At 60.0% G+C, this 113420-nt stretch carries 105 protein-coding genes, 1 tRNA gene and 1 pseudogene (2 of these 107 cut by a window edge); 46 read left to right on the top strand and 61 right to left on the bottom strand.

The annotated features are described in order from the left end of the window. The 18 genes from nadA to ACM6IT_RS00395 all read right to left on the bottom strand — a co-directional run. On the bottom strand, positions 1-484 hold the 5' end (the start) of the coding sequence (gene nadA, locus ACM6IT_RS00310; RefSeq protein ID WP_056726017.1) for a quinolinate synthase NadA. It extends 575 nt beyond the left edge of the window; 484 of the gene's 1059 nt are visible here — the first part of the coding sequence; it begins with the start codon at positions 482-484; its stop codon lies off the left edge, out of view. Positions 485-754: 270 nt separating this feature from the next. After that, positions 755-830: transfer RNA gene (locus ACM6IT_RS00315), tRNA-Lys, on the bottom strand. A 63-nt stretch (positions 831-893) separates the two neighbouring features. Then, the gene (gene queC / locus ACM6IT_RS00320) at positions 894-1586 is read right to left on the bottom strand and encodes a 7-cyano-7-deazaguanine synthase QueC (protein WP_414917240.1); all 693 of its coding nucleotides are present in this window, start codon (positions 1584-1586) and stop codon (positions 894-896) included. Position 1587: 1 nt separating this feature from the next. Beyond that, a complete protein-coding gene (gene queE, locus ACM6IT_RS00325) occupies positions 1588-2235 on the bottom strand; it encodes a 7-carboxy-7-deazaguanine synthase QueE (protein ID WP_414917241.1) in 648 nt (215 codons plus the stop codon). Positions 2236-2401: 166 nt separating this feature from the next. Beyond that, positions 2402-3241 carry a tol-pal system protein YbgF gene (ybgF, locus tag ACM6IT_RS00330; protein WP_414917242.1) on the bottom strand — a complete coding sequence of 280 codons (840 nt, stop codon included), beginning with the start codon at positions 3239-3241 and terminating at the stop codon, positions 2402-2404. Positions 3242-3247: 6 nt separating this feature from the next. Then, a complete protein-coding gene (pal, locus tag ACM6IT_RS00335; RefSeq protein ID WP_003178634.1) occupies positions 3248-3745 on the bottom strand; it encodes a peptidoglycan-associated lipoprotein Pal in 498 nt (165 codons plus the stop codon). 52 nt (positions 3746-3797) lie between these two features. After that, on the bottom strand, positions 3798-5078 hold the full coding sequence (gene tolB, locus ACM6IT_RS00340) for a Tol-Pal system beta propeller repeat protein TolB (RefSeq protein ID WP_167362903.1): 1281 nt from the start codon (positions 5076-5078) through the stop codon (positions 3798-3800). A gap of 17 nt (positions 5079-5095) precedes the next feature. Continuing rightward, the gene (gene tolA, locus ACM6IT_RS00345; RefSeq protein ID WP_056726036.1) at positions 5096-6175 is read right to left on the bottom strand and encodes a cell envelope integrity protein TolA; all 1080 of its coding nucleotides are present in this window, start codon (positions 6173-6175) and stop codon (positions 5096-5098) included. Continuing rightward, positions 6175-6627, bottom strand: coding sequence for a protein TolR (tolR, locus tag ACM6IT_RS00350; RefSeq protein ID WP_162135951.1), 453 nt, complete (start codon positions 6625-6627; stop codon positions 6175-6177). The genes tolA and tolR overlap by 1 nt, the downstream gene beginning before the upstream one ends. Positions 6628-6650: 23 nt before the next feature. Continuing rightward, entirely contained in the window at positions 6651-7346 is a 696-nt protein-coding gene (tolQ, locus tag ACM6IT_RS00355) for a protein TolQ (protein ID WP_007897030.1), read from the bottom strand. Continuing rightward, a complete protein-coding gene (ybgC, locus tag ACM6IT_RS00360; protein ID WP_056726038.1) occupies positions 7336-7803 on the bottom strand; it encodes a tol-pal system-associated acyl-CoA thioesterase in 468 nt (155 codons plus the stop codon). Before ybgC ends, tolQ begins: the two co-directional genes overlap by 11 nt. A gap of 127 nt (positions 7804-7930) precedes the next feature. Then, a complete protein-coding gene (gene ruvB, locus ACM6IT_RS00365) occupies positions 7931-8992 on the bottom strand; it encodes a Holliday junction branch migration DNA helicase RuvB (protein ID WP_056726040.1) in 1062 nt (353 codons plus the stop codon). Then, positions 8993-9601 (bottom strand): Holliday junction branch migration protein RuvA, encoded by a 609-nt coding sequence (ruvA, locus tag ACM6IT_RS00370; protein ID WP_008052450.1) that lies wholly within the window; start codon positions 9599-9601, stop codon positions 8993-8995. A 114-nt stretch (positions 9602-9715) separates the two neighbouring features. Further along, complete coding sequence (gene ruvC / locus ACM6IT_RS00375) at positions 9716-10240, bottom strand: crossover junction endodeoxyribonuclease RuvC (protein WP_046042207.1); 525 nt, start codon at positions 10238-10240, stop codon at positions 9716-9718. 154 nt (positions 10241-10394) lie between these two features. Next, positions 10395-11141: a YebC/PmpR family DNA-binding transcriptional regulator gene (locus tag ACM6IT_RS00380; protein WP_056726044.1), complete on the bottom strand. Its 747-nt coding sequence runs from the start codon at positions 11139-11141 to the stop codon at positions 10395-10397. Between the two features lie 128 nt (positions 11142-11269). Continuing rightward, the gene (gene aspS / locus ACM6IT_RS00385) at positions 11270-13045 is read right to left on the bottom strand and encodes an aspartate--tRNA ligase (protein ID WP_102698376.1); all 1776 of its coding nucleotides are present in this window, start codon (positions 13043-13045) and stop codon (positions 11270-11272) included. A gap of 121 nt (positions 13046-13166) precedes the next feature. Next, positions 13167-13388, bottom strand: coding sequence for an FmdB family zinc ribbon protein (locus ACM6IT_RS00390; protein WP_056726046.1), 222 nt, complete (start codon positions 13386-13388; stop codon positions 13167-13169). A gap of 136 nt (positions 13389-13524) precedes the next feature. Continuing rightward, complete coding sequence (locus ACM6IT_RS00395; RefSeq protein ID WP_414917243.1) at positions 13525-13860, bottom strand: ribbon-helix-helix domain-containing protein; 336 nt, start codon at positions 13858-13860, stop codon at positions 13525-13527. 538 nt (positions 13861-14398) lie between these two features. On the opposite strand from ACM6IT_RS00395, the gene ACM6IT_RS00400 reads away from it, so the two are divergent. After that, positions 14399-15001: a cold-shock protein gene (locus tag ACM6IT_RS00400; RefSeq protein WP_056726050.1), complete on the top strand. Its 603-nt coding sequence runs from the start codon at positions 14399-14401 to the stop codon at positions 14999-15001. A gap of 64 nt (positions 15002-15065) precedes the next feature. Here the strand turns inward: ACM6IT_RS00400 and ACM6IT_RS00405 are convergent, their stop codons facing one another. Continuing rightward, positions 15066-15272, bottom strand: a complete 207-nt coding sequence (locus tag ACM6IT_RS00405) for a SlyX family protein (protein ID WP_008052459.1) — start codon at positions 15270-15272, stop codon at positions 15066-15068. A 3-nt stretch (positions 15273-15275) separates the two neighbouring features. Beyond that, the gene (locus tag ACM6IT_RS00410) at positions 15276-15701 is read right to left on the bottom strand and encodes an HIT domain-containing protein (protein WP_056726053.1); all 426 of its coding nucleotides are present in this window, start codon (positions 15699-15701) and stop codon (positions 15276-15278) included. Between the two features lie 909 nt (positions 15702-16610). On the opposite strand from ACM6IT_RS00410, the gene ACM6IT_RS00415 reads away from it, so the two are divergent. Then, complete coding sequence (locus ACM6IT_RS00415) at positions 16611-17939, top strand: OprD family porin (protein WP_414914646.1); 1329 nt, start codon at positions 16611-16613, stop codon at positions 17937-17939. 139 nt (positions 17940-18078) lie between these two features. Here ACM6IT_RS00415 and ACM6IT_RS00420 read toward each other — a convergent pair whose 3' ends face one another. Continuing rightward, complete coding sequence (locus ACM6IT_RS00420) at positions 18079-18921, bottom strand: mechanosensitive ion channel family protein (protein WP_056726058.1); 843 nt, start codon at positions 18919-18921, stop codon at positions 18079-18081. Positions 18922-19057: 136 nt separating this feature from the next. Beyond that, on the bottom strand, positions 19058-19543 hold the full coding sequence (locus ACM6IT_RS00425) for a YajQ family cyclic di-GMP-binding protein (protein ID WP_053155306.1): 486 nt from the start codon (positions 19541-19543) through the stop codon (positions 19058-19060). A gap of 135 nt (positions 19544-19678) precedes the next feature. Between ACM6IT_RS00425 and ACM6IT_RS00430 the strand changes: the two genes are divergently transcribed. The 3 genes from ACM6IT_RS00430 to ACM6IT_RS00440 are packed head-to-tail and all read left to right on the top strand — an operon-like array spanning position 19679 to position 23262. Next, entirely contained in the window at positions 19679-20596 is a 918-nt protein-coding gene (locus tag ACM6IT_RS00430; RefSeq protein WP_414917244.1) for a putative 2-dehydropantoate 2-reductase, read from the top strand. Positions 20597-20641: 45 nt separating this feature from the next. Further along, positions 20642-22678 carry an ATP-binding protein gene (locus tag ACM6IT_RS00435; RefSeq protein ID WP_414917270.1) on the top strand — a complete coding sequence of 679 codons (2037 nt, stop codon included), beginning with the start codon at positions 20642-20644 and terminating at the stop codon, positions 22676-22678. A 2-nt stretch (positions 22679-22680) separates the two neighbouring features. After that, complete coding sequence (locus tag ACM6IT_RS00440) at positions 22681-23262, top strand: cob(I)yrinic acid a,c-diamide adenosyltransferase (RefSeq protein ID WP_056726064.1); 582 nt, start codon at positions 22681-22683, stop codon at positions 23260-23262. Positions 23263-23368: 106 nt separating this feature from the next. Here ACM6IT_RS00440 and ACM6IT_RS00445 read toward each other — a convergent pair whose 3' ends face one another. The 4 genes from ACM6IT_RS00445 to secA form a co-directional block, all read right to left on the bottom strand. After that, positions 23369-24316, bottom strand: a complete 948-nt coding sequence (locus tag ACM6IT_RS00445; RefSeq protein ID WP_056726066.1) for a Nudix family hydrolase — start codon at positions 24314-24316, stop codon at positions 23369-23371. A 2-nt stretch (positions 24317-24318) separates the two neighbouring features. Beyond that, the gene (locus ACM6IT_RS00450; protein ID WP_223541140.1) at positions 24319-24945 is read right to left on the bottom strand and encodes a glutathione S-transferase family protein; all 627 of its coding nucleotides are present in this window, start codon (positions 24943-24945) and stop codon (positions 24319-24321) included. 179 nt (positions 24946-25124) lie between these two features. Continuing rightward, positions 25125-26342, bottom strand: coding sequence for a bifunctional glutamate N-acetyltransferase/amino-acid acetyltransferase ArgJ (gene argJ / locus ACM6IT_RS00455; protein WP_414914644.1), 1218 nt, complete (start codon positions 26340-26342; stop codon positions 25125-25127). Positions 26343-26462: 120 nt separating this feature from the next. Beyond that, entirely contained in the window at positions 26463-29198 is a 2736-nt protein-coding gene (secA, locus tag ACM6IT_RS00460; RefSeq protein ID WP_056726070.1) for a preprotein translocase subunit SecA, read from the bottom strand. A 307-nt stretch (positions 29199-29505) separates the two neighbouring features. On the opposite strand from secA, the gene ACM6IT_RS00465 reads away from it, so the two are divergent. Continuing rightward, positions 29506-29961 (top strand): DUF721 domain-containing protein, encoded by a 456-nt coding sequence (locus tag ACM6IT_RS00465; RefSeq protein ID WP_414914643.1) that lies wholly within the window; start codon positions 29506-29508, stop codon positions 29959-29961. A gap of 93 nt (positions 29962-30054) precedes the next feature. Here the strand turns inward: ACM6IT_RS00465 and ACM6IT_RS00470 are convergent, their stop codons facing one another. After that, on the bottom strand, positions 30055-31533 hold the full coding sequence (locus ACM6IT_RS00470; protein ID WP_414917245.1) for a helicase HerA-like domain-containing protein: 1479 nt from the start codon (positions 31531-31533) through the stop codon (positions 30055-30057). A gap of 188 nt (positions 31534-31721) precedes the next feature. Here ACM6IT_RS00470 and ACM6IT_RS00475 point away from each other — a divergent pair, with 188 nt between their 5' ends. The 4 genes from ACM6IT_RS00475 to ACM6IT_RS00490 all read left to right on the top strand — a co-directional run bounded on the left by ACM6IT_RS00475 (position 31722) and on the right by ACM6IT_RS00490 (position 36728). Next, positions 31722-33611, top strand: a complete 1890-nt coding sequence (locus ACM6IT_RS00475; protein WP_414917246.1) for a methyl-accepting chemotaxis protein — start codon at positions 31722-31724, stop codon at positions 33609-33611. A 243-nt stretch (positions 33612-33854) separates the two neighbouring features. After that, positions 33855-34967 carry a glycosyltransferase family 4 protein gene (locus ACM6IT_RS00480; RefSeq protein WP_414914641.1) on the top strand — a complete coding sequence of 371 codons (1113 nt, stop codon included), beginning with the start codon at positions 33855-33857 and terminating at the stop codon, positions 34965-34967. Next, positions 34960-35736, top strand: coding sequence for a DUF2334 domain-containing protein (locus tag ACM6IT_RS00485; RefSeq protein ID WP_414917247.1), 777 nt, complete (start codon positions 34960-34962; stop codon positions 35734-35736). Before ACM6IT_RS00480 ends, ACM6IT_RS00485 begins: the two co-directional genes overlap by 8 nt. Beyond that, positions 35733-36728 (top strand): lysylphosphatidylglycerol synthase transmembrane domain-containing protein, encoded by a 996-nt coding sequence (locus tag ACM6IT_RS00490; RefSeq protein WP_414917248.1) that lies wholly within the window; start codon positions 35733-35735, stop codon positions 36726-36728. Before ACM6IT_RS00485 ends, ACM6IT_RS00490 begins: the two co-directional genes overlap by 4 nt. Here ACM6IT_RS00490 and ACM6IT_RS00495 read toward each other — a convergent pair. Both ACM6IT_RS00495 and purU read right to left on the bottom strand, forming a co-directional pair. Further along, on the bottom strand, positions 36715-36891 hold the full coding sequence (locus tag ACM6IT_RS00495; RefSeq protein WP_177336478.1) for a hypothetical protein: 177 nt from the start codon (positions 36889-36891) through the stop codon (positions 36715-36717). The two genes, ACM6IT_RS00490 and ACM6IT_RS00495, sit on opposite strands and share 14 nt — an antisense overlap. Positions 36892-36977: 86 nt before the next feature. Then, on the bottom strand, positions 36978-37826 hold the full coding sequence (purU, locus tag ACM6IT_RS00500) for a formyltetrahydrofolate deformylase (protein WP_007993692.1): 849 nt from the start codon (positions 37824-37826) through the stop codon (positions 36978-36980). Between the two features lie 336 nt (positions 37827-38162). On the opposite strand from purU, the gene mvaT reads away from it, so the two are divergent. Next, positions 38163-38540: a histone-like nucleoid-structuring protein MvaT gene (gene mvaT, locus ACM6IT_RS00505; protein ID WP_007933316.1), complete on the top strand. Its 378-nt coding sequence runs from the start codon at positions 38163-38165 to the stop codon at positions 38538-38540. A gap of 98 nt (positions 38541-38638) precedes the next feature. Here mvaT and sbcB read toward each other — a convergent pair whose 3' ends face one another. Next, positions 38639-40069, bottom strand: a complete 1431-nt coding sequence (gene sbcB / locus ACM6IT_RS00510) for an exodeoxyribonuclease I (RefSeq protein ID WP_414917249.1) — start codon at positions 40067-40069, stop codon at positions 38639-38641. Positions 40070-40269: 200 nt separating this feature from the next. Here sbcB and ACM6IT_RS00515 point away from each other — a divergent pair, with 200 nt between their 5' ends. From ACM6IT_RS00515 to ACM6IT_RS00540, 6 genes are read left to right on the top strand one after another with little or no spacing between them, the layout of a single operon-like run. Continuing rightward, a complete protein-coding gene (locus ACM6IT_RS00515; protein WP_056726077.1) occupies positions 40270-40995 on the top strand; it encodes an RDD family protein in 726 nt (241 codons plus the stop codon). After that, a complete protein-coding gene (locus ACM6IT_RS00520; RefSeq protein WP_414917250.1) occupies positions 40992-41969 on the top strand; it encodes a stage II sporulation protein M in 978 nt (325 codons plus the stop codon). Before ACM6IT_RS00515 ends, ACM6IT_RS00520 begins: the two co-directional genes overlap by 4 nt. Beyond that, positions 41956-43500 (top strand): DUF4129 domain-containing protein, encoded by a 1545-nt coding sequence (locus tag ACM6IT_RS00525; RefSeq protein WP_414917251.1) that lies wholly within the window; start codon positions 41956-41958, stop codon positions 43498-43500. Before ACM6IT_RS00520 ends, ACM6IT_RS00525 begins: the two co-directional genes overlap by 14 nt. Further along, positions 43497-44660 carry a DUF4350 domain-containing protein gene (locus ACM6IT_RS00530; RefSeq protein ID WP_414917252.1) on the top strand — a complete coding sequence of 388 codons (1164 nt, stop codon included), beginning with the start codon at positions 43497-43499 and terminating at the stop codon, positions 44658-44660. The genes ACM6IT_RS00525 and ACM6IT_RS00530 overlap by 4 nt, the downstream gene beginning before the upstream one ends. Next, complete coding sequence (locus tag ACM6IT_RS00535) at positions 44657-45658, top strand: AAA family ATPase (RefSeq protein ID WP_414917253.1); 1002 nt, start codon at positions 44657-44659, stop codon at positions 45656-45658. The genes ACM6IT_RS00530 and ACM6IT_RS00535 overlap by 4 nt, the downstream gene beginning before the upstream one ends. Continuing rightward, positions 45655-46983, top strand: a complete 1329-nt coding sequence (locus ACM6IT_RS00540; protein WP_414917254.1) for a DUF58 domain-containing protein — start codon at positions 45655-45657, stop codon at positions 46981-46983. The genes ACM6IT_RS00535 and ACM6IT_RS00540 overlap by 4 nt, the downstream gene beginning before the upstream one ends. A 37-nt stretch (positions 46984-47020) precedes the next feature. Here the strand turns inward: ACM6IT_RS00540 and ACM6IT_RS00545 are convergent, their stop codons facing one another. Continuing rightward, the gene (locus ACM6IT_RS00545) at positions 47021-47380 is read right to left on the bottom strand and encodes a PilZ domain-containing protein (RefSeq protein WP_056726083.1); all 360 of its coding nucleotides are present in this window, start codon (positions 47378-47380) and stop codon (positions 47021-47023) included. Positions 47381-47613: 233 nt separating this feature from the next. Beyond that, positions 47614-47997 (bottom strand): tetratricopeptide repeat protein, encoded by a 384-nt coding sequence (locus ACM6IT_RS00550; protein WP_414917255.1) that lies wholly within the window; start codon positions 47995-47997, stop codon positions 47614-47616. 173 nt (positions 47998-48170) lie between these two features. Here ACM6IT_RS00550 and pyk point away from each other — a divergent pair, with 173 nt between their 5' ends. Further along, a complete protein-coding gene (gene pyk, locus ACM6IT_RS00555) occupies positions 48171-49622 on the top strand; it encodes a pyruvate kinase (protein WP_056726085.1) in 1452 nt (483 codons plus the stop codon). 227 nt (positions 49623-49849) lie between these two features. Then, on the top strand, positions 49850-51163 hold the full coding sequence (locus tag ACM6IT_RS00560; protein ID WP_414917256.1) for a hypothetical protein: 1314 nt from the start codon (positions 49850-49852) through the stop codon (positions 51161-51163). Positions 51164-51207: 44 nt separating this feature from the next. Here ACM6IT_RS00560 and ACM6IT_RS00565 read toward each other — a convergent pair whose 3' ends face one another. Genes ACM6IT_RS00565 through ACM6IT_RS00575 form a run of 3 tightly spaced genes read right to left on the bottom strand, consistent with a single transcriptional unit; the run spans position 51208 to position 54018 of the window. Next, on the bottom strand, positions 51208-51954 hold the full coding sequence (locus ACM6IT_RS00565; RefSeq protein WP_414914635.1) for an enoyl-CoA hydratase-related protein: 747 nt from the start codon (positions 51952-51954) through the stop codon (positions 51208-51210). Between the two features lie 29 nt (positions 51955-51983). Continuing rightward, positions 51984-52919, bottom strand: coding sequence for an iron-sulfur-binding ferredoxin reductase (locus ACM6IT_RS00570; RefSeq protein ID WP_056726087.1), 936 nt, complete (start codon positions 52917-52919; stop codon positions 51984-51986). Then, positions 52912-54018 (bottom strand): GGDEF domain-containing protein, encoded by a 1107-nt coding sequence (locus ACM6IT_RS00575; protein WP_414914634.1) that lies wholly within the window; start codon positions 54016-54018, stop codon positions 52912-52914. The genes ACM6IT_RS00570 and ACM6IT_RS00575 overlap by 8 nt, the downstream gene beginning before the upstream one ends. Positions 54019-54501: 483 nt before the next feature. Here ACM6IT_RS00575 and ACM6IT_RS00580 point away from each other — a divergent pair, with 483 nt between their 5' ends. From ACM6IT_RS00580 to ACM6IT_RS00600, 5 genes are all read left to right on the top strand, one after another. Further along, positions 54502-56025 (top strand): fumarate hydratase, encoded by a 1524-nt coding sequence (locus ACM6IT_RS00580; protein ID WP_056726089.1) that lies wholly within the window; start codon positions 54502-54504, stop codon positions 56023-56025. 143 nt (positions 56026-56168) lie between these two features. Then, positions 56169-57935, top strand: coding sequence for a sensor histidine kinase (locus ACM6IT_RS00585; RefSeq protein WP_414917257.1), 1767 nt, complete (start codon positions 56169-56171; stop codon positions 57933-57935). Then, positions 57929-59260, top strand: a complete 1332-nt coding sequence (locus tag ACM6IT_RS00590; protein WP_056726092.1) for a sigma-54-dependent transcriptional regulator — start codon at positions 57929-57931, stop codon at positions 59258-59260. The genes ACM6IT_RS00585 and ACM6IT_RS00590 overlap by 7 nt, the downstream gene beginning before the upstream one ends. Before the next feature lie 255 nt (positions 59261-59515). Continuing rightward, positions 59516-60835 carry an MFS transporter gene (locus ACM6IT_RS00595; RefSeq protein ID WP_056726093.1) on the top strand — a complete coding sequence of 440 codons (1320 nt, stop codon included), beginning with the start codon at positions 59516-59518 and terminating at the stop codon, positions 60833-60835. A gap of 270 nt (positions 60836-61105) precedes the next feature. Continuing rightward, complete coding sequence (locus ACM6IT_RS00600; RefSeq protein ID WP_223541147.1) at positions 61106-61729, top strand: flavin reductase family protein; 624 nt, start codon at positions 61106-61108, stop codon at positions 61727-61729. Between the two features lie 3 nt (positions 61730-61732). Here ACM6IT_RS00600 and ACM6IT_RS00605 read toward each other — a convergent pair whose 3' ends face one another. Together ACM6IT_RS00605 and ACM6IT_RS00610 are read right to left on the bottom strand one after the other, a co-directional pair. Then, a complete protein-coding gene (locus ACM6IT_RS00605) occupies positions 61733-61963 on the bottom strand; it encodes a hypothetical protein (protein WP_223532182.1) in 231 nt (76 codons plus the stop codon). A 41-nt stretch (positions 61964-62004) separates the two neighbouring features. Further along, positions 62005-62358, bottom strand: coding sequence for a putative quinol monooxygenase (locus tag ACM6IT_RS00610; protein ID WP_414917258.1), 354 nt, complete (start codon positions 62356-62358; stop codon positions 62005-62007). A gap of 431 nt (positions 62359-62789) precedes the next feature. On the opposite strand from ACM6IT_RS00610, the gene ACM6IT_RS00615 reads away from it, so the two are divergent. Next, entirely contained in the window at positions 62790-63719 is a 930-nt protein-coding gene (locus tag ACM6IT_RS00615) for an AraC family transcriptional regulator (RefSeq protein ID WP_414914631.1), read from the top strand. A gap of 80 nt (positions 63720-63799) precedes the next feature. Here the strand turns inward: ACM6IT_RS00615 and ACM6IT_RS00620 are convergent, their stop codons facing one another. The 6 genes from ACM6IT_RS00620 to ACM6IT_RS00645 all read right to left on the bottom strand — a co-directional run bounded on the left by ACM6IT_RS00620 (position 63800) and on the right by ACM6IT_RS00645 (position 71175). Further along, positions 63800-64855: an ABC transporter ATP-binding protein gene (locus ACM6IT_RS00620; RefSeq protein WP_008052508.1), complete on the bottom strand. Its 1056-nt coding sequence runs from the start codon at positions 64853-64855 to the stop codon at positions 63800-63802. Between the two features lie 18 nt (positions 64856-64873). Beyond that, positions 64874-65719, bottom strand: a complete 846-nt coding sequence (locus tag ACM6IT_RS00625; RefSeq protein ID WP_414917259.1) for an ABC transporter permease — start codon at positions 65717-65719, stop codon at positions 64874-64876. Next, complete coding sequence (locus ACM6IT_RS00630; RefSeq protein ID WP_223541149.1) at positions 65716-66624, bottom strand: ABC transporter permease; 909 nt, start codon at positions 66622-66624, stop codon at positions 65716-65718. The genes ACM6IT_RS00625 and ACM6IT_RS00630 overlap by 4 nt, the downstream gene beginning before the upstream one ends. Positions 66625-66771: 147 nt before the next feature. Continuing rightward, positions 66772-67875, bottom strand: coding sequence for an extracellular solute-binding protein (locus ACM6IT_RS00635; protein WP_007978499.1), 1104 nt, complete (start codon positions 67873-67875; stop codon positions 66772-66774). Positions 67876-68092: 217 nt separating this feature from the next. Further along, positions 68093-69541, bottom strand: coding sequence for an aldehyde dehydrogenase family protein (locus ACM6IT_RS00640; RefSeq protein ID WP_414917260.1), 1449 nt, complete (start codon positions 69539-69541; stop codon positions 68093-68095). Beyond that, positions 69538-71175 (bottom strand): 5-guanidino-2-oxopentanoate decarboxylase, encoded by a 1638-nt coding sequence (locus tag ACM6IT_RS00645; RefSeq protein WP_414917261.1) that lies wholly within the window; start codon positions 71173-71175, stop codon positions 69538-69540. Before ACM6IT_RS00645 ends, ACM6IT_RS00640 begins: the two co-directional genes overlap by 4 nt. Positions 71176-71334: 159 nt before the next feature. On the opposite strand from ACM6IT_RS00645, the gene ACM6IT_RS00650 reads away from it, so the two are divergent. After that, entirely contained in the window at positions 71335-72216 is an 882-nt protein-coding gene (locus tag ACM6IT_RS00650) for a LysR substrate-binding domain-containing protein (protein ID WP_056726103.1), read from the top strand. A 108-nt stretch (positions 72217-72324) separates the two neighbouring features. Here the strand turns inward: ACM6IT_RS00650 and ACM6IT_RS00655 are convergent, their stop codons facing one another. Together ACM6IT_RS00655 and ACM6IT_RS00660 are read right to left on the bottom strand one after the other, a co-directional pair. Next, a complete protein-coding gene (locus ACM6IT_RS00655) occupies positions 72325-72939 on the bottom strand; it encodes an NAD(P)-dependent oxidoreductase (RefSeq protein WP_414914627.1) in 615 nt (204 codons plus the stop codon). A gap of 46 nt (positions 72940-72985) precedes the next feature. Then, positions 72986-73864 carry an MBL fold metallo-hydrolase gene (locus tag ACM6IT_RS00660; RefSeq protein WP_414917262.1) on the bottom strand — a complete coding sequence of 293 codons (879 nt, stop codon included), beginning with the start codon at positions 73862-73864 and terminating at the stop codon, positions 72986-72988. A 114-nt stretch (positions 73865-73978) separates the two neighbouring features. Between ACM6IT_RS00660 and ACM6IT_RS00665 the strand changes: the two genes are divergently transcribed. Together ACM6IT_RS00665 and ACM6IT_RS00670 are read left to right on the top strand one after the other, a co-directional pair. Beyond that, positions 73979-74884, top strand: a complete 906-nt coding sequence (locus ACM6IT_RS00665) for a LysR family transcriptional regulator (RefSeq protein WP_201783890.1) — start codon at positions 73979-73981, stop codon at positions 74882-74884. 223 nt (positions 74885-75107) lie between these two features. After that, positions 75108-75284, top strand: coding sequence for a hypothetical protein (locus tag ACM6IT_RS00670; protein ID WP_020799474.1), 177 nt, complete (start codon positions 75108-75110; stop codon positions 75282-75284). Between the two features lie 8 nt (positions 75285-75292). Here the strand turns inward: ACM6IT_RS00670 and ACM6IT_RS00675 are convergent, their stop codons facing one another. Then, entirely contained in the window at positions 75293-76189 is an 897-nt protein-coding gene (locus ACM6IT_RS00675) for a helix-turn-helix domain-containing protein (RefSeq protein WP_056726108.1), read from the bottom strand. A 181-nt stretch (positions 76190-76370) separates the two neighbouring features. Here ACM6IT_RS00675 and pobA point away from each other — a divergent pair, with 181 nt between their 5' ends. Both pobA and ACM6IT_RS00685 read left to right on the top strand, forming a co-directional pair. Beyond that, a complete protein-coding gene (pobA, locus tag ACM6IT_RS00680; protein ID WP_414917263.1) occupies positions 76371-77564 on the top strand; it encodes a 4-hydroxybenzoate 3-monooxygenase in 1194 nt (397 codons plus the stop codon). A gap of 78 nt (positions 77565-77642) precedes the next feature. Continuing rightward, entirely contained in the window at positions 77643-79160 is a 1518-nt protein-coding gene (locus tag ACM6IT_RS00685; RefSeq protein WP_414914624.1) for an MDR family MFS transporter, read from the top strand. 123 nt (positions 79161-79283) lie between these two features. On the opposite strand, the gene ACM6IT_RS00690 is transcribed toward ACM6IT_RS00685, so the two are convergent. From ACM6IT_RS00690 to ACM6IT_RS00705, 4 genes are all read right to left on the bottom strand, one after another. Next, entirely contained in the window at positions 79284-80132 is an 849-nt protein-coding gene (locus ACM6IT_RS00690) for a cache domain-containing protein (protein ID WP_414914623.1), read from the bottom strand. 87 nt (positions 80133-80219) lie between these two features. Beyond that, positions 80220-81092: a hypothetical protein gene (locus ACM6IT_RS00695; protein WP_056726112.1), complete on the bottom strand. Its 873-nt coding sequence runs from the start codon at positions 81090-81092 to the stop codon at positions 80220-80222. A gap of 116 nt (positions 81093-81208) precedes the next feature. Beyond that, positions 81209-82201, bottom strand: coding sequence for an NAD-dependent epimerase/dehydratase family protein (locus ACM6IT_RS00700; RefSeq protein WP_414917264.1), 993 nt, complete (start codon positions 82199-82201; stop codon positions 81209-81211). A 54-nt stretch (positions 82202-82255) separates the two neighbouring features. Beyond that, positions 82256-83149, bottom strand: coding sequence for a LysR family transcriptional regulator ArgP (locus ACM6IT_RS00705; protein WP_056726114.1), 894 nt, complete (start codon positions 83147-83149; stop codon positions 82256-82258). Positions 83150-83245: 96 nt separating this feature from the next. On the opposite strand from ACM6IT_RS00705, the gene ACM6IT_RS00710 reads away from it, so the two are divergent. The 3 genes from ACM6IT_RS00710 (at position 83246) to ACM6IT_RS00720 (ending at position 85017) form a co-directional block, all read left to right on the top strand. Next, positions 83246-83647: an ACT domain-containing protein gene (locus ACM6IT_RS00710; protein WP_056726115.1), complete on the top strand. Its 402-nt coding sequence runs from the start codon at positions 83246-83248 to the stop codon at positions 83645-83647. Between the two features lie 6 nt (positions 83648-83653). Beyond that, complete coding sequence (locus ACM6IT_RS00715; protein ID WP_056726116.1) at positions 83654-84256, top strand: LysE/ArgO family amino acid transporter; 603 nt, start codon at positions 83654-83656, stop codon at positions 84254-84256. A 164-nt stretch (positions 84257-84420) separates the two neighbouring features. Continuing rightward, on the top strand, positions 84421-85017 hold the full coding sequence (locus ACM6IT_RS00720; protein ID WP_008022038.1) for a superoxide dismutase: 597 nt from the start codon (positions 84421-84423) through the stop codon (positions 85015-85017). A 129-nt stretch (positions 85018-85146) separates the two neighbouring features. Here ACM6IT_RS00720 and ACM6IT_RS00725 read toward each other — a convergent pair whose 3' ends face one another. Further along, the gene (locus ACM6IT_RS00725) at positions 85147-85413 is read right to left on the bottom strand and encodes a DUF6124 family protein (RefSeq protein ID WP_414917265.1); all 267 of its coding nucleotides are present in this window, start codon (positions 85411-85413) and stop codon (positions 85147-85149) included. A 1129-nt stretch (positions 85414-86542) separates the two neighbouring features. On the opposite strand from ACM6IT_RS00725, the gene ACM6IT_RS00730 reads away from it, so the two are divergent. The 7 genes from ACM6IT_RS00730 to ACM6IT_RS00760 all read left to right on the top strand — a co-directional run bounded on the left by ACM6IT_RS00730 (position 86543) and on the right by ACM6IT_RS00760 (position 98337). Beyond that, positions 86543-88594 (top strand): putative bifunctional diguanylate cyclase/phosphodiesterase, encoded by a 2052-nt coding sequence (locus ACM6IT_RS00730; protein WP_056726118.1) that lies wholly within the window; start codon positions 86543-86545, stop codon positions 88592-88594. A gap of 185 nt (positions 88595-88779) precedes the next feature. Then, positions 88780-90129, top strand: a complete 1350-nt coding sequence (locus ACM6IT_RS00735) for an imelysin family protein (RefSeq protein WP_414917266.1) — start codon at positions 88780-88782, stop codon at positions 90127-90129. A 183-nt stretch (positions 90130-90312) separates the two neighbouring features. Next, positions 90313-91740, top strand: coding sequence for a di-heme oxidoredictase family protein (locus ACM6IT_RS00740; protein WP_414917267.1), 1428 nt, complete (start codon positions 90313-90315; stop codon positions 91738-91740). 27 nt (positions 91741-91767) lie between these two features. Then, positions 91768-92832, top strand: a complete 1065-nt coding sequence (locus ACM6IT_RS00745) for an imelysin family protein (protein WP_056726121.1) — start codon at positions 91768-91770, stop codon at positions 92830-92832. A 14-nt stretch (positions 92833-92846) separates the two neighbouring features. Further along, a complete protein-coding gene (locus ACM6IT_RS00750; protein ID WP_414914617.1) occupies positions 92847-93947 on the top strand; it encodes a DUF1513 domain-containing protein in 1101 nt (366 codons plus the stop codon). A gap of 201 nt (positions 93948-94148) precedes the next feature. Next, complete coding sequence (locus ACM6IT_RS00755) at positions 94149-95297, top strand: efflux RND transporter periplasmic adaptor subunit (RefSeq protein WP_223541152.1); 1149 nt, start codon at positions 94149-94151, stop codon at positions 95295-95297. Between the two features lie 13 nt (positions 95298-95310). Continuing rightward, the gene (locus tag ACM6IT_RS00760) at positions 95311-98337 is read left to right on the top strand and encodes a multidrug efflux RND transporter permease subunit (protein ID WP_056726123.1); all 3027 of its coding nucleotides are present in this window, start codon (positions 95311-95313) and stop codon (positions 98335-98337) included. Between the two features lie 111 nt (positions 98338-98448). On the opposite strand, the gene ACM6IT_RS00765 is transcribed toward ACM6IT_RS00760, so the two are convergent. The 5 genes from ACM6IT_RS00765 to colR all read right to left on the bottom strand — a co-directional run bounded on the left by ACM6IT_RS00765 (position 98449) and on the right by colR (position 102167). After that, a complete protein-coding gene (locus tag ACM6IT_RS00765) occupies positions 98449-98676 on the bottom strand; it encodes a hypothetical protein (protein WP_015096670.1) in 228 nt (75 codons plus the stop codon). A gap of 2 nt (positions 98677-98678) precedes the next feature. Next, on the bottom strand, positions 98679-99392 hold the full coding sequence (locus ACM6IT_RS00770) for a lipopolysaccharide kinase InaA family protein (protein WP_056726124.1): 714 nt from the start codon (positions 99390-99392) through the stop codon (positions 98679-98681). 4 nt (positions 99393-99396) lie between these two features. Next, complete coding sequence (locus ACM6IT_RS00775) at positions 99397-100065, bottom strand: class I SAM-dependent methyltransferase (protein ID WP_056726125.1); 669 nt, start codon at positions 100063-100065, stop codon at positions 99397-99399. A 154-nt stretch (positions 100066-100219) separates the two neighbouring features. Beyond that, a complete protein-coding gene (locus ACM6IT_RS00780; protein ID WP_414914616.1) occupies positions 100220-101494 on the bottom strand; it encodes a sensor histidine kinase in 1275 nt (424 codons plus the stop codon). Continuing rightward, the gene (colR, locus tag ACM6IT_RS00785) at positions 101484-102167 is read right to left on the bottom strand and encodes a two-component system response regulator ColR (RefSeq protein WP_007985839.1); all 684 of its coding nucleotides are present in this window, start codon (positions 102165-102167) and stop codon (positions 101484-101486) included. Before colR ends, ACM6IT_RS00780 begins: the two co-directional genes overlap by 11 nt. A 218-nt stretch (positions 102168-102385) precedes the next feature. On the opposite strand from colR, the gene ACM6IT_RS00790 reads away from it, so the two are divergent. Continuing rightward, a complete protein-coding gene (locus tag ACM6IT_RS00790) occupies positions 102386-103129 on the top strand; it encodes a phosphatase PAP2 family protein (protein ID WP_056726127.1) in 744 nt (247 codons plus the stop codon). A gap of 142 nt (positions 103130-103271) precedes the next feature. Here ACM6IT_RS00790 and groL read toward each other — a convergent pair whose 3' ends face one another. The 4 genes from groL to ACM6IT_RS00810 all read right to left on the bottom strand — a co-directional run bounded on the left by groL (position 103272) and on the right by ACM6IT_RS00810 (position 106784). Next, a complete protein-coding gene (gene groL, locus ACM6IT_RS00795) occupies positions 103272-104918 on the bottom strand; it encodes a chaperonin GroEL (RefSeq protein ID WP_008053540.1) in 1647 nt (548 codons plus the stop codon). Positions 104919-104967: 49 nt separating this feature from the next. Further along, a complete protein-coding gene (locus ACM6IT_RS00800; protein ID WP_056726128.1) occupies positions 104968-105261 on the bottom strand; it encodes a co-chaperone GroES in 294 nt (97 codons plus the stop codon). Positions 105262-105509: 248 nt separating this feature from the next. Further along, positions 105510-105986 carry an FxsA family protein gene (locus ACM6IT_RS00805; protein ID WP_056726129.1) on the bottom strand — a complete coding sequence of 159 codons (477 nt, stop codon included), beginning with the start codon at positions 105984-105986 and terminating at the stop codon, positions 105510-105512. A 66-nt stretch (positions 105987-106052) separates the two neighbouring features. Continuing rightward, positions 106053-106784, bottom strand: coding sequence for a HugZ family protein (locus tag ACM6IT_RS00810; RefSeq protein ID WP_414917268.1), 732 nt, complete (start codon positions 106782-106784; stop codon positions 106053-106055). Between the two features lie 163 nt (positions 106785-106947). Here ACM6IT_RS00810 and ACM6IT_RS00815 point away from each other — a divergent pair, with 163 nt between their 5' ends. Then, on the top strand, positions 106948-107706 hold the full coding sequence (locus ACM6IT_RS00815) for an SDR family oxidoreductase (RefSeq protein WP_223541833.1): 759 nt from the start codon (positions 106948-106950) through the stop codon (positions 107704-107706). A 102-nt stretch (positions 107707-107808) separates the two neighbouring features. On the opposite strand, the gene apbC is transcribed toward ACM6IT_RS00815, so the two are convergent. Continuing rightward, the gene (gene apbC, locus ACM6IT_RS00820; protein ID WP_056726132.1) at positions 107809-108903 is read right to left on the bottom strand and encodes an iron-sulfur cluster carrier protein ApbC; all 1095 of its coding nucleotides are present in this window, start codon (positions 108901-108903) and stop codon (positions 107809-107811) included. A 175-nt stretch (positions 108904-109078) separates the two neighbouring features. On the opposite strand from apbC, the gene metG reads away from it, so the two are divergent. The 4 genes and pseudogenes from metG to ACM6IT_RS00840 form a co-directional block, all read left to right on the top strand. After that, on the top strand, positions 109079-111130 hold the full coding sequence (metG, locus tag ACM6IT_RS00825) for a methionine--tRNA ligase (RefSeq protein ID WP_056726133.1): 2052 nt from the start codon (positions 109079-109081) through the stop codon (positions 111128-111130). Positions 111131-111330: 200 nt separating this feature from the next. Then, positions 111331-111900 carry an electron transport complex protein RnfA gene (locus ACM6IT_RS00830; RefSeq protein ID WP_414914611.1) on the top strand — a complete coding sequence of 190 codons (570 nt, stop codon included), beginning with the start codon at positions 111331-111333 and terminating at the stop codon, positions 111898-111900. A 17-nt stretch (positions 111901-111917) separates the two neighbouring features. Then, positions 111918-112289 (top strand): annotated as a pseudogene (rsxB, locus tag ACM6IT_RS00835) (electron transport complex subunit RsxB); the annotation flags it as partial. A gap of 607 nt (positions 112290-112896) precedes the next feature. Then, positions 112897-113420: the 5' portion of an RnfABCDGE type electron transport complex subunit D gene (locus tag ACM6IT_RS00840; RefSeq protein ID WP_223541836.1), read on the top strand. Its footprint extends 463 nt past the window's final position; 524 of the gene's 987 nt are visible here — the first part of the coding sequence; its start codon is at positions 112897-112899; its stop codon lies beyond the right edge, outside the window.

Consider the following 113420-nt stretch of genomic DNA (forward strand, 5'->3'; position numbering starts at 1 on the left):
CCAGCGCACAGCTTGAAGTCACCACCCAATCCGCTCGGGCCTTTACCGCAGCGGAAGTGTTGGCGTACACCACCACCGTGCGCTCCGGGTGTTGATCGCAGAACGCGGAAAATTCGTCCACCGGGCAACCCAGGTCGAGCGAACAGGTCGCTTCAAGCGTCGGCATCAATACGCGTTTTTCCGGGTTGAGGATCTTGGCGGTCTCTCCCATGAATTTCACGCCGGCGACGACCACGGTCTTGGCCGGATGGGCATTGCCGAAACGGGCCATTTCAAGCGAGTCGGAGACACAACCGCCCGTCTCTTCGGCCAGCGCCTGAATGACAGGGTCACAATAGAAGTGGGCCACCAGCACCGCGTCCTGAGCCTTGAGCTCGGCAGCGATGGCGGCACGGTAATAAGCCTCTTCATCGGCGGTCAGCGGCTTGGGCTGTTTGGCGTCGAGGTGGGCTTGAACCAGAAGGCGTTCGGAAATTTGCGTCATGTTCGCAAGACCTGCAGGCGCATTCGCGCGAAAGTCGAGTATACACCCGGCTCCGTACCCTTCAGGGTACCGCCGGGAAAGTGAGTATTCATCAGGCACGGACAGCGTTGAAGCTGCGCAAGGCTACAGAATATCCGACGGATGCAAAAGGTGATTCTGACCTGCGTGATGCGTAGCAGCCCGCAACGAAGCGGACAGGAATCGCAGGCAAAAAAAAACCCGGAAATCCTCACTTGCGTGGGCCTTCCGGATTTTCTAAACCGCCAAAAATGGTGGGTCGTGTGGGATTCGAACCTACGACCAATTGGTTAAAAGCCAACTGCTCTACCAACTGAGCTAACGACCCGCTGTGTGGTGGCGCGTATAATACTGATTTTTAAGGACTATTCAACACCTATTTTGAAATAAATCAAAAATAAGGGGTTGGATCGCTGATTCCGGCCGCCGCAAAGCCTTCTGCACGCAGTCGGCAGCTGTCGCACTTGCCACATGCACGACCGTTATCGTCGGCCTGATAGCAGGAAACGGTCAGTCCGTAGTTCACGCCAAGCTTCACGCCGGCCTGGACGATCTGCGCCTTGCTGAGGTTTTGCAGCGGTGCCTGGATACGGAAGCCATTGCCTTCCACGCCGGCTTTGGTTGCCAGGTTGGCCATGCGCTCGAACGACTTGATGAACTCGGGACGGCAGTCTGGGTAACCGGAGTAATCCACCGCATTGACGCCGATGAAGATGTCCCGTGCGCCGAGCACTTCTGCCCAGCCCAGGGCCAGGGACAGGAACACCGTGTTACGCGCAGGCACGTAAGTCACCGGAATGCCCTCACCCAACTCTTCCGGAATATCGATGCTGCGGTCAGTCAGCGCCGAGCCACCCATGCCGTTCAGGTTCAGGCCGATCACCTTGTGCTCGACCACACCCAAGTCCCGTGCCACACGCTCGGCGGCGTACAGTTCGGCGTGAGAGCGCTGACCGTAGTCGAAGCTCATGGTGTAGCAGCTATAGCCTTCGGCACGGGCCATGGCCACGACGGTCGCCGAATCCAGGCCACCGGACAGCAGGATGACCGCACGTTTTTCAGCAGTATTGAGTTGTTCAGTCATTTCAGCGCCCCGGCTCGTCATTCCATAGATATTTATGCAGCTGCAGTTGCAAACGCACTGGCAGGTTGTCCGCCACCACCCAATCCGCCAGATCCCGGGCATTGAGATCATGGTGACTTGGGGAGAACAGGACTTCACCGGCACGCAGGTTGAGACCGTACTGGATCAGCTTGGAAACGGACCAGTCATAGTCCTCTCGCGAGCAGATGACAAACTTCACCTGATCGTTGGGCGTGAGCAGCTCAATGTTTTCATAGCGATTGCGGTGTGCTTCCTTCGAACCCGGGGTTTTCAGGTCGACAACGCGACTGACCCGGGAATCTACTGCCGAGATATCGATGGAGCCACTGGTTTCCAGTGACACTTCGTAACCGGCGTCACACAAGCGCTTGAGCAAGGGAATGGCGTTTGGCTGTGCCAGGGGCTCGCCGCCCGTGACGCAGACATAACGCGGGCGAAACCCTGCAACCTGCTCGAGGATGTCGTCGAGGGTGCGAATGGTTCCGCCGTTGAACGCGTAGGCGCTGTCGCAGTATTGGCAACGCAGGGGGCAACCGGTCAGGCGCACAAAAACAGTGGGCAGGCCGGCAGTCCGCGTTTCACCCTGCAACGAGTAGAAAACTTCGGTGATTCTCAATGTGTCTTGCATAGTCGCCACGGGCGTAACAGCTAAACAGGCTGTCCGCCTCCGTCAGGCACTTGAAGGAACCCCGGCAAAGCGCAGGCCCCTAAAAGCGTGTTTCATAAAAAGGGCGTGAATTCTAACGAAAAAACCCGCGACAAGCGCGGGTTTCTTTGAAACGGGTCAAGCAGGCTTACATTTTTTGCAGATCGCGCTGGGCCAGCTGAGCGGCGGAAGTGCCCGGATATTGGGACACCACCTGCTGCAGAATGCCTTTGACCCGGTCGGTATGACCCAGGCGACGCTCTACATCAGCAAGCTTGTACAGCGAGTCCGGCACTTTGGCGTGCTTGGGATACAGCTGCGAAACCTTGGCAAATGCCTGACCCGCGCCTTGCAGATCGCCTTTGGCCAGGTTCACTTCGCCCAACCAGTATTGGGCGTTGCCCGCGTACTGGCTGTTCGGGTATTTGCGCAGGAAAGCGGCAAAAGCCTGGCTGGCCTTGTCGAAATCCTTCGCCTTGATCAGGTCGAAGGCAGCATCGTAATAGAGCTTTTCCTTCGCCGGATCCGCCGGCTCGCTACCCGCGGCAGGTGCTTGAGCGGCGGCTGCGCCTGCTGCCGCACCTGCTGCTGCACCAGCGGCATTCATATCACCACCGGTGGAAGAATTTTCAGGAGTCGCGGCTGGTGCAACGCCGGTTCCTATGCGCCGATCAAGATCCTGGTATCGCTCCAGGTTTTCCTGCTTCATGCGCGCTACATCATTTTGCAGAACCTCGATCGCACCTTGCTGGCGCTCGATCTGTTGCTGCATTGATTGCAGTTGGTTGAACAGCTCGCCCTGTGCCGAGACAGGGGCCGAAACCCCTCCCCCGGCATAGGCGCCGTTCGTACCGTAACCTGCAGGCGGATAACTGCTCCCGCTAGTGTTATAGCCGGAGTCATTATCGACCACAGGAACCGCAGCCCACACCGCTAGCGGCGCGAGGCTGAGAGCCAGGACAGTTACAGCACGACGGCACGTTCGCATGACGAATTACTTACGCAGTTCGACGCGACGGTTTTGAGCCCAGGACTGCTCGTCGTTGCCGGTAGCAACTGGACGCTCTTCGCCGTAGGAAACCAGTTCCAGCTGAGCTGGGGAAACACCTTGCAGTACCAGGTAGCGCTGAACGGCTTTCGCACGACGCTCGCCCAGTGCCATGTTGTACTCACGAGTACCACGTTCGTCGGTGTTGCCTTCCAGAACAACGCGAGCGCCGTTTGCTTTCAGGTCTTTGGCGTGAACGTCCAGAGCGCGCATGGCTTCTGGCTTCAGGTCCGAACTGTCGTATTCGAAGTAGAAAGTGGTGATAGCGCGCAGTGCAGCTTCTTCGCTCAGGGAGCCGTCAACTGCACCAGTGTTTGCGCCGTAACCAGCGTTTGGATCTACCGCGCCTTCACCGGCATTGTCGCCGCCTTTGGACGAGCAACCTACAGCTACAGCCATGGCCAGTGCCAGCGCAGCAAATTTACCAAACTTCAGCATTTCCATCGTGAAACTCCTAATGAACCCCAGTGTGTTAAGTACAACGTATAGCGCCGCGTCAGTTCAGGTAAGGGGACCAGGAAGGTTCTCTGACTTCGCCTTGTGCGGTAGGAAGCGGGAGCCTTACGCGTCCATTGATGGACACGAGCATCAAGACTCCCCGGCCCTGCTGGCGGGTGGCGTAGATTACCATGGTGCCGTTGGGCGCGACAGTAGGCGACTCGTCCAGAGTGCTATCAGTGAGGATTTTTACACTACCGCGCTGCAAATCCTGGGCTGCCACCTTGAAATTGGTGAAGCCATCCTGACGGTGAATCATGACAAGCGTCTTTTCATCAGCTGACAGTTTAGGGTTGGCATTGTAGTTACCGACGAAAGTCACGCGTTCGGCACCGCCACCACCGGCACTGGTCTTGTAAATCTGCGGTTTGCCGCCGCGGTCGGACGTGAAGTAGATAGTCGAGCCATCCTTGCCCCAGAACGGTTCGGTGTTGATGCCGGGACCGTTGGTAACGCGGCTGATCTGACGCGAACCCAGGTTCATCACATAGATGTCCGGGTTGCCGTCTTTGGACAGCACGAACGCCAGGCGATTGCCATCCGGCGACCAGGCTGGCGCACCGTTCAGGCCTTCGAAGTTGGTGATCTGCTCACGACGACCGGTGTCGATGTTCTGCATGAAGATGCGTGGGCGCTTCTGCTCGAAGGAGACATAAGCGATGCGCTTGCCATCCGGTGCGAAACGCGGCGACAGGATCGGCTCGCGCGACTGCAGCAGGGTCACGGCGCGAGCACCGTCATAGTCCGAACGTTGCAGAGTGTAGCGAGTGTTGTTCTCGGAGAAACGCTCGGCCGTTACGTACAGCAGGCGAGTCGAGAAGGCACCCTTGATACCCGTGAGTTTTTCGAACGACTGGTCGGAGATGTAGTGCGCCATGTCGCGCAGCTGATCGACGCCGCCGGACACGCTGCCGGTCAGCACTTGCTGCTCGGTGGCCACGTTGAACAGTGCGTATTGCACCTGCAGGCGACCGCCCGCCGGCACAATGCTGCCGACCATGACGTACTGGGCACCCAGGGCCTTGAAGTCACGGAAGATGATTTCGCTGGCCTGGCTCGGCTGGCTGATCATGTTCTGCTTTGGAAGCGGCGAGTAGTAACCCGAGTTGCGCAGGTCATTACCGATGATTTCCGCCATGTCGTCCGGCAGCACGCTACCGCCCTGGAAGCCGAACGGCACGACTGCGATCGGGGTCGCCCGATCGCTGCCGCTGGTAACCAGAATGTTTTTCTCATCTGCCATCGCCATCCCTGCCATGCAGCAGATAACGACCAGCATTCCTCGAAGAAGGTTTCTCACAAGGCTAGATCCTCAGGTGTGAATGTCATCTTGAATGAACGATACGGAGCGAAATCACTCGGCTTCATTCCCTGCATTTCTGTCAAACGTCCAATATTCTTCACTGCTGCAACAGCCGATGCGTCAAACGGACCGTCGCCACTGGACTTGGAGACGCTGACCGAAGTCACCGTACCGTCCGGCAACATGCCGATTTGCAACACGACCGTCATGCCTTTGCGTGCCGAAGGTGGACGAGCCCAGCCTTCCGCTGCACGCGCACGAATCAGGTCATCGAAACTGCCGGCGACTTCGTCGCCCTGCTCATCGGCCAAGGCCTGCTGACGCTGCGGCGTGTCGGAAAGCAAATCTGCCAGGGCCTGGGCCTTTTTGTCTTCGGCGGATTTACGCGCCGCATCCTGCGATTTCTTCTTCGCAGCATCGGCGGCAGCTTTCTTCTTCGCTTCCTCGGCGACTTTCTTCTTCGCCTCTTCAGCTTCAGCTTTCTTCTTGGCGTCTTCCGCGGCTTTCTTCTTCGCGTCTTCGACGATCTTTTTCTTGGCTTCTTCAGCGGCCGCTTTCTTGGCCTCTTCTTCCGCGGCTTTCTTTGCTTCTTCTTCGGCTTTCTTCTTGGCTATATCAGCCAATTGTTTCTCTTCTGCCTTCTTGGCTTCCGCGGTTTTCTTCGCATCGTCGGCTTTCTTGGCTTCGTCAGCCTTTTTCGCCTCGTCCGCTTTCTTCGCCTCGTCGGCCTTCTTGGCTTCTTCGGCCTTTTGAGCCGCCTCTTCTTTCTTTTGTTCCGCAGCCTTCACCGCTTCCTGCTCGACCTTTTTCTGTTCCATCTGCTCGACTTCGGTCTGACGCGCAGCGGATTTCTGCGCTTCACCGGCAATCTTCTGATTGGTCTGGGTGGTCGCCCGACTTTTCGATTTCAGCTGGTACAAGGTCGCCTGGACAATCGGCTTGGCAGGCGGCAGTTCCGGGGTAAAGGCAAAACTGACGAACAGCATGCCGAACACCAGCACGTGCAAGCCAATCGCCCAGACACTAGGCCAGAAGTAGCTTTCCGAGGCGGACGGCTCTCGCTGTTGCTGCATCAGGGCGCCTCGGTAATCAAGCCAACATTACCGACCCCGGCTTTCTGCAACCCGCCCATCGCGCCCATGACGGAGCCGTAATCGACGGATTTGTCGCCGCGAATGAAGACCTGGGTACGCTTGCCGCCTTCGTTGCCGACACGAATGATCTTGGTCACCGCGTCAGTCATCTGCGGCAGGGTCATGGCCCGATCCTGCTGCTTTTCGGTGTCGACTTCGCTGCCAAGGTTCCAGTAGTAGGTCTTGTCGGATTTGATGGAAATGGTCAGGACCTGGGTGTTGTTGTCCTGCGGCAAGGCTTCACTGGAAACCTTGGGCAGATCAACTTTCACGCCCTGATTGAGCATCGGAGCGGTCACCATGAAGATGACCAGCAGCACCAACATCACGTCGATGTAAGGCACCACGTTCATCTCGGCGACCGGCTTGCGCTTTTTGCGAGCTCGAGCGATTAAAGCCATTGGAAATTACCTGCTTATTCTTCGCTGGTGTGCACTTTGCGGTGCAGGATCGCCTGGAACTCGTCGGCGAAGGTGTAGTAGCGGCCCAGCAGGGTTTCGCTGCGAGCAGCAAAACGGTTGTAAGCGATAACGGCTGGAATGGCAGCGAACAGACCGATCGCGGTGGCGATCAGTGCTTCGGCGATACCCGGGGCCACAGTGGCCAGGGTCGCTTGCTGGGCGGTGGCCAGGCCACGGAAGGAGTTCATGATCCCCCAGACGGTACCGAACAGACCGATGTACGGGCTGACGGAACCAACGGTGGCCAGGAAAGGCAGGCTCTGCTCGAGCTTTTCTTCTTCGCGGGAAATGGCAACGCGCATGGCACGGGCCACACCTTCCATGACCGCTTCCGGGTCAACGCCTGACTGCTGGCGCAGACGGGAGAATTCCTTGAAACCGGCACGGAAGATTTGCTCGACACCCGAATCAGGGTCCGGATTGCTGCCGGCCTGACGGTACAGCTTGGACAGGTCGATACCCGACCAGAAGCGCTCTTCAAAGCTCTCCAGGGCACGTCGACCGGCGCGCAGCAGGTTGCTGCGCTGAAAGATCATGATCCACGAGGTCACCGATGCGGCTACCAGGATCAGCATTACCAGTTGCACCACGATACTGGCATTGCTGACCAGGCTCCACATGGAGGAATGGTCGACGACGTTAGCTTCCACGCTTTATCTCCTGCTTTGAGTGTGTACCCGCGCCGCTCACGTCGGCAAAGGCCGCTCGTAGAGCTTCGGGAATGGCCCGGGGTTTCAAACTTTCAGTGCGCACACAGGCCACCAGAAACTGCCCTTCGCAGAGCAGTGCATTATCCGTTGCCCGCCTGACCTGCTGTTTGAAGCGCAGGCTGGCACGGTTCAATTCGATTACCTCGGCGCTTACCAGCAGTTCGTCATCCAGTCGCGCCGGCGCGTGGTAGCGCGCTTCGCTGGAATGCACGACGAACAACAGGTCCTCCCCGACAAGCTGCGATTGGGCAAAGCCCAGATCTCGTAGCCGCTCGGTTCGAGCCCGTTCCATAAACTTGAGGTAATTAACGTAATACACGATGCCGCCCGCATCGGTGTCCTCGTAATAAACGCGACAACGATGTGCGAAAGGCTCAAGCCCGTTTTGCGCGCGCATACTCTAGTGCTTACTCCTCAGGTTGCCAATCCGGCATGGCAACTGTTTTTCATTGTTCTGCGGCTTTCTCGTGAAAGTACGGTCCTGGGACCCTACATTGCCCGAAAAAATCAGCACGCAATGTTAATTAATCGTCAGCGGCATTGAGAAACTCGTCTACCACGGGCATTTCGCCCAATCGTGACGGAATGTTTAAACCGAAATGCAGGTAAGCATGCCGCGTCACCACCCGCCCCCGAGGCGTACGCATGATGTAACCCTGCTGGATCAGGTAAGGCTCCAGCACGTCTTCGATGGTGTGACGCTCTTCGCTGATGGCTGCGGCCAGGCTGTCGACCCCTACTGGCCCGCCGTCGAATTTCTCGATCATGGTCAGCAACAGACGCCGGTCCTGGTGATCGAAGCCACGCTCGTCGACGTCCAGCAGGTTCAGCGCCAGGTCGGCAATCGGCTTGGTGATATGCCCCTTGGCGCGAACTTCGGCGAAATCACGCACCCGGCGCAGCAGCCTGTTGGCGATGCGCGGCGTGCCACGGGCACGGCGGGCGATTTCGAAGGCGCCTTCCGGGTCCAGCGGCAAACCGAGGATGCTCGCCGAACGACTGACAATCGTCGACAGGTCGGCGGTATTGTAAAACTCAAGACGCTGAACGATGCCGAAACGGTCACGCAACGGGTTGGTGAGCATCCCCGCCCGCGTCGTTGCGCCGACCAGGGTGAACGGTGGCAGGTCCAGCTTGATCGAACGCGCGGCCGGCCCCTCACCGATCATGATGTCGAGCTGGAAATCCTCCATGGCCGGGTACAGCACCTCTTCGACGATGGGCGACAGGCGATGGATTTCGTCGATAAACAGCACATCGTGAGGTTCAAGGTTGGTCAACAACGCCGCCAGGTCACCAGGGCGCTCCAGCACCGGCCCCGAGGTGCTCTTGATCGACACCCCCATTTCCTGGGCGATGATGTTGGCGAGGGTGGTCTTGCCCAGGCCGGGCGGCCCGAAGATCAGCGTGTGATCCAGGGATTCGTTACGACCGCGAGCGGCCTGAATGAACAACTCCATCTGCTCGCGAACGGTCGGCTGGCCAATGTATTCGGCCAGGCTGACCGGGCGAATGGCGCGGTCCTGGACTTCTTCGCGCTCACGCGGGCTGTGCGTGGCAGCGATCAGACGATCAGCTTCAATCACTTAGATCATTCCCTTCAAGGCGCGACGGATCATGTCTTCACTGCTCAAATCTTTCTCCTTGATCGCAGACACCGCCTTGCTCGCTTCCTGGGGTTTGTAGCCCAGGGAAATCAAGGCGCTGACGGCGTCAGTCTCGGCAGTGTTCACCGGGGCCGGTCCATCCGGCTGGTTCGGCACCAGGGCGAACATGGCCGGTACGGTTTCCCAGGCCTTGAAGCGATCCTTGAGTTCCACCAGCAAGCGTTCGGCGGTTTTCTTGCCGACGCCCGGGACCTTTGTCAGCGCCGAAGTGTCCTGGGACTGTACGCAACGAACCAGTTCGTCGACTTCCAGGCTCGACATCAACGCCAGTGCCAGTTTCGGCCCGACGCCGTTGAGGCGGATCAATTCGCGAAAAAAGTCGCGCTCACGCTTGCCGACAAAACCATAGAGTAACTGTGCGTCTTCGCGCACGACCAAATGGGTATGCAAGGTTAGCGGCTCACCGACCGACGGCAAGCGGTAAAGGGTCGTCATGGGCACTTCAAGTTCATAGCCCAGGCCATTTACATCCAGAATCAGATGAGGAGGCTGCTTCTCAGCCAGGGTGCCGCGCAAACGTCCAATCACGTTACAAATCCTTGAGCGTTGGCCAGCTCTTGGCCAGCGACTGATAGAGCAAGGGAGCATCGCCGACAACCCAGGCGGAACGCCCTCACTCCATGAAAATGATTGCTGATGCTATCAGAGACGCAGGCGCCCGCCACGACTGCGTGCAGCTCCCAGCCCATGGGGCAGCAGACTGGAACGGGTGTGAGCGTGGCAGATGGCAATGGCCAGGGCGTCCGAGGCATCGATCTGGGGTTTGCTGGTCAATTTCAGCATGTGCATGACCATCATCTGCACTTGCTCTTTATTAGCAGCACCAGTGCCAACCACCGCTTGTTTGACCTGGGTTGCGGAGTACTCGGCAATTTCCAGGTTTTCCTCGGCGCCTGCCACAATCGCTGCGCCACGGGCCTGCCCCAGTTTCAGGGCGGAATCGGCGTTACGGGCCATGAACACCTTTTCGATCCCCATGGTCACCGGATGGTACGTCTGAATGATCTCCCGCACCCCGCGATAGACAATCTGCAGTCGCTCATGCAGCTCGCCGGCACCGGTGCGGATACAACCGGAGGCGACGTACTCACAGCCGCGACCGGTATCACGAACCACACCGTAACCGGTGATGCGCGAACCGGGGTCGATACCAAGAATTAAAGTCATAACGCCTGCAGAAAGAGATCGCGGTTAACGGAGGATAACCGTGTAGGAGCTGCCAAAGGCTGCGATCATTTAAATAAAAAGCCAAAAATCAAAAGATCGCAGGCTTCGCCAGCTCCTACAGAGGCTGGTGAAAACTGCGATCTTTATCGATGCCTCAACCGAGCTGCGCGGCCACCGACTCCGGAATTTCCGCGTTAGAGTAGACGTTTTGCACGTCGTCCAGGTCTTCGAGCATGTCGATCAGCTTGAGGACTTTCTCGGCGCCTTCCAGATCGAGTTCGGCGCTGGTGGTCGGCAACATGACGATTTCCGCGTCGTCACCTTTGAAACCCGCCGCTTCCAGTGCGTTACGCACGGAATAGAACCCGGCAAACGAGGTGAACACATCGATCGAACCGTCTTCGTTGGTCACCACGTCATCGGCGTCGGCTTCCATGGCGGCTTCCATCAGTGCGTCTTCGTCAACGCCGGCAGCGAAGGAGATCTGCCCCTTGCGCTCGAACAGATAGGCCACCGAACCGTCAGTCCCCAGGTTGCCGCCACATTTGCTGAACGCGTGACGAACAGCGGCTGCAGTGCGATTACGGTTGTCGGTCATGCATTCGACCATCACCGCGACACCACCCGGACCATAACCTTCGTAGGTCAGCTCGACCATGTCGTCGGTATCGGCGGCACCGGCACCACGGGCAACTGCCCGGTCGATGATGTCGCGACTCATGTTCGCGCCAAGGGCCTTGTCCAACGCCAGGCGCAGACGCGGATTGGAACCTGGATCACCGCCACCCTGGCGAGCAGCAACGGTCAGCTCACGAATCCACTTGGTGAAAATCTTGCCTTTTTTGGCATCCTGACGTTCTTTGCGGTGCTTGATGTTCGCCCACTTGGAATGACCTGCCATAACTCGCTCCGAATTCTCTTTGAAACATTGCCCGCTACGCCGCATTGCGCCGGCCGGCAAACAAAAATCTTGAACAGCTCTATCTATACAGAAAGGGCGCATCCACAGATGCGCCCTTCAGGTCAGCCTTACTCGGCCTTAGGCGTTTCGCGCAGACGAATATGCAATTCGCGCAATGCCTTGGCATCCACCTGGCCCGGTGCCTGAGTCATGACATCTGCCGCGCTCTGGGTTTTCGGGAAGGCGATCACTTCACGGATCGACTGGGCGCCGGTCATCAGCATCACCAGACGGTCCAGACCGAAGGCCAGGCCACCGTGCGGCGGCGCGCCGTACTTCAGGGCGTCGAGCAGGAAGCCGAATTTCTCCTCCTGCTCCGCTTCGTTGATGCCCAGCAGGCGGAAGACCGCTTGTTGCATCTCTTTGCGGTGGATACGAATCGAACCGCCACCCAGCTCGGTGCCGTTCAACACCATGTCGTAGGCACGGGACAAAGCGCCCGCCGGGTTGGCTTCCAGCTCCGCCGGGGAGCACTTCGGCGCGGTGAACGGGTGGTGCAAGGCGCTGAAGCTGCCGTCGTCGTTCTCTTCGAACATCGGGAAGTCAACGACCCACATCGGAGCCCATTCGCAGGTCAGCAGGCTCAGGTCGTGGCCGAGCTTGATGCGCAATGCGCCCAACGCTTCGCTGACGATCTTGGCCTTGTCGGCGCCGAAGAACACGATATCGCCATCAACTGCACCAACACGATCCAGGATCACGTTGAGGTTGGCTTCAGGGATGTTCTTCACGATCGGCGATTGCAGACCGTCAACGCCATTGGCGCGCTCGTTGACCTTGATGTACGCCAGGCCCTTGGCACCGTAGATGCCGACAAACTTGGTGTAGTCGTCGATCTGCTTGCGCGGCATGCTCGCGCCGCCAGGCACGCGCAGGGCGGCGATGCGGCATTTCGGGTCGTTGGCCGGGCCGCTGAACACCTTGAAGTCGACTTCCTTGAGCTGATCGGCAACGTCCACCAGTTCCAGCGGGTTACGCAGGTCTGGCTTGTCGGAACCGTAACGGCGCATGGCTTCTTCGAAGGTCATGTGCGGGAACTCGCCGAACTCCAGGCCCAGCACTTCCTTGAACAGGTTGCGGATCATTTGCTCGGTCAGGCCCATGATCTCTTTTTCATCGAGGAAGCTGGTCTCGATGTCGATCTGGGTGAATTCCGGCTGGCGGTCGGCCCGCAGGTCTTCGTCACGGAAGCACTTGGCGATCTGGTAGTAACGGTCGAAGCCGGCCACCATCAGCAGCTGTTTGAACAGCTGTGGCGATTGCGGCAAGGCAAAGAATGAACCTGCGTGAGTACGGCTCGGCACAAGGTAGTCGCGCGCGCCTTCCGGGGTGGCACGGGTCAGGATCGGCGTCTCGACGTCGAGGAAGCCGTTCTCGTCCAGGAAGCGGCGGATGCTGGTGGTCATGCGTGAACGCAGACGCAGCTTCTCGGCCATTTCCGGGCGACGCAGGTCGAGGAAGCGATAGCGCAGGCGGGTTTCTTCACCGACGTCGGAGAACTCGTTCAGCGGGAACGGCGGGGTTTCCGATTCGTTCAGCACTTCCAGCTCGTAACCCAGGACTTCGATCATGCCCGACGCCATGTTGGCGTTGGTCGCCCCGGCCGGACGCAGGCGAACCTTGCCGGTGATCTTCACGACGTACTCGCTGCGCACGCGATCGGCAGCAGCGAAGGTTTCAGCGCGATCCGGATCGAACACGACCTGGGCCAGACCATCACGATCACGGATATCGAGGAAAATCACCCCACCGTGGTCACGGCGACGGTGGACCCATCCGCAAAGGGTAATTTCCTGGCCGTCCAGGCTTTCGTTCAGTTGGCCGCAATAATGGCTGCGCATCATGGTCGTGGTTTCACTTCTCGTAATTCGAAATTCGGTTGGAGGCCTTGGGCACATCCACTATGGGATGATGCAAGAGCCCACGCGTGTCGTTCAACTCAGGTCACAACTCAGGGGCCGGGCCTTAGTCAGCTTTGTCGCCGCCGGCCAGGTTCTTCTTGGAACCGGTCTTGAAATCGGTTTCGTACCAACCCGTGCCGCTGAGGCGGAAGCCCGGCATGGACAGCAACTTTTTAAGCTCTGGCGCCTGACAGACAGGGCAGTCGACCAGCGGTGCATCGCTGATCTTTTGAATGGCTTCCAACTGATGACCACAGGAAGCACATTGATAATCGTACATCGGCATGGAGGTTGTCTCGGCGATCAGATTGCTACCGCACACGCAGGGTTTTGCGGCAAAGAGCGGGATTATATCCATTAAATGCGGCCTGTGCAGCCGTAAGACTGCACGGACCGACACTCTGCTGTTTTCGCCGTCCAGACTAGGCCATGGCGATGCCCCCCCCTTCCTTGAGACTGTGTACGACGCAGACAACCCGCACCAATCCACTGAAGTTCCTTACCCCGCCATGACGCAAGTGAACTTCGCGATCCACATGAGACAACAGGTTATTGACCGAGCAACCATTGACCCGGGCCATCGCCCCCAAAATATCCCAATAAACCTGCTCGAGCCGCAAACAGGTGGCGAAGCCATTCAATCGTACGGAGCGGGAGAAGGGCTGGGCCAGCCCCATATCGAACTCGCGAACAAACGGATCAACCCATACATCCTTGTGCGAACCGTATCGCCCCTCTTCTTGCCTTTCATAAACCATAACGCTGACACTCCTTTGCCATCTGGTTTCTTTAAAGCGCAACTGTGTGTCGACTTATAAAAACTCAGGTGCAAAGGTATTTTCCAGCCGACTTTATGACCCTCGACGTAGGATAAGCCAACAACTTTTGGCAGACCCTGGAGAGCGTCCTACTCCAGACATTTTCCCACGCAACGAAGCGATGCGCCCTTCAGAAACACCCTATGGAATGGTCCAGCAAAGAAGATCGCGGAGCATCCACGCCGCTTTTCATGCACCGGCATCCGCGAGGTCAGCAAGTCGGTCGCAGGAAGGTACCGCTACCCCGTAACTTGGGGCAACCTGCGTCAATTCGCCCCGAAAAGAGCCGCCGGACGCCCTGATTTGAGTAGCCTGCGGCTTTGCTGTTAAATAGACAGTGTGTCGCCAGTGCCTATTTTTTCCGGGCACGGCGCATAGGCTGATACCGGGTACGTGTCCAACGCCTCTTTATTATCTTGAAGCGAACCGTGCGCCATCAGCTCTTCCTTGTGAGCTGTCTTAACGTGAGTTAATCAAAATGTTGAAAATCGTCCATCTGTTGATAGGCGCAGCGGCCTTGCTGCTGTCCTTCATCCCTAGCCTGCAATCCGAAGCCTTACCTTACCTGCAACAACCCGACGCACTGTACCTGGCCTTTTTCGGCCTGCTCAACCTTACGCTTGCACCAGTCATCCCTTACTGGAACAAAGGCCCGCGTCACCAACTGCAAAACCTGGTCAGCGCCCTGCTGGTGCTGAGCGTGGTCCTGCAAACCCTGACGCTGATCGCACCGATGCCCGTCATCGCCGGTCAACCCGCCGTACTGTTCAGCCTGGTCGCAACCCTGATCGCCGTTGCCCTGCACCTCGGCATCAGCTTTTACAAGTCGTCACCAGCCGCTGCCTCGCCAAGCTACGACATGAGCAACCGTGATACCGGCACCGTCAAGTGGTTCAACACATCCAAAGGCTTCGGCTTCATCTCCCGCGACTCCGGCGACGATATCTTCGTCCACTTCCGGGCCATTCGCGGTGAAGGCCACCGTGTCCTGGTCGAAGGCCAGCGCGTGGAGTTCTCCGTCATGAATCGTGACAAAGGCCTGCAAGCCGAAGATGTGATCGCCGCACTGCCGCGCCGCTGACTCAAGGCTAAAAAAAACCGCGCACAGCCGAGCTGTCCGCGGTTTTTTCATGCCTGTGACTTGCTTAATAGTGCGGCGGAGGCGCTTCTTCTTCGAATGACTCGAACTGTCCGACCATTTCCTCCTGTCGCTTGAGCAGCGCGGCCATTTGCAACTGCAGGCGCTCCACCACCCGCTGCTGCGCCACCAGCACATCGTTCAACGCCTGGATGGTGTCATCCTGAAACGCCAGACGGCTTTCAAGCTCGGTAACGCGTTCTTCCAGGCTCATGATTCAGCCCTCCAGAAACGTAAAATCATCTGTCAATATCAAGCGCAAACGCTCGCGAATCGCGGCGATCTGCTCCGAACCGTAAGGTTTTGCCGGATGTTTACCCCAAACCGGCGCCGGCCAGGCGGCATCTTCGCGCTTACGCACGATTACATGCATGTGCAACTGACTGACGACATTGCCCAGCGCCGCCACATTCAACTTGTCCGCATCGAACGCGTCCTTGAGTCCTTGCGACAGCGCAGTGGTTTCCTGCCAAAGCTGTTGCTGGTCTGCGACATCCAACTGAAATATCTCGCTGATAGCCTCACGACGAGGTACCAGGATGAACCAGGGATAGTTCGAATCGTTGGACAGCAACAACCGGCAGAGCGGAAAGTCCCCGATCGGTAACGTGTCTTGTTGAAGTCGTGGATCTAAAGCGAACACTGCGCGTACTCCCGCCGGGGCATCATTTTTCAGCTTAGCGCCCATCCTGACCGGACAGCGCACCAAGCGACCGGATGGCAGCATACCTGCGAACGACGCAGGCTTCACGGCGAACCTTGCCTCGAGGCCACGAGCGCCAGCAAAAACTGATAGCCGCCCCCGGACAGGACTATTTTTTTCACCGTGCACCATTACAGAACCGAACGACAGGCAAAACACGCCGAAATGACTGAGCAACAAGGAAAAGTTCGCTTCAGCCAAGGGCTCGAAAGAGGTGAATTCAATACAAGGCTAAAATTTTTTGCACCAAAACCGCACAGTGGGTCTACGCTGGGTGCTTCGACATCCGCCATTTACTCAGTGGCGGGGTGAACCGGTAACATTTCCGGTTGCCAGGCTGTCGACCAGAAGGGTGCAACATGATGTAAGGCAAGGCGTCAAGCCCAAACCGAAAGCGCTTGAACCCCCCGGTTTCATGAGGTTTTTACAGCACTTGGCAGTCAATTAGAAAAAAAGCGTAACAAAACACGATTTTGTGCACGCTTGTTGCATTCATACCCAATATCGCCGGAGTGGCACCCGCGGGAAGCGGAGCCCCTCAGGCAAAAAAAATAGTGGCAAGGTAGCCCGATGGAGATTCAAACGTTTCACCAGGACTCTTTTTAGCGACGACAAGGCGCAGAAAACAGCATTAAAGTTGTCCGCCCTGTTGCGTCGGAGCTGGAAATTTGCGACATCTACCATGCTGTTTGCGACAGGGTCGTAAAGAAGGCGAAAGGTTAGATGCGCAAGTATCGCCAACATTGTCGGCGTGATATAAGTTTGCGCCGACACAAAAAGAAAGAGCCGCCCAGATAATAAAACAGGTGGGACGGCAGTACTCTTCTAAAACCAAAGGAGCAAATCACGATGCGCGTGATGAAGTGGAGCATGATCGCACTGGCAGTTGCAGCAGCCGCCAGTACCCAATTGGCTACGGCCGCCCCTTTCGTAAGTGACCAGGCTGAAGCCAAAGGTATTGTTGAAGACAGCACGCTGAACTTGCTGGTTCGCAACTACTACTTCAACCGTGATAACAAAGATGGCCGCAACGACCAGAAAGACTGGACCCAAGGCATCTGGGGCAATTTCAGCTCCGGTTACACCCAAGGCCTGATCGGTGTTGGTGTTGATGCATTCGGTTACCTGGCAATCAAACTGGACGGCGGTGATGGCACCGGCGGCACCGGCAACATGAGCCGCGACGCCGATGGCGAAGTCAACGACAGCCAGGGCAAAGCAGGCGGCGCAGTTAAATTCCGCGTATCCAAGACCGAGCTGAAAGTCGGCGACATGCAGCCAAGCACTGCTCCAGTGTTTGCAGTTGGCGGTTCCCGCATCCTTCCTCAAACTGCCAGCGGCATCCAGCTGCAGAGCAGCGAAGTCAAAGACCTTGACCTCGAAGCCGGTCACTTCTACTCGGCGACCAGCCAGGACCGCAACGCCCGTGACGGCGGCCTGTATGCAACCTACGCTGGCGTAGAAGCCAACAGCATCGACTACTTCGGTGGTAAATACGGCATCACCGACAACCTGTCGGCATCGCTGTATGGCGCCAAGCTGGAAGACATCTGGAACCAGTACTACGCCAACCTGAACTACACCATTCCGCTGGGTGGCGATGAGTCGCTGAACCTGGACGGTAACATCTACAACACCAAAGATACCGGTGACGCCAAAGCGGGCGAGATCAGCAACACCGCTTACTCCCTGGCAGCCGCTTTCTCGTTCATGAAAGCACACACCATCACCCTGGCCTTCCAGAAGGTTAACGGTGACACTCCGTTCGACTACATCGGCGTGGGCAAGAACAACCGCGGCGGCGACTCGATCTTCCTCGCCAACTCCATCCAGTACTCTGACTTCAACGCCCCTGGCGAGAAGTCTGCCCAGGTTCGTTACGACCTGAAAATGGCTGAGTACGGCGTTCCAGGTCTGAGCTTCATGACCCGTTACGTTAAAGGTTGGGACATCGACGGCACCAAAACTCCTGTAGGCAGCCCTTACGCTGGCCTGTACGGCGAAGACGGCAAGCACAACGAAACCAACTTCGAAGCCAAGTACGTTGTTCAGACTGGCCCGGCAAAAGACCTGTCCTTCCGTATTCGTCAAGCATGGCACTTCGCTAACGCTGACGAAGGTGAAGGCGACGTGAAAGAGTTCCGCTTCATCGTCGACTACCCGCTGTCGGTTTTGTAATCGCATCCAGTTAGTTTGCGGTAACAAAAAAAGGCCCATCTTCGGATGGGCCTTTTTTGTTGTCTATGCAAACTGTTCAATTATTGAACAATCGCTATCCATGCCTGACCGAAAAGTCAGCCGTGTATGGCAAGACCGGTCACTGCACCGCAGATTCCTGAACCACACGAATAACCCGCTGTGGAAATGGAATATCGATACCGGCCTCTCGCAGACGATCCCGGGATAGTTCGTTGAACATGAACATCACGTCCCAGTAATCGGCAGTCTTTACCCAGACACGAAGCGAAAGTGTGATCGCACTGTCACCCAGGGTAGAAACAACGGCCTGTGGTTCCGGATCTGCCAATACTCGCGGGTCCTTGGCCAATTCCAGCAAAACTTCACGGGCTTTCTGCAGGTCCGCTTCATAATCAACGCCTACATCAAACACGACCTTGCGGGTCGGCTGACGGTTTGTGTTGGTGATGATGCCATTCGACAGATTGCCGTTAGGTACGATGATGGTCTTGTTGTCACCAGTACGCAGCACGGTATGGAAAATCTGGATGCTGTCGACAGTACCGGCGATACCCTGAGCCTCGATCCAGTCACCGATGCGAAACGGACGGAACAGCAAAATCAGCACGCCACCGGCGAAGTTCGCCAGGCTGCCCTGCAAGGCCAGGCCAATGGCCAGGCCTGCCGCACCAATCGCTGCCACAAACGAAGTGGTTTCCACACCGATCATCGAGGCCACGCTGACGATCAGCAGAATCTTGAGAATGATATTCGCCAGGCTGCTGATAAAGCCTTGCAGCGCCAGATCGGCATTACGCAATGCAATCAGGCCGCCGAGCTTTTTCGTGACCTTGTTGATCAACCACCAGCCGATGGCCAGGGTGATAACCGCCAGCAGTACACGGCTGCCGTACTCCATGATCATCGGGATCCAGGTTTGGGATACCTTGACCAGATTGTCTACCTCGGCATTTAAGTCCATCTACACTCTCCTGTTTTCCGGCTACCCGGCATGCGTAAAAAAAGCGGCAGAAAGACCGAACCGCGACGGGCTCAATCGTTTCTGCCGCTGCTTGGCCTCCGACGTCGCAAACGCCAAGAGGTTCCCGGTTCGAGGCTCAGTCGCGGAAGTTGTTGAACTGCAGCGGCATACCGAATTCCTTGGCCCGCAGCGCTGCAATGGCTTCTTGCAGGTCATCACGCTTTTTGCCGGTGATGCGAACCTGCTCACCCTGAATGGCCGCCTGGACCTTGAGCTTGGCGTCTTTGACATGAGCGACGATTTTCTTCGCCAGCTCCTTGTCAATGCCTTCCTTGAGGACGGCTTCCTGCTTCATCAGCTTGCCCGACGCGAACGCGTCCTTGACTTCAAGGCACTGCACGTCGATTTTGCGCTTGACCAGCGCCAGCTTGAGGATCTCAATCATCGCTTCGAGCTGAAAATCCGCTTCGGCGGTCAGGTTGACGGTCAGGTCTTTTTCCTTGAACTCGAAGCTGCCTTTGCCTTTCAGGTCATAACGACGATCGAGTTCCTTGACGGCGTTCTCGACCGCGTTGGTGACTTCGTGTTTGTCCAGTTCGGATACCACGTCGAACGACGGCATGTAATCTCTCCAAAATTAAAGGCGCACTGATGGAGCACGCCTGGCTTGCGGTTAAAATCCGCGCTGATTATAACGGGTCTTTCCCATCATTCACTGCGAGCTGCCGATGCACGCCTTAAACAGAGCAAAAAGCTGATGTCCACCACCTGGCATGTACTGGGCGCCGGCAGCCTCGGCACTTTATGGGCGACACGCCTGACACGGGCTGGAATGCCGGTCCGGCTGATCCTGCGGGACACCGCGAGACTGCAGGCCTATGAGGTGGCCGGTGGATTGACACTGGTGGAACACGGCGAGGCGCAACACTATGCCGTGCCCGCAGAGACAGCCGACAACCCCCAACCGATCCACCGCCTGCTGGTGGCGTGTAAAGCCTACGATACCGAAAGTGCGGTGGCTCGATTGGCGCCACGCCTGGCCCCAGGCGCCGAACTGATCCTGCTGCAAAATGGCCTGGGCAGCCAGGACGCGGTCGCCGCCCAGGTTCCCCAGGCACGCTGCATCTATGCCTCGAGCACCGAAGGCGCCTTCCGCGATGGTGATTGGCGCGTGGTGTTTGCCGGACATGGCTTCACCTGGCTGGGGGATGCGAGCCATCCGGTGGCACCGATCTGGCTCGATGACCTGAGCGCTGCCGGCATCCCCCACGAGTGGAGCACCGAGATCCTGACCCGGCTGTGGCGCAAACTCGCCCTCAACTGTGCGATCAATCCGCTGACGGTGCTACACGATTGCCGTAATGGCGGCTTGCAGCAACATCAATGTGAGGTCGCCACCCTGTGCGGTGAACTGGTGGAGTTGCTCGAGCGTTGTGGTCAGCCGGCAGCGGCCGAAAACCTGCAGCAGGAAGTCGAACGGGTGATTCACGCCACCGCCGCCAACTACTCCTCGATGCATCAGGACGTCACGAGCCAGCGCCGCACGGAAATCAGCTACCTGCTCGGTTATGCCTGCAAAGTGGCCGGGCGCCATCAACTGAACCTGCCTCACCTCAATCAACTTGAGGCAAGGTTGATCGCTCGCCTGCAACGCCTTGGATTGCCCAGCGACTGAGCAGCGGCTACGCTGGCCACTTGTTCCTTGTCTGCGATGAATCCGATGCCATTGCGCCAGCGCCTTGAAAACCTGCCCGTCGGCCAGAAACTGCTGGCCGCCCTGCTGGTACTGATGGTCACCGTCCTGCTGGTTGCCAACCTGACCTTTATCAGCGCCGCCTACTACATCTCCCAGGAAAGCATGGCGCCCCAGGCCCTGCAGACCATCGGCCGGCTGGTATCCAACCCGAGCCTGGCCTCCGAAGCCCTGGCGTCCCCCCAAAGCGCCGAGCGCCTGCTGAATGAACTCAACAGCTATTCGCCCTTGCGCGCGGCAGCCCTGTATGACGGAAAGGGTGAGCGACTGGCGCAATTGCAGCATGGCGACAACCTGGAGCTACCGAAGCGTTTCCGGCATATCGAAGACTGGCAGGCCACCGAGTTTCGTACCAACCAAGTCATCCCCCTGCCCCGCACTGGCGCGGCACCAGGACACCTGCTGTTGGTAGCTTCGAGCGAACTGCCAATGGCGTTCTACACCGGGACCCTGACGGCCAGCCTGGGGATTCTGATCTTCAGCGTATTGCTGTGGCTGATCATTGCCCGCCAGATCAAGCGCCTGATTACCCGGCCGATCCACCAGCTCGAAGAGTTGTCCCGGCAGGTCACCCGCGAAGAGAACTACGCACTGCGTGCTTCGCGCGGAAACCACGATGAAATCGGCAGCCTCGCCGAAGCGTTCAACACCATGCTCTCGCGGATCGAGGCCAGGGAGCAGCAACTCAAGCGGGCCAGGGACGACTCCCAGGCAGCCTATGACCAGGCCCAGGGTCTGGCGGAAGAAACCCGCCATACCAACCGCAAACTGGAGCTCGAAGTCCAGGTGCGCAGCAAGATCGAGAAAAAGCTCACCGGTTTCCAGAACTACCTCAACAGCATCATCGACTCCATGCCATCGGCACTGATCGCCCTCGACGAACAACTCTACGTGACGCAATGGAACCAGGAGGCCAGCGCCCTGTCCGGCACGCGCCTCGATGAAGCCCTGAACCAGCCTATCTTCCTCGCCTTCGAACCGCTCAAGCCGTTCCTGCCGCAACTCAAGCAAACGGTCGAGCAGCATACGGTGGCCAAGATCGAGCGTGTCACCTGGCTCAAGGATGACGAGCCCCGCCACTACGCCCTGACTTTCTATCCGTTGATGGGCGGTGCCGGGCGTGGCGTGGTGATCCGGATCGACGACATCACCCAGCGCCTGTCCCTGGAAGAGATGATGGTGCAGTCGGAGAAAATGCTGTCGGTGGGTGGCCTGGCCGCCGGCATGGCCCACGAGATCAACAACCCGCTGGGCGCAATCCTGCACAACGTGCAAAACATTCGCCGACGCCTGTCGTCCGATTTGCCGAAGAACCTCGAAGTGGCCGAACAGGCAGGCATCGAACTGGCGACGGTCAACCAGTACCTGAAAATCCGCGAAGTGCCACAGTTACTCGACGGCATCCAGCAGGCCGGTGCCCGGGCGGCGAAAATCGTCACCCACATGCTCAGCTTCAGCCGTCGCAGCACCCGCCAGATGGCCCCTTGCGATCTGCCTGCCCTGATCGACCAGGCGGTGGAGATCGCCGGTAACGACTTCGACCTGGCGATCGGCTTCGACTTCAAGGGCCAGGCCATCATTCGCCAGTTCGATCCGGCCCTGGGACCGGTCCCCGGCACCGCCAACGAACTGGAGCAAGTGCTGCTCAACCTGTTGAAGAATGCTGCACAAGCCATCCATCAGCGCGAAGACGACAGCGAACCGGGGCGGATCATCCTACGCACCAGACTGAATCCGCCATGGGCGGAAATCCAGGTCGAGGACAACGGGATCGGCATGAGCGAAAACGTGCGCAAACGGACCTTCGAGCCGTTCTTCACCACCAAGGAAATCGGCCAGGGCACCGGGCTTGGCCTGTCGGTGTCGTACTTCATCATCACCAATAACCACAAGGGGCAGATGGAAGTGCAATCGACTCTTGGCCAAGGCACCTGCTTCACCTTGCGCCTGCCCCTGGCGAGTACCCCACCTGTCTCGCAAGAACTCAATCTGCTATCGAGGTAACCATGGGCTTTCGTTTGTCGAAGATTTACACCCGCACTGGCGACAAAGGCGAGACCGGGCTGGGCGACGGTCGTCGCGTACCCAAGGATCACCCGCGGATCGAGGCCATTGGCGAAGTCGATACGCTGAACAGTCAGGTGGGCGTGTTGCTGGCCGGGCTGGCGGCGCAAACGGGTGAGTTTCCAGGCTTGAACGAAGTGATCGAGGTATTGGCCCCCTGCCAGCATCGGTTATTTGATCTGGGTGGCGAACTGGCGATGCCGGTGTACCAGGCGTTGAATGCAGCAGAAATCGAACGACTGGAAGCGGCGATCGATGTGTGGAATGAAGAGTTGGGGCCCCTGGAAAACTTCATCTTGCCCGGTGGCTCGACGCTGATTGCCCAGGCTCATGTCTGCCGTAGCCTGGCGCGCAGCGCAGAGCGGCGCTGTCAGCAGCTCAATGCGATTGAGCCGTTGGCCGGAGTTGGCCTGGCGTACATCAATCGGTTGTCGGATTTGTTGTTTGTGATGGCGCGGCTGATTGCCAAGCGTCAGGGAGTGGCGGAGATTCTTTGGCAGCCTGCGGCGAAACCTGAGGTTTAGCCGGCGCCTGCCAAGCCCTCATCGCGAGCAAGCTCGCTCCCACAGGTTTTGTGATCGCCGCAAATCCACTGTGGGAGCGAGCTTGCTCGCGATGAGGCCATTTGCATCACTCGGAATCAGGCCAAAACGCCCGTATTCCCGCCACACCCTGCGCACCCGTCGCCCAGGCTTTCTCGACCTCAGCCGGGCCAACCCCACCAAGCAGGAACACCGGCTTGCTGAAGCCCTCGATCAAGCTCGACGCCTGCTCCCAACCCAACGGCTCGGCGCCAGGGTGAGTCTGGGTCGGCTGTACCGGCGACAGGGTCACGAAGTCCACCCCCATCTGCTCGGCCAGCGCCAGCTCTTCAGCGTTATGGCACGACGCCGCCAGCCAGCGCGATGCCGGTAGCGGTCGGCCAGCCGCTGCGTATTTGCGCAGCTGCGCCGAGGTAATGTGCCAACCGGCGGACGGGAAGTCGCCCAGCCATTCGAACGGCCCCTTGATCATCAATTGCGCCTTGCCGGCACACAGCCCCACCGCATCCACGGCCAGGTCCCGGTATTTCGGGTCGTAACCGTTCGGTGCGCGCAACTGGATCAGCTTGATGCCGCCAGCAATGGCCTTCTGGATGCCGCGCAGCAACGCCGGGGTTTCCAGGTCTTCCGGGGTAATCAGGTACTGAGCGGGCAATTTCGCGGCCGCGACGATCGGCTGATTGGCCGCCGGAAACTCGTAATCCGACAGATCCCGGGGCGATACCCAGGCCAGCGGTTGGCCTTCGGCGCCGTGGGGCTCGCCGGTAAACGCCGAGACTTCCCAGACATCCAGCAACACCTGCTTGTCCGGGTAATCGTGCCGGACCTGAATGAGCGGGCGCGCCGCGCCGACCACGATGCCCAGTTCCTCATGAAGTTCGCGGGCCAGTGCGGTTTCGACCGACTCGTCGGCCTCGACCTTGCCCCCGGGAAATTCCCACAAGCCACCCTGGTGCTGTGAATCCGCACGACGGGCGATCAGAATTTGGCCACTGCCATCACGGATGACGGCGGCGGCGACATGGACTCGTTTCACCTTTACGACTCCTCCAGTCCGGCCTTCTGCCAGGCCTTGAACGCTGGCCATTGGTAGAGGGTTTCAACATAGGCTTCGTCAGCCGCGGACAGTTTCACCCGATAGGTGCGCAGGCGCACGGCGATGGGTGCAAAAAACGCATCGGCCAACGTGATGCGGCCAAACAGGTACGGACCGCTCTCGGTCGCAGCGGCACGACACTCGGCCCACAACGCAGACATGCGTTCGATGTCCGCCTGGACATCGGCCGGGACCGGCGATAGCGCTGCGTCATGGCTCAGGTCGAACGGCATGTTGCCGCGCATGGCGAAAAAGCCACTGTGCATCTGCGCGCACGCCGAACGCGCCTGGGCACGGGCGGCAATGTCTTTGGGCCACAGGTTCGCGTCGGGAAACTGTTCTGCCAGGTATTCGGCAATCGCCAGGGAGTCGGCGATGGTGCCGTGTCCGGTTTTCAGCAGCGGGACTTTACAGGTTGGCGAATGCTTGAGCAGACGCTCACGGGTGTCCGGCTGGTTCAGCTTGATCAGTTCTTCGGTGTAGGAAGCGCCAGTCAGATCGAGGGCCAGGGCGCCACGCAGGGACCAGGAGGAATGCAGTTTGTCGCCGATGATCAGGTGCAGGCTCATGTTCGGGGTGCCTTCTCGTCAGGGTAACAAGCCAGAATATCTAGCGTCTGGTCGTCAGCCTTCGCGAGCAAGCCCGCTCCCACAGTTGATCGGGCAGTACGCACACTTTGTGTTCACTGAAGATCTCTTGTGGGAGCGGGCTTGCTCGCGAATGGGACGACTCGGTCTTGAACCGTGTATTAAGTACGGTACTCGGCGTTGATCTTCACGTATTCGTGGGACAGGTCGGTGGTCCAGATGGTTTCGCTGCAATCGCCACGACCCAACTCGATACGGATGGTGATTTCTTCCTGCTGCATCACCGCCGCGCCCTGGGCTTCGGTGTAGGTCGCCGCGCGCGCGCCACGGCTGGCGATGCACACGTCGCCGAGGAACACGTCGATCTTGCTCACGTCCAGGTTCGGCACTCCGGCACGGCCTACAGCCGCCAGTATACGGCCCCAGTTCGGGTCGGAAGCGAACAACGCGGTCTTGATCAGCGGCGAATGAGCCACGGTGTAACCGACGTCCAGGCACTCCTGGTGATTGCCGCCGCCGTTGACTTCAACAGTGACGAACTTGGTCGCGCCTTCACCGTCGCGAACGATGGCCTGGGCCACGTCCATGCACACTTCGAACACCGCTTGCTTGAGCTTGGCGAACAGTTCGCCTTCGGCACGGGTGATTTCCGGCAGTGCCGCCTGACCGGTGGCAATCAGCATGCAGCAGTCGTTGGTCGAGGTATCGCCATCGATGGTGATGCGGTTGAACGACTTGTTGGCGCCATCGAGCATCAGGTTTTGCAGCACATCGCGGGAGACTTTGGCGTCGGTGGCGATGTAGCCGAGCATGGTCGCCATGTTCGGGCGAATCATGCCGGCGCCTTTGCTGATGCCGGTTACGGTGATGGTCACGCCGTCGTGCTGGAACTGACGACTGGCACCTTTTGGCAGGGTGTCGGTGGTCATGATGCCGGTGGCGGCGGCTTCCCAGTTATGGATCGACAGGTCGTCGAGGGCCGCTTGCAGCGCGCCTTCGATTTTCTCGACCGGCAACGGCTCGCCGATCACACCGGTGGAATACGGCAGCACCTGGCTGGCCTCGACACCGGTCAGTTCGGCCAGCTTGGCGCAAGTGCGCTCGGCGGCGGCCAGGCCTGGCTCGCCGGTACCGGCGTTGGCATTGCCGGTGTTGGTCAGCAGGTAACGCACAGGGCCTTGCACGCGTTGCTTGGCCAGGATCACCGGCGCGGCGCAAAAGGCGTTCAGGGTGAACACGCCAGCAACCGTGGAGCCTTCAACACAGCGCATGACCACAACATCCTTGCGCCCCGGGCGCTTGATGCCGGCCGAGGCGATACCGAGTTCAAAACCGGCAACCGGGTGCAACGTTGGCAAAGGACCAAGACCAACAGCCATGAATGCGCTCCTTTATAAATGATGTCAGCACCGTTTCAGCAGAACGGTGGTTCGAATGGTAAAACGCCGCGACGGCAGAAGCCGGTCGCGGCGCGGGTATTTCAGCGTTTGAAACGGGTTTTACTGGATCTGCCCGTGGCAATGCTTGAACTTCTTGCCCGAACCGCAGTAGCACAACTCGTTGCGACCCAGTTTCTGCTCGTTGCGAACCGGCGCGGCCGCGAGGGCAACATCGACCTCTTCGCCCAACACTTCCGGCTGTTCAAGGCCTGGCGCCTCTTCATGCAGGAACTGCATGCGAGCGGCCAATGCCTCGGCTTCCTGACGCAGACGCTGCTCTTCTTCGATCGGGTCTTCGCGGCGAACCTGAACGTGGGACAGCACACGGATCGAATCGCGCTTGATCGAATCCAGCAATTCGGAGAACAGGGTGAACGACTCGCGCTTGTATTCCTGCTTCGGGTTCTTCTGGGCATAACCACGCAAGTGGATACCGTGACGCAGGTGATCCATGGTCGACAGGTGGTCTTTCCACAGGTCGTCCAGCACGCGCAGAACGATTTGCTTCTCGAAGCTGCGCAGCGCTTCGGCGCCCGCCTGGTCTTCTTTCTCGTTGTACGCCGCGATCAGTTCCTGCATCAGTTTCTCGCGCAGGGTTTCTTCGTACAGATGATCGTCTTCGTCGAGCCATTGCTGGATCGGCAGCGTGACACCGAAATCGCTCTGCAATGCAGCTTCCAGACCAGCCACGTCCCACTGTTCAGGCAACGACTGCGGAGGAATGTGCGCACTGACGGTGGCGTCGAGCACGTCCTGACGGAAGTCAGCGATGGTCTCACCGATGTTGTCGGCGGCCAGCAACGTGTTACGCATGTGATAGATCACTTTACGCTGTTCGTTGTTGACGTCGTCGAACTCGAGCAGCTGCTTGCGAATGTCGAAGTTGCGGCCTTCAACCTTGCGCTGGGCCTTTTCGATGGCGTTGGTCACCATGCGGTGCTCGATCGCTTCGCCAGGCTGCATGCCCAGGGCCTTCATGAAGTTCTTCACCCGGTCAGAGGCGAAGATGCGCATCAGGCTGTCTTCCAGCGACAGGTAGAAACGGCTGGAACCGGCGTCACCCTGACGACCGGCACGACCACGCAGCTGGTTGTCGATACGGCGCGATTCGTGACGCTCGGAGGCAATCACCTGCAAACCGCCCGATTCGAGCACTTGCTGGTGACGCTTCTGCCAGTCGGCCTTGATCTGGGCAATCTGCTCAGGGGTCGGGTTTTCCAGGGAAGCCACTTCCACTTCCCAGTTACCGCCCAACAGGATGTCGGTACCACGACCGGCCATGTTGGTGGCGATGGTCAGTGCGCCCGGACGACCGGCCTGGGCAATGATCTCGGCTTCCTTTTCGTGGAACTTGGCGTTCAGGACCTTGTGTTCGATGCCTTCCTTCACGAGCAGGCTGGACATGTGCTCGGAGGTTTCGATGGTGGCGGTACCGACCAGAACCGGACGGCCCGCGGCCATGCTTTCCTTGATGTCGGCCACGATTGCCGCGTATTTCTCGTCGGCGGTCAGGAACACCAGGTCGTTGTAGTCTTTACGGGCCAGCGGCTTGTTCGGTGGAATCACCATGACCTGCAGGCCATAGATCTGGTGGAACTCGAACGCTTCGGTGTCGGCCGTACCGGTCATGCCGGACAGCTTGTTGTACAGACGGAAGTAGTTCTGGAAGGTGGTCGACGCCAGTGTCTGGCTTTCGGCCTGGATGTTCAGGTTTTCCTTGGCTTCGATGGCCTGGTGCAGGCCTTCGGACAAGCGGCGGCCCGGCATGGTCCGGCCGGTGTGCTCGTCGACCAGTACGACCTGACCGTCCTGCACGATGTATTCGACGTTGCGGTGGAACAGCTTGTGCGCGCGCAGGCCGGCGTAGACGTGAGTCAGCAGGCTCAGGTTGTGCGCCGAGTACAGGCTCTCGCCTTCAGCCAGCAGGCCGATGCGGGTCAGCGTTTCTTCGACGTACTGGTGACCGGCTTCGTTGAGTTCGACCTGACGGGTCTTCTCGTCGACGGTGTAGTGACCGGCCTGGGTGACCTCGCCTTCGACTTCTTCAACGTGCAGCTTGAGCTGCGGGATCAGCTTGTTGACCTCGATGTACAGCTTGGAGCTGTCTTCGGCCTGACCGGAGATGATCAGCGGCGTACGGGCTTCGTCGATGAGGATGGAGTCGACTTCGTCGATCACGGCAAAATTGAGTTCGCGCTGGAATTTTTCTTCCATGCTGAACGCCATGTTGTCGCGCAGGTAATCGAAACCGAATTCGTTATTGGTGCCGTAGGTGATGTCGGCGGCGTAGGCAGCGCGCTTCTCTTCCGGCGGCTGGAACGGCGTGACAACGCCGACCGTCAGGCCGAGGAATTCATACAGCGGGCGCATCCAGTTGGCGTCACGGCGGGCCAGGTAGTCGTTCACCGTCACAACGTGCACGCCGTTGCCGGACAGCGCGTTGAGGTAAACGCCCAGTGTTGCCACCAGGGTCTTGCCTTCACCGGTACGCATTTCCGCGATCATGCCTTCATGCAAGGTCATGCCGCCGATCAGCTGGACATCGAAGTGGCGCATGCCCATGACACGCTTGCCGGCTTCGCGGGCGACCGCAAAGGCTTCTGGCAGCAGATTGTCGAGGGATTCCCCTTTGGCGATGCGGGCCTTGAACTCGCTTGTCTTGGCACGCAATTGATCGTCCGAAAGGGCCACCATTTGCTCTTCGAAGGCATTGACGAGTTGCACCGTCTTGAGCATGCGCTTGACTTCACGCTCGTTCTTGCTTCCAAAAAGTTTCTTTAACAAAGGCGCAAACATATCGGCAGGATCTTCCACACTAAAGGGATGGAGGGCGGCCCCGTGAGTCGCCCGTGCAGCCCTCATGGCCGCATGCGAACGAGCATTCTACCCGGAAACGATGGAGAGGAAAGTGGCGATATTCCACGATGCTGGCACAGCGCTTTGACGGGGCTCACATAAAATAAGGGCGTTTTGCTCAACTTCAAGCCGTTCAAGACAGAAGTTAGTTGTTGATTTAATGGGTAAAGCGCCCACAAAAGCAATGGGCGGGTGCATCCGGCGCTTTCTGCTACCATGGCGCCTCTGTTACTTCAGGTGTCTGATCATGGCATTTCGCCCACTTACGGCCAAAGTACCTGCCGTTCTACTACGCGAAGCCAAGCCGCTGAAGGCCATTCTCGGCCACGCTCAACGCCTGGGTCACCTGCAACGCTTGCTCGAAAGCCAATTGCAACCCGCCGCTCGCGAGCATTGCCACGTGGCTTCCTGGCGCGAAGGCAGTTTGTTGCTGATTGTCACCGACGGTCATTGGGCAACCCGCCTGCGCTACCAGCAGAAGCGCCTGCAACGGCAACTGCAAATGTTCGACGAGTTTGCCAATCTGACCCGGATCCTGTTCAAAGTTCAACCGCCGACCGTTCAGCAAGGTGCGGCCGGGCATACCATGGACTTGTCCAACGACGCGGCAGCGACCATTCAGGCCACGGCCGACGGGATCAGCGACCCGAATCTGCGGGCAGCGCTGGAGCGACTGGCGGCGCATGCCAAAACCAAAGGTTAAAGACAAGATCAAAAGATCGCAGCCTCCGGCAGCTCCTACATTTAAATTTGCGAGCAACCCGTAGGAGCTGCCGAAGGCTGCGATCCTTTGCTTTCAGCGGCGTTTTTTGCTGCCCAGCAACGAGCCCATCAAGCCGCGCACCAACTGTCGGCCAATCTGGTTCGCCGCCTGTTGCATCGCCGATTTCAGCGCCTTCCCAGCCGCTGTGCCGAGGAACTCTCCGGCCTGTTCGGTGAAACTCGGTTCCTGTTTGCCCTGCTCCGCTTCGGGCTCTGATGCCAGTCCCTTGCGTCCCACCAGCACCTCATAGGCTGATTCGCGATCGATCGGTTGGTCATAACGCCCTTTGAACGGTGAGCCTGCGATCAACATCGTGCGCTCGGTTTCAGTCAAAGGCCCGATCCGCGATTGCGGTGGAGCCACCAACACCCGCTGGACCATTTCCGGCGTGCCCTTTTCCTGCAGGGTGCCGACCAGCGCCTCACCGATCCCGAGCTCAGTCAACACCGACAACGCGTCGAACGCAGGATTCGGCCGGAATCCTTCGGCCACCGCGCGCAGGGACTTCTGCTCCTTGGCCGTGAACGCACGCAGACCGTGCTGGACGCGCAAACCCAACTGCGCCAGCACATCATCCGGCAGGTCACCCGGCGACTGGGTGACGAAATACACGCCCACGCCTTTCGAACGAATCAGCCTTACAACCTGTTCCAGACGATCACGCAATGCCTGGGGCGTACCGTTGAACAACAAGTAAGCTTCGTCGAAGAACAATGCCAGCAAGGGTTTTTCGGCATCGCCACGCTCCGGCAGTTGCTCGAACAGTTCGGCCAACAGCCACAGCAGGAACGTCGCATAGACTTTCGGCGCCTCATGCACCAGGCGGCTGGCGTCCAGCAAATGAATGCGCCCACGGCCATCCGCCGTGGGTTGCAGGATGTCTTCGAGTTGCAGCGCCGGCTCGCCGAACAGGGCTTCGGCGCCCTGTTGCTCCAGGGTCGCCAGACGTCGCAGCAATGCCTGGCTGGAACCGGTGGTCATCAATGCCGCATCGTCGCCCAGCAACTGGGGGATGTCCCGCAGGTGATTGAGCAACGCCTTCAGGTCCTTGAGATCGAGCAACAACAGGCCTTCGCGGTCCGCCACCTTGAACGCGGCGTAGAGTGCCGATTGCTGACTGTCGGTCAACTCCAGCAGGCTGCCCAGCAGCAGCGGCCCCATTTCACTCAAGGTTGTGCGTAAAGGATGACCGGACTGACCGTGTATGTCCCACAACGTCACCGGATAAGCCTGAGGCTTGTGGTTGAGCCAGGGCATCCCGGCAATCCGCTCAGCGATCTTGCCCTGGGGGTTGCCGGCGGCGCCAAGGCCGCACAGGTCACCCTTGATGTCGGCGGCGAACACCGCTACGCCGGCATTGCTGAAGGCTTCGGCCATTCGTTGCAAAGTGACGGTCTTGCCGGTGCCGGTCGCGCCCGCGATCAATCCGTGGCGGTTCGCCAGGCGCATGGCCTGGGCAATCGGCTGCCCTTCGAGATCTGCGCCGATAACGAGTTGCAATGAGTCAGGCATTTGGTCACCCATGATTAATCTTTGGTCCTGCACGGCCGATAGAGATAACGACAAAGCAGTCAGACACGATCTGGTCGGAAATTTCCCTAAGGAGAGTCGGAAAATTCACTTGCTTTCAACCTTGCCCGTCGTGCGTCCCTTTATAAAAGCACGCGCTGGACATTAAGACCTTAGCGGAACCCCAAGCCATGAACAAAAATCTGCGTTTCAGCCATAAAATCCTGCTTGCCGCCGCCCTCATTGTGATTGCCGCCTTCGCCTCATTCACGCTGTACAACGACTATTTGCAGCGCAATGCCATTCGCGAAAACCTGGAAAATTATCTGCAGGAAATGGGCGCGGTAACCGCCAACAATATCCAGACCTGGTTGAACGGGCGCAGCCTGTTGATTGAAAACCTGTCACAAACTGTTGCGCTCAACCCCGATGCCGACAACGTTTCCAGCCTGCTTGTACAAAAGGCTGTGACCTCGACCTTCATGGGCGCCTACCTCGGCAACAAGGATGGCTCGTTCATCATTCGCCCGGACAGCAAGATGCCCGATGGCTATGATCCACGTGCACGCCCTTGGTACAAAAGCGCGCAAGGCAGCAGCGGTTCGGCATTGACCGAGCCTTATATTGATCTGGCTTCCGGCCAACTGGTGATCTCCATTGTCGACAGCGTCATCAAGGACGGCCAGAACATCGGCGTGGTCGGTGGCGACCTGAGCCTGCAAGTGATCGCCGACAGCCTTGGCACGCTGGATTTCGACGGCATGGGTTATGCCTTCCTGGTCAGCTCCGATGGCAAGATCCTCGTACATCCCGACAAAGCGCTGGCGATGAAGGCGCTCAAGGATGTCTACCCGCAAGACACGCCGGCTATCAGCAGCGCAATGAGCGAAATCCAGGTCGATGGCAAAACCCGCATCGTGACCTTCACCCCGATCAAAGGCTTGTCATCGGTCAACTGGTACATCGGTGTGTCGGTCGACAAAGAAAAAGCCTACTCGATGCTCAGCGAATTCCGCGCCTCGGCTGTGGTTGCGACCATTATTGCCGTGGCCATCATCATCGCCCTGCTCGGCATGCTGATTCGCATCCTGATCCAGCCGCTGCACGTCATGACCCGTGCCATGGCCGACATCGCCGACGGCGAAGGCGACCTGACCAAGCGCCTGACCATCCAGAACAATGACGAATTCGGCACACTCGGCACCGCGTTCAACCGTTTCGTCGAGCGCATTCACGGCTCGATCCGCGAAGTGTCCTCAGCCACCGGGCAAGTCAACGAAGTGGCATTGCGCGTAGTGGCCGCTTCCAACTCGTCGATGTTCAACTCCGACCAGCAAGCCTCGCGCACCAGCAGCGTCGCGGCCGCGATCAACCAGCTCGGTGCCGCCGCCCAGGAAATTGCCCGTAACGCCGCTCAGGCTTCGAGCCAGGCCAGCGATGCCCGCAACCTGGCCGAAGACGGCCAGCAAGTGGTGGACCGCAGCATCGCGGCGATGAATCAACTGTCGAGCATGCTCAGTGCATCGAGCTCCAACATCGAATCGCTGAACAGCAAAACGGTGAACATCGGGCAGATTCTCGAAGTGATCACCAGCATTTCCCAGCAAACCAATTTGCTGGCACTCAACGCCGCCATTGAAGCCGCCCGCGCCGGTGAAGCCGGTCGTGGATTTGCCGTGGTGGCGGACGAAGTGCGCAACCTGGCACATCGCACACAGGAATCGGCGCAACAGGTGCAAACCATGATCGAGGAGTTGCAGGTCGGCGCCCGGGAATCGGTCAGCACCATGAGCGACAGCCAGCGCCACAGTCAGGACAGCGTGGAAATCGCCAACCTCGCGGGCGAACGCCTGAACAGCGTGACGCTGCGTATCGGTGAAATCGACGGCATGAACCAGTCGGTGGCTACCGCGACGGAGGAACAGACCGCCGTGGTGGAGTCGATCAACGTCGACATCACCGAGATCAACACACTGAACCAGGAAGGCGTGGAGAACCTGCAATCGACATTGCGCGCGTGCTCGGACCTTGAGCAGCAAGCGGCACGGTTGAAGCAGTTGGTAGGCAGTTTCCGTATCTGATGCAGCAACCCCATGTGGCGAGGGAGCTTGCTCCCGCTGGGCCGCGAAGCGCCCCCAAAATCGGTATCCAAGGTGTGTCAACAAAAACACATCGGCTGATTTGACGACTGCTTCGCAGCCGTGCGGGAGCAAGCTCCCTCGCCACAACAGCCTTCATCCAGCGCCTTGCAACAAACCCCGACCGAACATCTATCCTTCATATAGGTCAACCAAAGGAGTAACAGGACCGGAGGATCGTTCATCGTGCATATCGCGGACATCACCATGTTCTACGCCCCCGCCAGTGGAGGCGTGCGCACTTATCTGGATGCAAAGCATCGTCGCCTGGGCATCAAGCCAGGCATTCGCCACAGTTTGCTGATCCCCGGATCGTCCTTGGGCGAGCAGGATGGCATCTTCACGGTTCCCGCCCCTGCCCTGCCCTTCGGCAAGGGTTATCGCTTTCCTCTGCGTCTGGCGCCCTGGCGCAATGTGCTGCAAGACTTGCAACCCGATCTGATCGAAGTCGGCGACCCCTATCTCACCGCATGGGCGGCGCTGGATGCGCGGCGCCAACTCGATGTGCCGGTCATCGGCTTCTATCACTCGGACCTGCCGCTGCTGGTCAGCAACCGCATGGGAAGCTGGGTGACCAACAACGTCGAGGCCTATGTCAGCAAGCTCTATGGCAACTTCGACCGGGTCCTGGCGCCCAGCCGGGTCATGGCCGACAAGCTCATCGGGCTTGGGGTCAGGAATGTCTTCGTGCAGCCGCTCGGCGTCGACCTGCAAACCTTCAATCCCGATGCCAGAGACCCCGGGCTACGGGCCGAGCTGGGCCTGGACGAAAACACCCGCCTCTTGATCTTCGCCGGGCGCGGGTCCAAGGAAAAAAACCTGCCGGTGCTACTCGACTGCATGAAACGCCTGGGCCGACGCTATCACCTGCTGCTGGTTGGCTCGTCGATGCCCACGGCCGTGCCGTCCAACGTGACGGTGATCGACGAGTTCTGCCCGGCGGCGCAGGTGGCCCGCCTGATGGCCAGCGCCGACGCATTGCTCCACGCCGGCGATCAGGAAACCTTCGGCCTGGTCATTCTGGAGGCCATGGCCAGCGGCATTCCAGTGGTAGCCGTGGCGGCCGGGGCCTTCGAGGAAATCGTCACCGAGGACTGCGGCCTGCTCTGTGCGCCGAACAATCCCGCCGCGATGGCCACCGCCGTTCGAGAACTGTTCGGCTCGGGCAGCGTAACCCTGGGCCGGCAAGCGCGATTGCATGTCGAACGGCATTACGCCTGGGATACGGTGGTCAACAGCCTGCTGCGCCACTACCACGCCGTGCTCGGCAGCCAATGGCCGCAGGCAGCCAATGGTTGAGTCCATGAACTGTCCCGCTTTACTGCTGGTACTGCACGACGTGGCACCGCCCACCTGGGCCGATTACCAGCCGTTCGTCGAAACCGTCGACGCCTTGGGTGACGTGCCGATCACCTGGCTGGTGGTCCCGGATTTGCACAAACACAACAATCTGGACGCCCATCCGCAATTTTGTCGCCAGCTCAGTGCCAGGGTCGCCCGGGGCGACGAACTGGCACTGCATGGCTATTTCCATTGTGACGACGGGCCGATGACCATCAATCCCCGCGACTGGTTCATGCGTCGGGTCTACACCCACGAAGGCGAGTTTTACCGTTTGTCGCAGGAAGACGCCCTCGCCCGGCTGCGTTCGGGTATCGATATGTTCCACCGCCATGAATGGCCGCTCGAGGGGTTCGTCGCCCCGGCCTGGCTGATGAGCCCGGGCACTCGCCAGGCGTTGCGCCAATTGCCGTTGAGTTACACCAGCGACTCGCAACATTTATACCGGCTACCGGATTTCATCGCGATAGACGCGCCGGGGCTGGTCTGGAGCGCGCGCAGCGCCTTGCGCCGGGGTGTTTCGAAGCTCGTCAGCGACTGGCGAGAACAGCGTTGGCAGCACGCCCCGGTGATTCGCCTGGGCCTGCACCCGGTGGACATGCGCCATGAGTTCTCACGCCGATACTGGCTACAAACCCTGGAGCACCTGCTCGACATCGGAAGAGTTCCGATGACCAAGGCCCGCTGGCTGGCGCTGCAAAACGACCGAATGGGCCTTGCCGCATGAGTCGCGCACTGCTGTTGTTCGTCGGTTTGCTCGCGGCAGTGCTGATTCCATTATTGTTGGGCGGCAGCGAAACCTGGTCTCGGCTGAGCGCATTTCCGCTGCCGTGGTTGCTGATCATGTTCGGCATGATCCTGCTGTGCTGGGGAGTGAACACTCTGCGTTTGCGCCTGTTGCTGGGGGATCAGTGCGACAAGGTCGGCCGACTCAGGAGCCTCGGCGTGGTGATGGCCGCCGAATTCGCCTACTGCGCCACGCCCGGCGGCAGTGGCGGACCTCTGACGATCATGGCCTTACTGGCGCGTCGCGGCGTGCGTCCCGCCAGGGGCAGTGCAGTGTTTGCCATGGATCAACTGAGCGACTTGCTGTTTTTCCTCTGTGCCCTGAGCGGGATTCTGATTTACGCCCTGTTCCAGCACCTCAGCCAGCGCATGGAATGGATGCTGATGGTCAGCACCGTTTCGCTGTTCAGCGGCCTGATCAGTTGCGTCATGGTGGCCCGCTATCACCGCTTATTGATTCGCCTGAGTGGCCGTTGGCTCGCCCGACTCAATGTCAAGGCGGCCACGCGAATGCGCTGGGCGCGCAAACTCCTGCAGTTTCTGGCGGCGTTTACCGACACGTTGAAGTTGCCCGTGCGGACCTTGATCAAGGTATTCGCCCTGACCTGCATGCACTGGGTCCTGCGCTACAGCGTGCTGTACCTGGCGCTACGAGGGCTCGGCGCGGACTTGCAGTGGGCCTGGAGTTTTCTGGTCCAGATGCTTGCCCTGAGCGCCGGTCAATTCAGCCTGCTGCCGGGGGGAGCCGGGGCGGCCGAACTGACGTCCGCTGCGCTGCTGGCGCCCATGGTCGGGAAATCCACGGCAGCCGCGGCGATTCTGATTTGGCGGGCGGTGACCTATTACTTCTATTTACTGGTCGGTGGGCCGGTATTTTTGCTGATGCTGGGTCGGCCACTGCTGATGAAGTTGATGAAACTCAGGCAGGCTTAGGTTTGTCCTCGGGCTCTTGCTGCATCTGCTCCCACAGCTGCGCGGCGTCAGGAAACTCCGTACCGGTTTCAGGCCCCATGTCATCCGGGTCGTAGCGGCTCAGGCAACCCTCGCCCAGCGTGGCGGGAGCCTTGGAGGTGGCTTTGTCCAGTGGATCGGCCATGGTCATGTCCTCGGTGCAGTAACGGCGAAGGGCCTGAAGCGATTGAACGCCCAGGCCCTTCGAGTTTCAACTGTGACGTACGTCTGTCAGAAGACGACAGTCTTGTTGCCGTGCACCAGCACCCGGTCTTCCAGGTGATAACGCAAGCCACGGGCCAGCACCATTTTCTCGACATCACGGCCGAAACGCACCATGTCTTCGATGCTGTCGCTGTGGCTGACACGCACTACGTCCTGCTCGATGATCGGGCCGGCATCCAGCTCTTCGGTCACATAGTGGCAGGTCGCGCCGATCAGCTTAACGCCGCGCAGGGAGGCCTGGTGGTAAGGCTTGGCACCGACGAACGACGGCAGGAAGCTGTGGTGAATGTTGATGACCTTGTGCGCGTATTCGCTGCACAACTCGGGCGGCAGGATCTGCATGTAGCGGGCAAGCACCACCACTTCGGCGTCGTGCTGCTTGACCAGGCGCGAAACCTCGGCGAAGGCTGGCTGCTTGTCCTGCGGATTGACCGGGACGTGGTAGTACGGAATACCGTGCCACTCCACCATGCTGCGCAAGTCATCATGGTTGGAAATCACACAGGAAATTTCGCAGTCCAGCTCATCGCTGTGCCAGCGGTGCAGCAAGTCGGCCAGACAGTGCGACTCGCGGCTGGCCATCAGGACCACGCGCTTCTTTTGCTCGGTATCGGTGATGCGCCAGTCCATCGAGAACTCTTCGGCGATCGGGGCAAAGGCTTCACGAAACGCTTCGATACCAAATGGCAGGGAGTCGGCACGGATTTCGTGACGCATGAAGAACCAGCCACTGAGATTGTCCGAGTGATGGCTCGCTTCAGTGATCCAGCCGTTGTGTGATGCCAGAAAGTTACTGACTTTGGCAACGATGCCAACACGGTCCGGGCAAGAAATCACCAGACGAAAAGTGCGCATGAGGGGGAAACTCCAGAACTTCGCAAAGGCCGCCATTCTAGCGATTGCGCAGCAAAACTGCAGTATTGTTGACGTTTCGCCCTGCCGGAAGGTCAGTGCGCCAGGGCGGACACCCGCAGTGCCTGCTTGCACAGATGCTCTTGCGTCGCCGAGCAATTGTTAATTTATGTATATCTGACAGACCGGGACCACACTAAAAACTGCATTACCAATGCGCGCCAAAACCCCGGCAATTAAATTAAATAAACTTGCCTTAAATGTTTACTTGATGAAACACGGTGACTATTATTGCCGCACTGTCACCTGCCATCCAGCGTACAACATAAGGTAGTCACCATGTCCTTGATCAACGAATATCGCGCCACCGAAGAAGCTATCAAAGAGCTGCAAGCCCGTTTGAAGAACCTGTCCCAAGACGACAAACTGCAAACCGAGCTGGAATTCGAAGGCAAACTGCGCACCCTGATGGGCGAATACTCCAAGTCCCTGCGTGACATCATCGCGCTGCTGGATCCAGAATCCAAAACCAAGGCACCACGCGGCGGTGCAGTGAAAACTACTGGCACCAAGCGTGCTCGCAAAGTTAAACAATACAAAAACCCGCACAACGGTGAAGTCATCGAAACCAAAGGTGGCAACCACAAGACTCTGAAAGAGTGGAAAGCCAAGTGGGGTGGTGACGTGGTGGAAGGCTGGGCTACCCTGCTGGGCTAAGCCTCAGAGCTTGTCGCAGATGGATCCGTGACAAAAAATAACGCCAGCAAATGCTGGCGTTTTTTATGCGCGGTGTTTAAGCCCCGGCATGTTCGATTTCAAAGACTCAAACGCTTGCGCAGTCCCTGGACATAATCCTGCCACTCACCGAGCACCCCCTGCTGAAACGCAGTAGCACTAACGCTCAATTGGGCCGCGGCGTCCACAAAACTATCAAGGGTATTTGGCGCACCCCATTCTGGGTCTGACAAACGTTTCTGACAGAATATTCGCCAGCGTTCTTGCTCTTCGGAATTCAACGTGTCGGGAAAGTTGCGTGCGCGATATCGAAACAGCAATTCAGGCAAACGTTCGTCATCGAAAGGCCACTGCTCTTGTGCCAATTGCATCGGGTCAACGGTCCTGACTTGTTCACACAATCGTCGATCCCGATCACCGATAAATCCATCATATAACTGTTGCTCCGGATCCTGGCTCTGGGAAAAATCTTCGCGCGCATAAATCGCCAGGACTTTATCCTGCCAAACTTTCCGGGCGTCATTGAGCTGCGACACCCTCTGCTGATACAGCGCCATATCCAATCCCAGACGCTGCTGATCTTCCTGGCGAAGTACCGACAACGGTGCCACTACCGGGCACTTGTTGATGTGAATCAGCTTCAATGGCACCGGCAACTCGCCCTCGGCCAGCTCGTCGCGGCGGGTATACAAGCGCTGGCGCAAACTTTCGGCATCCAGGTCGAGCAGGCCCTGGGGATTGAGGTGCAGATCACAGACAATCAGGGCGTTCTTGTTGCGCGGGTGCCAGGCCAGCGGCAACACCACACCCACATAGCTGCGCGCGGCCGAAAAACGTCCGGAAACATGTACCAAAGGTTGCAGCAGGCGTATCTGGTCCATGACTTTCTGTTTGCTGCGCAGTTGAAACAGCCAGTCGTACAACTTCGGTTGTTTTTCCCGTATCAGGCGCGCCAGGGCGATTGTCGCGCGAACATCCGACAGCGCTTCGTGGGCATTGCCATGATCGATGCCATTGGCAGCGGTCAGGCGTTCGAGCTTGAGCGTGACCCGCCCCTCGTCATCGGTCGGCCAGACCAGGCCATCGGGGCGCAGGGCATAAGCGGCGCGCACCACATCGATCAGGTCCCAACGACTGTTACCGCCCTGCCACTCCCGAGCATAGGGGTCGAAAAAGTTTCGGTACAGGCTGTAGCGGGTCATCTCGTCATCGAAACGCAGGGTGTTATACCCCGCGCCACAGGTACCGGGCGCCGAGAGCTGGGCATGCACACGGGTCATGAAATCGGCTTCGCTCAAGCCTTGCGCCTGCAGTTGCCCGGGGGTGATCCCCGTGATCGTGCAGGCAGCCGGATGCGGCAGGATGTCATCACTGGGCTGGCAGTAAAGATTGACCGGCTCATCGATTTCATTGAGATCGAAGTCAGTGCGCAAGCCGGCCATTTGCAACGGACGGTCGCAACGGGGGTTGATGCCAGTGGTTTCGTAGTCGTACCAGAAGATGGAGGTCACGGGCGATTCCTGAACTGAAGATCGGCAAAGTCTAGGCGTTCACCTCCCGCCCCGGCCAGTAGTCTTGTCATTCAAACACCTTGCGCGGCTCACCATGCAATACATAGTTATGTCGTTTCCTCCCGCCCCCGCCCCTCGAATAGGCTGCTAGCATCGAATGGATACACTATCCCGAATAAGGCCACATCGTCAGGTTGCCCATGCTCGAGACAACAGCACAGCCACGGAATGCGCCGCTGTCACCGCCACTGGATACGCGGTACCAGGTCGAAACGCCGGAAGGCATCGATCTGCCACTGCGGCCGGCCGGGTTGATGGTCCGTGCGCTGGCATTCTCCATCGATCTTGGTTTGCGCGGCCTGGTCCTGGGCGTGCTGTTCATTGTGCTGGCGATGCTCGGCAAACTGGGGGCCGGGCTCGGCTCGATCCTGCTGTTCGTGGTGAGTTGGTGGTACATGGTGCTGTTCGAGGTGCTGAACCACGGCCGCTCGCCGGGCAAACAATGGATGGGCTTGCGGGTGGTGCACGACGATGGCACCCCGGTCGGCTGGTCGGCGTCGCTGCTGCGCAACCTGTTGCGCGTTGTCGACCTGCTGCCATTCGGTTACTTCCTCGGGGCCGTCAGTTGCCTGCAACACCCCCACTTCAAGCGCCTCGGCGATATCGCCGCCGGGACCCTGGTGATCTACCGCGAACGACCGCACACCCGCCCCCAGCTCCCCGAAGCCCAGTCGCGTCGCCCGGCCTTTGTCCTGACACTCACCGAACAACGGGCCATTCTCGGGTTTGCCGAGCGCCAGGGTGAACTCTCCGCAGCCCGGGTCAAAGAACTGGCTTCGATTCTCGCCCAACCCTTGAAAGTCCAGCCCCCACAGGCGGTGACCGAGCTCAACGGCATCGCCCGCGGCCTGTTGGGGCCGACATGAAGCAAAGCCTTTTTGAAAGCCGGCACAAGGCCGAATGGGAGCATTTCGCCCACCTGCTCGAGCAGTTGGAACGGGACGGCAAGAGCACCGACACCAGCAGTTTCCCGAAGGACTACCGACGTCTCTGCCAACACCTGGCACTGGCACGGGAGCGTGGCTACAGCAGTTTTCTGATCGACTCCCTGCAGCAACAAGTGCTGCGCGGACACCAACAGCTTTACCGTCATCGCAGCCGTTTGGGGGCCAATGTGCTGGCGTTCATCATGGCTGACTTTCCGCGACTGGTGCGCGAACAATGGCGTTTTGTCCTCGCCGCCAGCCTGATGTTCTTTGGCAGCCTGGCCGGCTTCGCGCTGTTGGTGTACCTGTACCCCGAGCTGGTCTACAACCTGATCCCCGCCGCGCAGGTCAGCGAGATGCAAAGCATGTACGACCCCGTTGCCGGTCACCTCGGGCGCACGGCGGGGCGAGCCGCCAGTGAGGACTGGGCGATGTTCGGCTACTACATCATGCACAACATCGGCATTGCCTTTCAGACCTTCGCCAGCGGTTTGCTGTTTGGTTTGGGCAGTGTGTTTTTCCTGATTTACAACGGCCTGATGATCGGGGCGGTGGCCGGGCATCTGACCTACGTCGGCTATGGGCAAACCTTCTGGTCATTCGTGATCGGCCATGGCGCCTTCGAACTCAGCGCCATCGCCCTGGCCGGTGCCGCCGGTCTGAAGCTGGGCTGGGCCTTGGTCGCCCCCAGGCGCCTGCCACGCGCCGAGGCCTTGCAATTGGCAGCGGGCAAGAGCGTGCTGCTGATCTGCGGGGCCATGCTATTTCTGTTGATCGCGGCCTTTATCGAAGCCTATTGGTCGTCGAAGACCGGCCCTTCGCACCAGACCAAGTACCTGGTCGGCGCGGCGCTCTGGCTGCTGGTGGTGGTTTATCTCGTGTTCGCCGGACGTCACCGCCATGCGCCTGAGTGACGCCACGGTGGTGATTCGCCCACGTTCGAACTGGGAAGCCATGGATCTTGGGGTGCTCCTGAGCCAACGCCATCGACGCCTGTTGATGACCAGCTGGGCCCTGGTTACTTTGCCGGTTTTCGCGCTGCTCAGTTGGGGGCTCTGGGATTCGCCCACTCTAGCGGTGTTCATTTTCTGGTGGCTGAAGCCGGCGTTCGAACGCCTGCCCTTGTACATCCTGTCCAAAGCCATGTTCGGTGAAACGCCTACGCTCAAGCAGGCCCTGCACCAATGGCCACGCCTGCTCAAACCGCAATTGCTGGCCAGCCTGACCTGGCGACGCCTGAGCTTGCCCCGCAGTTTCCTGATGCCGGTGATGCAACTCGAAGGACTGGATGGGCAGCAACGGCAACAACGGATACAGGTGCTGTTGCAGCGAGATGCCGGCGCCGCACGCTGGCTGACAATCGTCGGCGCGCACCTGGAAGGCACGTTGTGGACCGGCTTGATGGTGTTGTTCTATCTATTGCTGCCACAACAGGTCGCGCTCGACTGGAGTTGGCAGTCGCTGATCTCGGCGGCCACCCAGGACTGGCGCTGGCTGGAACACCTGACCAACGCCTTTTATGCGCTGGTGCTGGTGGTCTGGGAACCGATCTATGTCGCCTGCGGTTTCAGCCTGTACCTCAACCGACGCACCGTGCTGGAGGCCTGGGATATCGAACTGGTGTTCCGTCGAATGCGCCAGCGTCTGGTCGGTGCAAGCGCTGTCCTGTTGATGGCCGTGATTGTACTGATGCCGACCACCCACACCGCATGGGCCACGGAACCGGCCCTCTCACCCGACAGCCCGCGCCTGCTGGACCAGCCCCTGACCAGCCAGGCCTCCAGGGACAGCATCAAGGCGATCCTCGAACAGCCGCCCTTCAAGAACCGGGAGTCGGTCACGCGCTACCGCTTTGGCGAAGAGCAATCGAGTGCTGGCGCCACGGACGATGGCAAGACACCGAAATGGTTGAAGACCCTGCTGAAGCTGTTCGAGGGACAAGGCTTCGGGGCATTGGCGACCCTGATTGAAATCGTGCTGTGGGGCATCGTCATTGGGGCCGTCGGCCTGTTGATCTGGCGCTATCGCGACTGGTTACAGGCCTTCGTCAGCCGCCGACCGATCCCCGTCAACAAAGCCACGGGACCGTTACCGCCGCAGGCGTTCGGCCTGGACCTCAAGCCCGAGTCCCTGCCCAGCGACATCGCCGCCCACGCCGAAAGTCTTTGGCAGACTCATCCACGCGAAGCGCTTGGTTTGCTTTATCGCGCCCTGCTCAGCCGTCTGTTGCACGACTTCAACATCGCGCTCAAGTCCGCCGACACCGAAGGCCAGGTGCTTCGGCGTGTCGAACTACTGCAACAGCCGGCCTTGCTGGCCTACAGCCAAAACCTGACCGGGCACTGGCAAAACATGGCCTACGGGCATCGCCTGCCGCCCGCTCAGGTGCAGCAGGAACTGTGTAATGGCTGGCGTGTTCTGTTCGGCCCGGAGACTGCCCGTTGAGCCGGCGCTGGGGCTCGATAGCCGGTGCGTTGGTTGCCGTGTTGCTGGCTGCACTGAGCGTTTATCTGTACCTCAAGGCTACCCCCTACCAGACCGAAATCGACCACGGCCCCTCCCCCGAAGCCAATGCCAACCCTTATCTGGCGGCAGAGTTGTTCCTGCGCAAACAAGGCCTGAGCGTCGACCACGCCAATGGCCTCGACATCCTGCCCAGCCTCGACCCTCGCCAACACAGCCTGCTGTTGCTCGGGGAACGCGGCAACATGAGTCCACGGCAGATCGACCAGTTGATGAACTGGACCCGGGCCGGCGGGCGCCTTCTGTTCGTCGCCGAGTCGCTGTGGGATGAAAAGCTCGGCCACAGCAATGACCTGCTGCTCGACAAGGTGCAACTGCACCAGTCCCTGAGCAAAGACCTCAAGGCCCCACCGCCGGGTGTCGGTGACGATCCGTACCCGCCACTGACCAAGCTCTACCTGGAAGACGAAGACGCCCCGGCCTATGCCGGTTTCGATACCGCGTTCCATCTCGAAGACCCGAAAAACCTTGCCCTGGCCTGGGCCAACAGCGCCAGGGCCACCCACATGATGCAACTCGACCACGGGCTCGGTTCGATCATCGTGGTCACCGATGCCGACCTGTGGAAAACCCCGGCCATCGACCGGTACGATAACGCCTGGCTGCTCTGGTACCTGACCGCCGACACCCGCGTGACACTAATATTCAACACCGATCACGACAGCCCGCTGACCTTGCTGCTGCGTTATTTCCCCCAGGCGCTTGTCGCGCTGTTCGCCTTGATCGGCCTGGGTTTCTGGCACTTTGGCGTGCGTCAGGGTCCATTGCTGGAACCGGCGCCGAAAGCGCGCCGACAACTGCAGGAGCATCTGCGCGCCAGTGCCGACTTCCTGTTGCGCCGCAACGGTCAGGCCGGCCTGCTGCAAGCCTTGCAGCAAGACATCCTGCGGCGTGTGCGGCGTCGCCACCCCGGTTTTGAACAGCTCGGTGTTGCCGAACAATGGCTGGTGCTCGCGCGCCTGACCGGCCAACCCACACGCGCCATCAGCCAGGCCATGAGCCCGCGGCCGAAACAACGGCTTTCCAGCGTTGAATTCAGCCGTCAGGTCGCCCACCTGCAAACCTTGAGGAACGCCCTATGAGTCAATCGATCGAGCCCGACGCACCGAGCCATGCCGCTCAACAGCGCCAGCGTGCCGGCCATCTTGCCCAGGCCGTACGCAAGGAACTGCAAAAAGCAGTGATTGGCCAGGACCGTGTGATCGACGACGTCCTGACCGCGCTGATCGCCGGTGGCCACGTGCTACTCGAAGGCGTACCGGGCTTGGGCAAGACCCTGTTGGTGCGCGCCCTCGCCCGCTGCTTCGGCGGTGAATTCGCGCGCATCCAGTTCACTCCGGACCTGATGCCCAGCGACGTCACCGGGCATGCCGTGTATGACCTGCAGACCGAGCAATTCAAACTGCGCAAGGGGCCATTGTTCACCAACCTGCTACTGGCGGACGAGATCAACCGTGCCCCGGCGAAAACCCAGGCCGCGCTGCTCGAAGCCATGCAGGAACGGCAAGTCACCCTCGAAGGCCAGCCATTGCCGATTCCGCAACCGTTCATGGTGCTCGCCACGCAAAACCCGATCGAACAGGAAGGCACTTACCCCTTGCCGGAGGCTGAACTGGACCGTTTCATGCTCAAAGTGCGCATGGATTACCCCGACGCCGGGCAAGAGCTGGACATGGTGCGTCAGGTCTGCCGCTCGACCCGGGCCGACATGCTTGATGTCCAGCCGATGCGCACGTTGCTCCAGGCCAGGGATGTACTGGCCCTGCAACGCATCGCCAGCGACCTGGCCCTGGATGACCAGGTGCTCGATTACGCCGTGCGCCTGGCCCGCTCCACCCGCAATTGGCCCGGCTTGACCCTCGGCGCCGGCCCACGCGCATCCATCGCGCTGGTGCGATGTGCCCGGGCCCGAGCGCTGTTGCGCGGCGGTGAGTTCGTGATTCCGGATGACATCAAAGGCTGTGCCCTGGCCGTGCTGCGCCATCGGGTGCGCATCGCGCCGGAGCTGGACATCGAGGGCCTGGATGTCGATCAGGTGCTCCAGCAGATGCTCGACCAAGTGCCGGCGCCGCGCCTGTGAAACCCTCGCGCCTGATGCTCGCCTGGCTATTGATCCTGCTGGCTTGCACCATTGTGTCGGGCGCATTGCGGGCATTGCAGTTCGCGGTTCCGGCGAATCTCATGGCGATCAACTGGGGGTTGCTCCTGGCGCTGCTGGCCCTGGCCATCCTCGATGCCATTCGCCTCAAGCGCTTGCCTTCGCCCCGGCTGAAACGCCAGATACCCGGCAGCCTGGCCCTGGGTCGATGGGGCGAGGTGCAACTGACGGTCGAACACGACTTTACGCAACCGCTGAAGGTACAGGTCTTCGATCATGTGCCACCTGGCCTGAGCTTCGAACACCTGCCGCTGACGGTCGAGCTGCAACCCGGCCAGCACAGCCTGGCCGGTTATCGCCTGCGCCCGCTCAAGCGCGGTCACTTCAGCTTCGAACGCTGCGAAGTCGGCCTGCCGAGTCCCTTGGGGCTCTGGTCGGACAGACGCTTGCTCGAACTGCCCGACGCCACCCGCGTCTATCCCGATTTCGCCCGCTTGTATGGAGGGCAATTGCTGGCGGTGGACAACTGGCTCAGCCAGCTTGGCGTCCGCCAGAAACAACGGCGGGGCCTGGGCCTGGAATTCCATCAATTGCGCGAGTTTCGCGAGGGTGACAGCCTGCGCCAGATCGACTGGAAAGCCACCGCCCGCCAGCGCACGCCGATTGCCCGGGAGTATCAGGACGAACGCGATCAGCAGATCATTTTCATGCTCGACTGCGGCCGGCACATGCGCAGCCAGGATGATGAGCTGTCGCACTTCGATCACGCCCTCAACGCCTGTCTGTTGCTTAGCTACGTGGCGCTACGTCAGGGCGACGCGGTGGGCCTGAGTACCTTTGCCAGCGAACAGCCGCGCTACCTCGCGCCGGTAAAAGGCACCAGTCATCTCAACACCCTGCTCAACACCGTCTATGACTTGAGCAGCAGCCAACGCAGCGCCGACTATCAAGCCGCGGCCACGCAACTGCTGGCACGGCAAAAACGCCGGGCACTGGTGGTGCTGGTGACCAATCTGCGCGAAGAGGACGACGATGAACTGCTTCCGGCCGTCCACCGCCTGAGCCGGCAGCATCAGGTGCTGGTCGCGAGCCTGCGCGAAGACGTGCTCGATACCCTGCGTCAGTCACCGGTGCAGACCTTGTCCGAAGCGCTGGCCTATTGCGGGACCGTGGACTACCTCAATGCACGCGCCGAACTCCATGAGCGCTTGAACGCTCATGGAGTGTTGGTGATGGATGCGCGGCCCGGTGAGTTGGGGGCAGAGCTGGTGACTCGGTACCTGGGCTGGAAAAGAACCGGACTCTGAGCCTGAGCAATCACTCACAGCCGAGTTCCCATTGATCTCAGGCCGAAGCCGGCAACGGCAGAAAACTGAAGTACTGCTTCAACGCCTCCACCAATTGCCCATATTCCGGTGGCGCCCGTTGCAGGCTGAACCCGGCGTCGTAATGTTGGGGGGTCGCGTCTTCGTGGCACCACAGGCAACAGGCCTGCAGGTCGATGATTCGCTGGCCACCTTCGCTGGCGGGAATTTTCAGGCGCAGGTTGAAGTCCGCGCCGATCATCATCGGCAACTGGCTGATCAGCATCAGCCCGTCTTCGGAGACATTGCCCAGGTAGCCGATGGGTTTGCCGGTGATGCCATTGAACACTTTGAGGAAGTACGGCAGTTGATGCCGCTCGATTCGGCGGTCAGTGAACATGTGCAATTTCGCTATGCAAGGCTCTTAAGCAGAGCCGCACTACTGCTTCGGAACGGGTATGCATGAGTCTTTGCCCGCTCTCCCCGCTTCCGGTGCGCCAGTCCTTGTAGCGCAGAGTCCTGCTTGTGCCGGTCACAGGTGTTGCCCCGGTTCAGAGGACAAGGCTCTAAAACCGGTTCATTGGACTATAGCTCAGCACCGCCGGTGAGCCAGCGACTGGAGGGTTATCGCCATCAGAACTGCGTAGGTTTAACAGCCGCCGCACTGCGCATCGGGTAGTGACCCAGGCTCTGCAGGGTTTCGATGCGGGCACGGGCGCGGTAGGCATATTCGCTCTGAGGGTAGGACGCCATGATGAACTGATAGGTTTGAACCGCATCGATGTACATCTTCTGCCGCTCCAGGCACAGGCCGCGCATCATCGACACTTCCGGCCACACGTAAGGCCGCGCGCGGCTGTCGCGTTCGACCTTGGACAACTCGAGCATCACCTGCTCGCAATTGCCCCGGTCGTAGGCGCTGTAGGCATTGTTCAAATGATGGTTCATCGACCAACGGGTGCATCCCGTGACGCTGAGGGCGCTGATGGCAAGGGCGGCAATGAGAACGAAACGCATGGGGAAATCTCCTGTCTTGAACGCTGTATCGACCCATGGCCGGAAATCTTCAGGCTGCCGGGACGCAAAGTTGCAGGGTTCAATAAAGAAAGAAATAAGTAGTGCAAACGAACAATGACTACAACTTCGGAGCATAGTAGCCTCACTCAGCGCTTGAACTCAGGAGTCTTTGCATGTCCGTCCGTCGTACCAAAATCGTCGCCACCCTAGGCCCGGCCAGTAACTCGCCGGAAGTTCTCGAACAGCTGATTCTGGCTGGCCTGGACGTCGCCCGCCTGAACTTCTCCCACGGCACTCCCGACGAGCACAAGGCTCGCGCGAAGCTGGTGCGTGACCTCGCTGCCAAGCACGGCCGCTTCGTCGCCCTGCTGGGTGACCTGCAAGGCCCGAAAATCCGTATCGCCAAATTCGCCAACAAGAAGATCGAGCTGAAGATCGGTGATCAATTCACCTTCTCCACCAGCCATCCTCTGACCGAAGGCAACCAGCAAGTGGTCGGCATCGACTACCCGGACCTGGTCAAGGACTGCGGCGTGGGCGATGAGCTGCTGCTCGACGACGGTCGCGTGGTAATGCGCGTCGATACCGCCACGGCCACCGAACTGCACTGCACCGTGACCATCGGCGGCCCGCTGTCCGATCACAAAGGCATCAACCGTCGCGGTGGCGGCCTGACCGCTCCGGCCCTGACTGAAAAAGACAAGGCCGACATCAAGCTCGCCGCGGAAATGGAAGTCGACTACCTCGCGGTCTCCTTCCCCCGTGACGCCGCCGATATGGAATACGCCCGTCAACTGCGCGACGAAGCCGGCGGCACTGCCTGGCTGGTGGCGAAGATCGAACGCGCCGAAGCCGTGGCCGACGACGAAACCCTCGACGGCCTGATCAAGGCCTCCGACGCGGTGATGGTTGCCCGTGGTGACCTGGGCGTGGAAATCGGCGACGCCGAGCTGGTGGGCATCCAGAAGAAGATCATTCTGCACGCACGCCGCCACAACAAGGCAGTGATCGTCGCGACCCAGATGATGGAGTCGATGATCCAGAACCCGATGCCGACCCGCGCCGAAGTGTCCGACGTAGCCAACGCCGTGCTCGACTACACCGACGCCGTGATGCTCTCGGCTGAAAGTGCTGCTGGCCTGTACCCGCTGGAAGCCGTTCAGGCCATGGCGCGTATCTGCGTCGGCGCCGAAAAGCACCCGACCAGCAAGACCTCCAGCCACCGCATCGGCAAAGAGTTCGAGCGCTGCGACGAGAGCATTGCCCTGGCGACCATGTACACCGCCAACCACTTCCCGGGCGTGAAGGCGATCATCGCCCTGACCGAAAGTGGCTACACCCCGCTGATCATGTCGCGCATCCGCTCCTCGGTGCCGATCTACGCGTTCACCCCCCACCGCGAAGCCCAGGCTCGCGCGGCAATGTTCCGTGGCGTGTACACCATCCCGTTCGACCCGGCTTCGCTGGCGCCGAACGAAGTCAGCCAGAAGGCTATCGACGAGCTGGTCAAGCGCGGCGTAGTACAGAAAGGCGACTGGGTCATCCTGACCAAAGGCGACAGCTACCACACCACCGGCGGCACCAACGGCATGAAGATCCTGCACGTTGGCGACCCGATGGTCTGAGTGACCGGTTGTTCGAAAAACCAAGGCCCCGCCATGTGAATGGCGGGGCTTTTTTACATATAAAAACAAGAAAAAACAGATAAATACCTGTCAAGTTTGACAGTAGACAGCTCACTCCACTCCTTACTTAATACAGCTGAACCTTGGCAAAGCATGATGACGCCCAGACTTCACTCTGCAGGCGCTTCACCAACTCGCTGAAATCAACTGATTAAGGAATGGAAGAAATGAATACCCGCCCCGTTCACTCCCCTGGTGCTTTGGACCCAAGTTTTGGGCCGCTACAAGATGGCCAGCTGCTTCTGACATACAGCGACTACATGACGACCACCGGCCGATTGGTTTCGGAAGCTGCAAACGGCAAAATCTATATCGGTGGATCCAGCTGGGCGCCTGAAGATGCTTTACCTGAGCATCTCAGTCTGACTCGAGTTTTAAGCGATGGCACACTCGATGCCGAGTTCGGCATCGCAGGTACTGCTCACATAAGAATCAAGGTACCGGATATCGAATCATTGGGCACAACGCCTATTCAATTGTTCTACATAACCCATGAAGGAGAAAACAAAATCCTGATATCGGTGGGGAGCTACACCATGGGAGTGGGTACGCCCACAGTGGCGCAAGCGCTGATCCGATTGAACGATAAGGGAGAGCTGGACAAAAAATTCGGCACCGATGGAATTTTGCTCATCCATTCTCCTTTCAAGGTCGAGCACGATCAGCAAACAGAAGCGGACATCCTGCAATTCGGCAGTGCTGCTTCAGGTCGTGCGGTGCATGCATCGGATGGCAAAATTTACATAATTTCGACAAGGATTGATCCTGATCTGCAATTGGTAGCGGGCGTCGTGATGTGTTTTGATTATGACGGAATTGTTGACCTGTCATTTAACAACACCGGATACGCGTCTCTTTCTGAAGTGTACGGTGTCCGTAGCTCATTCAACGACATTGTTGTACAGAATGGAAAAATCACTGTGTGTGGATGGGCAGGCTCCGCCGCGGTACTGGCCAGACTTAATATCGATGGTAGCTTTGACAGAACCTTTTCAGAAGTTGGATACAAACTATTGGAAGGACCAAGTTTTCAGTTCACTTCCCTGACAGTGCTATCTGATGAGCGAACGATTAGCACCGGTTTTGGCTTTCCTGATCGCAAAGGTTTAATTGCAGTTTATACGTCCACCGGTTTAATTGACCGGAGCTTTCACCAAGGCGCGCCCATTTACGAAAACTTTGACGACTTCGCGAGTGTGATGTTTTTTGGTATAGGCGATAAAGACGGAAAAATCATTGCTTCAGGAAGATACATCAAGGATCAGACTCTAAATTTTGTCACCGCTCGATACCTCGCCAATGGTCGCCGCGACACGACGTTTGGGAATGGCAAGGGCTGGGTGGTTCACAAGCCAGGTATTCGAGCCCTTGCTCAGGGGATGAGTCTGCAATCCGACGGAAAGATATTGGTCATAGGTAATGATTATTACGGTTTCTATGGCAAAACTGTCATCGTCACTCGGCTGCTGAACGGCGCCTGAAGTTACGCTGGCTTCATAAGGCAACCCGGCCCGTTGCCTTCAAGCTACCTGCTAAAAAATCCCGACAACGCCGCCAACGCCTCCGGCGACCGCAGCCGCTGGGTAAACAGCGCCCCCTCCTCCTCAATCACCTTGCGCAACAGCTCCCGGTCCGGCGCCTTCATCAATTGCTTGCTGATGCGCACCGCTTCCGGCGGCAGCGACTCGAAGCGCAGGGCCATCTCCCGCGCCTTGGCCAGGGTCTCTTCGCCACTGCCCAGCGCCTCGCAGGCAATGCCCCACGCAGCCGCCTGTTCACCACTGAAACTTTCACCCAGCAGCAACAACTCCGCCGCCTTGGCCTGCCCAAGCAGACGCGGCAGGATCAGGCTGGAGCCGAACTCCGGGCATAGGCCAAGGTTGACGAACGGCATGCGCAGGCGTGCGTCACGGCTCACGTAGACCAGATCACAATGCAGCAACATCGTCGTGCCAATGCCCACCGCCGCTCCGGCCACGGCGGCGATCACCGGTTTGCGGCATTCGAGCAGATTGTGCATGAACCGGAATACCGGGCTGTCGAGTCCATTCGGCGGTTGCTGGATGAAATCGGCGATATCGTTGCCGGCGGTGAAGCATTCGGCAGAGCCGGTGATCAGCACGGCGTTGATCCCGGGGTCGCTGTCAGCCTGTTGCAACGCCTCGGCCAAGTGACTGTACATGGCGCGGGTCAGGGCGTTTTTCTTGTCCGGGCGATTCAGGCGCAGGGTCAACAGGCCGCGTTCGCGTTCAACTTGGATGGCATCGGTCATGGCAGGTCTCGCGTCTGAAAAGTCAGCGCTCAACCACGGGGCAGGAACACATCGGCCAGCAGTTGATTGCGCGGCAATCCCGCCAGGTACAGGCGCCGGGCAAAGGCGTCGACACTGTCGGGGGCTCCGCAGAGTAAGGCCAGGGTTTGCCGGGAAACAAGGCGCAGTTGCGCCAAAGCCGCAGGCAACTCGGCCGGGGTCCACAGTTCGACACTCAGGTTCGGACGGCTGGCGGCCATGGCTTGCAGGGGTTTGGCCAGGTAGTGTTCATCGGCATCATGGGCCAGGTGGATGACGCGGATAGTGCCCTGGTGATTCTGACGCAGCGCTTCGCGCAAGACACCAAACAATGGCCCCAGCCCGGTGCCGGCCGCCATCAACCACAACGGCCTGGTGTGCCAGTCAGGGTCGTAATGCAAGGCACCGCCGCGCAGTTCACCGAGACGGATCGGATCGCCGATGCGCAATTGCCTGGCGGCATCGCTGAATTCCCCGGGTTTGCGGCAATCGAGATGAAACTCCAGAAAACGATCTTCCTGCGGCAGGCTGGCCAGAGAATACGGCCGCGCCACACTGCCCGCCCACAACACCAGGTGTTGACCGGCGCTGTAGCGCAATGGTCGCTGGGGGATTACCCGCAAGCGCAGCACCGTGGTACTCAGCCAATCGATCGCCGCGACTTCGGCCGGATGACCATCGGTTTGCGGATCGAAGGCGTGCACCTGCAAGTCCTCGACCACCTGGCACTGGCACGCCAGTCGCCAGCCCTGTTCACGCTGCCGGGCACTCAGGGCATCGGGGCGGCTGTCGCTCGGCAGCCCCCGCACACACTGCACCAGGCACGCATGGCAACTGCCGGCGCGGCAACTGTAAGGCACTGGCACGTCGTTCTGGTTCAGCGCGTCGAGCAGATTGCTGCCCGCCGCCACCGACCATTGGCGCTCGCCAACCCGCAGCTCAGGCATCGACGTTCTCCCACGCTGCCGCGCACCGGTTGCGGCCATCACGCTTGGCGCGATAAAGCGCCTGATCGGCCCGTTGCAGAGCGTCATCAAGGTCGTCACCCAGTTCCAGCAGGGTCATGCCGGCGGACAGGCTGAGGCTGCGTACATTCAGACCCATCAGCTCGACATCGGTGAACGCGATGCGCAGCCGTTCGCAGCACGAAGTCAGACTGTCGGCATCGCAATCGGGCAGCAGCACCACGAACTCTTCACCACCGTAGCGGGCCAGAACATCGCCGTCGCGCAGGCACGCGCTGGCAACCCCGGCAAAGGCTTGCAGCACCTGATCGCCGGCGGCATGGCCGTGCAGATCGTTGATGCGTTTGAAATGGTCGAGGTCGATCAGCGCCAGGCCATGCATGACACCCGGGTCCATGGCGTTCAATTCGCGGGAAGCCAGGCGCAGGAAATGCCGGCGATTGAACAGACCCGTGAGTTCATCAGTGGCCACCAGGTCTTCGAGCTGGCGCATCATCCCGCGCAACGTGTCCTGGTGCGCCTGCAAGGCAAAACGCCGCTGGCGCATTCGCTGTCGCGAAGCCTGGACATAGCGGGCATACAGCACCAGCCACACCAGCACGATGAACAGCACACAGACCTGCAACAACGCCATGGCCGGGTCGGGCAGCTGTAAGTGGTAACCCTCCCACAGCGTGATTGCACTGAAACTGAAAAACACCAGCAGCGCGCATCGTACTAAAGACCGGCGTGACAGATGGAACAGGCCGAACAGCAGGATCAGCACGTAAAACACCAGGAACGCACCCCGGGCTTCGTCCAGATGGGCAATCAGCCAGGTTTGCCAGCCCAGCCCCAGCAACACTTGCACCTCGGTCAGGCTGGGGTCGGCGAAGCGCAGATTGCAGCCGCTGTAGAACACCGCGAACAGGATGGCCTGGTTGATTACCACCAGTGCGCTGCCGATGGCGACACTGGAAAGCGGTGCATCGTAGTGACCGGTAAAGAATGCCAGCCACAGCAACAGCAATGCCAGGGCATAGGTGCCGGCCGCGAGGGCGAAACGTTTGAGCAACAGGCGCTGGATGGCGTTATGGGTCAATCGTTGACTCACCAGATGAAAGGAGACTGACAGAGCGTCCTACTCTACAGACCGCATGTCACTTTAGTTGCGTGACCGATAAATGACCATTCAATTTTCGGGATCGACTTTCCGAGCATCGGAAGACTCTGTGGCGAGGGAGCTTGCTCCCGCCGGGCTGCGAAACGGCCCCCCGCATTCTTTCAGGAGTAATGTGCCGGCAGATTTACGACTGCTTCGCAGCCGAGCGGGAGCAAGCTCCCTCGCCACAAATATCATGCGCTTTGACTTGCAGCTTCAAACTTGCCGCTTGCAGCTGCATCTATGCGACCAACGATTGACTGCCGGCGGGTGTGCCTGTCCGCGAGGCGCGGTATACTGCCGCGCCTTTTTAGCGTCGCGCCAGCTTGCCCGGCGTGCCTTGAAAGGTGCTTGCAACCGACCGATGCACCCAAGCTGCAAGCACCTTATTGAATGTTCCCGTCTTTTAGAGGAGCGCGACTCATGACCGTGATCAAGCAAGACGACCTGATTCAGAGCGTTGCCGACGCCCTGCAGTTCATTTCCTACTACCACCCCGTGGATTTCATCCAGGCGATGCACGAGGCCTACCTGCGCGAAGAATCGCCAGCGGCCCGCGACTCGATGGCACAGATCCTGATCAACTCGCGCATGTGCGCCACCGGCCATCGTCCGATCTGCCAGGACACCGGCATCGTGACCGTATTTGTCCGCGTGGGCATGGACGTGCGTTGGGATGGCGCCACCATGAGCCTGGACGACATGATCAACGAGGGCGTACGTCGCGCCTACAACCTGCCGGAAAACGTCCTGCGCGCTTCGATCCTCGCCGACCCGGCAGGCGCTCGCAAGAACACCAAGGACAATACCCCGGCAGTCATCCACTACTCCATCGTTCCGGGTAACACCGTGGAAGTGGACGTGGCGGCCAAGGGCGGCGGTTCCGAGAACAAGTCGAAGATGGCCATGCTCAACCCGTCCGACTCGATCGTCGACTGGGTGCTGAAAACCGTCCCGGAAATGGGCGCCGGCTGGTGCCCACCGGGCATGCTCGGCATCGGCATCGGCGGCACCGCCGAGAAAGCCGCAGTGATGGCCAAGGAAGTGTTGATGGAATCCATCGACATTCACGAGCTCAAAGCCCGTGGCCCGCAGAACCGCATTGAAGAAATGCGCCTGGAGCTGTTCGAAAAGGTCAACCAACTGGGCATCGGCGCCCAGGGCCTCGGTGGCCTGACCACCGTGCTTGACGTGAAGATCATGGACTACCCGACCCACGCCGCTTCGCTGCCGGTGTGCATGATCCCGAACTGCGCCGCCACCCGTCACACGCACTTCGTGCTCGACGGTTCCGGCCCGGTTGCCCAGGAAGCGCCACCTTTGGACGCCTACCCGGAAATCGTCTGGGAAGCCGGTCCGTCGGCCCGTCGCGTCAACCTCGACACCCTGACCCCGGAAGACGTGCAGAGCTGGAAGCCGGGCGAAACCGTCCTGCTCAACGGCAAGATGCTCACCGGTCGCGACGCGGCGCACAAGCGCATGGTCGAGATGCTGAACAAGGGCGAAACCCTGCCGGTCGATCTGAAAGGTCGCTTCATCTATTACGTCGGCCCGGTTGATCCGGTGCGCGAAGAAGTGGTTGGCCCGGCGGGCCCGACTACCGCCACGCGGATGGACAAGTTCACCCGTCAGATCCTCGAGCAGACAGGCCTGCTGGGCATGATCGGCAAATCCGAGCGCGGCCCTACCGCGATCGAAGCGATCAAGGACCACAAAGCCGTTTATCTGATGGCTGTAGGTGGCGCGGCTTACCTGGTGGCGCAAGCGATCAAGAAATCCCGCGTGGTCGCTTTCGCCGAACTGGGCATGGAAGCGATCTACGAGTTCGACGTCAAAGACATGCCTGTGACCGTTGCGGTCGACAGCAAGGGCGAGTCGGTACACATCACCGGTCCTGCCATTTGGCAGAAAAAGATCAGTGAAAGCCTGGCGGTGGAAGTGCAATAAACGGCACTCAGCTCCGCTGAAAAAACCGGTTTGTCGGCAACGACAGACCGGTTTTTTTCGGCCGGATATCTGTACTCCGGCGAGAGCAGACCGCCCTTCGCATGCTATGGTGCCTTCCCCCATTTTGGCCTGTTGTTCACTGCATGTTGACGACCTCCCGCCCCCTGCGCCTGGCGCTCTACACCTTATTGATCATCGCCGGTGCCGCCATCGCCGCCACCCTGGCGATGCGCCACACCGTGCGCCAGTCAATGGTCGAGGACGCGGCTCGCGCCAATCAGCAACTGGCGCTGTATGCCACGTCCCTGCATACCCTGATCGAACGTTACCGAGCCCTGCCTTCGGTGCTGGCGCTGGACCCGCAATTGCGCGACGCCCTCAAAGGCCCGGTGAGCCCCGAGCAACAGGATGCGCTGAACCGCAAACTGGAAAAGATCAACGGCGCCGCCGAATCCTCGACCCTGGAACTGCTCGATCGCACCGGTCTGGCCGTAGCCGCGAGCAATTGGCGTTTGCCCAGCAGTTATGTCGGCCACAACTACGGTTTCCGTCCCTATTTCAACCAGACCCGTACCCAGGGCACCGGTCGCTTTTATGCCGTGGGGGTGACCAGCGGCATTCCCGGCTACTTCCTCTCCAGCGCGGTCAGCGATGACGACGGTCAGTTCCTCGGTGCCATGGTGGTGAAACTGGAGTTCCCCGAACTGGAACGCGAGTGGCGTCAGGGCAGCGACACCTTGCTGGTCAGCGACGCACGTGGAATTATCTTCATCGCCAACCAGCCGGGCTGGCGCTATCGCCTGCTCAAGCCGCTGAGCGACAGCGACCACGCCGAACTCAAGACCACCCGCCAGTACGACAAGCAGCCGCTGACGCCGCTTGAGTTTCAATCGTTGCGGCGCTTCGATGACAACAGCGACCTGGCTCGGGTCGATGGCCCGGACGGCAAGGCCGATTACCTGTGGGAATCCCTGCCGCTAAGCACCGAAGGCTGGACGCTGCACCTGCTGCGGCGTCCGCAAGTCGCCTTCGAAGACAGCCGCAACGCAGCCCTCGCCGCGGCAGGGCTATGGCTGACCCTAGTGTTCCTGCTGCTGTTTCTCAATCAACGCTGGCGCCTGGCCAAACTGCGTCAACGCAGTCGCGAAGAACTCGAGCAGCTTGTAGAAGAGCGTACCCGCGACCTGCGCACCGCTCAGGAAGGCCTGGTGCAATCGGCCAAACTCGCCGCGCTTGGCCAGATGTCGGCGGCGCTGGCTCACGAGATCAATCAACCGCTAACTGCCCAGCGCATGCAGCTGGCGACCTTGCGCCTGTTGCTCGACCACGGTCGAGTCGATGACGCCTACAAGGCGCTCAAGCCAGTGGATGAAATGCTCACCCGCATGGCGGCCCTCACCGGCCATCTGAAAACCTTCGCCCGCAAAAGCCCCGGCGGTTTGCGCGAACGCCTGGACCTGGCGGCGGTGGTGGATCAGTCGCTGCAACTGCTCGACACCCGGTTGCGCGACGAACAGGTCAGCACCGTGCTGCACCTGACCCGCCCGGCCTGGGTGCGTGGCGATGCGATTCGCCTGGAACAGGTGCTGATCAACCTGCTGCGCAATGCCCTCGATGCGATGCAGGATAAACCCTGCAAACGCCTGGAAATCCGCCTCGAAGCCGACGAACAATTGTGGCGCCTGAGCGTGATCGACAACGGTGGCGGTATCGCCGAAGAGAACCTGCCCAAGGTCTTCGATCCGTTCTTCACCACCAAGCCGGTGGGCGATGGCCTGGGGATCGGGTTGGCCGTGTCCTTTGCCATCGTTCATGAATCCGGCGGGCGCCTGACTGCCGACAATCATGACAAAGGCGCCGTGTTTACCATGACTTTGCCCATCGACCTGGAGGTGCATGAACCATGCTGAACTCAGTGATCGTGGTCGACGACGAAAGCAGCATTCGCAGTGCCGTCGAGCAATGGTTGAGCCTGTCGGGGTTCGAGGTGCAGTTGTTCAGCCGCGCCGACGAGTGCCTGGCGCAGTTGCCCAGGCATTTTGCCGGGGTGATTCTCAGCGACGTGCGCATGCCCGGCATGACCGGCCTGGAACTGTTGGCCGAGGTGCAACGCCGGGATGCCGATTTGCCGGTGATCCTGCTGACCGGCCACGGCGATGTACCGATGGCCGTCGAGGCCATGCGCGACGGTGCCTACGATTTCCTCGAAAAACCTTTCAGCCCGCAAACCCTGCTCGGCAGCCTGCGCCGCGCCCTCGACAAGCGCCGGCTGGTGCTGGAGAACCGCGCGCTGCACGAGCAGGCGGACAACCGCGCCAAACTGGATGCCACGCTGCTTGGCGTGTCCCGGGGCTTGCAGACCCTGCGACGGCAAGTTCTGGACCTGGCAGCATTGCCGGTCAACGTGCTGATTCGCGGCGAAACCGGTAGCGGCAAGGAACTGGTCGCGCGTTGCCTGCACGACTTCGGGCCGCGGGCCGACAAGCCCTTTGTCGCGCTCAACTGCGCGGCCATTCCCGAGCAATTGTTCGAGGCCGAGCTGTTCGGTCACGAGAGCGGCGCGTTTACCGGTGCGTCCGGCAAGCGCATCGGCAAGCTCGAGTACGCCGACGGCGGCACGCTGTTTCTCGATGAAATCGAAAGCATGCCCCTGGCCCAGCAGGTGAAACTGCTGCGGGTGTTGCAGGAGCAGAAGCTTGAACGGCTGGGCTCGAACCAGAGCATCCGCGTGGATTTGCGCATCATTGCCGCGACCAAGCCGGACCTGCTCGACGAAGCGCGGGCCGGACGTTTCCGCGAAGACCTGGCCTATCGTTTGAACGTCGCGGAACTACGTCTGCCGCCCTTGCGCGAACGCCGTGAAGACATACCCCTGCTGTTTGAATCCTTTGCACAAAACGCCGCCGAACGCCTGGGACGCAAGTTTCCACCGTTGAGCGGTGCCCAGTTGAGTCACCTGCTGAGCCACGACTGGCCGGGCAACGTGCGCGAACTGGCGAACGTCGCCGAGCGTCAAGTATTGGGGCTCGGTGAGCCGGAGCCCTTGGGCATCGAGCCCGGCCAGTCACTGGCGGCTCAGCAGGAAGCGTTCGAAGCGCAATGCCTGCGTGCGGCATTGACCCGGCACAAGGGCGATGTGAAAGCGGTGCTCGAAGAACTGCAACTGCCGCGCCGGACCTTCAATGAAAAGATGCAGCGGCATGGTCTGACCCGGGAGATGTTTTTAAGCGAGTAGCCCTCAAAATCAAAAGATCGCAGCCTTCGGCAGCTCCTACCGATGAACGCGATGTCCCTGTAGGAGCTGCCGAAGGCTGCGATCTTTTCAGCGGATTTCCGCTCACGCAAACATCCTCATAGGCGGATTTCCGCTCAGCCAAACATCCTGCCCCCTCTAAACCGGCCCTCTCCCCGTTGGCACAGCTCCTGCTATAGCCCTGGCAGGCTGCGTTTATTCGCGCTCCACAAAAACAATTAAATGAAGGATCCTTCAATGGATAACTCCAACGCCCTGCCCCTTGGGTCGGCTGCCACGCCGGCTAAAGAAAGAACCACCGCCAGTCGCATCAAATCGATTTTCAGCGGTTCTGTCGGCAACATGGTCGAGTGGTACGACTGGTACGTCTACGCCGCCTTCTCCCTGTACTTCGCCAAGACCTTCTTCCCCAAAGGCGACACCACCGCACAACTGCTCAACACCGCCGCGATCTTCGCCGTGGGCTTCCTGATGCGTCCGATCGGTGGCTGGCTGATGGGTCTGTATGCCGACAAGGTCGGGCGCAAAAAGGCCCTGATGGCCTCGGTGTACCTGATGTGCTTCGGCTCGCTGCTGATCGCCCTGAGCCCGAGTTATGAAGTCATCGGCATCGGCGCACCGATCCTGCTGGTGTTCGCCCGCTTGCTGCAAGGCCTGTCGGTGGGTGGCGAATACGGCACCTCCGCCACTTACCTCAGCGAGATGGCAACCAAGGAGCGTCGCGGTTTCTACTCCAGCTTCCAGTACGTGACCCTGATCTCCGGCCAGCTCATCGCTTTGGCGGTGCTGATTGTCCTGCAGAACTTCCTGACCACCGAGGAGCTCTACGCCTGGGGCTGGCGCATCCCGTTCGCCATCGGCGCGCTGTGTGCCGTGGTTGCGCTGTACCTGCGTCGCGGCATGGAAGAGACCGAGTCCTTCACCAAGAAAGAAAAAGCCAAGGAAAGCGCGATGCGCACCTTGATGCGTCACCCGAAGGAACTGATGACCGTGGTTGGCCTGACCATGGGCGGTACGCTGGCGTTCTACACCTACACCACCTACATGCAGAAATACCTGGTGAACACCGTCGGCATGAGCATTTCCGACTCCACCACCATTTCCGCCGCCACGCTGTTCCTGTTCATGTGCCTGCAACCGATCATCGGCGGGCTGTCGGATAAAATCGGTCGCCGGCCGATCCTGATTGCCTTCGGCATTCTGGGCACGCTGTTCACCGTACCGATCCTGACCACCCTGCACACCATCACGACCTGGTGGGGCGCGTTCTTCCTGATCATGGCGGCGCTGATCATCGTCAGCGGCTACACCTCGATCAACGCGGTGGTGAAAGCCGAACTGTTCCCAACCGAAATCCGCGCCCTGGGCGTCGGCCTGCCGTACGCACTGACCGTCTCGATTTTCGGCGGCACCGCTGAATACATCGCGCTGTGGTTCAAGAGCATCGGCATGGAGACGGGTTACTACTGGTACGTTACCGCGTGCATTGCCGTGTCGTTGTTGGTGTACGTCACCATGAAAGACACCCGCAAGCATTCGCGGATCGTCACTGACTGACAGATAGATCGAAGCTGGCAGTACTGGCCTCTTCGCGAGCAAGCCCGCTCCCACATTCGACCGCGTTCCTTCTGGAACAACCCGGTTAAATGTGGGAGCGGGCTTGCTCGCGAAGACGGCGGCATATCCAATATCAATGTGACTGGCACACCGCTTTCGCGAGCAAGCCCGCTCCCACATTGGATCTCATCAACTCAAGTACCGAATCCGACTGGAAATCCGTGGCGCATGCTTGCACCATGAACGTCTCCCGAAAGCCCTGGAAATCCCATGCCCGACGACATCCACTTCTACGAACCCGCCAACGGCCACGGCCTGCCCCACGATCCGTTCAACGCCATCGTCGGCCCGCGCCCCATCGGCTGGATCTCTTCACAGGACGCCGAGGGCCGCTTGAACCTGGCGCCCTACAGCTTCTTCAACGCCTTCAACTACATCCCGCCGATCATTGGTTTTTCCAGCGTCGGGCGCAAAGACAGCCTGAACAACATCGAACAGACCGGCGAGTTCGCCTGGAACCTGGCCACCCGGCCGCTGGCCGAGCAGATGAACCAGAGCTGCGCCATGGTCGGGCCTGAGGTCAACGAATTCGAACTGGCCGGGCTGACGACCGCTGCCTCGAAGGTCATTCAGGTGCCGCGGGTGGCAGAGAGCCCGGTGTCCTTCGAGTGCAAGGTCACGCAGATCATCCAGTTGCAACGGGCGGACGGCAACGTGGTGCCGAGCTGGCTGATCCTCGGCGAAGTGGTCGCCGTGCATATCGCCAAATGGCTGTTGAAGGATGGGGTATACGACACCGCCGCGGCAGAACCGATTCTGCGCGGCGGCGGGCCGGCGGATTACTTCCAGCTGGGGCCTGAGGCGTTGTTCAAGATGTACCGCCCGGGGCGGTGAGAATCACCAGAGCAGGTCGGTGTTTTCCTTGACGTCCTTGAGGCGGGTCAGCTCCTTGGCGGCCGCATCATCGGCCTCGTGAGCGGTCTTGAAGATCTGGCCTTCCAGCACTTTGTGAAAACGCGGGGCGCCGGCACCACCCAGCGCTTTGACGGCGATAGCGGCGTGGTAACCACCCTCGCCCGGTACTACGGCGGAAACAGCTTCGAAGTGATCAAAGGCTTTACGTGCCATGTCGCGCATCCTGGCTGATTGAGAATGCCGTCATTAAACCCTCAACCGGCCAGTTTGTGTACCGCCACTTCGGACTGTCCCAGAGCCTGCGCCGCCGAGACATCCTTGAAGGTGTGGAAGTCCAGGCTGTTGACCACCAACTCCTGCACCAACTCGGCAAAAATCTCCATCGCCGGCGTGTTGAAGTACGCGGTCATAGCCTGTTGATTGCTCCAGAAACCGGACACCAGCCACAACTGCGGATCGCATTGCGAATGCTGCAAGGAAAAACTCAGGCAGCCTGGCGCTGCACGGGACGGTTCGATCAGGGCGCTGAGGCGCACACCGAGTTCCTCCGAACGCCCGGCGCGCGCTCGAACGAAGGCCATATGACTGACGGGGATTTGCGTGGACATGTTCAACCCTCCCGGGGAGTCGCGTGGCAGCCAGGGGACGGGCTGCGACAGGATCAAAGGTTAAGGGTCGCGACGCCTTTCTCGTTAGTCGATTCCTGCCGGTGCGTTGCACAATCCTGCGAAACTGCATGACAAGCCTGTAACAAGCTGTAAAACACTGTCACGGTTCTGCCATACGAGCTTTGTGTAGGAGCTGCCGAAGGCTGCGATCTTTTGACTTTCACTTTCAAAATCAAAAGATCGCAGCCTTCGGCAGCTCCTACGGGGTTATCGGCGTTAGTTCAAGCGCGCCTGTGCGTTGGCCGTGCTTGGGTACGAAACCAACCCCAGGCAGAATCAGGCAAGCATCCGGCAGGATGTGTCTACCGCTGCCGCTTGCACAAACATATGCTCTGCACCACTCCCTCCATGCCTTGCCGAGGATGCCTCGCATGTCGTCGCTCGATCACTTTCAAGCCCCGCTGGACACCGACATGGAAAAGCAGCGCGCGGAACTGGCGGCCATCATCCGCCGCAACACCGCCGAAGATGGCAGTTATGCCACAGCCATCGGCTCGCTGTTCATGTCCCGCCACAGCCAGTCCCACGAGTTCGCCCCGGTTCTGGCGCAACCGGCGCTGTGCATCATGGCCCAGGGGCGCAAGGAAGTTCAGTTGGCCAACGAGTACTTCAACTACGACCCATTGAACTACCTGGTGGTCTCGGTCTCGATGCCGCTCAGTGGGCGGGTGGTGGATGTCTCGCCTGAGGAACCGATCCTGGCCCTGCGCCTGGACATCGACCCGACGGAAATCACCGCACTGATCGCCGACGCCGGTCCCCTCGGCGTGCCCACCCGGCCGGCCGGACGCGGGCTGTATGTCGAAAAACTCGACACCGCGATGCTTGATGCGGTGCTGCGTCTGGCACGGTTACTGGACACGCCGAAAGACATCGCCATGCTGGCGCCGCTGATTCGCCGGGAGATCCTCTATCGACTGTTACGCAGCAAACAGGGACATAGGCTGTACGAAATCGCCATCGCCAACAGTCAGAGCCATCGCATCAGCCAGGCGATCAAATGGCTCAACGGCAATTTCGAACAGCCGTTACGCATTGATGATCTGGCCAAGGAAGTGAACCTGAGCGTGTCGACGCTGCATCATCGTTTCAAGGCGATGACGGCGATGAGCCCGTTGCAGTATCAGAAGCAGCTGCGCCTGCAGGAAGCACGGCGGCTGATGCTGGCCGAAGGACTGGAGGCTTCGGCGGCAGGGTATCGGGTCGGGTATGAAAGCCCTTCGCAGTTCAGCCGGGAGTACAGCCGGTTGTTCGGGGCTCCGCCGTTAAGGGATCTGGCGCGGTTGCGGTTGACGGTTTGATCCGGATCCAGTGATGCGGCTACTGACGCCTTCGCGGGCAAGCCCGCGAAGAGGCCAGCAAGGCCAACATCAAATCCTGATCAGGCGCCAAGTACCCGGCAAGCCTCCACCGGCAAGGTCACCGACACCGGGTGACCAACGCTCAAACCAAACCCCTGGCAAGGCGTACTCAGAGCGGTAAACGACACGCCAGAACACTCCACCGTGGTCTCGATGGTCGCGCCGATATCGCGCACGAACGTCACCTTGCCCAGCAGGCGGTTGCCCGCCGTCGCCTGTGGCGCTGACAGTTGCAGGTCTTCCGGGCGAATCAACATCTTCACCTTTTCACCGACCACGATGCTGCTGCAGATCGGTACTTGCAGCGCATCGCCGCCCGGCAAACTCACTTTGCCATTACCCAGCGCCGTGGCCGGGAAGATGTTGCCCGAGCCGATGAAGTCCGCGACGAACTCGTTGGCCGGGTGCCGGTAGATCTCGATCGGCGTACCCACCTGCTGCACCTTGTGTTCACCCAATACGACCACGATATCGGCCATGGTCATGGCTTCACGCTGGTCGTGGGTCACCATGATGGTGGTGATGTTCAGGCGTTGTTGCAGTTGACGGATTTCCACCTGCATCGACTCGCGCAGCTTGGCGTCCAGCGCTGACAGCGGTTCGTCGAGCAGGAGGATTTTCGGGTGTGAGGCAATCGCCCGGGCAATCGCCACGCGCTGGCGTTGGCCGCCGGACAGCTTGGCCACCGGGCGATTGATCATCTGCTGCAGCTGGATCAGTTCCAGCAATTCCACCACCCGCGCCTGTTGGTCAGCCTTGCTGACTCCACGCAGTTTCAGCGGATAGGCGATGTTCTCCCCGACTGTCATGTGCGGGAACAGCGCCAGGGACTGGAACACCATGCCGAAGTTGCGCAGGTGCGCCGGGGTGTTGCCGATGTCTTCGCCATCCAGGCGGATCTCGCCGCCGGTCAGGGTTTCAAGGCCGGCGATCATGCGCAGCAAGGTGGTTTTGCCACAACCCGAAGGGCCGAGGAAACACACCAGTTTGCCCTCGGGCAAATGCAGGTTCACATCCGTTACCGCGCAGGCCGAGCCGTAATGTTTCTCGACGTTTTCCAGAATCAGACCAGACATGTGAATCACCTCAAGAAATCAGAACGAAACGCCACCTTCACCAACCAGCTTCTCCAGCGCCCAGATCAGGACGAAGTCGATCAGCACGATCAGCACGGCAAACGAAAATACGGTTGGGTCGAGCGAAGACACGGTGCGGCTGTACATCCAGATCGGCACGGTCATGACGTCGATGGTGTAGAGGAAGTAGGTCACGGTGAATTCGTTGAACGAGACGATGAACGCCAGCAGCATGCCCGCCAGAATCCCCGACTTCATCAACGGCACCACCACATCGACAATCGCCCGCAGCGGTGAAGCGCCGAGCATTTGCGCGGCCTCTTCGACTTCGCTGCCGATGGAAAGCATCGCCGCCGTGCAGTTCTTCACCACGAACGGCAACGCGAGGATCACGTGGGCAATCACCAGGCGCGAGGTGGTCATGTGGAACGGCAGGCTGTCGAACACCAGCAGCAACGCCAGGCCCAGCACCACCATCGGGAACACCAGCGGCAACGACATCAGTTGCAGCGCCACGGCCTTGCCACGGAACTCGCAACGGGTCAGCGCGTAGGCCGCCGGCACCGCGATGATCGTGGCGAAAACCATGGTCAGGCACGACACCAGCAGGCTGGTGGACATGGCCTGGCCGAGGCTCAGGACGTCACTGGCGTCCGGCGACACGAAGGTGTGCCAGGCGGCCTTGTACCATTGCAGGCTGTAGCTGCTCGGCGGGAAATCGAGGTTCGACGCACCGCTGAACGACATCACGATCATGGTCAGAATCGGCAACACCGCCAACAGCAGGATGAAGCCCGAGAGGATGCCGGCAACCTTGCCGGTATCACCGGGCAACAACTGGCGCTTCTTGATCAGGGTACTCATTGCGAAGCCTCCAGCATGCGGCGACGACGGCCAGTGATGTATTCGGACAAGGTCATGATCGCGAGGGTGGTGACGATCAGCACCACACCGGCAGCGGATGCGGCGGGCCAGTTCATCAGCGGGGCGATCTGGTCATGCACCATCACCGCCAGCATCGGTACGCGCCGGCCACCGAGCAGCAAGGGCACCACGAAACTGCTGGCGTTGTAGGCGAACACCAGGGTCGCGCCGGTAATGATCCCCGGCAGGCTCATCGGCAACACCACTTGGCGGAACACTTGGAAGCGACTGGCGCCAAGGGTGGCGGCAGCTTCTTCGTAACTGCGGGCGACGCCGCGCATGGCGCTGGCAATCGGCAACACGGCCAGCGGGAAGGCGGTTTGCACCAGGCCCATCAACACGCCGTTCTGGTTGTACAACAGCATGATCGGGCGCTTGATCAGGCCCAGGCCCATCAGTGCCTGGTTGAGCATGCCGCCAGGGCCGAGGATCACCAGCCAGCCGTAGCTTTGCAGCAACAGGTTGACCAGCAAGGGCAGCAACACCGCCGCCAGGAAGATCCGCCGCACGAACGGTGAGGTCAGGCGCGACATGGTGTAGGCCACCGGGATCGCCAGGATCACTGCGATCACCGCGCTGATCAGCGCCAGGCGCAGGGTCAGCATCAGCGACTTGAGGTAATAGGGTTCCAGCAACTGGGCGTAACTGGCCAGGCTGAACCCGGACCATTCCGCGCCCTTGGTGCCCACGCTCATGCGCAGTACCAGCAGGCTCGCGGCGATCAGCACGCCGAGAAACAGCATCGACGGCGAGAGGAAAAGCCAGGCGCGCGTCGTTGGCGAAACACCCCGAGCGGCGCGCACGGGGGCGGCACTCACCGGATGAGTCAGAGGTTGGTGTTCCATAGCAAAGGGTCTCGTCAATGGAAGATCAGAAATATCAGCCTGTACGGCCCCCCTGTAGGAGCTGCCGCAGGCTGCGATCTTTTGATCTTTTTCAGAGCTACCGAAGAGCAGGATCTAAAGATCGCAGCCTTCGGCAGCTCCTACGGATCAGGAAGAAAAGATTTCCGTGTAACGACGAATCCATTGGTCATGCACAGTCGCCAGGAAGGCGTTGTCGTGCATGATCGCTTTCTCGGCAATCTGCTCCGGCGTGAGGATGTACGGGCTCTTGCGTGCTTCGGCGGAGATGATCGCCTTGGCGTTGACCGGGCCGTTGTAGATGTCTTCAGCCATCTTGCCCTGCACCAGCGGGTCCAGGGAGTGGTTGATGAAGGCGTAGGCCATGTCGGTATCGCCCGGACGGTTCTTCGGCATCACCGACAGCATCAGGTCGGTGTAGAAACCTTCCTTCATGCCGAACGTGGCGCCCAGGCCGTAGTTCGGGTCGCGGATCTGTTTCGGGAAGAAGGCCGGTGCGTACAGGCCACCCATGTCCAGGGAACCGGTGCGGAACAGTTCGGCGATCTGGTTCGGGTTTTCGCCCAGGGTCACCACACGATCTTTCAGCTCGGCGAGTTTCTTGAAGCCAGGCTCGATGTTGTGTTCGTCACCACCGGCCAGTTTGGCGGCAATGATGATCAGGTCCATGGCCTCGGTCCAGTTCGGCGGCGGCAGGAAGATGTTCGGCGCCGCGTCGGCATCCCACAGGGAGGCGTAGCTGGTCGGGGCTTCTTTCTGGGTGCGGGTGCTGTAGACCAGGCTGTTGCACCACAGCAGGTAACCGATACCGTGGCCATTGGCGCCGGTGCGGTATTTCTCCGGTACATCGACAAGATTTGGAATGCGGTTGAGGTCGGGCTTTTCCAGCAGGTTGGCGGCGGCCAGACCTTCGGCGCCGACGCCTGCCAGGGTGATGATGTCGTACTGCGGACGATCACCGCCGGCCTTGAGCTTGGCGACCATTTCCGAGGTACTGCCGGTGCGGTCGGCGATGACCTTGCAGCCGTACTTGTCTTCGAACGTCGCGGCGATGTTGCGTAGCGCAGCCAGGCCGGTGTCATCGGACCAGGTCAGCAAACGCAGGGTCTTGCCGGCAAAACGTGTGTCGCTGGCATTGGCCTTGATGAACGGCATGCTCATGGCTGCCGCTGCAACCGAGGCTACGCCTACGGTCTTGATAAATTGACGTCTGTTCAGATCATGCTCGCCCATTACGGACTCCCTTTGTTTTTGTAGGTATAAGGCAGGTCGAAACTGTTGCATCCGCGCGACCGGACCAGCGTTAGCCCTCGTATTTTCGGGGGCTTGGCTGAGCCAGCGAGTTCATCCTGAGGTCGTGTAAAACACCTGACTATCGATAAAAACTCATTGAAGCCATGACGCCAGCGCATGCCTCAACGCGAGGCATGCACTCACCTTTTTCGTGCCTTCAGACGGCCCGGATCACGTGTTTGATTTCCTGGAAAGCCTGCAAGCCCCACGGCCCCAATTCACGGCCGATGCTGCTCTGCTTGTAGCCACCCCAGGCGGTCTGCGGGAAGATCACCTGCGGCGCATTGATCCACACAAGCCCCGCCTGCAAAGCATTGGCGACACGGTCAGCGGTCTGTGCATTGCGTGTCACCACACTGGCGACCAGGCCAAACTGGCTGTCGTTGGCCAGGGCAATCGCCTCGGCTTCAGAGGCGAAACGGCGTACGCAGATCACCGGACCAAAAATCTCTTCATTCCACAGCGCACTGCCCTGGGGCACGTCGGTAAACACCGTCGGCTGCAAAAAATATCCGCGCGGCAGGTCTGCCGGGCGATTGCCACCGCAAACCAGCTTGGCGCCGGCACTCAAACCGCGATCGATGTGACCGAGCACGCGCTGGTATTGCGCCTGATTGACCAGCGCGCCCATTTCCACGTCCGGGTCGAACGGGTCGGCCACGCGAATGGCTTCGGCACGGGTCTTCACTCGGCTCAGGAATTCATCGGCCAGTTCATCGGCGACCAGCACGCGGCTGGTGGCGGAGCACATCTGCCCGGCGTTGAAGAAACCACCGCCACAGGCCACTTCCACCGCCAGGTCGAGATCGGCATCGACCAGTACCAGCAGCGAGGATTTTCCGCCCAGTTCCAGGCTCACGCCCTTGACGGTTTCCGCCGCCCGCTGCATGACCTGCACGCCGACCGCATTGCTGCCGGTGAAGGAAATTTTCGCGATGCGCGAGTCAGCCGACAGGGGCGCGCCAACCGCAAGACCGGTGCCGCACACCAGGTTGAACACGCCTGCCGGCAACCCGGCTTGCGCGATGATCGCCGCCAGTTCCAGCTCCGGCAGCGGCGTCACTTCCGAAGGCTTGAGCACCACGCAGCAACCGGCGGCCAGGGCCGGGGCGAGTTTCCACGCGGTGGTGACCATCGGGAAATTCCACGGCACGATCAGGCCGACCACACCGCACGGCTCGCGGCGCAAACGTGCGCTGAAGTCGTCGGTCGGCAGTTCTATCGCGCTGTCTTGTTTGGCATCCAGCCCTTCGGCGAGACCGGCGTAATACTCGAAAGTGGCGATCACGTCATCGACATCAATCGCGGCTTCGAACTGCGGCTTGCCGTTGTTGCTCGACTGCAAGTGCATCAGCTTTTCACGATTGGCCTGCACCCCCACGGCGATTTTGCGCAGGATCGCGCCGCGCTCGGCGCCCGTGGTTTTCGACCAGTCGGCGAACGCCTGGGTCGCCGCGCTCACCGCGTGGTCAACGGCGCGTTCATCGCCGCCATTGACGGTGGTCAACAGGGCTTCGGTCGCCGGGTTGATCACCCGCAGGTGTTCGTTGCCGGCCGACCATTGGCCGTTGATGTACAGGCCATCCAGGGTCGTAGGGAAAGTCATTTCGACACCGCCTGCATCCACTGGGTCTGGTCGATTTCAATCAGGGTCGGGCCCTGGCGATCGGTAGCCACACGCAATGCGCCACGCAGTTGCTCGACGCTGCTGACCGCTTCGGCGGCGCAACCCAATGCCTTGGCCACACCGATGAAGTCCGGGGTGTAGATGTCCACGCCCACCGGCTCGATGGCACGGTTGACCATGTACTTCTTGATCTCTTCGTAGCCCTGGTTATTCCACAGCAGCACGATCACCGGGGTGCGCGCTTCAACGGCGCTGGCCAGTTCCGGCAGGGTGAACTGCAGGCCACCGTCGCCGATCAGGCACACCACCGGAGGCCGCGCACCACCTTCGATGCTGCCACCCAGCCAGGCGCCAATCGCTGCCGGCAGGGCGTAGCCGAGGGTGCCGTAGCCGGTGGACGAGTTGAACCAGCGACGCGGACGCTCCGGGTTGAACGTCAGGTTGCCGGTGTATACCGGTTGGGTCGAATCGCCGACGAACACCGCGTCCGGCAATTCCTGCAGAACGGTTTCGAGGAAGCGGGTCTGGGCGAGGGTCGGTGCATCCCAGGTCGCGGCCAGGTCTTCACGCAGACGGGCGGCACGTACCTGGCCCCAATCGTTGCGGCGCTCGGCCAGGGATTTGTGCGACAGGGCGCTGAGCAAAGCCTGGGCGGCGTTGCGCGAGTCGGCCACCAGTGCCACGTGCGGCGGGTAGTTGCGCACGGTCTGGTCCGGGTCGATATCGACGCGCAGCAACTTGCCAGGAATTTCGAAGCCACCGGCGAAGGTCACGTCGTAGTCGGTTTCGGCCAGTTCCGTGCCGATGGCCAGTACCACGTCGGCCTCGGCAACCAGTGCACGGGTGGCGACCAGGCTCTGGGTCGAGCCGATCAGCAGCGGGTGGCCGGAGGCGAGCATGCCCTTGGCATTGATGGTCAAGGCGACTGGCGCGTCCAGCAATTCTGCCAGCTCAGTCAACTCGACGGCCGCGTCGATGGCGCCGCCACCGGCGAGGATCAGCGGACGCTTGGCACCGGCCAGCAATTCAGTCATGCGCGACACGGCGCTCGGCGAAGCGCCAGCGCGGTCGATATTGACCGGCAGGCTGGCGAGCAAGTCGTCGGCTTCTTCAACCAGGACATCCAGCGGAATTTCAATGTGCACCGGACGCGGACGTCCCGCCTGGAACAGCGCGAAGGCGCGGGCCAACACACCCGGCAATTCCGACGCCGACATCAGGGTGTGGGAGAACGCCGCGACACCGGCACACAGTGCGCCCTGGTTCGGCAACTCATGCAGCTTGCCGCGACCGCCGCCCAACTGGCTGCGCGATTGCACGCTGGAGATCACCAGCATCGGGATCGAATCGGCATAGGCCTGGCCCATGGCGGTGGTGATGTTGGTCATGCCAGGGCCGGTGATGATGAAGCACACACCCGGTTTGCCGCTGGTGCGGGCGTAGCCGTCGGCCATGAAGCCGGCGCCCTGCTCATGACGCGGCGTGACGTGGTTGATGCTCGAACGGGCCAGCCCGCGATACAGCTCCACGGTATGCACCCCCGGAATGCCGAACACCTGCTCGACCCCGTAGTTTTCGAGTAACTTGACCAATACTTCGCCGCACGTCGCCATGTCTTTGCCCTTTTTGTTCGTTTGAGACGCCGGGCGTGCGCTGTGTTTATGATGGATTCGCAGGCCCGGGAATGGCCTCATTGGAACGGGCGACAGGTAGCCGCAACAATGGATAAAAAGTCATACTAGCCATGTCCTCACGTCATACCTTGGATCCCAATGAAACGACTGCCTCCCCTGCCGGCGCTGCACACTTTTCTGATTACCGCGCAGTGCTGCAATTTCACCCGGGCCGCCGAACAGCTGCATATCACCCAGGGCGCGGTGAGTCGGCAGATCGCCGGGCTGGAAGATCATCTGGGTTATGAGCTGTTCATCCGCCTGGCCCGAGGCCTTGCCCTGACAGCCGAGGGACGGGAATGGCTGCCACGGGTGCAGCAGATTTTCGGCCTGATCGACGAGGCCGTTGAACAGATCGGCGAGAAGCGCGAAACCCTGCAGCTCAAGGCACCGACCTGCGTCATGCGCTGGTTGCTGCCGCGTCTGTTGCAATGGCAAAGGGAACGCCCGGACGTGCCGGTGGAACTGACCACCACGGTCAAGCATGGGGTGGATTTTCATCGCGAGCAATTCGATGCAGCGGTGATGTACGGCGCACCGCCGGACGATTCATTGATGTCGCAAAAACTCTTCGACGAACAACTCACGCCGGTGTGTTCCAGACCGATGCTCGAAGGCCCCATGCCCCTGCAGAGCCCGGCCGATCTGCAACAGCACCTGCTGCTGCACCCGACCCGAGACGAGCGGGACTGGAAGGCCTGGTTGAAAGCGGCGAATGTGCATTTGACCAATGTCGGCAAGGGCCAGCATTTCGAAACACTGGACCTGGCGATGTCGATGGCGTCCCAGGGAACGGGGGTGGCGATTGGCGACTGGTCGCTGATCGGCGATGACCTGAACGCCGGGCGGCTGGTCATGCCATTCGACTTGAAGGTGACGACAGGACTGGCGTATTACCTGGTATTCCCCGAAAAACCCGGGCCTTCGCCGAAGTTGCGTGAATTGATGGGCTGGTTGGTGGAGCAGGCGCAGTCGCGTTGAACCACGGTATCTGTAGGAGCTGCCGCAGGCTGCGATCTTTTGATCTTGAAAGTCAAAGTCAAAGTCAAAAGATCGCAGCCTGCGGCAGCTCCTACATGGATTGCGGTGTTAGTACCCGACTGTAAACCGCTGCCGCGAATGCTTCGGCGCTTCCACTTCGTCGAGCATTGCAATCGCGTAGTCGGCAAAGGTAATCCAGCTGCGCCCTTCGCTGCTCACCAGCAAGTCATCCTGACCCAGGCGGAATGTACCCGTGCGCTCGCCCTCGACAAATTCGGCCGATGGCGACAGGAAGGTCCAGTCCAGATCCCGTTCTTCACGCAAGCTGGCGAGGAATTCGGCACCCGCGCCGGCCTCTGCCTTGTAGGCCTCTGGGAAACCTTCGCTATCGATCACTCGAGTGCCATCGGGCAATAGCAGTGAACCCGCCCCGCCCACCACCAGCAGACGTTTAACCCCGGCTTTTTTCACCGGACCAACGACTGCGCCGGCAGGTAGCGTGGCGAAATGCGCCGCGCTGATAACCACGTCATGGCCCGCAATCGCAGCTTGCAACGCAGCGGCATCAAGGGCATCGACGGCCTTGCCGGCCACACCGTCACGCGGGTCGATTTTCGATGTATCGCGGGCAATGGCGGTAACGCTGTGACCGCGGCGCAGGGCTTCTTCCAGCAGTTGGCTACCGGCACGACCGGTGGCACCGATGATTGCGATTTTGCTCATGACGTTCTCCAGTGGGTTGAGCTTCTAGGATTTCAGTTGAGGCGGGTTACCACTTCATCTCGCCCTTGGCGACCTTGGCGCTCAGCTCCAGGGAGCTTTCATCTTCCAGGGTCGGGAAGCGCTTTTTCATCGCCGCGATCAGCGCGGCGGAATCCTTGGCCTTGGCGGTTTCCTCGTCGAAGGCCTTGATGTATGCGGCGGTGAACTGCACGGCGGCCAGGGAGCGATCGCTCTCGCCAAGGTAATGACCCGGCACCACGGTCTGCGGTTTCAGGGTTTCAATGGAGTGCAGCGTAGCCAACCAATCGGCATGGGACTGTGGCGTTTGCGTGTCCGCCATCCACACGTGGATGTTTTGCGCCACCACGACACCACCGACCACGGCCTTGAGCGACGGAATCCACACAAAGCTGCGATCCGGCTGCGGGCCCTCAAGACCAAGCACCTGCAACTTCTGCCCTTCAAGGATCAGGCTGTCACCCTTGAGCACGTCCGGCACGATGGTTTTGGCCGGCACGTCCGCACCCATTTTCGGGCCCCAGAACGCCAGTTTGCCGTCGACGGTTCGCTTGATGTGGTCGACGGTCGGCTGCGAGGCGAGGACCTTCGCCTTGGGGAACGCAGCCGTCAGGGTATCGAGGCCGAAGTAGTAATCCGGGTCACCGTGGCTGATGTAGATGGTGGTCAGCTGCTTGCCGCTGGCGCGGATTTTTTCCACCACCTGCTCGGCCTGGGATTTGCCGAATTGCGCATCCACCAGGATCGCTTCTTTCTCGCCACTGACCAGCACCGAGGTCACCGGGAAGATCGCTTTATCACCGGGGTTGTAGACATCCAGCGTCAAGGTCGAGGCGGCTGCATGGGCGGCGAAACCGAGGGCGAGGCCTGCCAGCAAAATGCGCTTTAAAGTGGTGAAACCGATCATCTGTTGCTCCGTTGTCCGAATGCCTTGCTTGGCGATGGAACAGAGCTTAGTTGCCTGACTCAGTACAAAAAATGCGATGCTTGGACATAGTTTGTTTCTGAAAGCGGGCAAATCATGGATCGTCTTCAAGCAATGCGCGTGTTCGTCACGGTGGTTGACCTCGGCAGCCAGTCGGCCGCCGCCGATCATCTGGAGCTGTCACGGCCGGTGGTGTCGCGGTATCTGGCGGAACTGGAAGACTGGGTCGGCGCGCGCCTGATGCATCGCACCACACGCAAGTTGAGCCTGACCGCTGCCGGCACCGAGATCCTGCCCCGCTGTCGGCAGATGCTCGATTTGTCCTCCGACATGCAAGCCGCCGTCAGCGAACCGGATGACGCACCGCGCGGCCTGCTGCGGATCAGCGTCAGCACCTCCTTCGGCCAGGCACAACTGGCCGATGCCATGGCTGCGTATGTCCGACGCTACCCCGGCGTCAGCATCGACATGCAGATGCTCGACCGCACCGTGAACCTGGTGGATGAGCGCATCGATCTGGCGATCCGCACCAGCAACGACCTGGACCCGAACCTGATCGCCCGCCGCCTGACGGTTTGCCGCTCGGTGATCTGCGCGTCCCCCGCTTACCTGCGTGAGCACCCGGTGCCGCAACGGGTCGAGGACCTGAGCCTGCACAACTGCCTGACCCACTCCTACTTCGGCAAAAGCCTGTGGCATTTCGAGCAGGACGGCGAGCAGGTTTCTGTACCGGTGCAGGGCAACATCAGCGCCAACGAGGCCAGCACGCTGCTGCGCGCAACGATCGCCGGCGCCGGGGTGGCGATGCTGCCCACCTACCAGGCCGGCGTGCACATCCACAGCGGCGAATTGATTCGCCTGCTGCCGGCGGCGGAACCCCGGCAAATGAACGTGTATGCGGTGTATGCCTCGCGCAAGCACATGCCGACGGCGTTGCGCAGCTTGCTGGATTTTCTGGTGCTTAGATTTCCGGAAGAACCGGAGTGGGATATCGGCCTGTGACCGGATCGAAAATGTGGGAGCGGGCTTGCTCGCGAAGTGGTCGGTACATCCGACGTAGATTTTGCGCGTGAAATACCGCTTTCGCGAGCAAGCCCGCTCCCACAAGGGGGGCATCAATGTTCTGAATACCGCGTCAAATGCCAAACCCGGTTTGCTGGTAACTCACCGGCGCTGACCTATGCTCAAAGTAATACCGAAAGGTATTCGTTCAGAGGTCAACGCCATGAACATCAAAACAAGAAGATACCTCGCGATTTTCATCACCTGCGCGGTCACGCTCGGGCTGTATGGCGCTGCGGCCTGGCGCGTCGAGCAACTGCGCAACCTGCCCCGTGAAGCGGCGAGTTGCAACTTCGAACGCTGCATCCCCCACAACGCCACCCTCAACGCCCTCCGATAACGAAGGGGTCAGGCTTCGTTGTCCTGATCGGCCTTCAGGCGGTCGCGGAACGCCTTGGGCGAAATCCCCACACGACGCCGGAACAGGCGCGTGAAGTTGGTCGGATCGGAAAACCCCAACACGTCGGACATTTCATAAATGGTCATGCTGGTGTAGGTCAACAAACGCTTGGCCTCCAGCAATTGACGTTCGTGCATGATCTGCAACGCCGGTTGCCCCGCCAGCTCACGACAGGTGCCGTTGAGGTGGGATACGGAAATCCCCAGTCGATGGGCCAGGTCCTCGACCTTGACGTGCTGGCGATAGGTCTCTTCCACCAGCTGAATAAAGCCGTTGAGGTATTCCCGGGCCCGCTGCGGTCGCGCCATGGCGGTGCGGCGCTGGATCACCTGGCGGCTGACCCACACCACGATCACACTGACCAGCGAATGCATGAGCATTTCCCGCGCCGGTTGATGGCTGGTGTATTCGTTCTGCAAGGCGCTGAACAGGCTGTTGAGGTACTCGGCGTCCTTGCCTGCCGGGTAGCTTTCGGACTGGGCCAGGGCATTGACCGATTGCCCCAACTGTATCTGCAGGTGGGCGATCAGCGGCGCGGCCAGGGTCACGACAAACCCTTCCACATCCTCGGAAAAGCGAAAGCCGTGCACTGACAGCGGTGGCAGGATCTGGATTGCCGGTTCCACCAGTTGCGTTCGCTTGCCTTCGATTTCAAGCTCTGCCTGACCTTTGAACACGAAGAGCAACTGGCACAAATCAGCGTGGCGGTGAGGTTTGATTTCCCAATGATGTTCGCGACTGCGTTTGGAAATGGTTTCACAGTGCAGCAAGTCCGGGGTCGGCCAATCCAGGCTTTCACCGTAGAGCTTGAACACCGGAATCGAAGGCAGGTCAGGCTTGTTCATCACTTCAATCCAGGCCTCGGAGTAGATGGCGGGCGATAATCGCACCGATTGGCAGAATGTACAGCTATCGGCTCAGTTTTCACCTTCAATTGACAGACCCGCAAGGGAAAAATGCAAGCACTCGATCCATAAAAATCATTCACCGGCCCTGGTCGCGTGAAGCTTGCGAGTCATAAAAACAATGAAAACGCTGAAAACCCAAGTCGCCATCATCGGCGCCGGCCCTTCTGGCCTGTTGCTCGGCCAATTGCTGCACAACGCCGGCATCGACACCCTCGTTCTAGAACGCCAGACCCCGGACTACGTGCTCGGCCGAATCCGCGCCGGCGTGCTTGAACAAGGCATGGTAGAGCTGTTGCGTCAGGCCGGCGTGAGTCAGCGCATGGACGCCGAGGGACTGGTCCATGGCGGCTTCGAACTGGCCCTCGGCGGACGCCAGGTCCACATCGATCTGCACGCCCTGACGGGGGGCAAGAGCGTGATGATCTATGGCCAGACCGAAGTCACCCGCGACCTGATGGCCGCTCGTCGGGAGGCTGGCGCGCAGACGATTTATCAAGCCGACAACGTCGTTCCCCACGGCATGAAAACCGACGAAGCGTTTGTCACTTTTGAGAAGGACGGCGAACGGTATCGCCTCGATTGCGACTACATCGCCGGTTGCGACGGCTTCCATGGAGTGGCACGGCAATCGATTCCCGCCGACAGCCTGAAAGTCTTCGAACGGATCTATCCGTTCGGCTGGCTCGGGATCCTGGCCGACACCCCGCCAGTCCACGAAGAGCTGGTCTACGCCCGCCATGAGCGCGGTTTCGCGCTGTGCAGCATGCGCTCGCCGACACGCACCCGTTATTACCTGCAAGTGCCCACCAGCGATCATGTCGACAACTGGTCGGATCAACGCTTCTGGGACGAACTCAAGTCGCGACTGCCACAACTGTTGGCGGACAAACTGGTAACGGGCCCGTCCATCGAAAAAAGCATCGCGCCACTGCGCAGCTTCGTCGTCGAACCGATGCAATACGGGCGCATGTTCCTGGTCGGAGACGCCGCGCACATCGTCCCGCCCACTGGCGCCAAGGGCCTGAACCTGGCGGCCAGTGACGTCAGTACGCTGTTCAACATCCTGGTCAAGGTATACCGCGAAGATCGCCTCGATCTGCTGGAGAAGTACTCGGAAATCTGCCTGCGCCGGGTGTGGAAGGCCGAACGGTTTTCCTGGTGGATGACCTCGATGCTGCACCGTTTCGACGATCACGATGCCTTTAGCCAGCGCATTGCCGAGTCGGAGCTGGAGTATTTTGTCGGCTCTGAAGCGGGTCGAAAAACCATTGCAGAAAACTACGTCGGGCTTCCTTACGAGGCTATCGAATAGCTTCCTACCGACTTACACTGGCGAGCATCCCCGCTCGCCTAGCTACTTGCGGGTCAATCACTGCCCGCAGGTTTTCCCGTGACTAATCTCCACCAGCCTGAAACGCCCAAACCCGCTATCCGCAGCGTGCTGATCGCCCTGATGCTGGCGATCTTCCTCGGCGCGCTGGACCAGACCATCGTCGCCGTTTCGATGCCGGCCATTTCCGCGCAATTCAAGGACGTCAGCCTGCTGGCCTGGGTGATTTCCGGCTACATGGTGGCCATGACCGTGGCGGTGCCGATCTACGGCAAACTGGGCGACCTGTACGGGCGGCGCAAACTGATGCTGTTCGGCATGGGCCTGTTCACCCTGGCATCGGTGTTCTGCGGCATGGCCCAGAGCATGGAGCAACTGGTGCTGGCCCGGATCCTCCAGGGCATCGGGGCCGGCGGAATGATCTCGGTGAGCCAGGCGATCATCGGTGACATCGTGCCACCACGGGAGCGCGGTCGTTACCAGGGCTATTTCAGCAGCATGTATGCCGTGGCCAGCGTGGCCGGCCCGGTGCTTGGCGGCTATATGACCGAATACCTGTCCTGGCGCTGGGTGTTCCTGATCAACCTGCCGCTGGGCCTGGGTGCCTGGCTGGTGGCCCATCGCACGCTGGTGGGCCTGCCGATTCCGCAACGCAAACCGATCATCGATTACCTGGGCACTGTGCTGATGATCATCGGGCTGACCGCATTGTTGCTGGGCATCACCCAGGTCGGCCAGGGCCACTCGTGGCGCAGTGCCGAAGTATTGGCGCTGCTGGCCTGTGCGGTGCTGGTGCTGGGGCTGTTCGTCGTCCACGAGCGACGGGCACGGGAGCCGTTGCTGCCCATGCATCTGTTCGCCAACCGCAACGCGATCCTGTGCTGGTGCACGATTTTCTTCACCAGCTTCCAGGCCATCTCACTGATCGTATTGATGCCGCTGCGCTTCCAGAGCGTCACCGGCGCCGGTGCCGACAGCGCCGCCCTGCACCTGCTGCCCCTGGCCATGGGCTTGCCGATCGGCGCGTATTTCGCCGGCCGCCGCACCTCGGTGACCGGGCGCTACAAACCGATGATCCTTGCCGGCGCGGCGCTGATGCCTGTCTCGATTATCGGCATGGCGTTCAGCCCGCCCCAGGCATTCGTCGTGAGCAGCCTGTTCATGCTGCTCTGCGGGATTGCCTCCGGCATGCAGTTCCCGACGTCATTGGTCGGCACGCAGAACTCGGTGGACCAACGGGACATCGGCGTCGCCACCAGCACCACCAATCTGTTCCGTTCGCTGGGTGGTGCCGTGGGTGTGGCATTGATGTCGGCGCTGCTGTTGGCGTTGTTGCAGGACTCGAGTTTCGCGCACCTGGCCGGCTCGTCGCTGATTGCCGAAGGTCATTCGGGGAATGTGTTGCTGGACGGTTTGAATGCCGCGCCAGGTGATGCGCAGAACGCCTTGCGTGCCGAGTTGTTGCTGACGTTCCGGCACTTGTTGACGGTCAGTGCGGCCGTTTCACTGCTGGGGCTGGCGGCGGCGATTGCCATGCCGAACATGTTGTTGCGCGGGCGAGAGGATAAGGTTCGGTAGGCAGACCGAGTCGCTTGTATTCGCGAGCAAGCCCGCTCCCACATTAGACCGAGCTCTTCATAAGTACGCAGTCAACTGTGGGAGCGGGCTTGCTCGCGAAGACGGTTTAACAGTCACTACCATTCAAGGGCTGTAATACCCGACAGCCACCAGAAAATGCCCAACCTTTTTCAGGTAGGCATGTTTGTTCTCGACCTTGCCGGTCACCGGGTTTTTCCAGCGGTATTCGTATTCGCCATCATCCTGCTGGGCCATCAACGCCAGAATCGGCTCGCCCACCGGTTTGCCTTCCGGGTCTGCGATCTTGCTGAAGTCGGTATTGATCAGCCGCAGGTTGGTGCCGTGGGCCACGTAACGCTGGGTGTCCAGGTCGACAACAAATACGTACAGGTCATCCTGCAGGTAGCCGCCCTTGAGGGAGTTGATCGCCGTCAGGGTGCCCTTTTCGTCCCTGGTCAGATCGGTTGCCGCTTTGTTCAGCAAGGCCATGGCCTGTTCGGCGGAGGCCCTGGGCAGGTAATAACCGACCGCCAGAATCCGCTGGCCAATGCGCTGGTAGTAGACATGCTTGCGCTCGACCTTGCCATCATTCCAGTTCTGCCAGCGATATTCCGCCTGCTGAATGCCATTGCCTTCCGGCACTTTCAGGGCGTCCTTGAAGGTTTTCTGCAAGTCCGGCCCGAGCACTTCCGACACGTCCCGGCCAATCAGCGCCGACGACGGCCCGCCACTGGCAAGCATCACACCCTTGGTGTCGAGCACGAAGACATAACGGTCCTTGTCGACAAACTCACCCTGGCGGCTGAACGCCGCAAGGGCCTTGTCGCCATTCTGGTGGTAGTAGGCCAGGGCTTTTTCCAGCAGGGCTATGGCCGCCTTGCTGTCGTCCTTTTCCGTCCCGGCGGCTTGCGCCTGGCCCAGGCACAACAAAAACATGCCGCACAGCAAGGTGAACCTATGCAGAAACCCCATTGCGCATCCCTCGTTCCTGGTGGTGTTTCAAGAGCGTAGACGGCAATGGGGGATGCATGGATATCAGGAACCTCCTGAAGCAGTCGATTACTGCCGGGCGCGCAGTTGCTGCTGAAGGTTCTGGATCTGCGCCTGAAGGGTATTGATGTTGCGGGTGACCTGGCTGCGGAAGGCATCGAACTCGGCCGTGTTGGTCGAACCCTGCGCGACCGCCGGACGGTTGTCCTGCACGCTCTTGACCACGATCATGTCTTGTTCAAGACGCTCGATAGCGGCGCTCGGATTGCCTTGTTTCTTCAGTGCGGCAATATCGGCGCCCAGGCTTTTGAGCTGTGCATCGAATTTTTCCGAATCCGACGGGGCACTTTTCAGGGCGGCCAGTTCAGTGCTCAAGGCTTTGACCTGGGCCTGTAACTGCGTATTGGCCGTCTGATGTTCGGTGTCCTGGGCAGTCAATTGCGCCAGGCGTTTGTCCAGTTCGGTGGTTTGCGCGGTCATTTGTGCCAGTCGCTTGTCCAGGTCCGAGGCCTGGCCGGCAACACCTTGCTGCTGGGCGCTCTGGTCCTGGAGCTTGCTTTCCAACTGGCGGATTTGCAGCTTCAAAGCCTCGCTGTCAGTGTTGACGCTGGTCTGGCTGGCGACAACCTTTCCGGAAATATCCTGCAGGCGCCCCGCCGCTTCCTCACTGATTCGCGCGAAGCTTTCCTGGGTCGCCACCAGTTGCTGCTCCATCAGGGAGATCTGCTGAAAGCTCCACCAGGCCAGGCCCGCGAACGCAAAGAACAACGCCCCGACCAACGCCCACAAGGCACCGGTACTCGCCGCCTTGACCTTCACCACTGGCGCCGTGCGCGAGTGCACGACCGTGCGGGCGGTCGGCGCAAAGTCGTCATCGAGAACGTCTGCACGCAGGCTCGGTACATCATCGAAGTCGTCGTTGGCATCGTTTCGCATAGACATTGAATCAACCTTAGTGAATCACATAATGGCTTTATGCCGCACAGTATAAACCCCACAGCCGCAACCATTGACCCCCAAGCCCGAATCCGGTTCAGTCAGGGGTCATGGTTCGAGGGTCAGCGAACAGCCTGGGCCTTCCACCAGCCACAGAATTCATCGAGCGCCGTCCAGAGGCTGACCTTGGGATCGTAATCCAGATAATGCCGGGCGCGGCTGATGTCCAGGGTGAAATTTTTGTTCATGACCTGCATGCCCAGACGCGACAGCGTCGGTTCGGGACGCCCCGGCCACAACTTGCACACACCCTCGTTGAGCGCCGCCACGCTGTAGGCCAGGCCGTAGGAACGGTAACGGGTAACCTGTGGGACTTCCATGTTGCGCATGACGTAATTGACCACGTCCCACAGGGGGATCGGCGTGCCGTTGCTGATGTTGTAGGCCTTGCCCAGCGCAGAACCACTGGCCAGCAAACTGCTGAGCAACGCCTCGTTGAGGTTTTGCACGCTGGTGAAGTCAACTTTGTTCAGACCGTTGCCGATGATTGCCAGGCGTCCCTTGCGCTGCATGTTCAACAGGCGCGGGAAGATGCTCATGTCGCCGGCCCCCGTGACGAAACGCGGGCGCATGGCCAGGGTTTCGAGACCGAACTCCTGGGCACCGAAGACTTTTTGCTCGGCCAGGTACTTGGTGGCGGCGTAAGGGTGTTTGAAGCGCTTGGGCACCTGTTCTTCGGTCAGGCCCAGGTGATCGCGACCATCGAAGTAGATCGACGGCGACGACAAATGCACCAGCCGCCGAACTCGCTGCTTCAGGCAAGCTTCGACCACGTTCTCGGTTACCTGGACGTTGCCCTGATGGAAGTCCTGATAACGGCCCCACAATCCAACAGCGCCGGCGCAATGCACCACGGCCTCGACGTCCGAACACAGCTCGCGCGCCAGTTCCGGGTCGCTCAAGTCACCCGGGATGAACTCCGCTCCCCGGCGTACCAGATGCTCCACGCTCTCGGCCCGGCGACCGTTGACCCGCACGTCCAGGCCCTGCTCCAGGGCAAAACGCGCAAAGCGCCCGCCGATGAAGCCGCTTGCGCCGGTAACCAGAATCTTCATGAATTGCTCCGAATATTTCGTTTTGCGTATTACGTGAGGTCTTGACGCTGCGCGTCAGTCCAACGGCACCAGCCATTGCTTCGATGCGCTGACCAATTGATCGGTGAGCAGCCCCAGCAACTGGCCGCCATTACGCCAATGATGCCAGTACAGCGGCACATCGATCGGCTTATCTGGCAGCAGCTCCTGCAATACCCCCCTTTCAAGTTGCTCGCGCACCTGCAGTTCCGGAACCAGCCCCCAGCCCAGCCCGGCTTCCGTCAGACGAATGAAACCTTCGGAGGACGGGCACAAATGGTGTTCGAATCCACCCTCGACACCGAGGGACGCAAGGTAGCGATGCTGCAGGAAATCGTCCGGGCCAAATACCAGCGCCGGGGTTCGGGCCAACTGATCGGCGCGTACCCCCTGCGGAAAATGCCGGGCAATGAAGGCGGGGCTGGCCAGCGCACGGTAACGCATGGCCCCCAGCAACACGCTGCGCGCACCTGCCACCGGACGCTCACTGGCGCAGACGCAGGCTGCCACTTCACCGGCACGCATGCGCTTGAGGCCGACGGTCTGGTCTTCGACCACCAGATCCATCAACAGATGTTGCTCGGCGCAAAACTCGCCCACCGCCTGCGCCCACCATGTGGCCAGGCTGTCGGCGTTCAGGGCGATCCGCAGGCGTTCCGGCAGGCCCTCTTCATCCAGCGCCGGCACCAGGCTTTGCAGATCCCGTTCAAGCAAACGCACCTGCTGCACATGGTTGAGCAACCGCCGGCCGATTTCCGTCGGCGTTGGCGGTGTGGCCCGCACCAGCACCGGTTGGCCAACCCGCGCCTCCAGCAGCTTGATGCGCTGGGAAATCGCCGATTGCGACAAGCCCAGCACCTGGGCCGCCCGCTCAAAACCGGCCTGTTCGACCACAGCGGCCAAGGCAGAAAGCAATTTATAGTCGAACATCAGTTTTCCTAATGAGCGATCAGCAAGATTGGTTTTTCTTATACAGCTTTCACAAGGACAATGACCAGCAAGAACTCTTGAGCAAGGATCACCCATATGGCTGGCGAAACATCATTGGCAACGCTGCTGCGCAGCATGAGCCCGCAACTCAACGCCGGCGAATACGTGTTCTGCACCCTGCGAGACGGCAAGTTGCCCAGGGATCTGGAGATTGTCGGCAGCTTCCGTGAACAGGAAGGCCTGACCGTGATTCTCGAACGTTCCCACGCCGTAAAAGCCGGATTCAGCTTCGACTACATCGCAGCCTGGATCACCTTGAACGTACATTCGGCCCTCGAAGCGGTCGGCCTGACCGCCGCGTTCGCCACGGCACTGGGCAAGGCCGGAATCAGTTGCAACGTGATTGCCGGCTACTACCACGACCATTTGTTTGTCGGCCATGCCGACGCCGACCGCGCCCTGCAAGTGCTGCGGGATCTGGCAGCCAACGCGGAGTAAAAAATCATGTGGCAAAGTTATGTGAACGGGCTGCTCGTGGCCTTCGGCCTGATCATGGCGATCGGCACCCAGAATGCGTTTGTCCTGGCGCAAAGCCTGCGACGTGAACATCACCTGCCGGTGGCGGCGCTCTGCGTGGCCTGCGACGCCCTGTTGGTGGCCGCCGGGGTATTCGGCCTGGCGACCGTACTGGCGCAGAACCCGACGCTGTTGGCCATCGCCCGCTGGGGCGGTGCAGCATTCCTGTTGTGGTATGGCAGCCAGGCGCTGCGCCGGGCCTTCTCGAAGCAGAGCCTTGAGCAGGGCGAAGGCCAGACCGTACGCTCGCTGCGGGCGGTGATGCTCAGCGCGCTGGCGGTGACCTTGCTCAACCCGCACGTCTATCTGGATACCGTTTTGCTGATCGGCTCCCTGGGCGCCCAACAAACCGAGCCCGGCGCTTATGTCGTAGGCGCGGCCAGTGCCTCGCTATTGTGGTTTTTCACCCTGGCCCTCGGCGCGGCATGGCTGGCACCGTGGCTCGCCCGGCCCAGCACCTGGCGAATTCTCGATCTGTTGGTGGCGGTGATGATGTTTGCCGTAGCGCTGCAACTGATCGCGGCCATCTGATCGGCGGAACCTCTATTCCACACAGTTGTTGCGTGGTTATGCCGCCCCCCCGGTGCTATGATCCGACTCCCTGCGCCGCAAAGAGTACAAACTCCCCGGCGCTTGTCTGGCCGCCCGTGATCGGCCTTGCGCTCACCGCAACTGACCTGACTAGGAGAATCATCATGGCTTTCGAATTGCCGCCACTGCCGTACGCACACGATGCCCTGCAGCCGCACATCTCCAAGGAAACCCTGGAGTTCCACCACGACAAGCACCACAACACCTACGTCGTGAACCTGAACAACCTGGTGCCAGGCACCGAGTTCGAAGGCAAGACCCTGGAAGAAATCGTCAAGACTTCCTCGGGCGGTATCTTCAACAACGCCGCTCAGGTCTGGAACCACACTTTCTACTGGAACTGCCTGGCGCCAAACGCTGGCGGTCAACCAACCGGCGCTCTGGCTGAAGCCATCAACGCGGCCTTCGGTTCGTTCGACAAGTTCAAGGAAGAGTTCAGCAAGACTTCCATCGGCACCTTCGGTTCCGGTTGGGGCTGGCTGGTGAAGAAGGCTGACGGTTCCCTGGCCCTGGCCAGCACCATCGGCGCCGGCAACCCGCTGACCAACGGCGACACCCCGCTGCTGACCTGCGACGTCTGGGAACACGCTTACTACATCGACTACCGCAACCTGCGTCCGAAGTACGTCGAAGCGTTCTGGAACCTGGTCAACTGGAAGTTCGTGGCCGAGCAGTTCGAAGGCAAAACCTTCACCGCTTAAGCTCGACGCCAGTCAAAAAACCCGGCTTTTTAGCCGGGTTTTTTATTGCCCGGGATTTTCAGCGTTCGGCAGGGCCCCTTCGCGAGCAGGCTCGCGATGAACGATGACGCGGTCAACCTGACTGAATACCTATCCCTGCGAATCGACGTTATCCAACGCACGATTCACCGCCAGTTCCGCCAGCATGATGATCTGCGCAATGGCCAACGCCGTGTTGCGCTGAGGGCCGGTCAGGAAGGTGGCGAAATCACTCGCCATGACGTTGGCCGAAGCCAATGACTCACAAGCGTGGGCCAGCAGGGATTTGGTATCCATGTCCGGGACGATCATGAACATGGTGTTGGGGGTGTAGGGTTTGGCTGTATTTAAGGGCGGATCGGGGATTAACTTATCCACTGAAATATTCCTATGCGGTGGGTGCCACCCATTGCCGTTCTCACACGGCAAAGAGGTGGCAGCTATGTGCGAGGTGAGAAAACCGGTCATAGGCACCCGGCCAGACAAAAGTCTGCCCGCACACAGCCGCCATAACGCATTTACAGACAGCGGATAAGCTGGCGGCAATTATGCGGATACTGGCACTGGATGACTATGACTTGCCGGGTTCTCACACCCGATCGCTGAGTTTTCAGCGACAGTCAGAGGCTATTGAGTCCGCTTCCGACGGGCAACCTGAAAACTGCGTGGGAAACTTCTGGCGCTTTCCTACACCGCACTAACTCGCAAAAACGTAACGCGGAGCCAGCTCCCACAGGGATTGGGGACATCTGCAAAAACCAGGTCGGCCATCAGGCCGCCTTCGCGGGCAAGTCGGATCGCCGCACCGCCGCTCCCACAGAAGAGCAAAAGCAGAGCAGCCCACACCGCGCCGCTTTTTCACCACTCATCAGGCCGAGCGTTAGCTCGCCTGCAGCTCTTGATCTTGATCCACCCGCCCCCTCGGCAGGCTGAGTGGAGGTGTTCATCCGGGGATGGGCGCGCAGCGCCGTTCGACGCAGTCGAACACATCGCATGTAGGTGCCAGCGAAGCCAACCGGAGGGCGATGCCCCCGGATGAATGCCGCAGCGAAGGAACCCCGAGCCTAAGCGAGGGGCCGTACGTAAGGGGCGAGACCTTTGGTTCCTTTGGGCTGGGCCGGCACTCCGGCGTTTGCCAAAGAAACTCGCCGTAAGGGCGAAACCATAAGCCGCCGTTACCGAAGAAATGGATATGTACTCCGTTAAAACTCCAAAACAACCTACAGAATCCAAGGCGTTTTCCGACGATGAAACAAGCCGTCCAGCCCTTGCTCCCCCGCCGCGGACGACTAACATCAAATAGAAGGAAAAAATCTCCACCCCGCCCCTCAAGTTGAAGGACTCGACAACCGACACAGTGCTAATAGGCTAACTCGCCAGTACAACTGCAAATCGGCCAAGCTGCAGGCAAAATCCCCCAAGGATGATTGTCCCTTTGACTGCCATCACGGGATTGCCAATACTCATGGCAACTTGATGCTACCCGCACGGAACAAGGAATAACCCTTTGAAGCTGGAACTCAAGAACAGCTTGTCGGTGAAGTTGCTCCGGGTCGTGCTCCTGTCGGCATTGATCGTCGGCGTGGTCTTGAGCTGCGCGCAAATTGTGTTCGATGCCTATAAAACACGCCAGGCCGTCGCCAGCGATGCCGAACGGATCCTCGACATGTTTCGCGATCCCTCGACCCAGGCCGTCTACAGCCTGGACCGGGAAATGGGCATGCAGGTGATCGAAGGCCTGTTTCAGGACGAAGCCGTGCGCAAGGCCTCCATCGGTCATCCCAACGAAGCCATGCTCGCGCAAAAAACCCGCGAATTGCAGCACTCCAACAGTCGCTGGCTCACCGACCTGATTCTTGGCAAGGAACGCACCTTCACCACCCAACTGGTCGGCCGCGGGCCCTACAGCGAGTATTACGGCGACCTGAGCATCACCCTCGATACCGCCAACTACGGCCAAGGGTTCATTGTCAGCTCGGTGATCATATTCATCTCCGGCGTCCTGCGCGCACTCGCCATGGGGTTGGTGTTGTACCTGGTCTACCACTGGCTGCTGACCAAGCCGCTGTCGCGGATCATCGAGCACCTCACGGAAATCAATCCGGATCGTCCCAGCGAACACAAGATTCCGCAGCTCAAGGGGCACGAGAACAACGAACTGGGCATCTGGATCAACACCGCCAACCAGTTGCTCGAGTCCATCGAACGCAATACCCATCTGCGCCACGAAGCGGAAAACAGCCTGGTGCGCATGTCCCAGTACGATTTCCTGACGGGGCTGCCGAACCGTCAGCAATTGCAGCAGCAACTGGACAAGATCCTCGTCGACGCCGGCAAATTGCAACGCCGGGTCGCCGTGTTGTGTGTCGGCCTCGATGACTTCAAGGGCATCAACGAGCAATTCAGCTACCAGACAGGCGACCAATTGCTGCTGGCCCTGGCCGATCGCCTGCGCGGTCATAGTGGTCGCCTGGGCGCCCTCGCCCGCCTCGGTGGCGACCAGTTCGCCCTGGTCCAGGCCGACATCGAGCAGCCCTACGAAGCCGCCGAGCTGGCGCAAAGCATTCTCGATGACCTGGAAGCGGCGTTTGCCCTCGACCATCAGGAAATCCGCCTGCGCGCCACTATCGGCATCACCCTGTTCCCCGAGGACGGTGACAGCACCGAGAAACTGCTGCAAAAGGCCGAGCAGACCATGACGCTGGCCAAGACCCGTTCGCGCAACCGCTATCAGTTCTATATCGCCAGCGTCGACACCGAAATGCGTCGTCGCCGCGAGCTGGAAAAAGACCTGCGCGATGCGTTGATCCGCAATCAGTTCTACCTCGTCTACCAGCCGCAGATCAGCTACCGCGACAACCGCGTGGTGGGCGTCGAAGCACTGATTCGCTGGCAACATCCCGAGCACGGTCTGGTGCCGCCGGATCTGTTCATCCCACTGGCCGAACAGAACGGCACCATCATTGCCATCGGCGAATGGGTGCTGGACCAGGCCTGCAAACAACTGCGCGAGTGGCATGACCAGGGCTTCTCCGACCTGCGCATGGCGGTAAACCTGTCTACGGTTCAATTGCACCACGCCGAACTGCCACGGGTGGTCAACAACCTGCTGCAGATGTACCGCCTGCCACCGCGCAGCCTGGAACTGGAAGTCACCGAAACCGGCCTGATGGAAGACATCAGCACCGCGGCCCAGCACTTGCTCAGCCTGCGCCGCTCCGGCGCGCTGATCGCCATCGACGACTTCGGAACCGGCTATTCGTCCTTGAGCTATCTCAAGAGCCTGCCTCTGGACAAGATCAAGATCGACAAGAGCTTCGTCCAGGACCTGCTCGATGACGACGACGATGCGACCATCGTTCGCGCCATCATCCAGTTGGGCAAGAGCCTGGGCATGCAGGTGATTGCCGAAGGCGTGGAAACCGCCGAGCAAGAGGCCTATATCATTTCCGAAGGCTGCCACGAAGGTCAGGGCTATCACTACAGCAAGCCTTTGCCGGCACGGGAACTGGGCGTTTACCTCAAGCAGGCCCAACGCAGTAATGCGGCCATCCTCTGAATCGTCAAAAACCGCACGGCGACCCTCGCTCGCTCGGGCGATCCTTTGATTTGCAGCAAACCACCCGCTGAATAAGAAATATTTACAGGTACAACCCTTTACAGATAATGCGAAAGATTTGCATTATGTCGCAGTTTTGCGTGTGCATAGCACGACTCCACCCCTATCGAAGCAGGATGTTCGCCATGATTCGTATGCCTCTGGCTACCGCCAGTCTGTTGGCCGTCGCTATTTCCCTCGCCGGTTGCGGCGAAGGTAAAGACCAAGAAAAAGCTGCCGCGCCAGCTGCCAGCACTGCGGCTGCCCCGGCTGCTCCAGCCGCTGCGCCTGCTGCTGCCGGTAAAGTCGACGAAGCTGCCGCCAAGGCCGTTGTCGCCCATTACGCCGACATCGTTTTCGCCGTTTACAGCGATGCCGAATCCACCGCGAAGACCCTGCAAACCGCCGTAGACGCTTTCCTCGCCAAGCCGAACGCCGACACCCTGAAAGCCGCCAAGGCTGCCTGGGTTGCCGCTCGCGTGCCTTACCTGCAGAGCGAAGTGTTCCGCTTCGGCAACACCATCGTTGACGACTGGGAAGGTCAACTGAACGCCTGGCCGCTGGACGAAGGCCTGATCGACTACGTCGACAAATCCTACGAACACGCTCTGGGCAACCCGGGTGCCACTGCCAACATCATCGCCAACACTGAAGTGCAGATCGGCGAAGACAAGGTCGATGTCAAAGACATCACCCCGGCAAAACTCGCCAGCCTGAACGAGCTGGGCGGTTCCGAGGCCAACGTCGCCACCGGCTACCACGCCATCGAATTCCTGCTCTGGGGCCAGGACCTGAACGGCACCGGCCCTGGCGCCGGCAACCGTCCGGCTTCGGACTACCTGGAAGGCAAAGGCGCTACCGGCGGTCACAACGATCGTCGTCGTGCCTACCTGAAGTCCGTGACTCAGTTGCTGGTCAGCGACCTGGAAGAAATGGTCGGTAACTGGAAGCCGAACGTGGCCGACAACTACCGCGCCACCCTGGAAGCGGAACCGGCTGAAACCGGCCTGCGTAAAATGCTGTTCGGCATGGGCAGCCTGTCCCTGGGCGAACTGGCGGGCGAGCGCATGAAGGTTTCCCTGGAAGCCAACTCCCCGGAAGACGAACAGGATTGCTTCAGCGACAACACCCACAACTCGCACTTCTACGATGCCAAGGGCATTCGTAACGTGTACCTGGGTGAATACACTCGCGTCGACGGCACCAAAATGACCGGCGCCAGCCTGTCGTCCCTGGTGGCCAAGGCCGATCCGGCTGCCGACACCTCGCTCAAAGACGACCTGGCCGCCACCGAAGCCAAGCTTCAGGTCATGGTCGACCACGCCAACAAGGGTGAGCACTACGACCAGTTGATCGCTGCCGGCAACACCGCGGGCAACCAGATCGTCCGTGACGCCATTGCGTCCCTGGTCAAGCAGACCGGTTCGATCGAAGCCGCCGCTGGCAAATTGGGCATCAACGACCTGAACCCGGACAACGCTGATCACGAATTCTGATCAATGCTGGCTGAGTGAATAAGGCGACCTTCGGGTCGCCTTTTTCATACCTGCCCTACACCGTCCATTGTGGGTAAGCCAAATTACCTGTCCCACATCAAGCAAACGATAATTCCTCTTATTCAAATTCCCATCCCCTGTTAGACTTTGCGCCCTTGTTTTGCTCGTCTTGCAGGATGTCTGATGCCCTCGCTGCCTCTTCGCTTGTCCGCACTGTTTCTGGCCCTGGGCCTGAGTGCCTGCGATGACGCCCCGAAATTCACCCAGGCCGAACCCGGTGAAGCCCGCTCCGGCGGCAATGCAACGGTGCGCAAGACCGATCAGAACGCGTTTTCCATGCCTTCGGCGAATCTGCCGCCGTCTCGGCGCGTGGACTTCAGTGTCGGCAACAGCTTCTTCCGCAGCCCCTGGGTAATCGCCCCGTCGACGACGACCGCTCGCGATGGCCTCGGTCCACTGTTCAACACCAATGCCTGCCAGGGCTGCCACATCAAGGACGGCCGCGGCCATCCGCCGACTCCCGACGATGTGAACGCCGTGTCGATGCTGGTACGGCTGTCGATTCCCGACGCCCCGGCGTATGCCAGGGTCATCGAACAGCTCGGCGTGGTGCCGGAGCCCGTCTACGGCGGCCAGTTCCAGGACATGTCCGTCCCCGGCGTGGCCCCCGAAGGCAAAGTGCGGGTCGATTACACCGCCGTGCCGGTTCGCTTCAAGGACGGCACTGAAGTCGAGTTGCGCAAACCTAGCCTGAACATCACCCAACTGGGCTACGGCCCGATGCACCCCGACACCCGCTTCTCGGCCCGCGTGGCACCGCCGATGATTGGCCTGGGCCTGCTCGAAGCGATCCCCGACGAGGCAATCCTGGCCAACGCCGAGGCACAGGCCAAGGCGAACAAAGGCATCAGCGGACAACCGAACCGAGTCTGGGATGATGCCCAGCAGAAGACCGTCCTGGGGAGATTTGGCTGGAAAGCCGGACAACCGAACCTCAATCAGCAGAATGTCCACGCGTTTTCCGGTGATATGGGGCTCACGACCAGCCTCAGACCCATTGATGACTGCACGGACGCGCAAACAGCCTGCAAACAGGCCCCCAATGGCAACGGCCCCAATGGCGAGCCGGAAGTCAGCGACAACATCCTGCGCCTGGTGCTGTTCTACAGCCGAAACCTCGCCGTACCGGCGCGCCGCGACGTCAACGCGCCAGAAGTGCTGGCCGGCAAGACTTTGTTCTATCAGGCCGGTTGCCAGTCCTGTCACACACCGAAATACACCACCGCCGGCAACGCCGCCGAACCTGAACTGGCCAATCAAGTGATTCGCCCGTACAGCGATCTGCTGTTGCATGACTTGGGCGACGGCCTGGCCGACAACCGTACCGAGTTCCAGGCCAGCGGCCGCCAATGGCGTACCCCGCCGTTGTGGGGCATCGGCCTGACACAGACGGTCAGCGGCCACACCCAGTTCCTGCACGACGGCCGCGCCCGCAACCTGCTCGAAGCCGTGCTCTGGCATGGCGGCGAGGCAACAGCGGCGCAGCAACAGGTTTTGTCTTTCAATGCCGAGCAACGCGCTGCGTTGCTGGCATTCCTGAATTCCCTTTAACACGCATTCCACCCGCGGGAGCCCGACATGTTCCGTCCCAAACTGTTGTTCACCAGCCTTGCCGCCCTCGCCCTGGGCGCCTGCTCGCCACAAGACCCGCAAGCGGTCACGTCGGCGGCCATCGCCAAGTCGGTGATCCTGCCGACCTACACACGCTGGGTTGAAGCCGACCGTCAATTGGCGGTCAGCGCCCTCGCCTACTGCGAAGGCAAGGAAACCCTGGAAACCGCCCGTGCCGATTTCCTGCATGCGCAAAAAGCCTGGGCCGAGTTGCAACCGCTGCTGATCGGGCCATTGGCCGAAGGCAACCGTTCGTGGCAGGTGCAGTTCTGGCCAGACAAGAAAAACCTGGTCGGCCGTCAGGTCGAGCAACTGATCACCGCCCAGCCGCAAATCGATGCCGCCGCCCTGGCCAAGTCCAGCGTTGTGGTACAGGGGCTCTCGGCCTACGAATACATTCTGTTCGACAGCAAGCCTGACGTGGCCAACGCCGAGCAGAAGAGCAAATACTGCCCGCTGCTGATCGCCATCGGCGAACGCCAGAAGCAATTGGCCGAGGAGATTCTGCAATCCTGGAACAACACCGACGGCATGCTCGCGCAAATGAGCAAATTCCCGAACCAGCGTTACGCGGACTCCCACGAAGCGATCGCCGATCTGCTGCGCGTGCAAGTCACCGCCATCGACACCCTGAAGAAAAAGCTCGGCACGCCGATGGGCCGCCAGAGCAAGGGTGTGCCGCAACCGTTCCAGGCCGACGCATGGCGCAGCCAGGCATCCCTGACCAGTCTCGAAGCCAGCCTCGCGGCGGCCAAAACGGTCTGGGAGGGTGTGGACAACAAAGGCCTGCGCGGCCTGTTGCCGAGCGAGCAGAAACCGTTGGCCGACAAGATCGACGCAGCCTATGCCGCCTCGCTGAAACTGTTTGCCGGCAACCAGCGCTCGCTGACCGACATGCTCAATGACGAGGCCGGCCGCCAACAACTCAACGAGCTGTATGACAGCCTCAACGTCGTCCATCGCCTGCACGAGGCCGATCTGGCCAAGGCATTGGGCATCCAGCTGGGCTTCAACGCCAACGACGGTGACTGATGAGGGCCGGTTCCATGCTGCGACGCCAGGTTCTGACATTAGGTAGTTTGCTGCTCGGAGCAGTGACGCTGGGCGGCTGGAAGCTGTTCAAGCAAAAGGACAAGAGTCCGCTGTTGCTTTCGGCACGGGACGATACCGACGGCCAGCATTACGCCGTCGGTTATCGGCTCGATGGCACCCAGGTGTTTGCCACCCGGGTCGGCCAGCGTTGCCACGACATCATCAACCACCCGACATTGCCGATTGCACTGTTCGTCGCTCGCCGTCCAGGCACCGAGAGCTACCTGGTCGACCTGCGCGACGGCGCGCTCCTGCAAACCGTGGTGTCACAGCCGAACCGGCACTTCTACGGGCACGCGGTCATTCACCACAGCGGCGACTGGCTGTACGCCACCGAAAACGACACCACCGATCCGGGTCGCGGCCTGCTCGGCGTGTATAAGTTCGAAGGCGAGCGGCTGGTGCACAGCGGTGAGATTTCCACCCACGGCCTCGGTCCGCACCAGGTGTCGTGGATGCCCGATGGCGAAACCCTGGTGGTGGCCAACGGCGGGATTCGCACCGAGGCCGAAAGCCGGGTGGAGATGAACCTCAACGCCATGGAACCGAGCCTGGTCCTGATGCACCGCGACGGCGCCCTGCTGAGCAAGGAAACCCTCGCCCAGCAGATGAACAGCGTGCGCCATCTGGCCGTCGCCAGCGACGGCACCATCGTCGCCAGCCAGCAGTTCATGGGCGCGGCCCACGAGTCGTCGGAATTGCTGGCGATCAAGCGTCCCGGCCAGCCTTTCATCGCGTTCCCGGTGCCCGAGCACCAGTTGCAGGCCATGGGGCACTACACCGCCAGCGTCGCGGTACACAGCGACTTGCGCCTGGTGGCGTTGACCGCCCCGCGGGGCAACCGCTTTTTCATCTGGGACCTGGACAGTGCTGAAGTACGCCTGGACGCGCCACTGCCCGATTGCGCCGGGGTCGGCGCCGTGGCCGATGGTTTTGTCGTGACCTCGGGCCAGGGGCGCTGCCGCTACTACGACTGCCGCCAGACAAACCTCGTCGCAAAACCACTGGAGCTGCCCACAGGGCTCTGGGACAACCATCTGCACCTGATGGCCTGAATCATTGAAAAAATCGCCGCCTTGGGCCGCGCCTGTATCGGGATGACGTTCACCCCGCAGGCGCGACCCGAGGCGACGAATCTTTTCAGGCTTTCACCCCTCTAATACCTCGCAACCTGTAAAAACGGCAGTTGGATTACCCTCTACACTCCCGGTAATGTGCCCCACTGTCTCGCCTGATTTTCTCCAAGGAACTGGAATATGCTGCGTCGCCGCATGCTGATCATGTTGGGTGTTGTTCTACTGATTGTGCTGGTCCTGGCTGCGTACAAAGCCTTCTCGATCTACACGATGGTTCAAGGCTTCTCTGCACCCAGACCGGCTATCAGCGTTGCCGTGGCCACCGCCGCCGAGCGCCCATGGCAAGCCCGACTGCCTACCGTCGGCACGCTCAAGGCATTGCAGGGCGTGGACCTGAGCCTGGAGACCGATGGCACCGTTATCGATGTCCAGTTCGAGTCAGGGCAGAAGGTCAAGGCCGGTCAACCCATCGTCCGGCTCGACAGCGCCGTGGAAAGCGCCCTGCTCGAAACCGCCTTGGCCGACCTCGGGCTGGCCCAGCTGGACTACAACCGTGGCAGCCAGCTGGTGGGCAGCCAGGCGATTTCCAAAGGCGAGTTCGACCGACTCTCGGCGGTCCTGAAAAAGAGCAGGGCCACGGTTAATCAGCTCAAGGCGGCGCTCGAGAAAAAACGCATCATCGCGCCGTTCAGCGGCACCATCGGCATTCGTCAGGTGGACGTCGGCGACTATGTGGCCAGCGGCACCATGATCGCCACCCTGCAAGACCTCAGTAGCCTGTATGTCGACTTTTTCGTGCCCGAGCAGTCGGTGCCGAAGATTGCGCTCGGCCAGCCGGTGCAGGTCATTGTCGCGGCGTATCCGACCCTGGAGTACCCCGGCACCATCAGTGCAATCAACCCTAAAGTCGAGAACAGCACCCGTAACGTGCAGGTCCGCGCCACTCTGGCCAACCCTGACGGCAAGTTGATGCCAGGCATGTTCGCCAACCTCCAGGTACTCCTGCCCGACCCGCAGCCGCGCATCGTGGTGCCAGAAAGCGCAATTACTTACACGCTCTACGGCAACTCCGTGTATGTGGCCGTGCCCAAGAAGGCTGAGGATGGCAGCCTGGTTAAGGACGACAAGGGCCAACCGGTGCTGATCGCCGAACGGCGTTTTGTCGAGACCGGCGAACGCCGTGATGGGCAAGTGATGATCACCAAAGGCGTGCAGAGCGGCGAGAAAGTAGTGACCGCCGGCCAGCTCAAGCTGGATAACGGCTCACGCGTTGCCATCAGCGACGACAAGACCCTCACCGGGCAGAACAGCCCGCGACGCGCGGACTGATCAAGGAATTCCCATGGCTTTTACCGACCCGTTCATCCGCCGTCCGGTACTCGCTACCGTGGTCAGCCTGTTGATCGTGCTGCTGGGCTTCCAGGCCTGGAGCAAGCTGCCGCTACGCCAATACCCGCAGATGGAAAACGCCCTGATCACGGTGACCACCGCCTACCCCGGGGCCAACGCCGAGACCATCCAGGGCTACATCACCCAACCGATGCAGCAAAGCCTGGCCAGCGCCGAGGGCATCGACTACATGACCTCGGTCAGTCGCCAGAACTTCTCGGTGATCTCGATTTACGCGCGCGTCGGCGCCAACAGCGACCGTCTGTTTACCGAACTGCTGGCCAAGGCGAACGAGGTCAAGAACCAGCTGCCCCAGGACGCTGAAGACCCGGTACTGAGTAAAGAGTCTGCCGATGCGTCAGTGCTGATGTACATCAGCTACTTCAGCAAGGAGTTGAGCAACCCGCAGATTACCGATTACCTGTCACGGGTGATCCAGCCCAAGCTGGCGACCTTGCCCGGCATGGCCGAAGCCGAGATCCTCGGTAACCAGGTGTTTGCCATGCGCCTGTGGCTGGACCCGATGAAGCTGGCGGGTTTCGGCCTCAGTGCCAGCGATGTGACCAACGCGGTGCGCCAGTACAACTTCCTCTCGGCCGCCGGCGAGGTGAAGGGCGAATACGTGGTCACCAGCATCAATGCCAATACCGAACTCAAGTCCGCCGAAGCCTTCGGGATGATTCCACTCAAGGTCGATGGCGACAGCCGTGTGCTGCTGCGGGATGTGGCGCGCGTGGAAATGGGTGCGGAAAACTACGACTCCATCAGCTCGTTCGGTGGCACCCCTTCGGTGTACATCGGCATCAAGGCGACGCCCGGCGCTAACCCTCTGGAAGTGATCAAGGAAGTGCGCAAGATCATGCCGGACCTGGAGGCCCAGCTACCGCCGAACCTGAAAGGTGAAATCGCCTACGACGCCACCCTGTTCATCCAGGCCTCGATCGACGAAGTGGTGAAGACCCTGTTCGAAGCGGTACTGATCGTGATCGTCGTGGTGTTCCTGTTCCTTGGCGCCCTGCGCTCGGTGGTGATCCCGGTGGTGACCATCCCGCTGTCGATGATCGGCGTGATGTTCTTCATGCAGATGATGGGGTACTCGATCAACCTGCTCACCCTGCTGGCGATGGTATTGGCCATCGGTTTGGTGGTGGATGACGCCATCGTGGTGGTGGAAAACATTCACCGTCACATCGAGGAAGGCAAGACACCGCTCGAGGCTGCCGTTGAAGGCGCCCGGGAGATCGCCATGCCGGTGGTTTCGATGACCATCACCCTGGCGGCGGTGTATGCACCGATCGGTTTCCTGACCGGTCTGACCGGGGCGCTGTTCAAGGAGTTCGCCCTGACCCTGGCCGGCGCGGTGGTGATTTCCGGTATCGTCGCCCTGACCCTGTCGCCGATGATGTGTGCGTTTCTGCTGCGCCACGACGAGAACCCCAGCGGCCTGGCCCATCGCCTGGACATGATTTTCGAAAGCCTCAAGCGCCGCTACCAGAGCCTGCTTCACGGCACCCTCAACACCCGGCCTGTGGTGCTGGTGTTTGCCGTAATCGTGTTGTGCCTGATTCCGGTCCTTCTCAAATTCACCAAATCGGAACTGGCACCGGATGAGGACCAGGGCATCATTTTCATGATTGCCAACGCCCCGCAGCCGACCAACCTCGACTACCTGAACACCTACACCGACGAGTTCGTCTCGATTTTCAAGGCGTTTCCCGAGTACTACTCGTCGTTCCAGATCAACGGTTTCAGCGGCGTGCAATCGGGCATCGGCGGTTTCCTGCTCAAGCCATGGGACGATCGCAGTCGCACGCAAATGGCGATCCTGCCCGAGGTGCAGGCCAAACTGGAAAAGATCCCGGGGCTGCAGATTTTCGGCTTCAACCTGCCGTCACTGCCGGGCACCGGCGAAGGCTTGCCGTTCCAGTTCGTCATCAACTCCTCCAACGATTACGAATTGCTGCTGCAAGTGGTCGACCGGGTAAAAAAACGCGCGAAGGAGTCCGGCAAGTTTGCGTTTGTCCACGTTGACCTGGCCTTCGACAAACCGGAAGTGGTGGTGGATATCGACCGCGCCAAGGCTGCGCAGATGGGGGTTTCCATGCAGGATCTGGGGGGAACCCTGGCGACCCTGCTCGGCGAAGGCGAGATCAACCGATTCACCATTGAGGGTCGCAGCTACAAGGTCATTGCCCAGGTCGAGCGGCCGTTCCGTGACAATCCGGACTGGCTGAACAATTACTACGTGAAGAACACCAAGGGTGAACTGTTGGCGTTGTCGACCCTGATCACCGTCAGCGACCGCGCTCGACCGAGACAGCTGAACCAGTTCCAGCAACTCAACTCGGCCATCCTGTCCGGCGTACCGCTGGTGAGCATGGGGGAAGCCATCGACCTGGTGCGCCAGATCGCCCGGGAAGAGGCACCCGCCGGCTTTGCCTTCGACTACGCTGGCGCATCGAGGCAGTACGTACAGGAGGGCAGCGCCCTGTGGGTTACCTTTGCCCTGGCACTGGCGATCATTTTCCTGGTGCTGGCGGCCCAGTTCGAAAGTTTCCGCGACCCGCTGGTGATCCTGGTCACCGTGCCACTGTCTATCTGCGGCGCATTGATTCCGCTGTTCCTGGGTTGGTCGAGCATGAATATCTATACCCAGGTAGGGCTGGTGACCTTGATCGGGCTGATCAGCAAGCACGGCATCCTGATCGTCGAGTTCGCCAACCAGCTACGCAAGGACAAGGGCCTGACAGCGCGCGAAGCGGTAGAGGAAGCGGCAGCCATCCGGTTGCGTCCGGTCCTGATGACCACCGCGGCGATGGTGTTCGGCATGGTGCCATTGATCATCGCGAGCGGTGCTGGCGCGGTCAGCCGGTTCGACATCGGCACGGTCATCGCGACGGGCATGTCGATCGGCACGTTGTTCACACTGTTTGTGTTGCCCTGCGTCTACACCTTGGTGGCCAAACCCGATAAGCGCTGAAACAGATGTATCTGCAGGCTCGCTCCCACATTGATTCCTGTTGTATTGAAAATCAGGGCAATAAAAAAAAGGCCTCGCATAGCGAGGCCTTTCATTTTGGCTTCAATCGGTTCAACTCTGCGGCCTCAATCCCTGAGAGAGTCCGAACATGAACAGCAACAAGTCATGATCGGGTCGAGTGGCCACGGATGCCTTGGCAACCCGTGGCAACGGACAGTGTTCTTCTGCGCTTATCGAGCTGAGAACCTGGGGGCGTGGTTGCTCCCAGGTTGCCATCGCGATCGATGCAACTGCCAAGGCTCCTACCAGAAACAAACCTCGTGCAATTTCGAGTTTCATCGCTATAAACCCTTGATAGCGCTGCCAAACGCCGTCTCATAAAAGTAGATGAGCTTTTTCCAGTCTGCGTCGCTGAACGACGAATGGCGACGCAATTGCTTGATGTCATGGACTGCTGCGCGATAGGCCGTTAAACGCTTGCGGCACTTCTCCAGATCGATCAGGGCAACTTCGACCCTGGCCATCTCGTCCTCACCGGTCACACGAACGAATACGTGCTTGTCGTAAAGGCAACCATGCTGCCAGCGGCCCTTGTGCATGCGGGCCAGGTTTTCAGCCAGGTCCTTGAGCACTCGTTCGTTTATAACTTCACCATGACGCTCGCGACCGCCACCGGCGTACCAGCGATCAATTTCCACGAAGCCGTCCAGCGACTTGGTGACCAGCAAGGCACGCCATTTGTGTACGGGATCGCGCTGCGCGCCACAGAAAACGATTTCCGGAACCCGTACGCCAAGCTCGGTCACACCGATGAGCGCAGCATGCTCGCGCAGTACCGTAGGCCGCCCGAAAGGGTGCTGCAAGCTACGATGGATATGCCCGGTCTGGCGCTTGACGTAGAGCAGTTGACCATCACTGCCCATCAGGCGTTGAACACCGCTTTCCCCGCCGCGACGGACATTGGGTTCTTCTACCCATTCACCGCGCTGATTCCAGAAATGATCGAAGCGGTCCTGGGGAACGACTTCCGTTTCTGCTGCACACTGCACTGCCATCCTGTTACCTCTTGCGTAATACGTAAACTCGCCACATGGCATAGAGCGGCAAAAAGTCCAGTTGTTCCTGGATCCGGAAACCCGCCTGCTCAAATTCCTTCTCTACGGTAGCGGCCGGTAACACAAACCGGTTTTGGTAACCTTCCTGCCCACGGGTTTTCTCCGAACGCTTGCGTTTCCAGGCCTTGAAGTTGCCATCGACCCACAGCGAAAGGATCACGCTGTCACGGGAAACCCGCTCGAATTCACGCAAAATAGCCATGCGATGCCCGGCTTCACCGATGTGGTGGAGCAAGCGCATGCAAAAGATGCTGTCGACGGCGTTGTCCGGCAAGGCGATGTCGAATGCGGATGTGTGCAAGGGTTGTACCCGTTTCACCACATCGGCAGGTTGCGCCTGGGTTGCGATCTTGAGCATGGACTGCGAGTTATCGGCGCCGATGATCACACGGTTGGATTTTTCCGCCAACAAGGGCCAGAACCGCCCTGCACCACAAGGCAAATCGAGGACCAGACCAGGCTCGCCAACCAGGGCCAGCGCCTTGCGCGCCAGTTGTTCGTCACGCCAGTGGGACAATCGACGGCCGAGACCTTCCTGGTGTTTGCGCAAATAGCGTTGCGCGTGTTGATCGTCGTACTTTTCCGAGAAATCGAGCTTGATCGGGCCGTCCATCATCAGGTCTCCTGAACTTCTGACAGCAGCTACCTTAGATTTTGTAGTGTCAGTGACTGGTCATCCATTTGTGAAAATATCGTTATGGGAAACCCTGAAGTATTACAGGGTTTTACGGAAATGACAGGGTTTGCTGGACGTCTGACTTAACAGATCAAGTTCGGGACAAATCCACCTGAAAACGGCAGCCACTGGGCTCCATGGTTGTCAGGCTGACGTTCCAACCCTGGTTTTCACAGATCCGCTGCACCAGTGAAAGCCCCAGGCCCAAGCCTTCCCCGCGTTTTTCAGTGCCCCGAACGAAGGGTTCGAACATCGCCTCGCGTTTTTCCTCGGGAATGCCCACACCGCTGTCTTCGACCAGAAATCCGGTGCCCGTCAGGCTCAGGCGAATGAAGCCCCGCTCGGTATAGTGCAAGGCGTTGCGCAGCAAGTTACCCATCACCGCGTGCAGGAGCGTCGCATTGTAGCCATTGGCCTCGGGGTTGCCCGGTTCGAAGATCAGCTTCAACCCTTTGCTTTCAATGGGCTCGCGCCACAGACCGACCAGGCCCTCGGCTACCTGGCCCAGGGACTGCTGCGGCGACATGCTGGCGTCTTCGCGCTGGGCACGGGCGAGCATCAGGAAGGTTTGCACCAGCTCACGCATTTCTTCACAGGCCCGGGCAATGCGCTCGACCTGGGCGCGACCGCGCTGATCGAGCCCCGGGTTTTCCAGCAACAACTCGCAGGAACTGGCCAGGATCATCAGGGGCGTACGCAATTCGTGGCTGACGTCGCTGGTGAACAGCCGCTCGCGGGTCAGGGCCTGACGCAAGCGCCCGAGGGTGGCATCGAACGCCACGGCCAGTTCGCCCACTTCGTCGGCGGCATAGTCCGGAGCCAAGGGAGGAGCCAAACCCAGCAGTTGATCGCGATGGCGTACCTGGCGGGCCAGCCGCACCACCGGCGCCATGACCTTGCGCGCCAGCACCCAGCCAAGAAACACCGCCAGTGCCAGGCTTAGCACGAATCCCACCAGTACCACGGCAAACAGCACCCGTTCACGCTCTTCGAAGTCGCTCTGGTCCTGCAACAGCACGTAACGTCGGCCGTCGACGATTTCGACCATGGCGTGGTACGACAGGTTTTCACGGAACACTTCGTGGAAACCCGGCTCCAGGTGCCGCAAATCCTTGGGCAACCTGAAATCGCCTGGCCCGTTGCTGAAGTAGAACAATTGGTCCGGTTCGGGACGATGACTCCAGTCCGTGACATTGTCCATCAGCAGCAGGCGCTGTAAATCGCCACCCAGACCGGCCGAAATCAGTTTTTCTTCCACCAGGTGTACGGTCGCCACGATGCCCATGGCAAAGGCGCCCGCCACCAGTGCGCTCATCAGCGCAAAGGCAATGATGATGCGTTGGGCAAGGCTCTGCTTAAACTCCATCACGGCCCTCGGCCAGGCGATACCCCACACCGTGCACGGTTTGCAGCAATGGCTTGGCGAACGGCTTGTCGATCACCTGGCGCAGTTGGTGGACATGACTGCGCAGGCTGTCGCTGTCCGGGCAGTCGTCGCCCCAGAGCGCTTCTTCAAGAATTTCACGACGCAACACATGAGGGCTTTTCTGCATCAACACGGCCAGCAACTTCAGCCCGACCGGGTTGAGTTTCAGCAACCGGCCTTCGCGAGTGACTTCCAGGGTGTCGAGGTCGTAGCTCAGGTCGCCGACCTGCAAGGTCCGCCGCCCGCCGCCCTGGGTTCGGCGCATGACCGCCTCGATACGCGCTGCCAGTTCCGACAGGGCGAACGGTTTGATCAGGTAGTCATCGGCACCCGACTTGAAGCCTTGCAGACGGTCATCCAGCTGATCGCGGGCGGTGAGCATGATCACCGGTGTTTCGCGGCGGGCATCCTCGCGCAGGCGCTTGCACAGGGTGTAGCCATCGATGCCGGGCAGCATGATATCGAGTACGATCAAATCGTAGTGCTCGGTGGCCGCCAGATGCAGGCCCGACAGACCATCCTGAGCGCAATCCACGGTATAGCCTTTGAGCCCCAGGTAATCGGCCAGGTTGGCCAGGATATCGCGGTTGTCTTCAACCAATAGAATTCGCATGGGTATCTCTCCGTCCACAGTAACGGCCGTCGTGGCCCGCGCAGCTTAAGGCGAAGTTCAGCTCACGGCTAGGACTGAGTGAAGCGCAAAAGCGTGGAAATTGACCGACTACAGCCTTAACAAGTTTTTCACCCGCGATTCACACACTGGCGACAGAATCGGGTTCAAACTCCGCGCGGCTGCGCATTTGAGAACATTTCACTGATCAAGGAACTAGCATGGTTTCGACCCTTGCCCGCCCTACCCCTCGTCCGCTCAATTTCCGGGTGTGCCTTGGAGTCCCCGCCGTAGCAGCGATCATTCTGGTATTGCTCGAATTGACCAGTCTGGACATGGACCTGGCCAAACTGTTTTACGACCCGGTAGCCGGGCAATTCATTGGCCGCCACAGTTACTTTCTCGAGGACATCCTCCACGATCGCGCCAAGCAACTGGTCATCGCCTTCTCGGTGTTTGCCATCTTCGGCTACATCGCGTCGTTCTTCATGGCCAGGCTCAAACCGTTCAAGCGGGAACTGGGTTGCCTGGTGCTGTCCCTGGGCCTGGCGACTTCGTTTGTCACGCCCATGAAAGCGGTGACCGCGGTGCAATGCCCATGGAGCCTCGAGCAATTCGGCGGTCACGAGACCTACAGCGAACTGTTGAGCCCTCGCCCGCACACCGAAAAACCGGGGCGTTGCTGGCCCGGCGGCCATGCGGCCACCGGCTTCACCCTGTTTGCCCTGTTTTTCGTACTGCGTGACCGTCGCCCGCGCATGGCTCGCGCAGCGTTTGTCTTCGCCTTCGCCCTCGGCTCGGTGTTCTCCATCGGGCGAATGATGCAGGGCGCACACTTCTTCTCGCACAACGTGTGGACGGCGGTGTTCTGCTGGCTGATCTGTTTGGGGTCGTATTACTACGTTCTGTACCGACCGGCGTTGAAGGCTGAACGCGGGACCACTGCAGAACCTGTCGGCGCCTGATCTGACGTCATCGCGGGCAAGCCACGCTCCCACAGGATTTATGCAGTTCCTTGTGGGATCGATGTGAACATTGAAATCCGGGCAATAAAAAACCCCGCCGGCTTTCGCAGGCGGGGTTTTTTCGTACAGGGGTAAGGCTGGCTTACATCATGCCGCCCATGCCGCCCATACCACCCATGTCTGGCATACCGCCACCAGCACCGCCGTCTTTCTTCGGTGCATCAGCAACAGCAGCTTCGGTGGTCAGGATCAGACCGCCGATCGACGATGCAGCTTGCAGAGCCGAACGGGTAACCTTGGTTGGGTCCAGGATGCCCATTTCGATCATGTCGCCGTATTCGCCAGTCGCAGCGTTGTAACCGAAGTTACCTTTGCCGTTCTTGACTTCGTTGACCACAACGCTTGGCTCGTCACCGCTGTTGGCAGCGATCTGACGCAGCGGTGCTTCAACGGCACGGCGCAGAACAGCGATACCTACGTCCTGATCAGCGTTGTCGCCTTTCAGATCGTTCAGGGTTTGCAGAGCGCGGATCAGCGCAACGCCACCGCCAGGTACCACGCCTTCTTCAACGGCTGCACGGGTAGCGTGCAGGGCGTCTTCAACGCGGGCTTTCTTCTCTTTCATTTCGACTTCGGAACCAGCGCCAACCTTAATCACTGCAACGCCGCCGGACAGCTTGGCCAGACGCTCTTGCAGTTTTTCACGGTCGTAGTCCGAGGAGGTTTCGGCAACCTGGGCACGGATCTGAGCAATGCGGGACTCGATGTCGCCCGCTACACCAGCACCGTCAACGATGATGGTGTTTTCCTTGGAGATGGTCACGCGCTTGGCGCTGCCCAGGTTTTCCAGGGTGGCTGCTTCCAGGCTCAGGCCGATCTCTTCGGAGATAACGGTACCGCCGGTCAGAACGGCGATGTCCTGCAGCATGGCCTTGCGGCGGTCGCCGAAGCCTGGAGCCTTGACGGCTGCGACTTTAACGATGCCACGCATGTTGTTCACGACCAGAGTCGCCAGGGCTTCGCCTTCAACGTCTTCGGAAACGATCAGCAGTGGACGACCGGCTTTGGCAACGGCTTCCAGCACTGGCAGCATTTCGCGGATGTTCGAGATTTTTTTGTCGACCAGCAGAACCAGCGGGTTGTCCAGCTCGGCAACCATGGTTTCCGGCTTGTTGACGAAGTACGGGGACAGGTAGCCACGGTCGAACTGCATGCCTTCTACAACCGACAGTTCGTTTTCCAGGCCAGTGCCTTCTTCAACGGTGATCACGCCTTCTTTACCGACTTTTTCCATGGCTTCGGCAATGATGTCGCCGATGGAGTTGTCGGAGTTGGCCGAGATGGTGCCAACCTGAGCGATTGCCTTGGTGTCAGCGCATGGCTTGGACAGGTTTTTCAGCTCTTTGACGATGGCGATGGTCGCCTTGTCGATGCCGCGCTTCAGATCCATCGGGTTCATGCCGGCAGCGACGGCTTTCAGGCCTTCGTTGACGATCGACTGAGCCAGAACGGTAGCGGTGGTAGTACCGTCACCAGCGTCATCGTTCGCACGGGAGGCAACGTCTTTGACCAGCTGCGCGCCCATGTTTTCGAAACGGTCTTCGAGTTCGATTTCTTTGGCGACGGAAACGCCGTCCTTGGTGATGGTCGGAGCGCCGAAGCTCTTCTCGATGATCACGTTACGGCCTTTCGGGCCCAGGGTCGCTTTTACCGCGTCAGCCAGGACGTTAACGCCTTTGAGCATTTTCTTGCGGGCGGAATCGCCAAACAGAACTTCTTTAGCAGCCATGATCGATATTCCTTAAATACTTTGAAGTAGCGGGAAAATGAGCGGGTAATCAGCCTTCGATAACAGCGAGGATTTCGTTCTCGCTCATTACCAGCAGGTCTTCGCCGTCGATTTTCACAGTGTTGCTGCCGGAGTAAGGACCGAACACAACCTTGTCGCCCACTTTCACGGACAGTGCACGCACTTCACCGCTTTCCAGTGCTTTGCCTGGGCCTACAGCGAGGATTTCGCCGCTGTTGGCTTTTTCAGCAGCCGAACCTGGCAGGACGATACCGCCAGCGGTTTTCTTTTCTTCTTCGCTGCGACGGATGACGACGCGGTCATGCAGAGGACGAAGCTTCATTGTCGATCTCTCCTAATTGTGGTTTTCATCGGCCGGTGTAGTCCCGGCGGGTTTAACAAAGTCCGGCGGCGCCGGGTGCGGTTCGTCAAGCGAACCGCGGAAGTCTGTCTGGCGTGATCGCCAGAAACCTTGCGGTGACCGTTACATAAGGGCGCATAAGCTTATTACAAGGGCGGAGTTCGAAAAATTTTCTGTTCGCTGCCCCGCAAACGGACACGGCACCCGCAGGTGCCGTGTCGATGTGCGTATTACTTGGTATCGCGGTGTTCGAACTCGCCTTCGATCACGTTGGGCTCACGGCCCAGCGGTTCGCGAGGCACCGGGCCGCCACGGGCCTGGAGATCGTCGGCGAACGCTCGCTGACGCAGCGCCTGCTCTTCGGCGCGCTGGCGCATTTTATTGGCCAGCAGGCGACGGCTGAACGGCAACAGCATGAACAGGCCGATCACATCGCTGATGAAACCCGGAAGAATCAGCAGGCCACCGGCCAATGCCAGCATCAGGCCTTCGAGCATGGTCTGGGCCGGCAGTTCGCCGCGGCTCAGGCTTTCACGGGCACGCAGTGCCGTGGCCAGGCCAGCTATACGCAGCACAAACACGCCGAACATCGAGCCGAGAATGATCAGCAGCAGGGCCGGGAAAAACCCGATGGACCCTGCCACCTTGACGAATACGAACAGCTCCAACACCGGGAACAGCAGAAAGAGCAACAAAAAAGGGCGCATCAAATGGTTCCTCAACGCAAGAATGCCTTGCCAGTTCACCTTAGATGACGTCGCCGTTTCGTGAATTCAAGCGTCGGCCACTTCATTTTTCGGCCAATGATCGGCGTGGGCCAGAGAAACCAAGGCTTCGCGAACTTGTGTCGGCGTATTACAAGGCGCTTGAAACGGCAACCAGTACAGACTTTGACCGATACGCAGGTGCATGCCTTCGGTATCGATACCGACCATTTGCGCCGGCACGTTTTTCGGCAGCCCGGCCAGATCGACGTAATGGGCGATGGCCTTGGCGTGATCGGCGTTCATGTGCTCGACCATGCTCACTTCGGCCTTGCCGGCGAACGGGTTGGCCAGGGTCAGCTCGTTGACCCAATGAATCGCGCCAAAACCGCCGATGTATCGGTGGCGTACAGGCTCGAGCACCCAGAAATCGAAATCGTGGGCCTTGTGATAACCCTGCGACTCCGGGAAGTAGCGGTAGTAACGCTCGGAAGCAGCCTCGATGGCGGCTTCGTCTTCGAGTTGATGCGCCTCGGCCAGGTAAGTCAGTCGACCAACGGCCTGGACATCTTCGGCGCCACGTTCGCCGACAAAGAGTGAGCATTTCCGATCTTTTTGCAGGTTATGCGTGTGCTGGGCGATACGGCTGATCAGGATCAGCGGCCGGCCCTGCTCGTCCAGGCAGTAAGGAACCACGGAGCCAAACGGAAAACCGGGCATCGACTTGGAGTGCGTCGAGAGCACCCCACGGTATTCCTTGAGGAGCAATTCTCGTGCATGCTTAGCCGCTTCAACGCTCAATTTATGACTCCTTAAATAGAATCCGTCAGAAAAACGGACGAGCTGCTGGTGAAAGTCCCAGCACGCCATCGGGGCAGTTCTCATGTGCAGCCGGGCCACGTCAGGCGCAGATCGAGAGGCTCTCTACAAGGAAAACACTCAGACCTGCTACCGGGGCATGCGAATGCAACTCACTGACAAAGTAATCATTATCACTGGCGGTTGCCAGGGTTTAGGCCGCTCCATGGCCGAGTATTTCGCAGGCCTGGGCGCGAAACTCGCGCTGGTGGACCTGAACCAGGAAAAACTCGACGACGCGGTCGCGGCCTGCAAGGCCCAGGGTGTCGAGGCCCGCGCCTACCTGTGCAACGTGGCCAACGAAGAGCAAGTGACCCACATGGTTGCCCGGGTCGCTGAAGACTTTGGCGCGATCCATGGCTTGATCAACAACGCCGGGATCCTGCGCGATGGCCTGTTGCTCAAGGTCAAGGATGGCGAAATGACCAAGATGAGCCTGGCCCAGTGGCAGGCCGTCATCGACGTCAACCTGACCGGCGTGTTTCTGTGCACCCGTGAAGTCGCGGCGAAAATGGTCGAGCTGAACAACAGCGGCGCGATCATCAATATCTCGTCGATTTCCCGCGCCGGCAACGTCGGTCAGACCAACTACTCCGCCGCCAAGGCCGGTGTCGCTGCGGCAACCGTGACCTGGGCCAAGGAACTGGCACGCTACGGAATTCGCGTCGCCGGCATTGCACCGGGCTTCATCGAAACCGAAATGACCCTGGGCATGAAGCCTGAAGCGCTGGAGAAGATGACTGCCGGGATCCCGCTCAAACGCATGGGCAAGCCTGAAGAAATCGCCCATTCGGCGGCTTACATCTTCGAGAACGACTATTACACCGGTCGGATTCTGGAGATGGATGGCGGGTTGCGGATCTAAAGCAAGATCAAAAGATCGCAGCCTGCGGCAGCTCCTACATGGGATTGATGTTCACCCTGTAGGAGCTGCCGCAGGCTGCGATCTTTCAACAGGCGACCGGAATCAATCGTCGCTGACGCTGATATTCGGCATCGCCGGCGTCAAAGCTTCCTGCAACACGATCCGCGCCCCCACATGGCGGGCCAGTTCCTGGTAAACCATCGCAATCTGGCTGTCAGGCTCGGCGATCACCGTTGGCTTGCCGCTATCGGCCTGCTCGCGGATGACCATCGACAGCGGCAGCGAAGCCAGCAACTCGACGCCATACTGGTTGGCCAGTTTCACACCTCCGCCCTCACCGAACAGATGCTCGGCATGTCCGCAGTTGGAGCAGATGTGCACGGCCATGTTCTCCACCACGCCCAGCACCGGAATGTTGACCTTGCGGAACATTTCCACACCCTTGCGCGCGTCCAGCAATGCCAGGTCCTGCGGGGTGGTCACGATGACCGCGCCGGCCACCGGCACTTTCTGCGCCAGGGTCAGCTGGATGTCACCGGTGCCAGGCGGCATGTCGATGACCAGGTAATCCAGGTCCCCCCACGCGGTCTGGGTCACCAGTTGCAGCAAGGCGCCGGAGACCATCGGCCCGCGCCAGACCATCGGCGTGTTGTCATCGGTGAGGAAGGCCATGGACATCACTTCGACGCCATGGGACTTGAGCGGCACGAACCACTTCTGGTCCTTCACTTCAGGGCGGGTGCGCTCGGGGATGCCGAACATGATGCCCTGGCTCGGGCCGTAGATGTCTGCATCGAGAATCCCGACCTTGGCGCCTTCGCGGGCCAGGGCCAGGGCCAGGTTGGCCGCCGTGGTGGATTTACCCACGCCGCCCTTGCCGGACGCCACGGCCACCACGTTTTTTACGTTCGCCAGGCCCGGAATCTGCGCCTGAGCCTTGTGCGCAGCGATCACACTGGTGATTTCAACCTTGGCACTGGCCACGCCATCCAGACCCTGAATGGCCATTTCCAGCATCTGCGCCCAGCCACTCTTGAACAGCCCGGCGGCATAACCCAGTTCAAGCTGAACGCTGACGCGCTCGCCCTGGATCTCGATGTTGCGCACGCACCCGGCGCTGACCGGGTCCTGGTTCAGGTAAGGGTCGGTGTATTGGCGAAGGACGGCTTCCACCGCTGCGCGATTGACGGCGCTCATGGGCAACTCCGAAAACAGGACTGGAAAGATGATGGGTATCGTACCTGTTCTAAGCGTTCGGCGGGATGTTGAACCTTCACCTGTTACTCATCCAATGAAACAGGCTCACAGGGTGAAAAATATGCGCCGGCGCTTTATAGTGGCCGACCTCCGTTTCATCAAGTAGCCGAGCCCCATGTCCGAGCCACGCAAGATCCTCGTCACCAGCGCCCTGCCCTATGCCAATGGTTCGATCCACCTTGGCCATATGCTGGAATACATCCAGACCGATATGTGGGTGCGCTTCCAGAAGCACCGCGGCAATCAATGCATTTATGTCTGTGCTGACGACGCCCACGGATCGGCGATCATGCTGCGCGCGGAAAAGGAAGGCATCACCCCGGAACAGCTGATCGCCAACGTCCAGGCTGAACACAGCGCCGACTTTGCCGATTTCCTGGTGGACTTCGACAACTTCCACTCCACTCACGCCGAAGAAAACCGTGAGCTGTCGAGCCAGATCTACCTGAAGCTGCGTGACGCCGGGCATATCGCCACGCGTTCGATCACCCAGTACTTCGACCCGGAAAAGAAAATGTTCCTGGCCGACCGCTTCATCAAGGGCACCTGCCCGAAATGCGGCACCGAAGACCAGTACGGCGACAACTGCGAAAAATGCGGCGCGACCTACGCACCCACCGACCTGAAGGATCCGAAGTCGGCGATCTCCGGCGCCACCCCGGTGCTCAAGGATTCCCAGCACTTCTTCTTCAAACTGCCAGACTTCCAGCAAATGCTGCAAACCTGGACCCGCAGCGGCACCCTGCAGGACGCCGTGGCCAACAAGATCGCCGAATGGCTGGATGCCGGCCTGCAACAGTGGGACATCTCCCGCGATGCGCCGTACTTCGGTTTTGAAATCCCCGACGAGCCGGGCAAATACTTCTACGTGTGGCTGGATGCGCCGATCGGTTATATGGCCAGCTTCAAGAACCTGTGCAACCGCACGCCGGAGCTGGACTTCGACGCGTTCTGGGGCAAGGACTCCACCGCCGAGCTGTACCACTTCATCGGCAAGGACATCGTCAACTTCCACGCCCTGTTCTGGCCAGCCATGCTCGAAGGCGCGGGCTACCGCAAGCCAACCGGGATCAACGTGCACGGCTACCTGACCGTCAACGGCCAGAAGATGTCCAAGTCCCGCGGCACTTTCATCAAGGCCCGGACCTACCTGGACCACCTGTCGCCGGAATATCTGCGTTATTACTATGCGGCCAAGCTGGGCCGTGGCGTCGACGACCTGGACCTGAACCTCGAAGACTTCGTGCAGAAGGTCAACTCCGACCTCGTGGGCAAGGTCGTCAACATCGCCAGCCGTTGTGCCGGCTTCATCAACAAGGGCAATGCCGGCGTGATGGTCGACACCAACGCCGCGCCCGAGCTGACCGAAGCCTTCCTGGCCGCCGCGCCAGGCATCGCCGACGCCTATGAAGCCCGCGACTTCGCCCGCGCCATGCGCGAGATCATGGGCCTGGCCGACCGCGCCAACGCCTGGATCGCCGACAAGGCGCCGTGGTCGCTGAACAAACAGGAAGGCAAACAGGATGAAGTCCAGGCCATCTGCGCCACCGGCGTCAACCTGTTCCGTCAACTGGTGATCTTCCTCAAGCCAGTGCTGCCGCTGCTGGCCGCTGATGCCGAGGCGTTCCTCAACGTCGCGCCGCTGACCTGGAACGACCACGCGACCTTGCTCGGCAATCACCAGCTGAACGAGTTCAAGCCGTTGATGACCCGTATCGACCCGGTCAAGGTGCAAGCCATGACCGACGCCTCGAAAGAAGACCTGACTGCCAGCCAGACCGACACCGGCGAAGCCGCGCCTGCCGGCAACGGCGAGTTGGCCAAGGATCCGCTGTCGCCGGAAATCGAATTCGACACCTTTGCCGCCGTCGACCTGCGTGTCGCCCTGATCGTCAAGGCCGAACACGTGGAAGGCGCCGACAAGCTGCTGCGCCTGACCCTGGACATCGGTGACGAGCAACGCAACGTGTTCTCCGGGATCAAGAGTGCTTATCCGGACCCGTCCAAGCTCGATGGTCGACTGACCATGATGATTGCCAACCTCAAGCCACGGAAAATGAAGTTCGGTATCTCCGAAGGCATGGTGATGGCGGCCGGCCCTGGCGGTGAAGAGATCTACCTGCTCAGCCCTGACAGCGGCGCCAAGCCGGGCCAGCGCATCAAGTAAGGTCTGCGGCAAATCGATCCCACAGTCGTGCCTGGCGCGGCTGTGGGATTTTCATGTCTGGCCCATACTGTCTCTCAGGTCTGGCTTCATTTTGTAGGAGCTGCCGCAGGCTGCGATCTTGGCTTTTTTAAGAGCAAAGTCAAAAGATCGCAGCCTGCGGCAGCTCCTACAGAGTTATCCAGCATCGGATATGGACGATCATGACCGAAACACTGCTTACGCTTATCAGCGCCGCCCTGATCAACAACATCGTGTTGCACTGGCCGTTGGCCGTCGATCCGCTGCTGGCCGGCCAGCGCCGTCAGGTCCATGCCCTGGGCATTGCGACGACCTGCCTGATGCTGGTCGTGGGCATGCTCGGCTATGCGTTCTTTCAATGGCTGCTGGTGCCACTGCAATTGACGTCGCTGCGTCTGTTTGTGTTTCTGCCATTGAGCGTGCTGCTGATCAGCCCGTTGCTGAAGTTGTTGGCCCGGGTGTTTTCGACATTGCCGTTCGAAGGCCTCTGGCCGTTACTGCTGGGCAATGCCGGCGTGCTCGGCGTGGCCTTGCTCAACGCTCAGCAAGACAAGGGTTTCTTTCACGCCACAGCCTTGAGCCTCGGTGCAGGGCTGGGCTTCTGGCTGGTGTTGAGCCTGTTCACTGATTTGCGTGAACGCACGGCCGACAACGATGTTCCCCTGCCCTTTCGCGGCTTGCCGATCGACCTGATCGGTGCCGGCCTGATCGCAGTGGCTTTTCTCGGATTCAGTGGACTGATCAAAACATGAGTCTGATTCAAATCATCGACGCTCTCTTGCCGCAAACCCAGTGCGGCAAGTGCGGCCACCCCGGGTGCAAACCGTACGCCGAAGGCATCGCCAATGGCGAGCCGATCAACAAGTGCCCGCCCGGCGGCAACGAAACCATCGCGGCCCTGGCCGATTTGCTGAAGGTGCCGGTGCTGGAGCTGGATGTCAGCCGTGGCTCGGCCCCGGCGCAGATCGCCTATATCCGCGAGGCCGAGTGCATTGGTTGCACCAAGTGCATCCAGGCCTGCCCGGTCGATGCCATCGTCGGCGCGGCCAAACTGATGCACACGGTGATCATCGATGAGTGCACCGGTTGCGACCTCTGTGTGGCACCGTGCCCGGTGGACTGCATCGAAATGCGCCCGTTGCTGCCGAACACGGTACTGCCCGTTGTCGGGGGCCTGGCCCTCACACCACAGGCGCGGCAGGCCCGCACTATCAAGCGCGACCACGCACGGCGCCGCTTCGAACAACGCAATGCTCGCCTGCTGCGTGAGGAACAACAGAAAGTCGCCGAGCGCCAGGCAAGGCAGCGAGCCGTGCAACCTGCCGAGACGAAAGCCGACCCGGTGCAGGCGGCCCTCGAACGCGTCCGCGCACAGAAAACCGCCAATGCCGATGGCGAACTGAAAAAGGCCAGGATCGATGTTGCGATGAGTCGGGCGCAGTTGCACAAATCGCTGAAGGCCTTTGGGCACCCGCCAACCTTCGAACAGCAATCGCAGTTGATTGCCCTGCAACAGCAGTTCGAAGCCGCCGAGAAAAACCTCGCGCACCTGGAAAGTGTCGCCCCATCGGCCCCTGCACCGACGGTCGCAGCTGTGTCGTCAAGTGATGCCGATCTGAAACGGGCCAAGATCCAGTTGGCCATGCGCCGCGCCGAACTCAAGAAGGCTCAGGCCAACGAGGCACCGGCGGAGCAAATCGAAGCCCTGGAGTGCGCACTCGGTGAAGCCGAACGCCTGGTGGACGCCCATGCCAGCCCTTGACGTGGTGGATGATCGCCTGCAACAGGCGATGAAACTGGTGCTGTTGGCCACGCTGCCGGGAATGCTGGCGGCGTTCTGGCTGTATGGCTGGGGCGTGTTGATCAATCTGGTTCTGGCGGCCACTGCTGCGTTGGCCGTCGAGGCCGCTGTCATGCATTTGCGCCAGCGACCGCCGGGGCCAACCTTGAGTGACGGTAGCGCGCTGGTCAGTGCCGCACTGCTGGCTCTGGCGCTGCCACCTTACTGCCCATGGTGGCTGACCCTCAGTGCCGCCGCTTTTGCGATGGTATTCGGCAAGCACTTGTATGGCGGCGTCGGCTCGAATCCCTTCAACCCGGCGATGCTCGGTTTGGCTCTGGTTCTGGTGACCTTTCCCTACCCAATGACCCTTTGGCCATCGCCCCATGGCATGGATCTACCGAGCGGCTTGCAACACGTGTTCGGCATCGGCCAAATGCCGGATGCGTGGGTGCAGGCCACCGCACTGGACAGTCTGCGGATCAACAAAAG

Source organism: Pseudomonas sp. IT-P4 (assembly GCF_949767755.1).
Classification (GTDB): domain Bacteria; phylum Pseudomonadota; class Gammaproteobacteria; order Pseudomonadales; family Pseudomonadaceae; genus Aquipseudomonas; species Aquipseudomonas monachiensis.

Excerpts from the sequence above, each read along its gene's own strand:
- ACM6IT_RS00715 (WP_056726116.1), top strand. The coding sequence starts at position 83,654 with ATGTGGCAAAGTTATGTGAACGGGCTGCTCGTGGCCTTCGGCCTGATC.
- ACM6IT_RS00435 (WP_414917270.1), top strand. The coding sequence starts at position 20,642 with ATGCCATTGCGCCAGCGCCTTGAAAACCTGCCCGTCGGCCAGAAACTG.
- ACM6IT_RS00405 (WP_008052459.1), bottom strand. The coding sequence starts at position 15,272 with ATGAGCCTGGAAGAACGCGTTACCGAGCTTGAAAGCCGTCTGGCGTTT.
- ACM6IT_RS00440 (WP_056726064.1), top strand. The coding sequence starts at position 22,681 with ATGGGCTTTCGTTTGTCGAAGATTTACACCCGCACTGGCGACAAAGGC.
- pyk (WP_056726085.1), top strand. The coding sequence starts at position 48,171 with ATGTCCGTCCGTCGTACCAAAATCGTCGCCACCCTAGGCCCGGCCAGT.
- ACM6IT_RS00815 (WP_223541833.1), top strand. The coding sequence starts at position 106,948 with ATGCAACTCACTGACAAAGTAATCATTATCACTGGCGGTTGCCAGGGT.
- queE (WP_414917241.1), bottom strand. The coding sequence starts at position 2,235 with ATGCAAGACACATTGAGAATCACCGAAGTTTTCTACTCGTTGCAGGGT.
- ACM6IT_RS00755 (WP_223541152.1), top strand. The coding sequence starts at position 94,149 with ATGCTGCGTCGCCGCATGCTGATCATGTTGGGTGTTGTTCTACTGATT.
- ACM6IT_RS00760 (WP_056726123.1), top strand. The coding sequence starts at position 95,311 with ATGGCTTTTACCGACCCGTTCATCCGCCGTCCGGTACTCGCTACCGTG.
- ACM6IT_RS00475 (WP_414917246.1), top strand. The coding sequence starts at position 31,722 with ATGAACAAAAATCTGCGTTTCAGCCATAAAATCCTGCTTGCCGCCGCC.
- aspS (WP_102698376.1), bottom strand. The coding sequence starts at position 13,045 with ATGATGCGCAGCCATTATTGCGGCCAACTGAACGAAAGCCTGGACGGC.
- apbC (WP_056726132.1), bottom strand. The coding sequence starts at position 108,903 with ATGAGCGCCGTCAATCGCGCAGCGGTGGAAGCCGTCCTTCGCCAATAC.
- ACM6IT_RS00620 (WP_008052508.1), bottom strand. The coding sequence starts at position 64,855 with ATGTCTGGTCTGATTCTGGAAAACGTCGAGAAACATTACGGCTCGGCC.
- ACM6IT_RS00550 (WP_414917255.1), bottom strand. The coding sequence starts at position 47,997 with ATGCGTTTCGTTCTCATTGCCGCCCTTGCCATCAGCGCCCTCAGCGTC.
- pobA (WP_414917263.1), top strand. The coding sequence starts at position 76,371 with ATGAAAACGCTGAAAACCCAAGTCGCCATCATCGGCGCCGGCCCTTCT.
- ACM6IT_RS00470 (WP_414917245.1), bottom strand. The coding sequence starts at position 31,533 with ATGCCTGACTCATTGCAACTCGTTATCGGCGCAGATCTCGAAGGGCAG.
- ACM6IT_RS00565 (WP_414914635.1), bottom strand. The coding sequence starts at position 51,954 with ATGACCGATGCCATCCAAGTTGAACGCGAACGCGGCCTGTTGACCCTG.
- ACM6IT_RS00750 (WP_414914617.1), top strand. The coding sequence starts at position 92,847 with ATGCTGCGACGCCAGGTTCTGACATTAGGTAGTTTGCTGCTCGGAGCA.
- ACM6IT_RS00390 (WP_056726046.1), bottom strand. The coding sequence starts at position 13,388 with ATGCCGATGTACGATTATCAATGTGCTTCCTGTGGTCATCAGTTGGAA.
- tolB (WP_167362903.1), bottom strand. The coding sequence starts at position 5,078 with ATGCTGGTCGTTATCTGCTGCATGGCAGGGATGGCGATGGCAGATGAG.
- ACM6IT_RS00545 (WP_056726083.1), bottom strand. The coding sequence starts at position 47,380 with ATGTTCACTGACCGCCGAATCGAGCGGCATCAACTGCCGTACTTCCTC.
- ACM6IT_RS00420 (WP_056726058.1), bottom strand. The coding sequence starts at position 18,921 with ATGGACTTAAATGCCGAGGTAGACAATCTGGTCAAGGTATCCCAAACC.
- mvaT (WP_007933316.1), top strand. The coding sequence starts at position 38,163 with ATGTCCTTGATCAACGAATATCGCGCCACCGAAGAAGCTATCAAAGAG.
- ACM6IT_RS00675 (WP_056726108.1), bottom strand. The coding sequence starts at position 76,189 with ATGAACAAGCCTGACCTGCCTTCGATTCCGGTGTTCAAGCTCTACGGT.
- ACM6IT_RS00775 (WP_056726125.1), bottom strand. The coding sequence starts at position 100,065 with ATGGACGGCCCGATCAAGCTCGATTTCTCGGAAAAGTACGACGATCAA.
- ACM6IT_RS00805 (WP_056726129.1), bottom strand. The coding sequence starts at position 105,986 with ATGCGCCCTTTTTTGTTGCTCTTTCTGCTGTTCCCGGTGTTGGAGCTG.
- ACM6IT_RS00615 (WP_414914631.1), top strand. The coding sequence starts at position 62,790 with ATGTCGTCGCTCGATCACTTTCAAGCCCCGCTGGACACCGACATGGAA.
- ACM6IT_RS00395 (WP_414917243.1), bottom strand. The coding sequence starts at position 13,860 with ATGGTTTATGAAAGGCAAGAAGAGGGGCGATACGGTTCGCACAAGGAT.
- ACM6IT_RS00690 (WP_414914623.1), bottom strand. The coding sequence starts at position 80,132 with ATGGGGTTTCTGCATAGGTTCACCTTGCTGTGCGGCATGTTTTTGTTG.
- ACM6IT_RS00415 (WP_414914646.1), top strand. The coding sequence starts at position 16,611 with ATGCGCGTGATGAAGTGGAGCATGATCGCACTGGCAGTTGCAGCAGCC.
- ACM6IT_RS00645 (WP_414917261.1), bottom strand. The coding sequence starts at position 71,175 with ATGGCGACGTGCGGCGAAGTATTGGTCAAGTTACTCGAAAACTACGGG.
- argJ (WP_414914644.1), bottom strand. The coding sequence starts at position 26,342 with ATGGCTGTTGGTCTTGGTCCTTTGCCAACGTTGCACCCGGTTGCCGGT.
- ACM6IT_RS00780 (WP_414914616.1), bottom strand. The coding sequence starts at position 101,494 with ATGGAGTTTAAGCAGAGCCTTGCCCAACGCATCATCATTGCCTTTGCG.
- ACM6IT_RS00595 (WP_056726093.1), top strand. The coding sequence starts at position 59,516 with ATGGATAACTCCAACGCCCTGCCCCTTGGGTCGGCTGCCACGCCGGCT.
- ACM6IT_RS00580 (WP_056726089.1), top strand. The coding sequence starts at position 54,502 with ATGACCGTGATCAAGCAAGACGACCTGATTCAGAGCGTTGCCGACGCC.
- pal (WP_003178634.1), bottom strand. The coding sequence starts at position 3,745 with ATGGAAATGCTGAAGTTTGGTAAATTTGCTGCGCTGGCACTGGCCATG.
- ACM6IT_RS00430 (WP_414917244.1), top strand. The coding sequence starts at position 19,679 with ATGTCCACCACCTGGCATGTACTGGGCGCCGGCAGCCTCGGCACTTTA.
- ACM6IT_RS00585 (WP_414917257.1), top strand. The coding sequence starts at position 56,169 with ATGTTGACGACCTCCCGCCCCCTGCGCCTGGCGCTCTACACCTTATTG.
- ACM6IT_RS00650 (WP_056726103.1), top strand. The coding sequence starts at position 71,335 with ATGAAACGACTGCCTCCCCTGCCGGCGCTGCACACTTTTCTGATTACC.
- ACM6IT_RS00635 (WP_007978499.1), bottom strand. The coding sequence starts at position 67,875 with ATGGGCGAGCATGATCTGAACAGACGTCAATTTATCAAGACCGTAGGC.
- ACM6IT_RS00605 (WP_223532182.1), bottom strand. The coding sequence starts at position 61,963 with ATGGCACGTAAAGCCTTTGATCACTTCGAAGCTGTTTCCGCCGTAGTA.
- queC (WP_414917240.1), bottom strand. The coding sequence starts at position 1,586 with ATGACTGAACAACTCAATACTGCTGAAAAACGTGCGGTCATCCTGCTG.
- ACM6IT_RS00425 (WP_053155306.1), bottom strand. The coding sequence starts at position 19,543 with ATGCCGTCGTTCGACGTGGTATCCGAACTGGACAAACACGAAGTCACC.
- purU (WP_007993692.1), bottom strand. The coding sequence starts at position 37,826 with ATGCGCACTTTTCGTCTGGTGATTTCTTGCCCGGACCGTGTTGGCATC.
- ACM6IT_RS00830 (WP_414914611.1), top strand. The coding sequence starts at position 111,331 with ATGACCGAAACACTGCTTACGCTTATCAGCGCCGCCCTGATCAACAAC.
- groL (WP_008053540.1), bottom strand. The coding sequence starts at position 104,918 with ATGGCTGCTAAAGAAGTTCTGTTTGGCGATTCCGCCCGCAAGAAAATG.
- ACM6IT_RS00450 (WP_223541140.1), bottom strand. The coding sequence starts at position 24,945 with ATGAGCCTGCACCTGATCATCGGCGACAAACTGCATTCCTCCTGGTCC.
- ACM6IT_RS00790 (WP_056726127.1), top strand. The coding sequence starts at position 102,386 with ATGGTTTCGACCCTTGCCCGCCCTACCCCTCGTCCGCTCAATTTCCGG.
- ACM6IT_RS00600 (WP_223541147.1), top strand. The coding sequence starts at position 61,106 with ATGCCCGACGACATCCACTTCTACGAACCCGCCAACGGCCACGGCCTG.
- colR (WP_007985839.1), bottom strand. The coding sequence starts at position 102,167 with ATGCGAATTCTATTGGTTGAAGACAACCGCGATATCCTGGCCAACCTG.
- ACM6IT_RS00465 (WP_414914643.1), top strand. The coding sequence starts at position 29,506 with ATGGCATTTCGCCCACTTACGGCCAAAGTACCTGCCGTTCTACTACGC.
- ACM6IT_RS00700 (WP_414917264.1), bottom strand. The coding sequence starts at position 82,201 with ATGAAGATTCTGGTTACCGGCGCAAGCGGCTTCATCGGCGGGCGCTTT.
- ACM6IT_RS00800 (WP_056726128.1), bottom strand. The coding sequence starts at position 105,261 with ATGAAGCTTCGTCCTCTGCATGACCGCGTCGTCATCCGTCGCAGCGAA.
- ACM6IT_RS00380 (WP_056726044.1), bottom strand. The coding sequence starts at position 11,141 with ATGGCAGGTCATTCCAAGTGGGCGAACATCAAGCACCGCAAAGAACGT.
- ACM6IT_RS00495 (WP_177336478.1), bottom strand. The coding sequence starts at position 36,891 with ATGGCCGATCCACTGGACAAAGCCACCTCCAAGGCTCCCGCCACGCTG.
- secA (WP_056726070.1), bottom strand. The coding sequence starts at position 29,198 with ATGTTTGCGCCTTTGTTAAAGAAACTTTTTGGAAGCAAGAACGAGCGT.
- metG (WP_056726133.1), top strand. The coding sequence starts at position 109,079 with ATGTCCGAGCCACGCAAGATCCTCGTCACCAGCGCCCTGCCCTATGCC.
- ACM6IT_RS00740 (WP_414917267.1), top strand. The coding sequence starts at position 90,313 with ATGCCCTCGCTGCCTCTTCGCTTGTCCGCACTGTTTCTGGCCCTGGGC.
- ybgC (WP_056726038.1), bottom strand. The coding sequence starts at position 7,803 with ATGCGCGCGCAAAACGGGCTTGAGCCTTTCGCACATCGTTGTCGCGTT.
- ACM6IT_RS00765 (WP_015096670.1), bottom strand. The coding sequence starts at position 98,676 with ATGAAACTCGAAATTGCACGAGGTTTGTTTCTGGTAGGAGCCTTGGCA.
- ybgF (WP_414917242.1), bottom strand. The coding sequence starts at position 3,241 with ATGCGAACGTGCCGTCGTGCTGTAACTGTCCTGGCTCTCAGCCTCGCG.
- ACM6IT_RS00630 (WP_223541149.1), bottom strand. The coding sequence starts at position 66,624 with ATGGAACACCAACCTCTGACTCATCCGGTGAGTGCCGCCCCCGTGCGC.
- ruvC (WP_046042207.1), bottom strand. The coding sequence starts at position 10,240 with ATGACTTTAATTCTTGGTATCGACCCCGGTTCGCGCATCACCGGTTAC.
- ACM6IT_RS00770 (WP_056726124.1), bottom strand. The coding sequence starts at position 99,392 with ATGGCAGTGCAGTGTGCAGCAGAAACGGAAGTCGTTCCCCAGGACCGC.
- ACM6IT_RS00720 (WP_008022038.1), top strand. The coding sequence starts at position 84,421 with ATGGCTTTCGAATTGCCGCCACTGCCGTACGCACACGATGCCCTGCAG.
- ACM6IT_RS00520 (WP_414917250.1), top strand. The coding sequence starts at position 40,992 with ATGAAGCAAAGCCTTTTTGAAAGCCGGCACAAGGCCGAATGGGAGCAT.
- ACM6IT_RS00640 (WP_414917260.1), bottom strand. The coding sequence starts at position 69,541 with ATGACTTTCCCTACGACCCTGGATGGCCTGTACATCAACGGCCAATGG.
- ACM6IT_RS00490 (WP_414917248.1), top strand. The coding sequence starts at position 35,733 with ATGAGTCGCGCACTGCTGTTGTTCGTCGGTTTGCTCGCGGCAGTGCTG.
- ACM6IT_RS00610 (WP_414917258.1), bottom strand. The coding sequence starts at position 62,358 with ATGTCCACGCAAATCCCCGTCAGTCATATGGCCTTCGTTCGAGCGCGC.
- ACM6IT_RS00625 (WP_414917259.1), bottom strand. The coding sequence starts at position 65,719 with ATGAGTACCCTGATCAAGAAGCGCCAGTTGTTGCCCGGTGATACCGGC.
- ACM6IT_RS00560 (WP_414917256.1), top strand. The coding sequence starts at position 49,850 with ATGAATACCCGCCCCGTTCACTCCCCTGGTGCTTTGGACCCAAGTTTT.
- ACM6IT_RS00695 (WP_056726112.1), bottom strand. The coding sequence starts at position 81,092 with ATGTCTATGCGAAACGATGCCAACGACGACTTCGATGATGTACCGAGC.
- ACM6IT_RS00710 (WP_056726115.1), top strand. The coding sequence starts at position 83,246 with ATGGCTGGCGAAACATCATTGGCAACGCTGCTGCGCAGCATGAGCCCG.
- tolA (WP_056726036.1), bottom strand. The coding sequence starts at position 6,175 with ATGCAGCAACAGCGAGAGCCGTCCGCCTCGGAAAGCTACTTCTGGCCT.
- ACM6IT_RS00535 (WP_414917253.1), top strand. The coding sequence starts at position 44,657 with ATGAGTCAATCGATCGAGCCCGACGCACCGAGCCATGCCGCTCAACAG.
- ACM6IT_RS00525 (WP_414917251.1), top strand. The coding sequence starts at position 41,956 with ATGCGCCTGAGTGACGCCACGGTGGTGATTCGCCCACGTTCGAACTGG.
- ACM6IT_RS00670 (WP_020799474.1), top strand. The coding sequence starts at position 75,108 with ATGAACATCAAAACAAGAAGATACCTCGCGATTTTCATCACCTGCGCG.
- ACM6IT_RS00485 (WP_414917247.1), top strand. The coding sequence starts at position 34,960 with ATGGTTGAGTCCATGAACTGTCCCGCTTTACTGCTGGTACTGCACGAC.
- ACM6IT_RS00735 (WP_414917266.1), top strand. The coding sequence starts at position 88,780 with ATGATTCGTATGCCTCTGGCTACCGCCAGTCTGTTGGCCGTCGCTATT.
- ACM6IT_RS00515 (WP_056726077.1), top strand. The coding sequence starts at position 40,270 with ATGCTCGAGACAACAGCACAGCCACGGAATGCGCCGCTGTCACCGCCA.
- ACM6IT_RS00400 (WP_056726050.1), top strand. The coding sequence starts at position 14,399 with ATGTTGAAAATCGTCCATCTGTTGATAGGCGCAGCGGCCTTGCTGCTG.
- ACM6IT_RS00570 (WP_056726087.1), bottom strand. The coding sequence starts at position 52,919 with ATGCCTGAGCTGCGGGTTGGCGAGCGCCAATGGTCGGTGGCGGCGGGC.
- ACM6IT_RS00745 (WP_056726121.1), top strand. The coding sequence starts at position 91,768 with ATGTTCCGTCCCAAACTGTTGTTCACCAGCCTTGCCGCCCTCGCCCTG.
- ACM6IT_RS00665 (WP_201783890.1), top strand. The coding sequence starts at position 73,979 with ATGGATCGTCTTCAAGCAATGCGCGTGTTCGTCACGGTGGTTGACCTC.
- ACM6IT_RS00705 (WP_056726114.1), bottom strand. The coding sequence starts at position 83,149 with ATGTTCGACTATAAATTGCTTTCTGCCTTGGCCGCTGTGGTCGAACAG.
- ACM6IT_RS00655 (WP_414914627.1), bottom strand. The coding sequence starts at position 72,939 with ATGAGCAAAATCGCAATCATCGGTGCCACCGGTCGTGCCGGTAGCCAA.
- ACM6IT_RS00590 (WP_056726092.1), top strand. The coding sequence starts at position 57,929 with ATGCTGAACTCAGTGATCGTGGTCGACGACGAAAGCAGCATTCGCAGT.
- ACM6IT_RS00660 (WP_414917262.1), bottom strand. The coding sequence starts at position 73,864 with ATGATCGGTTTCACCACTTTAAAGCGCATTTTGCTGGCAGGCCTCGCC.